The sequence below is a fragment of the Pantoea eucrina genome, from assembly GCF_001691555.1.
In the GTDB taxonomy this organism is placed as follows: domain Bacteria; phylum Pseudomonadota; class Gammaproteobacteria; order Enterobacterales; family Enterobacteriaceae; genus Pantoea; species Pantoea borealis.
Genome location: NZ_MAYN01000008.1, coordinates 1575497 through 1690839 on the forward strand (window position 1 = coordinate 1575497; position 115343 = coordinate 1690839).

Below are 115343 nucleotides of genomic sequence, written 5' to 3' on the forward strand. Positions count from 1 at the left end.
AACCCAACCGCTGAAACCGGTCAGCACGGTACAGCCCCGTGACGCCAGTGACAACGCAGGCAAAGTGCGTCAGAACCCTGCGCCGGCCGCCCCTGCCGCCAGCGAAAAGAGTGCCGAAGTCAGCCTGAGCTCGCTTAAGGCGCAGCTGAAGGAGTCAGGCAGCCACGATATCAATACCGCTCGCGTTGAGCAGTTAAAAACCGCCATCCGCAATGGCGATCTGAAAATGGATACCGGCAAAATTGCGGATGCATTAATCGCTGATACCCGGAAATATTTAGAAGGCAACTGATCCCGATGGATAATCTGCTGACCACCCTGGATAAAATGCAGGACGTACTGGCTTCACTGACTCAGATCATTGAGGAAGAGCAGCAGCAGCTCGCAGCCGGTCAGGTTAACGGCAACCTGCTGCAGCGTATTACTGAAGATAAAGCTGCGCTGCTGACAACCTTACATTATCTGGATGAAATGCGTCACAGCACGGAGAAAGCGCTCGGTACAGAGGCGCCCTATCGCGGTCAGCAGGATATCGCCCGGCGCTGGGCCAGTATTACGCGCGTCACGCAGCAGCTGCGCGACGCCAATCAGCATAACGGACTGTTATTGCAGCATCAGGTCGCGTTTACCCGCGATGCGCTGCAGGTGCTGAAGCCGCATCAGACCCAGGCATTTTATGGCCCGGACGGACGCGGACTGGGCCAGGCCACGCTGCGCAGCAAAGGCTGACGCAGCGGCCAGGGCAGCCCGGCTGCCCTGGCAATGTGCACTCAGGCAACGGTGCGGCGGGCAAAATCGCGCGGCCGGAATCCCAGTGCGCCCAGCACCACAAAGTAGGCTCCCCCGCCCACGGCACAGACCGCTGCCAGGCGCGCCAGCCGCCAGCCCATCTCGCCCTCTTCCCAGGCAGGCATCACCTGCAGCATGCCCAGCAGCGCGGCGGCCATGACCGCAACCGCGATAAACAGGCGTAACAAAAAGCCCATCCAGCCCGGCTGCGGCTGGAAAATATCCTGTTTGCGCAGCTGCCAGTAGAGCAGTGCGGCGTTCAGGCAGGCTGCCAGCCCAATGGAGAGCGACAGGCCCGCATGCTTCAGCGGACCGATAAACGCCAGATTCATCAGCTGCGTCATAATCAGCGTGACTATGGCTATCTTCACCGGCGTTTTAATATCCTGCCGCGAGTAGAAACCTGGCGCCAGCACCTTGACCACAATCAGCCCCATCAGCCCCACGGAATAGGCGATCAGCGCGCGCTGCGTCATTGCCGCATCAAAAGCAGTGAATTTTCCGTACTGAAACAGCGCAATCGTCAGCGGTCCGGCCAGAATGCCCAGCGCCACCGCGCAGGGCAGCGCCAGCAGAAAACAGAGGCGCAATCCCCAGTCCATCAGCCGCGAATACTCGGCCTGATTACCGCTGGAGAAACTCTTCGCCAGCGACGGCAGTAGAATGGTCCCCAGCGCCACGCCCAGCACGCCGGAGGGAAACTCCATCAGGCGGTCAGCGTAGTACATCCACGAGACGGAACCTGACACCAGAAAGGAGGCGAAAATGGTATTGATGATGAGTGAGATCTGGCTCACCGATACGCCGAGGATCGCCGGGCCCATCTGGCGCATCACGCGCCAGACGCCGGCATCGCGCAGATTGATGCGCGGCAGCACCAGCATGCCAATCTTTTTCAGGTGCGGCAGCTGATAACCAAGCTGCAGCACGCCGCCCACGACTACCGCCCACGCCAGCGCCATAATCGGCGGATTAAAGTGCGGCGCGGCAAACAGCGCAAAGCCGAGCATGCTGATATTCAGCAGCGTGGGCGCAAACGCCGGAACCGAAAAGCGATTCCAGGTGTTGAGGATCGCGCCCGCCAGCGACGCCAGCGAAATCAGCATAATATAGGGGAACGTCACCCGCAGCAGCGCGCTGGTGAGTGCAAATTTATCGGCGGTATCCGCAAAGCCGGGGGCCGTAAGCATAATCACCCAGGGCGCAGCAAACATGCCCAGCACCGTGACCACAGCCAGCGCCAGCGTCAGTAAACCTGACACATACGCCACAAAAACCCGGGTGGCCTCTTCGCCCTGCTTCGCTTTGTACTCAGCCAGAATCGGGACAAACGCCTGCGAGAACGCGCCTTCGGCAAAAATACGGCGCAGCAGATTCGGCAGTTTAAACGCCACAAAAAACGCATCCGTCGCCATCCCGGCGCCAAATACGCGCGCCACAATGGCATCGCGGGCAAAGCCCAGCACGCGGGAAAACAGGGTCATCGAACTGACCGCAGCCAGCGATTTTAACAAATTCATAATGAAGGGTGCGTCCTGAAAAGTCGGGAAAAAGCGTCACACAGCACGGGCATCCGCGATGCCCGGCGTTAGTCTACTGAGGTCGCGGCAAATGACCAGCACGGAGTGTTACAAGGCGTTATTCCCGCTCCACCTCGCGGATCAGTTTTTCCGTGATACGCTGCGCCACCAGCGCCTGCTCGCCGCTGGTTTCAGGCATAGTCTGATTTTCCACACAGCGGATAAAGTGATGCGCTGCACCGGTAAAACCGCGCTGGGTCAGATGACTCTGCCACGCAGGCGGCACCTCGCGCAGCAGCCCGCGGCTGTTCTCCTGCTGCCAGTCGCGCATCTCCTCAATCTGATAGTAATCTCCGTCACAGACCGCGGTGACCACCTCCCGCTGCGTGCCGGCGCGCCGGTGCATACTGGTAGAAATCTGCAGCGCACCGGCGCTGAAATGGTGCTCTGCGTAGAGCAGAGCCCCCTCATCGGTGGTGCGGATATGGCCTTCACCCGGCTGCAGTTTGCCCCCGGCCAGCCACAGGGCGGTATCCACCACGTGCAGGTAATCATCCAGCAGCGTAAAGCGCACTCCCTGCGGCCCGACGCTATCCATACGATGCTTTTCGATCCGCAGCGAAGCGGCGCGCGGCATTTCCTGCTTCAGCTGCTGATAACGCGGGGCAAAGCGCCGGTTAAATGCCACCATGAGTTTGCGCTGGCGTTTTTCTGCCAGTGCAACCAGCGCTTCCGCCTGCTGCAGCGTTTCTGCCAGCGGTTTATCCACGCAGACATCTTTACCCGCCAGCAGCAGCGCCTGCACCACGTCAAAGTGCGAGGCGGTGCTGCTGTGGACAAACACGGCGTCGCAGGCCGCGGCCAGCGCGTCAAGCCGGTCAAAACAGGGAATGCGATAGCGGGCGCATAGCGCCTGCGCCTTAACCTGGTTGGGTGAAAACGCGCCCGCCAGCTGCCAGTTATCTGCCTGTGAGAGCACCGGCAGCCAGGCTTTCTGCGCAATCCCGCCTAACCCGGCAATACCAATTCGCAGCGTCATCTTAATGCTCCTGTGCCAGCAGCTGAGTCAGCTGTATTTGTAGTTCGGCCACCTGCTGCTCCAGCACGGCAACGCGATCGCTGAGTTCCGCTTCGCCGGCGGCAGGTGCCGGAGAGAACGTCGCCTCCTCTGCGGCAAGCAGATGCCGGTAACGGCTTTCGCGACGGCCCGGCTCTCGCGCCATTTTCGCGACTACAGGCCCGTCCGTCCGGCTCAGCAGCTTCTCCAGCGTCTGCTCAACTTCATTGACATCGCTGAATTCATACAGCCTGCCGCTGCGGGTGCGCAGCTCGCCTGGCGTTTGCGCTCCGCGCAGCAGCAGCAGCGTCATTACGGCGACTTCGGCGGCGCTGAGTTGCAGATGGCCAAACGCAGAGTTACAGAAGCGCTGCGCATATTTGCTGACCCGCTGGCTGGCACCGCTGCTGGCGGTCACCAGGTGCTTTTTAACCAGCTCATCCAGCTGTGTCTGCACCTCCTCTTCGCTGAGCGTCATAACCGGCTCACGATTCGATTTCTGATTACAGGCGGCCACCACGCCGTTCAGCGATAGCGGATAATATTCAGGCGTAGTGATCTGCTTTTCCAGCAGCGCACCCAGCACGCGCAGCGCCTGGGAAGAGAGCGCAATTTTCATAAGTCCGTTTCCTTTTAAAAGGGTGTGCGCTTATCCGGCGTCCACGCATGCCACGTCAGCGCGGTCAGTACGTGATCCTGCCAGCGGCCATCAATGAGCAGATAGTTTTTTGCATAGCCTTCCTGCTCAAAACCGAGACGCGCCAGCAGGTCACCGCTGCGCTGATTGTGGGGCATATAGTTAGCCATAATGCGGTGCATCCGTTGCTGTCGCTGCATATAGCGGATTGCCGACTGCAGCGCTTCAAACATCATGCCCTGCCCCTGCCACTTTTCGCCCAGCGAATAGCCGAGATAGCAGGCGTGAAAGGAGCCACGCAGAACATTGCTGAAATTTGCCACGCCGCGGATCTCATGTTCATCGGGATCCATCAGCACAAAATAGAAAGCGGAGCCCTGCTTATGCAGATCGCCAATCAGGCCCAGTCGCGCCTGCCAGCCGGAGGGGTAGCAGTGGCTGTCATCGCGCACCGGCTCCCACGGCTTGAGAAACGCGCGGTTTTCCGCGTAATAGTCTGCCAGCCGCCAGGCGTCGCGTTCATGCACCAGACGCACCACCAGACGATCGGTTGTAAGCCGCACGCGCGGGCCTGCAGAGCGATAGCCAAACATCAAATCTCCTGAAATCCTTAGCGAAAGAGCGCGGAATGCCGCTGACATTTTCTTCACTATAACCGCCCCGCAGGCTGCGACACAACGTTGCTGAATAAGCGTGTGGTTTGCCCCTTCCACGGTTCTCTTCCATACTTCCGGCAGGATCGGAAAAAGGGTGAATACCTCACCCGGAAAACCACAGGAGAAACGGGATGAAACTTTACATCTACGATCACTGCCCCTTCTGCGTAAAAGCGCGCATGATTTTCGGCTTAAAGAATCTGCCGATAGAACTGGTGGTTATGCTGAATGATGACGAAGCGACGCCGGTAAAACTGATTGGCCAGAAAATGGCACCGGTATTACAAAAAGCGGACGGCAGCGCCATGCCGGAGAGTATGGAGATTGTGCACTGGGTAGACAGGCAGGATGGCGAACCGCTGCTGACCGGCAAAACTAATCCGGCCGTCTCTGACTGGCTGCGCCACGTCAACAGCTATATCAACAAGCTTTTAATTCCCCGTATCGCCGACGCCGCGTTTGCCGAATTTGCCACTCCGGAGGCGCGACGCTATTTTCACGACAAAAAAGAGGCAAGCCTTGGTGATTTCACCGAGCTGCGCAAGCATGCCCCCGGCCTGATCAAAAAGATCAGTGACGATCTGCGCCAGCTGGATCGGCTGATCGTGAAGCCCAACGCCGTTAACGGTGAGCTCTCAGAGGATGATATTCACCTGTTCCCGCTGCTGCGCTCGCTGACGCTGGTATCAGGCATCGACTGGCCGAGCCGTGTCACCGATTATCGCGATAACATGGCGAAACAGACGCAGGTCAATCTGCTCTCTTCTATTGCCGCCTGAATGCTAAACAGAGAGAAACCCGGTCCCGGGTTTCTCATCTTATCTGATGACACCTCGCGCCGATTCAGGCAGGCTTAGCGCTGTTTGCCACACCGGAATGAGGATCCAATGAAAAAGAAATTCTGTGGAATCGCGGCGCTGCTTGGCATGCTGCTGCTCAGCGGCTGTAATCAGCTGACGCAATACACTATCACGGAACAGGAAGTGAATCAGGCGCTGCAAAAGCGCAACAATTTTGAAAAAGAGATTGGCGTCTCCGGCCTTATCAATGCGCATATCGTGCTTAGCGATCTCAGCAGCGAAATCGGGCGTGAAGAACCTGATCGCGTAACCCTTTCCGGTAAAGCGAAAATTGATGTGACCTCACTGTTTGGTCCGCAGCAGGCTGAGATGCTGCTGAAAATGAAGGCGCAGCCGGTTTATAACGCGCAGGAAGGTGCTATCTACCTGCACAACCTCTCGATTGTTGATGCACAGGTGGTGCCGGAAAAAATGGCGTCGATTGTAAAAACACTGACGCCCTATCTTAATCAGTCTCTGCAGCACTATTTCAACGAGCGTCCGGCCTATCTGCTGAGCGCGGACCGCAGCAAAGGCGAAGCGCTGGCGAAAAAGCTGGCGAAAGGACTGGAAGTCAAACCGGGCCAGCTGGTGATCCCTTTTACCGACTGATGTAATCCCATGCGGCCAGCGTTTGCCTGGCCGCCTGCGTCACCGCTCTCCAGCGATAAAAAGCCGTGCAAACGGTTGCCTGCCCGCTTAAGATATCGCCCCGGCCTGAATGCGCCATTCTGTTTTCACTTAAGCCGGAGCCTGACCATGACCTCTCAACCACAGCACATCACTATCCGCCGCCCTGATGACTGGCATATTCACCTGCGCGACGGCGTGATGCTTGAAAGCGTTCTGCCCTATACCAGCGCTGTAAATGGCCGGGCAATTGTCATGCCTAATCTGGTGCCGCCGGTTACCAGCGTGGCGGCGGCCAGCGCATATCGCGCGCGCATTCTTGCCGCCCTGCCCGCCGCGCACAACTTTACGCCACTGATGACCTGCTATCTGACCGATTCACTCGATCCGGATGAAATTGAAGCGGGTTTTCGCGCCGGCGTATTTACGGCTGCTAAGCTCTATCCGGCGCATGCCACCACTAACTCAAGCCACGGCGTAACGAATACCGCAGCGATTGCCAGCGTGCTGGAACGCATGCAGGAGATAGGCATGCCGATGCTGGTGCATGGCGAAGTCACTGATTCCCACATTGATATTTTTGATCGCGAAGCGCGCTTTATTGAAACCGTGCTGCATCCGCTGCGCCAGCAGTTTCCCGGCCTGAAAGTGGTCATGGAGCACATCACCACAAAAGAGGCGGCTGACTATGTGGCTGACGGTAACGCGCTGCTGGCAGCCACCATTACCCCGCAGCATCTGATGTTCAACCGTAACCATATGCTGGTGGGCGGGATCCGGCCTCACCTCTACTGCCTGCCTGTTCTGAAGCGCAATACGCACCAGCAGGCGCTGCGTCAGCTGGTAGCCAGCGGCCATCCGCGCGTTTTTCTCGGCACGGATACTGCGCCCCATCTGCGGCATGCCAAAGAAGCAAGCTGCGGCTGTGCAGGCGTCTTCAATGCGCCGACCTCTCTGCCCGCTTACCTTACCGTGTTTGAAGAGCTCAACGCACTGCACCACTTTGAAGCGTTCTGCTCAGAAAATGGTCCGAATTTTTATGGACTGCCGCTTAACGAGGAAACGCTGACGCTGGTCCGCGAGCCCTGGCAGGTTGCTGAAAGCGTCACCGCAGGCGACGATACGCTGGTGCCCTTCCTCGCGGGTGAAACGCTTAACTGGCGCATCAAAGAATAAGCGATTACTGCTTGCCTTCGGCATGACTATACTGTACAAATAACCAGTATATTAAACCGGAGGCGTCTATGCGTATCGATATTACCGTAGCGAAAAATCGCCCGCTGCCTGCAGGTGCCCTGGATGCGCTTGGCGCAGAGCTTTCACGTCGTATTGCGCAGGATTTCCCGGAGGGCGAACATCACGTTAATGTGCGTTATGCCACCGGTAACCAGCTGAGCGTAACCGGCGGCTGTAAAACCTCGCGCGATCGCATTACCGATATTTTACAGGAAACCTGGGAAAGCGCCGACGACTGGTTTACGCACGATTAACCGCCAATGTGCCGTTTTTGCCGGGTTTCGCCCCGGCTTTTTTTGTTTCATTTTCCCTCGCCAGAAAAACAGCCGCCATCTAGACTCAGGTTTACCGATCCCCTATTCTTGCCTCGCCATGCTTACAGGAGGTGTTTGACAGATGATCACAGATAAACCCGAAGAGGCGATGACCTTTGGCGAACTGCTGGCGCTCATTGGCGAGCAGCAGCGCCGTTTAACCGTACTTGAAAGCGCCTTTACCAGCCTGACGCTCTCGCTTGACGCGTCCGCTGTCCAGCAACTTGCACAGAACCTGACGCTTGAAGCGCAAAACCAGCAACACGATGCGTCGCTGCAGCAGCAATTCTTCCGCATGGCGGAAACACTCCGGCAGCGCACAGTTCCGCTTTCTGCTGAAGCACAGCCCTGATATAACAGGACAGCGTCCGGCATGTTACGCTAAAGTTTCGGCCATTTTTGCCGATAAAACAGATAACGTGCCGGACCGGCTGCATCAGTCATAATAAGTAAACCCGCCGTCTGACGGAGCTTTTACAGCATTTTCTGGTGCTTTTCGCAGTTATATAGCTGCATTTCCATACTGTTCGCCTGTCTGACCGCTATTTCATGTTATAATTAGCTCGCTAGTGCATGTAGCAGCCGCATTGAACCTCAAGAAGCACTTCGTTTAACGAGTAATAAGGAGGTTATAATGGACAGTAATAAAGACGTCATCCAGACTCATCCCCTGATTGGATGGGACATCAGCACCGTAGACAGCTATGACGCCATGATGATACGCCTGCACTCGCTCTCCTCGCAGGATCAAAAAGAAGAAGAAGCTGACGTCGGTTTGACCTACTGGTTAACCACTGACGTTGCCAGACAGTTTATTTCTATACTGGAAGCTGGCATCGCTAAAATAGAATCTACTGAGCAAAACCTGCGCGATAGTCGCAAGCACTGATTATCCTGTTGCGCGAAAAAGGCACCCGTCGGGTGCCTTTTTCATATCGCTCCCGCTTTTGGTATGCTGTTGAAAAATTTCGCCGTTTTGCAGGAGTGTTCGTGTCATGGTTTACGATCTGATTATCGTGGGCAGTGGTTCAGTCGGGGCCGCTGCGGGTTTCTACGCTACGCAGGCTGGCTTATCGGTGCTAATGATCGACAGCGCTCATCCCCCTCATCAGCAGGGAACACACCACGGAGAGACCCGACTGATTCGCCATGCCTATGGTGAAGGAGAGCGTTATGTGCCGCTGATATTGCGGGCCCAGTCGCTGTGGGATGCGCTGGAACAGCAGAGCGGCGAGCGTATCATGCATCGCAGCGGTATCCTCAACCTCGCACCCGTTAACTCACCCTTTATTCAGAATGTTATTCACAGCGCAAAAACCTGGCAGCTGGATGTTCAGCTGCTGCAGGCAGATGAGGTACGACAGCGCTGGCCACAGTTTACCGTGCCGGATGACTATATCGGGGTCTTTGAGCCGGCGTCGGGCTATCTGAAATGTGAAGAGGCGGTGCGCAGCTGGATTAAACTGGCTGAACAGGCTGGCTGTGCCCAGCTGTTCAATTGCCCGGTCAGCGATATCGGCCGAGACGGTGAACTGCAGCAGGTCACCACGCTTGATGGGATTTATCGCGCGCGCAAGCTGCTGGTCAGCGCCGGTACCTGGGTCAGCGAGCTGATAGCCGATCTGCCGGTTACACCAGTACGCAAAGTGTTTGCCTGGTATCAGGCTGACGGCCGCTACAGTGAAAACAATCAGTTTCCTGGCTTTGCCGTTGAGATGCCGGATGGCAGTCAGTTTTACGGATTCCCGGCGGATAATAACGCGCTTAAAGTGGGACGACACGATGGAGGTCAGGTCATGCAGCGCCCGCAGGATCGCAAACCTTTTGGGGCTATTGCCTCAGATGGCAGCGAAGCATTTGGTTTTCTGCGGCAGTTTTTGCCTGGCGTTGGCGTCTGTTTACACGGCGAGGCGTGCAGTTATGACAACACTCCCGATGAAGATTTTATCATCGATACCCTGCCGGATGACCCTGACCGCTTAATCATTACCGGCCTCAGCGGTCATGGCTTTAAATTTGCCAGCGTTCTGGGAGAACTCGCCAGCGAATTTGCTCAGGATAAACCCTTTAGCTTTGATCTTACGCCCTTTTCTCTGCATCGCTTTTCATAATGTTCAGGCTGGCAGCGTCACTGCCAGCCCTACCTTTACATTTGTTTACGTCTGATACGCATTAATGACTCATCACGTGTAGCAATGATATTTATTCCCCGGACGCTGACAGCTTTCAGTCAATATTACTGAAGCAGTAGCGCTCTGCTATTTTAATATTTTGATAACACCCTGCTTTTTTTATAGAAAAGTAAGGCACATTGCTTTTAGTTAACAAATTAAGGATGCTTGCAGCACTTATTTCATGGACAGGAATAAACGTTATGTGGCGCAATACGGCAGATCGCTTCGGTCTGCTCTCTATTATTATTCACTGGAGTATGGCGGTCGCCCTCTACGCGATGTTTGCCCTGGGATTATGGATGACAGGGCTGGGCTATTATGACAGTTGGTACCATACTGCGCCGGACATTCATAAAAGCGTCGGAATAATACTGTTCATCCTGCTGCTGGTGCGCCTGCTCTGGCGCTGGCATTCCCCTGTACCGGCCCCACTTACCAGCTATTCTGTCGCGGTACGCCGTACCGCCCGTGGGGCGCATGCCCTGCTTTATCTGCTGTTGCTTCTGCTGCTTGTTAGCGGCTACCTGATTTCTACTGCTGACGGCAAACCCGTCTCTGTGTTTGGCTGGTTTAGCCTGCCTGTCCTCGCTGCTGGCGGGCCACAGCAGGCAGACCTGGCCGGCACGCTGCATTTATGGCTGGCCTGGAGCCTGGTTCTGCTTTCAGCGCTGCATGCCCTGGGTGCGGTTAAGCATCATATTATCGATCGGGACGCGACGCTCAGGCGCATGCTCGGTTTACGCTCACGTTTACTCTCTCAAAAGGATGTCTCATGATCAGGAAAACATTTCTGGCCGTCAGTGCCGCCGCGCTGTTTGCCACCAGCCTCCACGCCAGCGCCGCAGAGTATAAAATTGATAAAGAGGGGCAGCATGCGTTTGTACAGTTTCGCATTCAGCACCTCGGTTACAGCTGGTTATATGGCACATTCAAAGATTTCGACGGCGGATTCACGTTTGATGAGGCTAATCCGTCTGCCGATAAAGTGACTGTCACGATCAATACCGGAAGTCTGGATACCAACCATGCCGAGCGCGACAAGCACCTGCGCAGCGCGGACTTCCTTAACAGCAGTAAATATCCTCAGGCGACATTTACTTCTACTGAGATTAAAAAAGAGGGCGAGCGTTATAAAGTCACCGGCGATCTGACGCTGAACGGCGTAACAAAACCGGTTACGCTGGATGCGCGCCTGATGGGTGAAGGGAAAGATCCCTGGGGTGGTTACCGGGCAGGTTTTGAAGCCAGCGGTGAAGTGGTCCTGAAAGAGTTTAATATCAGCAAGGATCTTGGCCCTGCTTCACAGAAGGCTGAGCTGATTATCTCTGTAGAGGGAGTACGTCAGTAAGCTGCAAGCCGCCTGAGATGACTCTCTCAGGCGGCGCCTGCCATTATGACTTATCGGGTGCAGGGATAGTCATGGTCATATTCAGCAGACCACGCGATTTGTTAAACACCTTATTGCCGTTTTCGCGTCCGGCACGCCGTGCGCGCTGCTCTTCAGGCGACAGTTTTGCTTCTTCCATGCAGATTGGGCTACAGCAATTCTGGTATTTTTCAGCGCAGGCGGGACACTGAATAAACAGCAGATGGCAGCCATCATTAACACAGTTAGTATGACTGTCGCACGGTGTACCGCACTGGTGGCAGCTGGAAAGGATATCATCAGAAATACGCTCGCCCATACGCTCATCAAAGACAAAATTTTTGCCTTTGAAACGTACCGGTAATCCCTGCTCGCGCGCACGACGCGTATATTCAATGATGCCGCCTTCAATGTGATAGACATCATCAAAGCCGTTATGCTTCATCCAGGCACTCGCTTTTTCACAGCGAATACCGCCGGTGCAGTACATCACAATTTTTTTATCTTTCTTATCCTGCAGCATATCAACCGCCATAGGCAGCTGATCGCGGAAAGTATCCGCAGGCACTTCCAGCGCATTGTCAAAATGGCCCACTTCAAACTCATAGTGGTTACGCATGTCGACAAACACGGCATCAGGATCGTCCAGCATCGCATTCACGTCTGCTGCTTTCAGATAGCTGCCTACATCGCTGGCATCAAAAGTGCCATCGTCGATGCCATCGGCAACAATACGGTCGCGCACTTTCAGGCGCAGCACCCAGAATGATTTACCGTCATCATCCAGTGCAATATTCATGCGCAGATTATTCAGCGCCGGATCAAAAGCGTACAGCATCGCTTTCATCGCTTCATATTTCCCGGCCGGCACGCTGATCTGCGCGTTAATTCCTTCCCGGGCCACATAGACACGACCAAATACGCTGAGCGCTGTCAGCGCAATATAGAGGCGATCGCGGAACGCCTTAGGATCGTTGATCTGGAAATATTTATAAAAAGAGACTGTCGTACGCGGCTCGGTTTCCGCCAGCATGCGATCTTTCAGCTCTTTATTGGAAACGAGGTTATGTAACACTGGCATGGTGAACACCTGTTAGCAATGAGAGAATTTCAGGGCGCACATGATACCTGAATTCACAGCTGTGCCTAGTCCCCGGACCAAATTGACGGGACGCATTTGTACTGGCTCTCTATGCTGAACTGTCTGTTATTCCGGCAAACGCCAGCCTGACAGCCGCTGTGAACGCGGTGTGATTACAGTTAACGACAAAAAATGGCATAATTGCGTTATATAACAGAAACCGGACTCTCTGGTACAGAACGCAGGATACTGATTCTTCCATGACCCAACTTCCGCAATTTACCCGTGAACTGCTTCATCCGCGCTACTGGCTCACCTGGCTGGGCATTGGATTTTTATACGTGCTGGTCTTACTTCCCTACCCGCTTTTGTATGCATTTGGCTGCAGTCTGGGACGTATTGCTATGCGTTTTATGAAACGACGCACAGAGGTTGCCCGACGCAATCTGGCGCTCTGCTTTCCTGATATGCCCGCCAGCGACCGCGAGGCGATGGTTAAACATAACTTTGAATCAGTCGGAATGGGGCTGATTGAAACCGGTATGGCCTGGTTCTGGCCCGACTGGCGTATTCGCAAATGGGTTAAGCCGGAAGGACTGGAGAATGTGACGCAGGCGCTGGCAGAGAAGCGCGGAATTCTGCTGATCGGCATGCATTTTCTGACCCTTGAGCTGGGGGCTCGCGTGTTTGGCATGTACAACCCGGGTATTGGTGTTTATCGTCCGAACGATAACCGACTGCTCGACTGGCTGCAGACCTGGGGCCGGATGCGCTCCAATAAAAGTATGCTGGATCGCAAAGATCTCAAAGGCATGATCCGGGCGCTCAAAAATAATGACATCATCTGGTACGCGCCGGATCACGATTACGGCCCGCGCAGCAGCGTGTTTGCGCCTTTCTTTGCCGTCAAAGAGGCCGCCACAACGACCGGAACCCATATGCTGATTCGCCTGGCTAATCCCAGCGTGGTGCCTTTTCTGGCGCGTCGTCTGCCGGACGGACGCGGCTACGAGCTGAAACTGATGCCGGATATTCGCCATCAGTTCTCACTGGAGAGTGAGCTGGATACGGCAACGGTAATGAACCGCGTGGTTGAAGAGACCGTGTTGCTCGCGCCTGAGCAATATATGTGGCTGCACCGCCGCTTTAAAACCCGCCCGGAAGGCCAGCCGTCGCGTTACTGAAGCAGCATAGCGTTCAGGCTATCAGCCCTGTCTCTGATAGCCTGAACCGCACCTGATATGTCCATCAGATCCAGCGTTATATCCGGTTTTGTCTTAAAAGCATTAACTCCGGTAACAGGTTACGTGGCCGAGCCGGGCTGCTTTAACGCGCATTACCAGACAGACTCCCGTCCCATCTCTTGTTTCTGCGCCAGACTTATCAATTAAAAGAGTGCAATCTGGTCCTGATCATCTATAATTCCAGGCCTAATCCTATTTATTTTTTTCAAAATCGTTTGACTTACTTATCAATGCAGAAAAATTGACTTATTTTACAATGCGTTGTCGATAAAACAGGCTGCTTATTCCATATCATTGCTTTAAAAGTTTTTTTAATTACTTTATTACGCTGGTTCACTCTGCTGATTCCGGTTAATTTCGTTTGCAACAGTTAACCAATTAGCTGTTCTCAGAAAAATAAAAAAGATTACACACAGCAAATCTCATGCAGGACAAAATAATATGAACAAAGGTCATTATTATTACGTTACGATCGGTACCGATCAGGAAGGCTATCATCTGCTGCATCGCAAAGAGTGCAAACGGATGCCGCTTAAAGAAGATATGGTGTTTATCGGCACCCTTTATAATCTGAATCAGGCGCTGGCCACCGCGCGTATTAACTTTAAGAAAGTGAAACCGTGTATCAAATGCTGTATTCGTTACTCTGCACCGGTGATGCGCGAAACTGTCCGGCCGGTCCTGCACTTCCCGCAAAAAATGCTCTGAAGCGTACGGGCAGGTGATTTTTCCCTCACCTGCCCGTACTGCTCGCCTCCCTGACTGCGTTCTGCAAATTTTCGTCTATCCTTCTGTAAAATCCCCTTTTTACAGTCAAGGAGTCATTGATGGATCTGTTCAGCACTTTAGAAGAAGCAATTGAAGCCGCACGCGAAGAGTTTATGACCAGCCAGCAGGGTGTGTCTGAAGAGGATGTCAACGTCAGCCAGTTTGGTCTGCAGAAATATGTTATGCAGGATGGCGACATCATGTGGCAGGCAGAGTTCTTTGCAAACGAAGATGAACAGGGTGACTGCCTGCCGCTGCTGAGTGGTGAAGCAGCACAGGCGGTATTTGACGGCAATTTTGATGAAATTGAGATGCGTCAGGAGTGGCAGTCTGAAAACACCCTGCATGAGTGGGATGATGGTGAATTTCAGCTAGCACCACAGCGCGATCTCGAAGAGGGCGAAGTGGCCGCAGAAGAGTGGGAAGACGACAACACCGATTCAGATAATCTGGCGTAATCTCACTCATAAGGCCCATGCTGCGCGTCAACCGGCAACAGCAGCGTGTCCACTATCAGCGACAGCGGCAGATCGAGAATGGTGACGATGCGCCACGGGCCGTCGCGGACATCCCACTGCACGCCGGGATAATAGTGGTTGCCGTGCCCCTGTCCGGGCACGGTACGGCTGATGATGCTGCCGCACCCGCTCAGTATCAGCACACTGCCTGAGAGTACGACTGCCAGAACGCTTTTCACATCGCTTATCCTCACTGATTGAACTGCCACTATACCTGCCCTGCCCGACTTTAGCACCGGCAATAAAAAAGCGGCATCGCTGCCGCTTTTCTTATTTTACTGCTGTTCAGACACGCGGTGGCAGTGCCTGCGGATTCAGCGTCAGCTTCTGATAACTCTCCAGCCACTGATGATACTTATCCGCGTTTTCCCACAGCCGGGTATGCACACGCGCCAGAACCACAGGATCGCTAATCAGCTGCAAACGCTGTTCACGATTCAGTTTTTCCGGTGCATCGCTCAGCGCCTGATCCACGTGCCGATCGCGCGCGTGATCCAGCAGCGTACTCTGTTTATGACGCGACGTGGCCAGCGCGGTCGCCAGCGCATTGAACGCCGGGTTAAACAGCGCATGCATAAAGCCATGCTTCAGCGCCCGCTCGCGGTTGATCTGCAGATAGTGGTCTGTATCAACCAGCTCTTTTGGCGGCTCATACTCTTCCGGGATCAGGAACAGTTTCGCACGCCGGCTTTTCAGCCCCACGGTTGCACGACTCGACATCACTGAAACAAACGGCGACAGGATCAGCGAGAAGACAATCGGTGCCAGCCACCACAGGAAGTTAAGGTCCAGCACGCCCATGCCTGCGGCCCAGACAATGCCAAGCAGCATCTGCGAGCCGTGGCGGCGAAACGCTTCACTCCAGGGAGTGGCATCATCATCACGCTGCGGCGAATTCCAGACCACTTCCCAGCCCAGGAACGCGCTGACCACAAACACGGTGTGGAACAGCATACGCACCGGCGCCAGCAGCACCGAGAACAGCATTTCCAGCATCAGCGAAATGAACAGACGCAGCGCGCCGCCATAAGCCTTAGCTCCTTTGCACCAGATTAGCACCACGCTCAGCAGCTTCGGCAGGAACAGCAGCACCAGCGTGGTGGAAAAGAGCGCAATGGCCAGATCGGGACGCCATTGCGGCCAGACCGGGAAGAGCTGACGGGGTTGCAGGAAGTAGGTCGGCTCCATCAGGGTATGGACCACCTGCAAGGCGGTGGAAAGCGCAAGGAACATAAACCAGAGCGGCGCTGAAAGATAAGACATCACGCCGGTCAGGAAGACGGCACGGTGCACCGGGTGCATACCTTTGACCAGGAACAGACGGAAGTTCATCAGGTTACCGTGACACCAGCGACGGTCGCGCTTCAGCTCATCCAGCAGGTTAGGCGGCAGCTCTTCATAAGAACCCGGCAGATCGTAAGCGATCCAGACGCCCCAGCCGGCACGGCGCATCAGCGCAGCTTCAACAAAGTCATGCGACAGAATTGATCCGGCAAATGAGCCTTCGCCCGGCAGCGGCGCCAGCGCACAGTGCTCAATAAAGGGCTGCACGCGAATAATGGCGTTATGTCCCCAGTAGTGCGATTCGCCCAGCTGCCAGAAGTGCAGCCCTGCGGTAAACAGCGGCCCGTAAACGCGGGTGGCAAACTGCTGGCAGCGCGCATAGAGCGTATCCATACCCGATGCTTTTGGCGAAGACTGGATAATCCCGGCGTTCGGGTTCGCTTCCATCATGCGTACCAGACCGGTCAGACACTCACCGCTCATTACGCTGTCAGCATCCAGCACCACCATGTAGCTGTAGTTGCTGCCCCAGCGGCGACAGAAGTCATCGATGTTGCCGCTTTTACGCTTCACGCGGCGGCGGCGGCGACGGTAAAAAATCTTGCCCGCTCCGCCCACGTCGCGAACCAGCTCCATCCACGCTTTTTGCTCGGCAATCGCAATATCTGCATCGTAGCTGTCGCTGAGAATGTAAACATCAAAATGCTCAGCATTCCCGGTGCGCTTTACCGATTCCCATGTCGCGCGCAGTCCGGCAAAGACACGCTCCACATCCTCGTTACAGATAGGCATGATAAGCGCGGTACGGTGCGCAGGATCCAGCGGCTCATCACCCGTGGTGGAGTAAGAGATACTGTATTTATCGCGTCCGATCAGCAGCTGCAGGAAGCCCATCAGCGCTGTCCAGAAGCCGGCTGATACCCAGCAGAACAGAATCGCAAACAGAAACAGAATACCGGTTTGCAGAATATAAGGCAGGACCAGCTTAACCGACTCGACCCAGTTCTGCTGAAACTGCCCGACAGGATCGAGCAGGGTCCAGCCCTGATAAGGCAGAATGGTTTTCATATACCAGGTTGCCACCACGGTCTGCGCGATGGTCAGGATCAGCAGCGTATAGCGGCGCATTGAACCGACATGACGCCACTTATCCTCAGCGCGCTGCTCTTCTGCCGTAGCGTAACGCGGGTGCGTTTTCTGCCCGCGCAGAGAGTTCCATGCGCGCGCCAGCGGATTGGTACGCCAGGCTTCCGGGAACATCAGCGAGCGCTTAACCGGCGGCATCGCTTTTAACGTCGTGCGATCGAGATAATCTTTACTGAACTGCTGGCCATCCGCAACCGCATCCGGCCACGTCATCGCTATACGTGATGAAACGGACTTCAGCGGTGCGTCGTCAGGCCGGTCGCTGGCGGCATTATCCTGCCCCAGCACTGTGTGAATAGCGTGGAAAGCGGGCGCATTTTGCAGCGATGTGCTGAGTCGCGCGCGACCTGCCGCATCAAGCGGCAGCGCCTCCACATAAGATTGAGGTAAAAAAGTCGATTTATTCATTGGCAGGTAACTGATAGCTCCAGGTTTCCGTCAATGTCTTGTCACCGCTTACCAGCGCGGCGCGCATTTCGGTTGATTGCTTGCTGTCTTTCACGCGCAGACGCAGCACCAGACGCCAGCCTTTGGTCACCGGATTGTAGCGTACGCTCTGCTCAACCACTTCGGCGTTATCACCAACGCTGACCTGCGGCGCGACCTGCGTATCCTCCGGCAGCATGCTCATCGCTTTACCGGTGAAATCAACGGTAAAGGCGATAGAACCGTCAGGCTGACGAACCAGATTAGACTGTTTCACATCACCCGCAGAACGCAGAGTATCTTTAACCCAGGCAACGTCATCCTGGTGCAGCTGGTTTTCATCACGGGTGAAGTGCAGACGATAGTTGAAATGCATCTCTTTGCCCGCGTCAGGCAGTTTTTCTGGTGTCCAGAAGGCAACGATGTTGTCATTGGTCTCATCTGCGGTCGGGATCTCAACCAGCTCAACGCGACCTTTACCCCAGTCACCCTGCGGTTCAACCCAGGCGCTTGGGCGCATGTCATAGCGATCGTCCAGATCCTGGTAGTGGCTGAAATCGCGTCCGCGCTGCAGCAGACCAAAACCTTTCGGGTTTTCAATGGTAAACGTGCTGACCGCCAGATGACGTGGATTGTTCAGCGGACGCCAGATCCATTCGCCGTTTCCGGCGTGAATCGAGAGACCACTGGAGTCGTGCAGCTCCTGACGGAAATTGCTGACCGGGGAAGGCTGATTCGCACCAAACAGGAACATACTGGTCAGCGGTGCCACGCCCAGTTTACCCACGTTGTCGCGCAGATAGACTTTAGACTGCACATCGACCACCGAGGCTTTGCCTGGCTTCAGTACAAAACGGTATGCGCCCGCAGCGCGAGGTGAATCAAGCAGTGCGTAAATGACCAGCTGCTTCGCCTGAGGTTTCGGGCGTTCGATCCAGAACTCTTTAAAGCGCGGGAACTCTTCGCCAGAGGGCAGCGCGGTATCAATCGCCAGACCGCGCGCTGAAAGACCATATACCTGGTCTTGCCCGATTACGCGGAAGTAGCTGGCACCAAGGAAGCTGCTGATCTCATCCTGCTTGCCTTTGTTATTCAGCGGATAGAGCACCTTGAATCCGGCAAAGCCGAGATTTTTTACTGCGTCAGCGTCATGTTTGACGTTGCCGAAATTGAAATAGGCCGGATCGTATTTGATTTCACGCACCGAGGAGGCAGTGACTTCATTGATCTTCACCGGTGTGTCGAAATACATCCCCTGATGGTAAAACTCGAGCTTAAACGGCGTACGCAGTTTGCCCCAGTATGCCTTGTCGTGGTTAAACTGGATCTGCTGATAATCCGCAAATTTCATTTCACGAAATTGAGAGGGTAAATTACTTTTTGGCGCTTCAAAACCTTTGTCTGCCAGTGCCTTAGCCTGTTTTGCCACATCATCAATGTTAAACGCCCAGCTATTATTTGCGTACAGCGCCAGCAGTACTGCTGCGCTGGTCCAGCGCATCTTCACCAGCCCGCTATTATTTTTCACTTTATTTAGCACATCCCCCCCTTTCGTGTGCTCAGATCAAACCCACTCATCTTAATGGATTATTCGGTTTTCCGACAGCTTATGTAAAACATTGTTCCGCGCAGCGCCAAGCCTCCAGAGCACTTTTCGGAATATTAAACCCGGCGGTTTAAGAAACAGAATCAACTGATAGTATAGGCTGTTAACCGGCAACAGAATGTTCTGCTGCACGATCTGGTTTCAGGGTGAAACCAGCCTGTATAGGATGAACCGGAAGCTTATGAGCGCTGTAAAACCTGAACGCGAATATTTTCTCGACTCGATTCGAGCTTACCTGATGCTACTGGGGGTGCCGTTTCACGTCTCGCTGATCTACTCGACACAGCGCTGGTCCGTAAACAGTCAGGATGCCACGCTGTGGCTGACCCTTTTCAACGATTTCATCCATGCATTTCGCATGCAGGTGTTTTTTGTTATCTCCGGCTATTTTTCCTACATGCTTTATCTGCGCTATCAGCCGGCTCGCTGGCTCAGGGTCAGGCTGGAACGCGTGGGTATTCCGCTGCTCGCGGCTGTGCCGCTGATTACGCTGCCGCAGTTCTTCTTACTGAAATATCTCACTCATAAACTTGATGGCTGGGATCGCTTTTCAGCGTATGACAAATATAACGCCCTGGTATGGGATCTGATCTCGCACCTCTGGTTTCTGCTGGTGCTGGTGATCCTGACGGCGCTGGGAATGCTGACGTTTCGCTGGCTGCACAACCAGCGAAGCACGCGTGACTATCAGCAGACAGGCTGGGGCAGCGTGACGCTGGCACTGCTGGGCTATGCGTTACTGTGGTGCGTGCTGCGCCGCACGCTGCTGCTGCTGACGCCGGGCATCATGATGGATGGACTCTTTACCATTGCGGTCATGCAGACGCTGACGTATCTGCCGTTCTTTATGCTGGGCGCGCTGAGCTGGAAACATCCGCCGCTGAAGGCGCTGTTTGTGCGGTTCAACCCGCTGATCTGCTTTGGCACCGTGCCGGTCTTTATCGCCTATTACCTGAACCAGCGTTATGGCAACGGCGACGGCTGGCTTTATGAGACCGATATGCTGCTCTCAACGCTGATGGGCGTATGCATGCTGAATGTCTGCTATAGCGTCGGGCACCGCCTGCTGAACAGCCACTCTCCCCGCATCGTTTATCTGGTAAACGCCTCGTTGTTTATCTATCTCGTCCATCATCCGCTTACCATTCTGTATGGGATATATGTGACGCCACACATCAGCAATAATACGCTGGGTTTCTTTGCCGGGCTGATAATGGTATTTGCGGCAGCCTTTGCGCTGTATGAAATCCACCTGCGTATTCCGCTGCTGCGCTTTCTGTTTTCCGGTAAAAAAGCCGCGCAGAAAGGATGATACTGCACCGGCGGCGCGTCTCAGCGCGCCGCTACAGCAGCCACTCTACCGGCAGCCGCCACACCAGCCGCACCAGCAGTCGCTGCAGCAGCGTCGACTGCGGTTCATGTTTATGTACCACTTCTGCGCCCTGCTCATCCTGTTCTATCCAGTTAACGCGGCCCCACTTGTCCAGCCGCAGCGTCCAGGCACGATGCTGCATGCCGCGACTGAAGCGCTGATGCGTCTGGCGCGCCAGGGTTTCGCTCTCAATCACCAGTCCCATTTCGGTGTTGAGTACCGCTGAGCGGGGATCAAAATTAAAAGAGCCCACAAACACTTTGCGTTGATCAACGGTGAACGTTTTCGCATGCAGGCTGGAGCCAGAGTTACCCGTCAGTCCGCGATCGTGCGGCGGGTCGCCGGCGTGTGCCTGAGGTTTCAGCTCATACAGCGCAATACCGTGGCGCAGCAGCTTTTTTCGCCAGCGTGCATATCCGGCATGCACCACGGTGACATCATTAGCGGCCAGTGAGTTTGTCAGCACGGCGATACGTACGCCGCGCCGGCGTAGTGACAATAGCTGTGCGACGCCGGCGCGGGTCGGTACAAAATAGGCTGAGATAATATCGAACTGCTGCTGCGGCGTGCCAATTACCTCCAGCATCCGCTGCGGCAGCAGGCTGCTACGCCTGGCTTTGCCCAGCCCTTTTCGCGGGTCGTCGCTTAGCAGGCGTGCCTGTGCCCAGGTCATCTCCAGCGCGCCCTGCTCCAGCTGGCTGACAAAGGTAGAGTGGTCAAGGCGTGCCAGATAACGCTGCACTGCCTCACTCTGCTGCCATTCCGGCGGCAGGCGCACCGCTTCGCCCTCATCGCTGCGTACGTCCACTACGCTGCGTAACGGCGATACCGCCTGACTATGCCAGTAGCGCTCAAAATCCGCTGTGACCTCATCGACAACCGGCCCGATGGCCAGCACGTCGAGGTCGGTAAACAGCGGCTCATTGCCGGTGCCAAAGTATTCATCACCAACGTTGCGCCCTCCCACCAGCGTTGCGGCGCCATCAACCGTGAGACTTTTATTGTGCATACGGCGATTCAGGCGGGCGAAGTCCGTCAGGTAGCCCAGCGCACGCAGCGTGCGGAAGGAAAACGGGTTAAACAGCCTTACTGCAATATTCGGATGACGATCCAGTTCCGCCAGCGTGTTATCCAGCCCTGGCGTATTATTATCATCCAGCAGTAAGCGCACCCTGATGCCGCGTCCGGCAGCATCCAGCAGCGCGCTGAACAGCAGGCGGCCGGACATGTCGTTATGCCAGATGTAATACTGCACATCGATAGTGTGTCGCGCCATGCTCATCAGCAGGTAACGCGCTGCAAACGCGTCCAATCCATCGTTAAGCGGATGGATGCCGCTCAGACCGGGATGCTGTGCGCACTGCTGCGCCACGCTTTGCCGTAACTCACCGCCCGCGGCCAACTGGCCGGGCAGCGCTGCTGCTTCGCTCATACTGGATCCCTGAATACGTAATCACGCTTATTATTGGCATTGTCGCTGTGGCAGGCAACCTGCACGGCTGATCGGCAGAGCCGGCTGCTAATTTAGTCTAGACTTAGCCCGTGGTTCTGCATCAGGCGTTTACCTGAGGAGTGAAATATGACCGCGTTACTGCCTCGTTATCAACCCCGGCTTTTTCGCAGTTTTTTTCAGGGCAGCTTTCCCTGCTCTACCGCCTGCCGCAGCGGTGGCCGCCGTCTGGATATGGTTGTCAGTAGCGGACACGATATGCTGCTGGACAAAGACTACGCCGCGCTGGCGCGGGAAGGCCTGCATACGGCACGTGATGGTGCGCGCTGGCATCTGATTGAAGCCACGCCTGGCCAGTACGACTGGCGCTCCTTTCTGCCGATGATCCACGCGGCCGCACGCCATAATATGCAGATTATCTGGGAACTGGCTCACTTTGGTTATCCGGCACATCTTGATATCTGGAAACCGGCGTTTGTTGAACACTTTGCCCGCTATGCACGCGCTATGGCACAGCTGATGCGCGATGAGGGCGTAGAGCAGCCTTTTTTTACCCCGATCAATCAAATCTCATTCTGGGCCTGGGCCGGTGCGGATGTTTCATGGCTCGATCCTTATGCCAGCGAGCGCGGACGCGATCTGAAGCGTCAGCTGGTGCGCGCCTCTCTGGCGGCCATGCACGCGATCCGCGACGTCTATCCTGAAGCACGCTTTGTGCTGACCGATCCGCTGGTACAAATCGCCGCAGATGCGGGTAAGCCAGAGAGTGCAGAGCATGCTGCCCGACAGCATGAGATGCAGTTTGAAGCGTGGGACTGGCTGGCAGGACGCGCTGAACCCGGACTCGGCGGACAGACGGACTTTCTCGATATACTGGGCCTGAACTACTATCCCGACAATCACTGGTTCTGGTCAGGTGATACTCTGCCCCCCGACCATCCGCAACATCAGCCTCTGCATCAGCTGCTGCTGGCGTGCTGGCAGCGTTATCAGCGTCCGCTGCTGCTGGCGGAAACGGGGGCTGAAGGCGAGGCGCGTGCGCCCTGGCTGCGGCACGTCAGTGCTGAAGCGCGGCTGGCACTGGCGCAGGGCGTTGCGCTGGAGGGAATTTCACTCTATCCCGTGGTGGAGTATCCGGCCTGGGCAGATGACCGCCGTTCGCCCGGCGCCCTGTTCGGGCTTGGCGATCCCAACGGTAACCGTACTCTCCATGAGGGACTGGCACTGGAGTTGCGCAGTCAGCAAATCAAATGGCAGCGTCAGGAGTGCTGAGCACGATGAGGTCCCGGCGCACAGGTTTTTGCGTCCTGCAGCGGGTCGACAGGCCGGCGTACATCGGTAAGCCAGGCCATGGTAACCAGAAAGATCACGCCAATCAGACAGGCGCAGAGTAAGCCGATAATAGCGATCAGTTTATCGTCGCGGGCGTCCATTTAGCACTCCTTGCGGGCGTTGCAGCTGCGTTGCAGGCGTTAGCTCATCCACAGAGTGAGCATCAGGACGAAGATTATAAGCGTTACCGAAGTGACCGCAAGAACCACAATGGCGAAGTGGGCATCGTCAAGCGGCTGACGATGAGACTCGTCGTGATCATCAGGTGGAGCCGGCAAACTCATGGAAACTCAATAGCATAAGCAGGATAAAGGCGGAATTGCGCATTGAGTGTAATAGAAAGTGATAAAGATTTCACGACTATTTCCCTGCGAAACAGATACCGTGCGTGACTTTATCACTCTCCCATTACTGCTAAAATCCCGCCTCAGGCAGCGTGCCAGCCGCCACCCAGCGCCCGATAGAGATCGATCTGTGCCTGCAGCAGATTGTTTTTCACTGAAACAATATTCAGTTGCGTGGTAAACAGCGTACGCTGCGCATCAAGCTCATCAAGATAAGAGGCATAACCATTCTGATAACGATTGCGGGCAATCCGATACGCTTCCGCCACAAACTCCTCCTGTTTTTGCAGTTCTGCCAGCTGTTCCTGATTACGGCGAATCGCATCCAGCGCGTCATCTGTTTCTGAGAAAGCGTTACGCACCGTTTTTTCATAGCTGTAGAGCGCCTGATTACGCGTCGCCATCTGCACATCAACCTGTGCCGTCAGCGCTTCGCGATTAAGCAAAGGCGCAAGGATGCTGCCACCCAGACTCCAGAGACGAAACGGATTATCCAGTAATGTATGCAGTTCACTGCTCTGCAGCGTGCCGCTGGCGGTGAGGTTAAGTGAAGGCAGCAGTCTGGCGCGTGCGGACGCCAGAGAGGCATCTGCCGCCAGCAGCGCACGCTGCGCCTGGACGATATCGGGACGCCGGTTCAGCAGCTGCGAGGGCAGCAGCGCGGGCAGCTTATGCGGCCGGATGTTATCAAAGCGATGACTGCGTGCGATCTCACGCGGGTTCATGCCCGCCAGTACGCTTAATGCGTTCTCCTGCTTTGCAATCTGATGCTGCAGCTGCGGAATTTGCGCGCTGGCCGTCTGGTACTCTGACTCCGCCTGCATCCACTCCAGTCGTGACGTGTAGCCGGTTTCAAACTGACGTCGGGCAAGCTGGCGGGAGTTTTCGCGGGTTGCCAGCGTCGCCTGCGTCACGCGCAGCTGCTCATCCAGGGCGGCGAGCGTGACATAACCTGATGCCACTGAGCTGGCCACCGTAAGCTCAGCCGCCGCCGCCGCCGCGCGCTGCGCCTCCAGCGTAGCCTCCGCCGCGCGTATGCTGTTACTGCGGCTGCCCCAGAGATCGACTTCATAATTAGCCTGAAGCAACCCCTGAAATATGGCGCTTTCATTAGGCTGGCCGGTTGCTGCCGAGAGCGAACGCTGTCGGCTGGCGGCCACCCCGGCCGAGATCACCGGAAAGTTATCGCCCTGCGCCGCGCGCACCTGTGCCCGATACTGATCGACACGCGACCGGGCAAGAAGAATATCGCTGTTATGTTCCAGTGCCTGACTGACCAGACGATTCAGATCGCTGTCGCCAAAAGTACGCCACCACGCGGCTTCCGGGGGTGCCTGTGGCCCGGTCTGGTCACGCCACTGCGCCGGGATCGGAAGCGATGCCGGGGCTTTTTCCACTTCAGTAGCACAACCGCTGAGCAGCAGTAGCGCAAGTGAGAGAGTTAACAGCGGCTTCACGGCGTCTCCTTCACCGGTTCTGCGGCAGTATCGATACTGACCTCCACTGACATGCCCGGGCGCAGCAGCTGCTGCTCCTCTGCATCAATGCTGATCCGTACCGGAATACGTTGCGCAATCTTCACAAAGTTTCCGGTGGCGTTGTCAGGTGAGATGGCACTGAATTCTGAGCCAGCCGCAGGGGAAATGAACTCTACCTGGCCACTGAAGCGCCGGCCATTAAGCGCATCAACGCTAAACGTCACCGGTAAGCCCGGACGAATATGCGCCAGCTGCGTCTCTTTAAAATTGGCAATCACCCACTTTTTATCCGGCACCACCGAGGTGAGACGCGTACCGGCGGTAACATAGGTTCCTTTGCGCACAGAGAGCTGCCCCAGCTGACCGCTGTCAGGGGCCATGATCCGGGTATTAGCAAGATCGATATTCGCCAGCTCCAGCGCCGCGCGGGCGTTAGTCACATCCGCTTCAAGCGAAGCACGATTCACCACCACCGTTTGCAGATTCTGTTGCGCCACGGCAACCTGCGCTTCGGCCTGTCGCATCTGCGCCTGCGCCTGCGCATCAGCTGCACGTGAGGCGTCACGCTCGCGCACCGAAAGCGACCCATCCGACGCCAGATTTTCTACCCGTTTTAAGTCAAGCCCGCTTTTCTGCCGCTGTGCCCGGGCATTTTCCAGCGCGGCTTTGTTACTGAGAATGGTCGCTTCAGCACTTTTCCGCTGCTGCTGATTATTCTTCAGTGCCGCCACTTTCATCTCCAGCTGCGCCTGTGCCTGATGCACACGCTGACGATAAATACGATCATCAATGGTCATCAGTAGCTCACCCCGGCTCACCGGCTGCAGATCCACGACCTCAACACCGGTCAGATAGCCGCTGACCTGCGGACTGATAAAGGTGATCTGGCCGCGTACATAAGCGTTTTCGGTGGTCTGCACGCTGCTGGTAAACGGCCAGAGCTGCCACGCATAAAGAATTACCAGCACACCCACAATCACAATGCCCGCGCCGGCAGCGATAGAAAGCGTGCGGCGGCGATGCGTGCGTTCGCGCTCAGCTACCTGCAGATCATCCTGTTGACTCATCTTTTCTCCGTTTAGTTCGCTGAGGGCGCAGTCTGACGCGGCTCATCCTGATGATTTTTCGCCTGCCGCCACGCGAGATAACGCTGACGCGACAGCCGCCATAATACCCACAGCAGCGTGCACATCGCCAGGGCTGCCGTGAGCAGATAAGTGTCATTGTAGGCAAGGACATTCGCCTGCAGCGTGGCGACTGTCTGTAGCTGGCTGCTGCTCTGAGCACTCAGCAGTACGCTGTCTGTCAGCTGGCTGTTAAACAGCGCACGGTACTGATCCAGCCGTTCGGTAACGTTAGGATCAAGCTGCGAGAGTCTGTCGGCCAGTAAGCTGGAATGGTACTTCTCCCGCCAGGTCTGAAAGGTTCCGAGGATGGCTGACCCGATCAGCCCGCCCAGATTCTGGCTCATACCAAAGAGTACAACAAAGCTGACCAGGTTTTTCGGCTGTGTCACCACGCTGCCTATCCCCAGCAGCATAGCTGGCGCAAGGAAAAAGGCGCTGCTGAAGCCCAGCAGAAACTGACTAAAATAGAGATTGTGCGCGCGCGTCAGCGGATTTGACTGCGCATCCATCAGCGAGGCCACGATCATAATGGCCAGTGAGGTCACAATGGGCCAGTTAAGCTGGCCAGGCTTAATAGTCAGCGCACTGGCGATAATGCCGCAGATGACGCCGGCGATAATGGCCAGCGCCAGGCCGTGCAGCTGATCGTTGAGTAGCCCCAGCTGTTGCAAAAAGCCGATCGCGCCGGTGTTCTGCTCAGCCAGTACGATACGGATCATGATCATGGCGATACCCAGCCGGACAATCATGCCGCTGCTCAGCCAGCGGGTGTTGATAAGCGGGTTGGTCCGGTTATGCTCCAGTACCACAGCTGAAACAATCAGCACCAGCGCCAGCGCCAGACAGACGCCCAGCCAGGGCGTAGTAAACCACCACTCAATTCGCCCCAGTGAGAGAACGCCACACAGCAGCGCCATACCGGGTGCCAGCAGCAGAAACGTCACAAAATCGAGTTTTTCAAACGCTTTAATGCGGTCACCCGGGGGCAGTCTCACCACCAGCACGCAGCCAAGCGCAATCAGCGCCAGCCCGAGTTCAAACAGATAGAGCCCGCGCCACTCCTCCAGCTGCAGTAGCTCAGTAGAAAAGAGCCGCGCCAGCGGGATCGCCAGCTGCGAAGCGGTAATGCCAATCACCAGCGCCTTGAGCCGGTGCTTTGCCGGCCACGCCTGTACCTGATAGTAGATGCCCAGCGAGCTGAGCGCGGCGGCGACCATCCCGTGTGCGGTGCGCACAATAATTGCGGAGCTGAGATCGTTGGCAAACAGATGAAAAAACGCCACGATGACATACAGCACCAGAAACGCTTCAGTAAACAGCCGCAGACCAAACTGCTGGCGAAATTTTACCAGCAGCAGGTTGATCGATATGTTTCCCATCACGTATACCGCCGGCAGCCAGGCAATTTCGTTGCTATACGCGGCAAACGTGCCCTGCAGATTTGTCAGATTCGCCGTGACCAGCGCGTTACTCAGCGCGCCGGTTAGCGTAATCAGCAAGCCGATCAGACCAAACGCGACGCGTTTGCCTGGTGAATGCAGCGGCGTGGAGGGTGAGCCCGGCAGCATCGGCTTTTCATGCGGCAGCCACTCCCGCTGCGCATAAGGATTACGCCTGGCCATACTCAGGCACTACCCAGACGGTTAAGCAACTGCTGCAGTACCGTTTCCGTCACAGCCAGCGCAGCGGGATCGATATCAGCCAGCAGCTGACTGCGCAGGGCATCTGCCTGCGCTTTGACCTGGGTAAACGCCTGTTCGCCCTGCGTGGTAAGCACCAGCAGACGCTTACGCCGATCTTCCGGCGTTTGCAGACGAGCCAGCAGCTGCTGCTTCACAAGCCGATCCACCAGCGGCACTACGCTCGCATCCTCCAGACCCAGCTGCTGCGCCAGCGCTTTCTGCGTCAGCGGCTGGCTGGCGGTAGCGACGCTGGCAATGGCCATCCAGCTGCTCATACTCAAATCATTCTCTTTCAGCCGGCGATCGACCGCCAGCCGCCATGCATGAGCCGTCTGATGTAAAAGCCGGGAAAAAGGCTGCGGATAGTCAACCAAACTTAGCCACCTAATGGTTAGATACCTAACTAAAAGAAGGCGTAATTATAATCCACGCAGATATAAAAAGGAAAAGGTTGTATCGATTTGAGATAAAAACCTGTACATGTCAGACCACAGCCTGCGGAGAGCACAGCTAAAAGCTTAATATCGCACAAAATGCTTAAGAAATTAGTTGTACAAAAACGCTTTTTTTGTATAACTTTAGCGCCATGAATCGGCTGACGATTCAGTAACGAATGATGCTTTTGCGTCGCCTCTGCAGGTGTTTTTTGGATTTCCACCTGCAGAGGTTATTTTTTTACCCTGCCGCTCTCTCTCTTTCACTGGCCTGAGCCATCAATGCCCGGTAACATTCACACGTCACATACCCTGTTTTCCAGCTGCATCGCTGCTGCATACGCCTTACAACTTAGAGTCCACACACGTTATGAATTCACAAACCGATCGCACCACAGCTGACGCTGGCGATTTAACGGTCGCCCGCGTTTTGCGTTCGCCGGCCCTGCTCACCCGCGAGTGTCTGGCCGGGGTTATCACTGCCCTGGCGCTCATTCCTGAAGTTATCTCTTTCTCTGTTATTGCGGGCGTTGATCCCAAAGTCAGTCTGATCGCTTCGGTCGTACTCTGTCTGACGCTTTCACTGCTGGGTGGACGCCCGGCGATGGTGACCGCGGCGGCGGGTTCAGTGGCGCTGGTTATCGGCCCGATGGTCCACGCGCACGGCGTGGCCTATATTCTGCCTGCCGTCATTCTGGCAGGCATTATTCAGATTCTGTTTGGCGTTACCGGCCTTTCGCGCATGATGCGTTATATCCCGCGCTCGGTGATGCTGGGCTTTGTAAACGCGCTGGGCGTACTGATTTTCTTTGCACAGGTACCGCACGTCTGGGGCCACTCTCCGCTGGTCTGGGGCCTGTTTGCCGCCACGCTGGCCATTGTGCTGCTGCTGCCGCGCGTGCTGAAAAGTGTTCCGTCGCCGCTGGTTGCTATTGTTGTGGTGACCGCCGTTGCCCTGCTGCTCGGTTATCGCGTACCCAGCGTGGGCGATGAAGGTCCGATGAGCGCCGGGCTGCCCGGCTTTACCGAACTGCTGGTGCCGCTGAACCTGCAGACGCTGCAGATCGTCTGGCCTGCCGCGCTTTCCGTCGCATTTGTCGGCCTGATGGAGTCGCTGCTGACGGCAAAACTGGTGGATGATCTTACCGATACTCCGTCAGGCAAACGGCGGGAATCCTGGGCACTGGGTATTGGCAATATTCTCGCCGGTTTTTATGGCGGTATTGCGGGCTGCGCCATGATCGGTCAGACGATTGTTAACGTTGAACTGGGTCGCGCACGCACCCGGATTTCAACCGTAGCGGCTGCACTGGTACTGCTGCTGCTGGTCACTGGCCTGAGCCATATCATGGCGCAGATCCCGATGGTGGTTCTGGCGGGGATTATGATGGTGGTGGCGGTTAAAACCGTTAACTGGCACAGCCTGCAACCCGCAACGCTGAAACGGATGCCGTGGTCAGAAACGCTGGTTATGGTGGTGACCGTTGCGATCACCGTCTGGACCAGCAACCTGGCGATTGGCGTACTGCTTGGCGTGATCCTTGCCATGATGCTGTTTGCCCGGCGTATCGCCCACGTTATTCATGCCGAGCGCACGCTCAGCCCGGACGGGGATCGGGTTCACTACACCGTACGCGGCCCGCTGTTTTTCGCCAGCAGTAATGACCTGTTCGAGCACTTTGATTATGGCCACGATCCGAGCCAGGTCACTATCGACCTGACTCACGCCCAGATTTGGGACGCCTCCAGCGTTGCCGCACTGGATGCTATCGAATACCGTTATCAGCGTCACGGAGCCACCGTGACCTTTACCGGTCTGGATAACCGCAGCAGCGATTTTCGCGATCGTCTGAGCGGTAATCTCGGTTAACCCGCCTGCCAGCAGGGCGCCCTCTGCGCGCCCTGCCCGTCCGGAATCCTAAAATTCCCCGTTTCGCTTGCAAGTTAGCCTTTCAGCGGCTTTGCTTAACGGCGCAACGCGCTGAATGGCAAGCGTATAAAAGCAGTTTATTAAGGGGATTGTATGTCGTGGATTATAAAAGCAGGTCTGGTAGCGGTTACGCTTCTTTCACTGGCAGGCTGCATGCAGCACAGTGATGCCGTGGGTGCCGACGGTCGTCCGCACGCGCCAAGTAATCAGCCGGTGCCAGGCGCCAGCGAAGGGGAAGGCCCGGTCGGCCAGCCGCAGGGATAATGCCCGCTACCCGGCTGCGCCGGGTAGTTATTGCAGACACAAAAAAACCGCCTGAGGGCGGTTACGACATTGCTTATAGTGCTTTTTTAATTCGGTTTTTTGTATGGTGCCCGGGGCGGGACTTGAACCCGCACGACCATAAGCCGAGGGATTTTAAATCCCTTGTGTCTACCGATTTCACCACCCGGGCAGGGTGTAAACTGGAGGCGCGTCCCGGAGTCGAACCGAGGTAGACGGATTTGCAATCCGTTGCATGGCCACTCTGCCAACGCGCCTTTATTCTGATGTGCAACCGGTCAGTGACCCATTGCTGAAACTGGAGCGGGAAACGAGACTCGAACTCGCGACCCCGACCTTGGCAAGGTCGTGCTCTACCAACTGAGCTATTCCCGCATAACTGCTGTTTTACCGAACTTGCTGTTTTTATTCAGCTTCTTGCAGCTGTGCTGCCGTTCGATGCGATGCATTCTACTTATCTCACGCAGTGAGTCAATAAAATTATTACCCACTGCGTCTGTTTGCTGCTTTTTGAATCGTATCGATCAGCTATCGAGCAGATCGCCGCGTGCTGCGCTCAGATACTGAAACATTGACCAGAATGTCAGCACTGCCGCGATATAGAGTGCGACCACGCCCACACCTATCACCGTATCATCAGGACGCCACAGCAGTGCAACCAGTGAGAGCATTTGCGCCGTGGTCTTGACTTTACCAATCCAGGAGACAGCAACGCTGCTGCGCTTGCCAATTTCTGCCATCCATTCACGCAGCGCGGAGATAATGATCTCACGCGCAATCATGGTGGCAGCAGGCAGAGTAATCCACCATGCGTGGAAATATTCCGCTACCAGCACCAGCGCCATGGCTACCATTACCTTATCCGCTACCGGATCGAGAAATGCACCAAAGCGCGTGGTTTGTTTCCAGCGACGCGCCAGAAAGCCATCAAACCAGTCCGTTATGGCGGCAATAACAAAAATCAGTGCGGTTGCAAAAGGCGCCCAGTAAAACGGCAGGTAGAACGCCAGTACAAAAAAAGGAATCAAAAAAACGCGAAACAGGGTAAGACACGTTGGGATGTTATATTGCATATGCCAGTAACTGTCTGGTGTGTGTAGGGTTTAACGTATGTTCCTACATTGCCCCCCCTGTTTCAATGTTAGTGTTTCAGCGAGTGGTATATTTTTTCAGCCAGTGCAAAAGAGATCCCGGGCACGCGGGCGATTTCATCCACGCTGGCGTTCATCAGCGGCTGCAGGCCGCCCATATACTTCAGCAGCTGCTGGCGCCGTTTAGGTCCGATACCTTCAATACTTTCCAGTGCACTAGTGTTCTTCACTTTGGCGCGTTTTTTACGATGGCCTGAAATTGCATGATTGTGAGCATCATCACGAATATGCTGAATCACATGCAGGGCTGGCGAATCCGGCGGCAGAGAAACGCCCTCTCCTTCCGCTTCGAAAAACAGCGTTTCCAGTCCCGCCTTACGATCGCTGCCTTTTGCCACGCCAAGCAGAATCGGATGGTGTTTATCCCAGCTGACATCCAGCTCCGCAAACACCTCTTTCGCCTGCGCCAGCTGACCTTTACCGCCATCAATCAAAATGACATCCGGAATTTTATCCTGCTCCAGCGCTTTGCCGTAACGACGGCGCAGAACCTGATTCATCGCCGCGTAATCATCACCTGGCGTGATCCCTTCAATATTGTAACGCCGGTAATCAGAACGCAGCGGACCATCCTGGTTAAATACCACGCAGGAGGCGATGGTTTGCTCGCCCATGGTATGACTGATATCAAAACACTCCATGCGCCGGATGCTCTCCAGCTCCAGCCAGGAGGCCAGCGCCGCAAGCCGCTGCTGAATGGTCGAGTGCTGCGACAGCTTAGTGGTCAGCGCCGTCGCCGCATTAGTGCGCGCCAGCTTGAGATAGCGAGCCCGATCGCCGCGCGGTTTGGTCTGTATATTGACTTTGCGGCCGGCCAGCGTACTCAGTGACTCAGCCAGCAGGTTGCGTTCCGCCAGGTTGAAATCCAGCAGAATTTCGCCCGGCAGGGTACGTGCCTCACTCCCCTGCAGATAAAACTGCCCGACAAAAGTCTGCACCACTTCCGTCAGCTCAGTGTCAGCCGGGACTTTTGGGAAATAGCTGCGGCTGCCCAGTACTTTTCCCTGCCGGATAAACAGCACGTGCAGACAGGCCATGCCCGCATCATACGCGACGCCCATCACATCGAGATCGTCACCCTGATTTGAGACAAACTGTTTTTCAGTAATACGGCGTACGGCCTGAATCTGATCGCGCAGACGCCCCGCCTCTTCAAAACGCAGCCCCTGGCTTGCTGCCTCCATGCGTGCCACCAGCTGGTTAATCACCTGATCATCTTTGCCGGCGAGAAACAGCCGCACATAATCAGTCTGCTGCGCATACTCCTCTTCGCTGACCAGACCGGCTACGCACGGACCGAGGCAGCGCCCAATCTGATACTGCAAACAGGGCCGCGAGCGATTGCGATAGACGCTGTTCTCACATTGACGAATAGGAAAGACTTTCTGCAACAGGCCCAGCGTTTCGCGTACTGCATAGCCATTAGGGAACGGACCGAAATACTCACCTTTGGCATGTTTCGCACCGCGATGCATCGCCAGCCGGGGGTGCGTATCGCCGCTGAGAAAAATGTAAGGATACGATTTGTCATCACGCAGCAGCACGTTATAGCGTGGCTGGTAAAGCTTGATGTAGTTATGCTCCAGCAGCAGCGCTTCGGTTTCAGTATGCGTAACCGTGACATCAATATTACGGATGTTACTGACCAGCACATCCGTTTTACGGCTGCCGGTCTGTGCACGGAAGTAGCTGCTCAGGCGTTTTTTGAGATCTTTGGCTTTACCGACATAGATCACCGTACCGGCCGCATCATACATTCGGTAGACGCCGGGCTGGCTGGTTACGGTGCTGAGAAAGGCTTTGGGATTAAAGAGTTCACTCACTACTGATTAATGGCTCCGCGTTGAACAGACCATGACGAATGGCCAGATGCGTTAACTCTACATCACCGCTGATGTTTAACTTGCTGAACATACGGTAGCGGTAGCTATTAACGGTTTTCGGACTCAGGTTCAACTGTTCGGATATCTCCGTAACTTTTTGTCCCCGGGTAATCATCAGCATAATCTGCAATTCCCGTTCCGACAAACAGCTGAAGGGGGATTCCGCTTTCTGCGGCTCAATCTGACTTAACGCCATCTGCTGAGCGATATCTGAGGCGATATAGCGCTGCCCTGCATGCACGGCGCGAATGGCGCTCACCACCTCCTGAGGTGCGGCACCCTTACTCAGATAGCCCGAAGCACCCGCCTGCATTACCCGGGCAGGCAGCGGATTTTCGGTGTGGATAGTCAGCATAATGATACGTATATCCGGGTTGTAGCGCACAATTTTGCGCGTCGCTTCCAGCCCACCGATGCCCGGCATATTCATGTCCATCAGAACGACATTCACCGTATGCTGGCGGCACCATTTTACTGCGTCTTCTCCGCACGCTGCTTCGCCGGCAATGACCAGTCCTTTGATATCTTCCAGAATGCGACGAATGCCGGCACGCACCAGTTCATGGTCATCAACAAGCAGCAGGCTGATCAACGGGACATACTCCGCAGGTTAGAAAGATAATTAAAAAAAGAGCGTAATCTTAACGTTTTTTACGCGTATTGAACATCAGACATACAAGAACAACCTGCGACGCAATGACTTATATCAAATAATTAAATCTTTTCAGGAAAAATCCATTTTCTGCAAACTAAAAAGCTGGCTGATTTAAGATTTCATTTAATAACAGCATGTTGTAATAAACCGGCCTGTTTTCTCTTTTTAAAACAAAAAATCACGACGTCAGCCACGCGGTCTGCAGTGATCTGCTTGTGACTGGAGCGAATAAGGATTTTTCTGGTCTCTGAAAGAGAAAGCAAACCTATGATATACTCTCTGTTTTATACACGGAAAGATACAATCTGTGTCAATCAATACCACCAGGGAGTTGAAGATGAGTGATGAAGATTTCGTAACGTCGCGTGATACTCAGGCACTGGCTGACGAAGTTGCCTGCCTCAAAATGATGATTACTCTGATTCTCAAGGGCATGGGACAGGCAGACGCCGGTAAAGTTATCATCAATATGGAACGCTATGTGCAAAATGCGCTGGCTGATAAACCCCAGGCTGAAGTGTTCAGCAACACGATCCGCCAGATCAAAACCGCTTACCGTCAGTAAGCGGTCAACCCCGTGCAGCGCACGGGGTCTTAATTATGCGCCTGCCAGTTAACCGAAACACCCAGCGAAGGCAGAACCTCTTCCGGACTAAACCGACGCGTTCCGCGATATTTTTCCGCCAGTGCAGGCTGTTCAACCGGAATACGGATAGCGAAAAGATTATCTTCCGACTGAATTAACCCTGGTGTCAGCGGCTCATAAACGACGTTATGCTGCGCGAACATCTTCTCCAGCATCGGCGTGGCTGAGCTAATCAGGTACTCCATGCCGCTCAGCTCTGCCAGCTGCACCGAGTGCCACAGGATATTCAGTGGCAACTCCGCATCCACTTCCAGCCGGGCGGAATAGCGCGACATCTCCCAGACTTTATCCTGCGCAAACGGCAAAATGATACCTTCAGCCAGTTCCGGCTCGTGCCACGGCAGTAACCGCGCGCAGCCGCAAATGCCTTTACGCGCAGTCCAGGCGATGAGCCAGGTCACGTCTGAACGGTCGTAGCGATCATACTCCTGCCCCGGTGTGCTCAGCCGCGGAGGAATTGACCAGCCTTCGCCACGCGCAAACACGCTGTAACGATAGGTACCCAGTTCGGCTAGCAGTGAGGAAGGCATATCCTTTAGCTGTGTTTGAATTATTTTCATCATGCGCCTCTGACATCCCCATGTGTGCAATGATTTTTATCGTGCCAGCCTGGCTAAGTTTCCGGCGCAGGGTAGACAACTCAATACGGATAGGGAACTACCAGTATTAGTAGTTGCCTTTTGCTATATCAGACCTGTCGCTGCGGCATAACACGCTATCTGCGTTTTATTTGAAACGTTAAAACGTTTTTGCATGTTTTTTTGATGAAAATTCACCGTATGTTCTGATATTGCCAAAATAAGCGAAATCTCTGCTGAGGTTTTTCCTTCAGCTGTCCATTTCAAAATTTCCAGCTCGCGCTCACTAAATCCCTTAGCCAGCACCACCATTGAGCTATCTTTTAAGCGTTCAAGAACCCGTAAGCTCAGGTCCGCCAGAAAGTTTATCTGAACTTCAAGCTCAACGTGGCGGTGCCTGGAGCGTCCGGGCTGACGTGATGCTATTGATAATATACCAATGGCACGATTTGATGCCATCGCTGAGCAAGAAAAGCCGCTGTGGAGTCCTGCTGCCTGCGCATCTGGCCAAAGATTAGCCGCCCCGGCGAAAATCTCAGCGCGCCACTCAATCCCTTTTCCGGACTGCTGACAAAGCTGCAGCACAGGATCGATGGCATAGTAGTTATGCCGCTCATAATGCTGGATCCAGGATTCAGGATAAGTGCTGAACAGGAAAAAACGCGGGCGGGTAAAGGGAACGGGCTGCTGCACGAGAAATGCAAAGAAGTCGAACCCCAGAGCGATGACTTGCTTTTGCAACAGTGCTTTTAATTGCACCACCTCCGTCAACGCCTGAAACGCTTTTTCTGTTTCGGCTCGCCAGACAAAATAATTATCGGTAGTCATTATTATCCTGACGTATTTAACGTCTTTTATTACCCTGATGCTTGTCCGATTATTTCGGTGCAGCGTAATCTGAACGAAATGAATAAAAAGGATCCTGCTGAAATTTGCGTTATACAGCGGGAAAGTTATCGATTTGTTGCCCCCTGGCGAGAGCCGCAGTGACATGCCTGTCAGGTCTCGGGCGTGAAAAGATACGTGAAACCAGCATAGGATTTTTCTGATAAAGTTTCAATCTTCTGGCCATCAAAATTAATAATTAGATGGATAAAAGTTTAGCATCGATTTTAAGTAAAATAATGATTAGCGGTAAGATTCGCGTTCTATTAAAAGTGCTGAATGATTTAGTCATGGACTATTTTTAATCCCACTAATAATTAAAGTTATGACCGGTAACCTGTAAGCCTGAGCTGCCTGAACAAGCCCGGGGATGACGCCAGCGCTATACCCGGCTACGCCAGTCTATCGGCAAATATGTCTGACAGGATTGCATAAACGGCAAACAGCGGCTGAAATGAAAACGTATTGAGGTGGCTAATAAATATAATTGTTTTTCGCTGCGATGAAATCTACTGCCGGGCCGTCTGACGAATCAACGTTGAGACGCAATCCTGCCCGCTCTCAATGACAGAACATACCGGCGAATATCTCATCATCAACGCAGACAAACATTATTTAAAGACAACTTATTTCAACTATAAAAATTAGTAAGGTAATAATTCTCATTTGTAAACACCCGTGCCGCTTCTCTAATGTAATGGATCTAAAATAGTTTTCCCGAAAATTGAGTATTATGCCGCTCTGGTGCTGAAAAAATTAACCACCCCCGTCAGATCAGCGGCAAAATCCGCCCCCGCGCATTCCCAGATGAAAGTGTGTGGTATGGGCAGCATTGTAATCCGGTCCGAGTGCATTTCCAAAACTGGCACAGCCGTTACGCCAGAGTGCATGCAAGCCGGCAGCGCTACTGGCTGGCTGCTGCCAGTTTTTAGCGACCCGCAACCAGCGGCCATCAGCCAGCTGAAAAGCGGTCACATCCCACGCCTCTGCCGTAGCGTGTTCGCTGCGGCGTCCCTGCTGACGATGATAGACGTTGCGGCAGGCGTAGCTGCCAACATGCTCAATACGCCGCAGCGGACTGGCAATACCCGCCTGCCGCAGGGCAGCATTACTGCGTGTAACATACATCGTACTTGCCACGGCCATCGGGCAGCTGGCAAGAAAACTGCTGCTGAGCGTGACCGGTCCAAATTTGCTGATGCGTACCGGCTGTTCAATGGTGCAGTTACCTTGTACCGGGGGCGTTGTGCGATAGCTCACCCGTCCCTGCGCGCTGGCGCGCTCCAGCACCGCCAGGCAGGCGGCGGGATCGTGACGCAATTTTTCCAGCTTGTAACAGGTTATCCAGCCTGGCGCATCAGTAACATCAAGCGGGATAAAGGGGTTCCACTGCGCCGGAAGATGCGATTTCAGCCATGGCAATCCCCACCACCCTGCCAGAGCAATTATTCCTGTCGCGATGAGTGCGCGCACTGTCTCTGCCTTATCACATTGTAAACCTGTGACTAAGTGTAGCTGGCCTGTTTCATCTGCCTGTTCTTCCATGAAAAAGCGCTGCTTATTTACGCAAAGTGACTAAAAGTGCAACCATGTAAATTTTTACTGACAGAGTAAAAAACGCAAAAGGTCATAAAGGTTAAAAAACAATTACCAGACCCGGCAGCCTTTCCTCTATCTTATGCGCTCTTGCCCTGTGCAAAGGCACGTATTTCAACAGCCATCAGAGCTGACACAACATCAAGACAGGAAAGCTATCTTTATGGTTGATCAATCCAAAGCAGCCCTCAGTGAGGCTGAACAGCCGGAAAAACTCCGGCGCAACCTGCATAACCGTCACATTCAGCTGATTGCGATTGGCGGCGCTATCGGGACCGGGCTCTTTATGGGGTCAGGCAAAACCATCAGCCTGGCCGGCCCGTCGATCGTTTTTGTCTATATGATCATCGGTTTCATGCTGTTTTTTGTGATGCGCGCGATGGGAGAGCTGCTGCTCTCTAATCTGGAATATAAATCGTTTAGTGATTTCGCGGCCGATCTGCTCGGTCCGTGGGCGGGCTATTTCACCGGCTGGACCTACTGGTTTTGCTGGGTCGTCACCGGTATCGCTGACGTGGTTGCCATCAGCGCCTATTTTCAGCTCTGGTTCCCCGGATTCTCTATCTGGATGAGCGCGCTGCTGTGCGTGTTTGTCTTTCTGGCGCTGAATATCGCCACGGTCAAACTGTTTGGTGAAATGGAGTTCTGGTTTGCGATTATCAAAATTGTCGCCATTGTCGCCCTGATCATTACCGGTATTGTACTGGTCAGCACGCACTATCCTTCACCTGGCGGCAGCACAGCCTCTCTCAGTAATATCTGGCAGCATGGCGGCATGTTCCCGAAAGGACTGAGCGGCTTTTTTGCCGGCTTCCAGATTGCCGTGTTTGCCTTTGTCGGTATTGAGCTGGTTGGTACCGCCGCGGCGGAAACCAAAGATCCGCACAAGGTTCTGCCCCGTGCCATCAATGCCATACCGCTGCGCATTATTATGTTTTACGTTCTGGCGCTGCTGGTGATCATGGCGGTTACGCCATGGAATCAGGTCATGCCGGATCGCAGCCCGTTTGTGGAGATGTTTGTACTGATTGGCCTGCCCGCTGCGGCCAGCATTGTTAACTTTGTGGTACTGACCTCAGCGGCCTCGTCAGCCAACAGCGGCATCTTTTCTACCAGTCGCATGCTGTATGGTCTGGCAGAACAGGGCGTGGCGCACAAGGCGTTTGGTCGCCTCTCCGCACGCGCCGTGCCTACCACCGGCCTGTTTTTCTCCTGCTTCTGCCTGCTGGGCGGCGTTGCGCTGATCTACCTGATCCCCGATGTGATGACGGTATTTACCATGGTGACAACGGTATCTGCCATTCTGTTTATGTTTGTCTGGACCATCATTCTTTGCAGCTATCTGGCCTACCGTAAACAGCATCCGCAGCGTCATGCGTCATCAACGTTTAAGATGCCGCTGGGTAAGATTATGTGCTGGGTCTGCATGGCATTTTTTGCTTTCGTGCTGGTGCTGCTCACGCTGCAGGAGGATACCCGTCAGGCACTGATGGTTACACCGCTGTGGTTTATGCTGCTCACCATGGGCTGGCTGCTGCGACGCCGTAAAGCCTGATCCCGCTCCGTTTAAGGCCCGCACCAGCGGGCCTTTTTCGTTTATAACCGCTGCCGGAACTGATGCCAGGCACGCTGGAGTGACGGACGCGCAGCGGGCTCGCGCTGCGGCGCCGCTGCCGGAGCCTCCGGCCTGCCCAGATTAAAGGTAAAGGTGTAATCGGGCGCCTCCCCCATGCGCAAATCGCTGATCAGCGTATTGCCGCCCTGCTGGCGCAGCGCATAAAAACCGTGGCTGAACCAGACAACCCGCTCTGCATGCCACTGCCCTTTGAAAGGCGTCAGCAGCGCCATCTGACGATCGTGCCACGTAATCTGCAACGGCCGCTGGGGTGAAAACAGCGACCAGTATGCTTCACCATAGCGATCGGGTGTGATGATGACCGTGCGCCAGACCAGCGTGTTAAACGCCGTCGGCGTGACCAGCAGCCGCTGCGGGACGATAGGCTGCTGTGCCAGCTGCTGTTTAATCTGCTGCGTGGCGACGCCCTGTATCACCATACTCCAGCCCAGATAAAGCGTGCTGATTAACAGGCCCAGACGAGTCCAGCGCACGCCGGCTGCATCGCGCCGCCATAATGCCACGCCCAGCGCGACAAGCAGCGGCAGCGTATAGAGGGGATCGACAATAAACATACTGCCGATGGCAAACGGATAGTCAGTGATCGGCAGCCCAAGCTGCGTACCATAAACCGTAGTGAGATCGAGCAGTGGATGGGTAATCAGCGCCAGCCAGAGCGCCAGGCACCAGCTGCGCCAGTGCTGTCTGCTGCGGGTGACCCCGGCCACCAGCCAGCCGGCCAGCGGCGCCAGCAGCGTCAGGATCAGCAGCGCGTGGCTCTCTGTACGGTGCAGCGTCATATTTCGTATCGCGTCGCCGTGATCGACGAACACATCCAGATCCGGCAGCGTGCCGGCTACAGCTCCCGCCAGGGCCGCCTGCCATACCGGTACGCGGCGGTTCATGACGGCAACGGTAACGGCAGCGCCCAGCGCCAGTTGCGACAGCGAATCCATGCCTCTCCTCCATCAATCGTTAGCGCACGCGAATGCCTTCAATAATCATCCGCTCTACGTTATGCAGCGTTTGCGCAAAAAAGTCGGGATCCTGCAGCGTCTGACCCGTGACCGCTTCAACCTGCGAGGCAAAATCCGCATAGTGCTGCGTGGTAGCCCAAAGCATAAAGAAGAGATGCTGCGGCTGAACGGCAGCCAGCTGCCCGGCGCTGATCCACTGCTCGACAATAGCCGCCTTGCTCTCTACCAGCGCTTTCAGATCGCCCGCCAGTTCACCCCGCAGCAGCGGGGCTCCCTGCAGCATCTCCAGACAGAAGAGCCGGGATGCCTGGGGATGATCGCGGGAGACCTCAAGCTTCAGGCGAATATAGTGGCGAATGGCCGTCAGGGGATCCTGGTCGGCGCGCAGCGCGCGCAGCGGTGCCAGCCAGACATCCAGAATCTCTTTCAGCACTGCGACATACAACACTTCCTTTGAAGGGTAATAGTAGAGCAGATTCGTTTTTGACACCTCCGCGCCTTCAGCCACCCGGTCAAGGCTGGTGCCATGAATACCGAACTGAGAAAATAGCGCCAGCGCCGCCTGCAGGATAGCGGCGCGTTTTGCGGTTGCTGCCTGCGAACGACGCCGCGGTTTTTTCTCATCATTTTTCATGCTGTTACCTCTCCCTGTCGTGAATTCACATCATAACACAGCTGGCAGATATGGCGGCCTGCACCTTTTTTGCACGACGGCTGCCTGATTGCTGTGCATTTGTTTTGACCAAATGGTCTGAAAATCGCGACGCCGTTCCGGCTGGCCAATGGGCTGTTTATATCTCAATGATAAATATAAACATTATTTATGTGGCACGCGGCTTGCAATCTTGTCAGAGAGCGCCGCCCGCAGGATGCGTGCAGGAAGCAGCGCAGCGCGTGAAAACGTCCTATCAATGCAAAGAGGTGTCACATGAAAATTGGTGTCTTTGTTCCGATTGGTAATAATGGCTGGCTGATCTCCACGCATGCGCCGCAGTACATGCCTACCTTTGAACTCAACAAAGCGATTGTGCAGCGTGCGGAGCACTATCACTTCGATTTTGCCCTTTCGATGATTAAGCTGCGCGGCTTCGGCGGAAAAACAGAATTCTGGGACCACAATATGGAGTCCTTTACGCTGATGGCAGGCCTGGCGGCAGTCACCTCGCGAATTGAGATCTACGCCACGGCAGCCACCCTGACGCTGCCGCCCGCTATTGTGGCGCGTATGGCCGCGACCATCGACTCTATTTCTGGCGGACGCTTTGGCGTTAACCTCGTCACCGGCTGGCAGAAACCGGAGTATGAGCAGATGGGGATCTGGCCGGGCGATGACTATTTTGCCAGCCGTTACCAGTATCTGACTGAATACGTCACGGTACTGCGCGATTTATGGGGCACCGGTAAGAGCGACTTCAAAGGCGATTTTTTCACTATGAACGACTGTCGCGTCAGCCCGCAGCCGCAGAAGCCCATGAAAGTGATCTGCGCCGGACAGAGCGATGCGGGCATGGCGTTTTCAGCTCAGCACGCCGACTATAACTTTTGCTTCGGCAAAGGCGTTAATACGCCGGCCGCTTTTGCACCGACTGCGGCCCGGATGAAGCTCGCCGCTGAGCAGGCGGGGCGTGATGTCGGCTCCTATGTCCTGTTTATGATCATCGCAGCTGAGAGTGATGAAGCGGCCCGGGCAAAATGGGAGCACTACAAGGCCGGTGCCGACGAAGAGGCGCTTGCGTGGCTCACTACCCAGAGCCAGCAGGATACCCGTTCCGGCAGTGACACCAACGTGCGTCAGATGGCTGACCCCACCTCTGCCGTTAACATCAATATGGGGACGTTAGTCGGCTCTTACGCCAGCGTGGCGCGCATGCTCGATGACGTTGCCCGTGTTGAAGGGACACACGGCGTACTGCTGACTTTTGATGACTTCCTTGAAGGTATTGAAGCCTTCGGCCAGCGCATTCAGCCGCTGATGGAGTGTCGTCGCGACGTGATTACCGCGGCACAGGAGGTGGCATGATGAAAACCGTCACCTGCGCACATACCGGCTCCACACCACACATCACCCTGCCCGCGCGTCCGGAGGCGATCGCCCTGCCACCGGCACAAAGCGCGCTGATTGTAGTCGATATGCAGAATGCTTACGCCACCGAAGGCGGCTATCTCGACCTGGCGGGTTTTGACGTCTCTGCTACCCAGCCGGTTATCGCCCGCATTCATGAGGCGGTAACCGCTGCACGGGCCGCTGGCGTGCAGATCATCTGGTTCCAGAACGGCTGGGACAGCGATTACACAGAGGCGGGCGACGCGGGCTCGCCAAACTTTCACAAATCCAATGCGCTGAAAACCATGCGGCGCCGGCCTGAGCTGCAGGGCACCCTGCTGGCGAAAGGCACCTGGGATTATGCGCTGGTGGATGCGCTGACGCCCGAACCGGGCGATATCGTGCTGCCAAAACCGCGCTACAGCGGCTTTTTCAATACGCCGCTCGACAGCATGCTGCGCAGCCGCGGGATCCGCCACCTGATCTTTACCGGCATCGCCACCAACGTCTGCGTGGAGTCCACGCTGCGTGACGGTTTCTTCCTGGAGTATTTCGGCGTGGTACTGGCTGACGCCACGCATCAGGCCGGACCTGATTTCGCGCAGCAGGCTGCGCTGTTCAATATCGAAACGTTTTTCGGCTGGGTCAGCGATACACAAACGTTCTGCGAAGCCCTGCAGGGCCAGTAACATTTCGCTATCAGGAGATCAGACTATGCCCAAACGCGTCATTATCCCGGCCGGCAGCACTACGCCGATCGCCCCGTTCGTACCCGGCACGCTGGCTGACGGCGTGGTGTATGTTTCCGGTACCCTGCCGTTCGATGCGGACAACAATGTGGTTCACGTCGGCGATGCGGCCGCGCAGACACGTCACGTGCTGGAGACGATAAAAAACGTCATTGAGACCGCCGGCGGCTGTATGGCGGATGTCACATTTAACTCTATTTTTATCACCGACTGGCAGCACTACGCTGCCGTAAATCAGGTCTATGCCGACTATTTTCCCGGCGATAAGCCCGCGCGCTTCTGTATTCAGTGCGGGCTGGTAAAACCTGACGCGCTGGTTGAGATCGCGTCGGTTGCCCACATCGGACAGGCGGAGGCGTGATGAAGCTGGATATCCAGGGGTTAACCGCCGCCGATGCGCCCACGCTGGTTCTCGCATCAGGTCTCGGCGGCGTAGCGGGATTCTGGCAGCCGCAGCTGGCGGCGCTCGCCTCACGCTACCGCGTTGTTACGTACGATCAGCGCGGTACCGGACGCAGCGCAGCGACTCTGCCTGAAGACTACAGCCTGGCGAGGATGGCAGCTGAACTGGCGGAAGCGCTGGCACAGCATCACATCACGCGCTACAGCGTGGCCGGCCATGCGCTCGGGGGCCTGATTGGTCTGCAACTGGCGCTGGATCATCCCGATCGGGTTGAACGCGTGGTGGTGATCAACGGCTGGCTGACGCTTAATCCCCATACCGCCCGCTGCTTTAAGGTCAGAGAGGATTTGCTGCTGCAGTCGGGTACTGAAGCCTTTGTCCGCGCCCAGCCGCTGTTTCTCTACCCTGCTGAATGGCTGGCGCAGCATCAGGCGCGCGCTGAGGCTGAAGAGAGGCATCACCAGCAGCACTTTCAGGGCGCAGAGAACCTGCTGCGTCGTCTGCACGCGCTGAAGGCCGCAGATTTTCGTGCCTGCGCCGCGCGCATTACTCAGCCGGTGCTGGCGATCTGCAGCCAGGACGATCTTCTGGTGCCATGGAGCTGTTCAGCGCAGCTGGCGGCAGCGCTGCCACAGGGTCAGCTGCTGACAATGCCGTGGGGAGGCCACGCCATGAGCGTGACCGATAGCGATAACTTTAACACGCTGCTGCTGCGCTGGCTGACTGAGACCGCTCAGTCCGCCTGCCTGGCGGCAGGCTGAGCACAGGAGTCTGAACATGAGTCTGCATGCCCTTCCGGCTTTACCCGCTGTTGATCGCGATACCTTTCGCAACGCGATGGCGCAGCTGGGTGCTGCCGTCAATGTTATCACCACGGATGGTCCGGCAGGACTGGCCGGTTTTACGGCCTCCGCCGTCTGCAGCGTCACCGACTCCCCGCCCACGCTGCTGGTCTGCCTGAACCGCTCCGCCTCAGCCTGGCCGGCGTTTCGCGATAACCGTGCACTCTGTGTCAATACCCTTACGGCAGAGCAGCATGCCCTCTCCACGCTGTTCGGTGGCAAAACCGCAATGGCAGATCGTTTTGCCGCTGCACAGTGGCAGACGCTTGCCAGCGGCGCCCCGCTGCTGGATGCCGCACTGATCTCTTTTGACTGCGAGATAACGCAGCGGGTCAGCGTGGGCACCCACGATATTCTGTTCTGTACGGTGCTGGCCGTGGCCCAGGGCGAGGCGCGTCAGGGACTCGCCTGGTTTGATCGCGGTTATCACACGTTCTCCCGGCAGGATGCCCGCTGATACCGCATAACGCGGCCCGTTCTATTCACTCTCAGGAGATGATCTATGGCGAGTACCTGGTTTCCACGCTGGCGCGTTAAGTCAGCCATGACAGACAACGGATTGATTGCCCCGGACGAGACGCTGCCGTTCGGGCAGACGCTGGTGCTTGGGCTGCAGCATGCGGTCGCAATGTTTGGCGCAACGGTACTGATGCCGCTGCTGATGGGGCTGGATGCCAATCTCGCTGTGCTGCTCTCCGGGATCGGAACGCTGCTGTTCTTCTTCATCACCGGCGGGCGCGTGCCGAGCTATCTCGGTTCCAGCGCCGCTTTTGTGGGCGTCGTGATTGCCGTCACCGGTTTTACCGGCCAGGGCATCAATACTCATCTCTCTGTGGCGCTGGGCGGCATTATCGCCTGTGGCGCAATCTATACCCTGATTGGGCTGATTGTGATGAAAGCCGGCACCGGCTGGATTGAGCGCCTGATGCCGCCTGTGGTCACAGGAGCCGTCGTTATGGCGATTGGCCTGAATCTGGCACCGATTGCGGTCCACAGCGTTTCTGCCACCCTGTTTGACAGCTGGATGGCAGTGCTGACCGTGCTCTGTATCGGGCTGGTGGCGGTGATGACGCGCGGGCTGGTACAGCGCCTGCTGATCCTGGTAGGGCTGATTGTGGCTTGGGCGTTTTATGCATTGCTGACGAATGGCTTTGGCCTGGGCAAACCGGTTGATTTCAGCGGCGTGGCCCGTGCCGCCTGGTTTGGCGTGCCGCACACCACCGCCCCGGTGTTCGACCTGCAGGCGATAGTGATGATTGCGCCGGTCGCAATTATTCTGGTGGCTGAAAACCTGGGGCATATAAAAGCGGTAGCGGCCATGACCGGCCGCAATCTCGATCCCTGGATGGGCCGGGCATTTGTCGGTGACGGGCTGGCCACCATGCTCTCAGGCTCCGCCGGCGGCAGCGGCGTGACAACCTACGCCGAAAATATCGGCGTGATGGCGGTCACGCGCGTCTACTCTACGCTGGCGTTTGTCGCCGCGGCCGTAATCGCAATACTGCTCGGTTTCTCACCGAAGTTTGGTGCTCTCATCCACACCGTGCCAGCCCCGGTGATAGGCGGCGCGTCTATCGTGGTATTTGGCCTGATTGCGGTGGCAGGTGCCCGTATCTGGCTGCAGAATCAGGTTGATCTCGGGCAGAACGGTAACCTGATTATGGTGGCCACCACGCTGGTTCTGGGCGCAGGGGATTTCGCCCTTAAGATTGGCAGTTTCACACTCGGCGGCATCGGCACCGCGACCTTTGGTGCCATTATCCTGAATGCGATTCTGCAGCGCCGTCACCGCACGCCAGCCGGTTCCACTGCTCAGCCACACGCTTAAGGCTTCTGCGGTGCCTGATCGGGCACCGCTTTTCTGCGCCGCAGCCGCAGCTCACTGACAATCACGCCGCAGACAATCAGCGCACCGCCCAGCAGCGCTGCCGCTGGCAGTCGCTCCCCGGCCAGACGTCCGACAATCCCCGCCCAGACCGGCTCCCCGGCATAAATCACCGTGGCGCGCACCGGTGAGACGCTACGCTGGGCCCAGTTCATCGTCACCTGAATCAGGGCGCTGGCGGCGCCCAGGCCCGCAGCGCTCAGCACCAGTGGCAGAGAAAACGACGGCAGCGTTTCACCATTAGGGATCATAAACAGAAAGGCGCAAGCGGAGGCGACCAGCAGCTGCACCAGCGTTACCCGCCGCACATCCACCTGTCCGGCATAACGGCTAATCAGAATGATCTCGGCAGCAATCGCCAGCGTGCTCAGCAGGGTAGCGCTTTCCCCGGCGCTGAGTGCCAGGCCGCTCTCCTGTGGCCCTGCCACCAGCAGCAAGCCGCTGAACGCCAGCGCAATGCCCAGCCACGCCATAATGCCCGGTGGCCGGCGCAGCACCAGCCACTGCAGCAGCGGCACCACCGGCACATAGAGCGCCGTCAGAAAGGCAGACTGGCTGCTGGAGATGGTCTGCATCCCCCAGGTCTGGAGGCCATAACCGCCCGCAATAGCCAGACCAATCATCGTGCCCGCCCTGACCTCCGGCCAGGTCAGTGCGCGCAGATAGCGCCAGAAAAAACAGGCCAACAGCAGTGACGCCGTGGCGAACCGCACGCCGACAAAGAAAAACGGACCGGAGTACATCATGGCGCGGTGCACCACCAGAAAGGTGCCGCCCCAGACCAGGGTGATAAAAATCAGCACCAGCTCCTGACGGGTAATGCGCAGATAAGGACGTGCAGGTAAAGCAGACATAAAACACCTGATAAGTAGCCAGGCGCCATTCTGGCGTAACCCGTACTGAAGGCGCAATAACTGGCCAGCGTTATCTGCTCAGTATGCAACGCAGGCTTTAATACTCAGAATTACGACTCATCTGAAAATCAGGGTATTTTATTATAAAAATCAATAAATTAATTTTACAGGCGTACGGATCCCTGGCTGGCTGCAAAGCCATTTTCCGGCAGCCTGCGTATGCTCTTCTATACTGTTTTTACTTATCTTACCGGGAGGTTAGAACCACGATGGCAAAAGTTCTGGTGCTCTATTACTCAATGTATGGACATGTGGAAACCATGGCGCAGGCGGTTGCGGAAGGTGTGCAGCGCGTCAGCGGAGCCGAAGTGACTATTTTGCGCGTGCCGGAAAGTATGGATGCGGCGCGTTTTGCTGAGGTGGGCGGCAAGGTCGATCAGCAGGCAGCTGAGGCAACGCCGGACGATCTGACGCAGTACGATGCGATTATCGTCGGTACGCCGACCCGCTTTGGCAATATGTCAGGCCAGATGCGTAACTTCTGGGATCGTACCGGCGGTCTGTGGGCCTCCGGGGCACTGCATGGAAAACTGGCCAGCGTATTTACTTCCACCGGTACCGGCGGGGGTCAGGAACTGACCATCACATCTGTATGGACCACGCTTGCCCATCACGGCATGGTTATTATTCCGATTGGCTACGGCACCAAAGAGATGTTCGATATCTCGCAGGTGCGCGGCGGAACGCCTTACGGGGCGTCGACGCTGGCAGGCGGCGATGGCTCACGCCAGCCCACGCCTGAAGAACTGCAAATTGCCCGCTATCAGGGCGAACATGTCGCCACTCTGGCGGTGAAACTTAAAGGATAAACTCAACAGGAGATCATTATGGCTACAGACCAGTCCAGGGCACATCACGTCGGCGAGTGGGCGAAAATTCGCCAGACCTCTCCTGAAATTGCAGAAGCGATCTTTGAAGTTGCCAATTACGATGAAAAACTGGCAGAGCAGATCTGGGAGCAGCAGGGCAGCGATGACGTACTGATGCGTGCCTTTGATAAGACCGATCAGGATGTTCTGACATGGGACAATATCCCTGTCGAGCGTAAAAACGTGTGAGTACCGGCGGGCATAGCCCGCCTTTTTTTATGGTAATACCAACAGGGGGACGCGATGACGGCTTATCAGAGCATCAATCCGGCAAACAATCAGCTGCTGAAAAACTGGGAGACACATGATGACGCCCGGGTGCAACAGGCGCTCAATACCGCAGATGCACTCTATCACTCAGCCTGGAGCAAAGGTGACATTCAGCCGCGTCTTCAGGTCCTGAACCGGCTGGCAGATTTAATGGAGCAGCGTAAAGAGGAGCTGGCTACCATCGCAAGTCGCGAAATGGGCAAGCTGATTGGTCAGAGCCGGGGGGAAGTCAGTATCTGCATCAGCATTGCGCGCTACTACGCTAAGCACGCCGCAGATTTTCTGCAGCCGCAGCCCTGTCCCAGCGACATCGGGGAAGCCTGGGTGGAATATCACCCGATTGGCGTTATCGTTGCAGTTGAGCCCTGGAACTTTCCTTACTATCAGCTGATGCGGGTTCTGGCGCCTAACCTGGCGCTGGGTAACCCGGTGCTGGCAAAACATGCCAATATTGTGCCGCACTGTGCGGATATTTTTGATCGACTGGTACGGGAAGCGGGTGCGCCAGAAGGTGCATGGACGAATCTGTTTATCTCTAATGAGCAGGTGGCAGATCTTATCGCTGACAATCGCGTGCAGGGCGTGGCGCTGACCGGCTCTGAACGCGCCGGCAGTGCGGTTGCGCAGCAGGCGGGCAAGCATCTGAAAAAATCCACGCTTGAGCTGGGGGGCAACGATGTCTTTATTGTTCTGGACGATGCGGACCTGGATGAAGCGGTGCGCCAGGGCGTGCAGGCGCGTCTGAGCAACTGCGGGCAGGTCTGCACTGCGGCTAAACGGTTTATTGTACATGCGCAGATTGCCGAGGCGTTTACGGCCAGATTCAGCGCCGCGCTGCAGTCCGCCGTGCCGGGCGATCCGCTGGATGAGAAAACCACGCTCGGACCACTCTCTTCGCGTGATGCGCGCGATCGGCTGGCCCGCCAGGTTGAAGAAGCGGTAGAACATGGCGCAGAACTGCGTTTTGGCGGGCGCATCATCGAAGGCGTCGGATGTTATTATCAGCCCACACTGCTGGCCGGTCTGACGCCTGACAATCCCGCTTATTATCAGGAGTTTTTTGGCCCGGTTGCCCAGCTCTATATCGCAGAGAGTGACGATGCTGCCGTGGCGCTGGCGAACGACTCGCACTACGGTCTTGGCGGCTCCATCTGGACGCAGGATATAGCGCGCGCGCGCCGGCTGGCGTCACAGATTGAGACCGGGATGGTATTCATTAATTCGCAGAGCGATACCGCTGCTGAACTCCCTTTTGGCGGAGTAAAGCGCTCCGGCTACGGGCGTGAGCTGTCCGACCTTGGTCTGAAAGAGTTTGCCAATCAGAAACTGGTGGTTATTGCCGGCTAACGGGCAATAAAAAACCCCGCCACGGCGGGGTTTTTGTATAGCCTGCTGCAGATTAACCCGCCGTAGCGGATTACTGAGCTGGCTTAGCCTCTGCGGCTGCGTTCCCGGATGCCGGCTGCGCGTTTTGCGCTGCAGCTTCACCCGCTTTCGTTTTATCTTCAGCTGCTTTGCCGGCTTGTGCTTTATCCGCAGCGGCCTTCTCTGCCGCCGCTTTGTCTGCTTTCGCTTTATCCGCAGCGGCCTTCTCTGCTGCTGCTTTGTCTGCGGTTGCCTGTTCAGCTTTGGCGTTGGCGTCGGCAGGTTTCTCTGCGGCAGCTTTCGCGTCCGGCGCCTTATCTGCACTCTGCTGAGGCTTCGCTTCCTGCGCTACTGCAGCCTGCATAGGGGTCCCCTGCAGGGCACTGTTCAGCGCCGCAGAGAACTGATCCCAGCTGCAATAGCCATTGGCATCGGTATCACAGCCGGCGAGCTGCAGCGTGACACGCTTAGGCGGATTTTTCAGGCTCAGCACATCAGCATTGCGTAACTGCTCGGCGGTCTGATAGACATACTCCACTTTCAGCAGATCTTTGTTATTTTTGCCATCATGCCAGCGCTCAAATACAACCTGCCCGCCGATAGGCGTTTTCTCGTCGTTGCCCGGCAGATCGTAAGGTTTGACCTGCAGTGCGCTGAGCAGCGAGGCAATATTCGAGTCGTGCCCTACCATCAGCGTCACTTTAGGTGCGCTGGCCTTATCTTCATCAACCAGCTGGCTGCGGATATAATCCACCAGCGGTGCCGCAACTTCGCGTGCAACCTCTGACGAACTGAACAGCGCATCCTGATAACCATTTTTAACTGATGCCAGCTCTTTCCACTGTTCAGGCGTTTTAATCTGACCCCAGGCCACCTGCTCTGCCGGGAAGCCCTCGTAATATTGCAGCGTGAACGCGTCAACAAGTGAATTACCGATTTTCAGCGGGCCGCTGACGCCTGGCTCTTTGCCGTTTTCGGCGCTGAAACTATTGTCGCCGCTGTCCAGCGTGCACTGTTTTTTACCCTTGCAGGCAGGCGACGATTTATAATCAACAATCTTTTCCAGACGCTGCAGCGCAGGTTTCAGCGCCAGCTTCTCATTTTCTGCCGTCATCGCCGCCAGCGCTTTTTTGTTAAACGCTTCGCTGTCATCGGTAATAACCGGATTGAAAATAGGATCCATGGTGCCCATGGCATCCTGATGCGTTACCGCAACATCGCAGCCAGGAAAGGCACCGGCGGCAAAAAACTGTGCGGTTGCAACAGTGCGCTGCAGGCTATTTGCATAGATGAAAACATCGTTGCTGTCCGGGCAGGTGCCGCCAGCCAGCACGCCCTGCTGTGTCAGCCACTGGCGGGTATATTGACCCATGTAGACTTCCAGCACGCCACCTTTTGTGGTGAGTTCACCGCCCGGCACATCCCATTGCGGCCAGCTCTTTTTAGTGGCTTGCTCCAGTGCGCTACCGTTCGTTGCCAGCGGCGCACGCAGGTTGTGACGGCTCAGCATCAGCACCTGCTGCAGCTGCATATCCCCTTCTGCTGCGGTCGCTGACAGGCTTACCGGCAGCGCCGCAACAACTGACAACGCGCAAAGACTCAGTTTTTTGATCATTGTGCCCATTCCATAATTCATCAGTGAAACACTCTGGCATTCAAACGATTAGCCCGCCAAAGAGCGAATTACCGCACAGTGTAACTCAGCTTGCTGACGAAAATCGCCCGCTGTTTATAAAAACTGTGAATGGACTATAGCAGTAAACGTCAGGGTTGTAGCAGCAGGAAGGATCAGGAAGATAAAGTGTGAAAAGCAAAAAGCCCGCATAAATGCGGGCTTCTTTAATTTGGCGGAGGAAGAGAGATTCGAACTCTCGGATGGTTTCCCATCGGCGGTTTTCAAGACCGCTGCCTTAAGCCACTCGGCCATCCCTCCGGATACAGATTGTACTTTACCTGCAGAGATAAAGTGGCGGAGGAGGAGAGATTCGAACTCTCGGATGGTTTCCCATCGGCGGTTTTCAAGACCGCTGCCTTAAGCCACTCGGCCACCCCTCCGCAATGAGGCGCACTATAAACATCCCCCAGGATGATGTAAAGCAGTGAATGAATCGTTCGCCTGAAAAACAGCCAAATTTATTTTTTTCGCCGTCAAAAACAGCATTCTGCTCAACGAAACAGCGGTTTATCGCGTAAAGAAGGGTAAAACGCCTTTGCTGTTCTGATCCCGCTGCGTATTCTCAGCGCATGTAAAGTGTCCTCTCTCTTTAAGGAGTAAATGATGGACAAAATTATCAGCTCATCGCAGCAGCAATCCCTGATCAGCACCCATAAAGTCCTGCGTAATACCTACTTTCTGCTGGGTCTGACGCTGGCGTTTTCCGCGGTTACGGCCACGCTAAGCACTGTGTATGCGCTCCCCTCACCCGGCTTAATTCTGATGCTGGTCGGGTTTTATGGTTTGATGTTTCTGACCTACCGTCTGGCAAATAGTCCGGCCGGAATAGCAGCAGCGTTCGCCTTCACCGGTTTTCTTGGCTACTGCCTGGGTCCTATCCTCAGCTCGTTTCTGAGCGCGGGCATGGGCGATGTTATTGCCATGGCGCTGGGCGGCACGGCGCTGGTGTTCTTCTGCTGTTCGGCCTATGTACTGACTACCCGCCGCGATATGTCATTCCTTGGCGGTATGATGATGGCAGGCTTTGTGGTTCTGCTGGTTGCGGTCGTGGCGAACCTGTTCCTGCAGCTGCCTGCCCTGCATCTGGCTATCAGTGCTCTTTTCATTCTTTTCTCTGCAGGTGCCATTCTGTGGGAGACCAGTAACATTATCCATGGCGGCGAGACTAACTATATTCGCGCTACCGTTGGGCTCTATGTCTCTCTCTATAATATCTTTGTCAGCCTGCTGAGCCTGCTGGGTTTCGCTAACCGCGATTAACGCCGCAGCGCACAAAAAGTAAACCCCGCTCCGGCGGGGTTTTTGCTTTTTTATAGGGCGGGAATTTACAATAAGCGCAGATAACAGATGAGGAAAAGATGTGATTGTTAACGGCAGTGAGATTGTAACCGATGCAGAAGGTTATCTGACTAACCACGCGGACTGGCGTGAAGAGGTGGCGCTGGCAATTGCCCGGCAGGAAAATATCGAGATGAGCGACGCTCACTGGGAGGTTGTCCACTTTGTACGCGACTTTTACCGGGAATTTAATACCTCTCCCGCCGTGCGCATGCTGGTGAAGGCGATGGCGAAAAAGTATGGTGAAGAGAAAGGTAACAGCCGCTATCTGTTTCGCCTGTTTCCGGACGGCCCGGCAAAGCAGGCGACAAAAATCGCCGGCCTGCCGAAACCTGCGAAATGTCTCTGATCAGCCCGTGGTAAAGCTGTCTGGTAATTTTGTCAGCTGACAGAGCTCGGTCAGGACGTTATCCACCCGCGCACTGTGCGGCCCGCCTGCCTGAAGCCAGCTGATAAGCGACCCGACCTGCTGTTCGTTACCACAGGCCAGCACCTCAACGCTGCCATCAGGCAGATTGCGGGCATGACCGGTCAGACCCAGCGTTTGCGCCTGCTGCTGGGTGTAATAACGGAAACCGACGCCCTGTACCATGCCATATACCCGGATTGTGCAGCTGCGATCAGCCATTGTACCTTTCCCCTATTCTGCGTTGCAATTTGACGCTTTCCACCGGAAAATGGCGCCTCATTTTTTCAGGTAAGCATAGCAAACTATGACCGTTCGATTGATTCTCACTAAGGGACGTGAAAAATCCCTGCTCCGCCGTCATCCCTGGGTCTTTTCCGGCGCCGTTGCGCGTATGGAAGGGAAAGCGCAGTCTGGCGAAACGATTGATATTTGCGACAGCAATGGCAAATGGCTGGCTCGCGCCGCTTATTCACCGGAGTCGCAAATTCGTGCGCGCGTCTGGAGCTGGCAACAGGATGAGTCAATCGATATCGCCTTCTTTGTACGCCGCTTAGAGCAGGCGCAACAGTGGCGCGACTGGCTGGCGACCCGTGACGGACTCGACAGCTATCGTCTGATCGCCGGCGAATCGGATGGTATGCCCGGCGTGACCATCGATCGCTTTGGGCATTTTCTGGTGCTGCAGCTACTCTCTGCAGGAGCAGAGTATCAGCGGCCTGCCATTGTTTCTGCGCTGCAGCAGTGCTATCCGGACTGCGCTATTTACGATCGTTCCGACGTCGCCGTGCGTAAAAAAGAGGGGCTGCCGCTGGCTCAGGGCCCGGTCAGTGGTGAACTGCCACCTGCCCTGCTGCCTATTACCGAGCACGGTATGAAACTGCTGGTGGACATTCAGGGCGGTCATAAAACCGGTTACTACCTTGATCAGCGCGATAGCCGTTTTGCCACTCGCCGCTATGCGCAGGATGCCCGCGTGCTGAACTGCTTCTCTTATACCGGCGGATTCGCCGTCTCGGCGCTGCTTGGCGGCTGCCGCGAAGTGGTGAGCGTGGATACGTCGCAGGATGCGCTGGACGTAGCAAAACAGAATGTTGAGCTGAACGGGCTTGATGTCTCGCGGGCGCAGTTTCTGCGGGATGACGTCTTTAAACTGCTGCGCCGCTACCGCGATGCGGGCGAAAAGTTTGATCTGATTATTATGGATCCGCCGAAATTCGTTGAGAACAAAAATCAGCTGATGGGCGCCTGTCGTGGTTACAAAGATATCAATATGCTGGCGATGCAGCTGCTTAATCCAGGCGGTATTCTGCTGACGTTCTCCTGCTCCGGCCTGATGGCAACGGATTTATTTCAGAAGATTGTGGCTGATGCGGCGCTGGATGCCGGACGTGATGTACAATTTATAGAGCAGTTCCGTCAGGCGGCCGATCATCCGGTAATAGCCAGCTATCCGGAAGGTCTCTATCTGAAAGGTTTTGCCTGCCGCGTACTGTGACTTGAAAACCAGATCCCTGCCCCCATATTCAGTGGCAGGTAAAGTTTTGGGAGGTCGCAATGATTGCCAGTAAATTTGGAATTGGACAGCAGGTCCGGCATCGTCTGTCAGGTGTGCTGGGTGTCATCGTCGATGTTGACCCTGAGTATTCGCTGGATGAACCGGAACTGGATGAAGTTGGTGCAACGGAAACGCTGCGTGCCGCCCCCTGGTATCATGTAGTGATGGAAGATGAAGAGGGCGAACAGGTGCACACCTATGTTGCAGAAGTGCAGCTGGCGGGGGAAACACTGTTCGAGCATCCGGAGCAGCCCTCTATGGATGAGCTGGCCGCCTCTATCCGGCAACAGCTGCAGGCACCCAGCCTGCGACACTAATTATATCGGCGACGCAGGTCGCCGTTTTATTATCTGATTTATGCTGGCGTAATATTGAGACGCGGGATCTCGATTTTTGGACAGCGATCCATAATCACCGTCAGCCCAGCATCACTTGCCAGTACTGCCGCCTGCTCATTGATCACACCGAGCTGCAGCCACAATGTTTTTGCCCCGATCGCAATAGCATCCTGTGCCACCTCCCATGCTGCCTCAGCATTACGAAATACATCCACCATATCGACTTTTCCCGGAATCTCCGCCAGTGAAGCATAGGCGGTCTGCCCCATCAGCTGCTGGCCGGCGAGTTTTGGACTCACCGGAATAACCTCATATCCCTGGTCCAGTAAATAACGCATCACGCCATAACTGGGACGAGTGGGTTTATCGCTGGCCCCTACCAGTGCAATACGACGGGTGTTCATCAGCACATCACGGATCACTTGATCGTTCATTCTCTTCCCCCTCTCTCTGTTGCCAGAGTGTAGCTGCCCTATCTGCACGCGATGCAAGCAGCAAAGATGAAATGTTTGCACCAGAACACGAATAAATATGTTTAAATGTAACTTTAGTGCCATAATGAAATACTTTGCTACACATCACTGATTACCCGCCATATTTCGGGAGTAGAAATGAAGCTGTCTCCGGCTGTTACAGGCATTATTGCGCTGCTTGTCACAGCATCCTGCCCCGCTATTACGCTTAAACTCGATCCGCAGATTGATTTACTGGTGCTGGACGGGCGTAAAATTGCCGGCTCACTGCTGAAAGGCGCAGATAGCCTTGAGCTGGAGAAAGGGCAGCATCAGTTTCTGTTTCGCGTCGAAAAACCCTGTCCTGACGCAACCCATTTTCAGTCGGTGCCGATGATTGTTACGTTCACCGCTGCAGCACACTCTGTGGCGATCCACCTGCCCTCACTGAATAGCCGGCGTGAACGCAGTACGTTTAACAAACTTCTGAACTTCAGGCTGGTTGATGAACGGGGCATGGAGATCGCCAGCCTTCGCGATCGTCTGCCGCAGAGCGGCGGCGGCGACATGGCGCAGGCCATGATGGTTTATAACCGCGCAGCACAGATGGCATCAGTACCACGCTTTGCCTCTCCTGCAGCCACAGCTGTAAGCGAAAACCCCGATTTTGCCTGGCAGGATGCCAGCGATTTGCCCTCAATACAGCGCTGGTTTAAACGCTTTGACGCAGCAACCCGGCAGAAATTGCTCAGCTGGATGAAAACCCTGCGTACCAGCTAGTGACTTGCCCAGTTTTCCGCTGATGCGCTGCTACCAGACTCAGGCTTTACGCGCCACTGGTACACCCAGCTCACGCAGCTGATCGACAAAAGGTGACGGAGAGGCTTTATTAAACAGCAGCCACAGCTGCTCACGTGCCCGCGTCATAGCCACATAAGCGAGGCGCCGCTCTTCCGCATCAGGAAAATCCTCCACAGGGGGCAGCAGTCCCTGCTCCAGCACTGACTCGCGCGCCGGCGCCGGAAAGCCGTCAGCTCCCTGATGGAGCCCGGTCAGGATGACGTACTCTGCCTGCTGGCCTTTACTGGCGTGGATTGTCATAAACTCCAGCTGTAAGCCGGGCCAGCGCGTTTTTGCCCGGTCCAGCAGCGCCGGACGCAGATGATGGTAGCGTGCCAGCAGCAGGATCCTCTCCTCCGGTTGCGCAAATCCGCTGAGTTTATCCAGCAGCCCTTCCAGCTGATCGTCTGGCAGCAGCGTCACCGCTTTTTTACTTCCCTTGCTCAGACTGGTAAGCATTTTTTTTATCTGATGCGGATTTTGCTGAATAAACCGGTTAGCGATGTCACCAATACGGGCATTAAAGCGATAAGTGGTATCCAGCACGCAGCTGTCGCCGCTGCCAAAATAGTGATGAAAAGCCGTCGTCAGATTGAGCTTAGCGCCGCTAAAGCGATAGATTGCCTGCCAGTCATCTCCTGCAGCAAACAGGCTGGTACGGGCATTCTGCGCACGCAGTGCCATCAACAGTGCAGCACGCTGTGGCGAGATATCCTGAAATTCATCAACCAGGATATGTTTCCAGGGACTGATAAAGCGCCTTTTTTCCAGCACATCTGTTGCCTGCTGGATCAGACCGGTAAAATCAACGGCGCCCTCTGCTTTTAGCGCACTTTTCCACGCTTTCAGCAGCGGTGCCATTAATTTCACCTGCTTACTGAAGCTGTCGCGCCACGCTTCCGGAACGGCCGCGATCGTTTCCGCCTGCGTACCGCTCTGCATGCGCAGCAGGCTCAGCCACTGCTCGAGACGCGGTGCCAGTCGTTGTGCAATAGCGCTATCCTGCCAGAATGCGCCTTCCGGCAGCGTCCACGCCAGATCGTCCTCCAGCCACTGACGCCAGCCGCTGGCCTGGGTCTTTTTAGCCGCACACTGCTCGCGCCAGCTCTCCAGCAGCAGCTGGCGACGGGCTGCGCTGTCACTCTCCAGCTGGCTGATGACTGGCGGTTTGCGGCCTCCCTCGCGAATGATATGCAGCGCCAGCGCATGAAAGGTACGCGCCTGCATATCCTGTACGTTGAGCCGCGCGGCTATGCGTTCATTTATCTCTTCCGCAGCTTCGCGGCCAAATGCCAGCAGCAAAATCTGGTCCGGATGAGCCAGCCGGCGCTGCAGCAGCCAGCCAGCACGTGCTACCAGCACAGAGGTTTTACCGCTGCCTGCCCCCGCCAGTACCAGCAACGTCTCTTCACCATTAACCACGGCCTCTGCCTGCGCCCCGTTAAGCGGCGTGCGCTCAACCGTAGCAAAAAAATCGGGGTTTTCCTGAATCACCCGCTCGCTCCAGCGGCGATTACGCTGGCGAATGGTTGCTTCACCCTTTTCCAGCCACTGCCGGCAGCGATGCCAGCGTTCACGACAGTTATCCAGCGTTTCCAGGCGCGCCAGCGGCAGCGGCAGCGCCGCGATCGTCTCATCAACCCGGGCAAGGATAGCCGCCAGCTCACGTCGCTTCAGCCAGCGATCCTCTTCAGTCAGCTGCGAAATATGCTGCAGTAGCTCATCCAGTACGCCTGCGCTGATATGACTCATTTCAGTGCTCCACTGCTGCCAGGTGTGCTGCAGGTGGTGATAAAAACGCTGCGTCTCCTGCCACTCCGTGCCGTGCAGCCGCACCACCTGATTTTCCGCCAGCAGGAACTCCAGCTCCCCCCATACCAGACCGCGTTTACAGCTGATATCCAGCAGCTGATTAAACGGAATAAGATATTCATGGCGGTCACCGCTGACTTCAACTCCGGCGGTCAGCAAACGCACCCGATTATAAGGATGCTGCGCAAGACGTTTACCCATTGCTGTTGCTTTCAGTTCCATGTCCGCATCATCAGGTGAAATTCAGTTATTGCGCAGTTTACCTGTCAGACTCTTGGCGCTCCAGCCTTAAAACAGGCTAAACTTGGCGGCACATATTGCGGATTGCAAAAGGAAAATCGCGTTATGCGCACCGTACTTAATATTCTGAATTTTATCCTGGGCGGCTTTCTCACCACGCTTGGCTGGCTCTTTGCCACGCTGGTCAGCATTGTGCTGATTTTTACGCTACCGCTGACGCGTTCCTGCTGGGAAATCACAAAACTCTCGCTGGTCCCGTTCGGCAATGAAGCGGTTCACGTTGATGTGCTGCGTCCTGACAGCAAAAGCGCGATTCTTAACGCAGGCGGTACATTCCTGAATATCTTCTGGCTGATTTTCTTTGGCTGGTGGCTCTGCGTAATGCATATCTCCACCGGGATTGTGCAGTGTCTGAGCATTATCGGTATTCCCACCGGGCTGGCGCATTTTAAGCTGGCTGCGATTTCACTCTGGCCGGTTGGCCGCAGGGTGGTCAGCGTTGAAGAGGCACAGGCGGCGCGGGACGCTAACGCGCGTCGCCGCTACTGAGGATCCGGTTTATGTCCGACGCTATGCCCGCCTGGCGCCGCTATCTGTTTAACAGCAGCCTGCGCTATCTGCTGCGTATTTTTCTGGCGCTGTCGGGCTGTGCCGCCTTTCCCTGGTGGCTGCAGCAGGTAGAGTGGACCATTCCGCTTACGCTGGGGGTGGTCGCTGCCGCGCTGGCCGATCTTGACGATCGCTGGACAGGTCGCCTGCGCAATCTGATCATTACCCTGTGCTGCTTCTGTATAGCGTCGGTCTCCGTAGAGCTGCTTTTCCCCCTTCCGTGGGCATTCGCTGCCGGTCTGGCGCTCTCAAGCTGGGGATTTATCCTGCTTGGCGCACTCGGCCAGCGTTACGCTACCATTGCATTTGGTGCCCTGCTGATTGCCGTCTACACCATGCTGGGTATTGGTCTCTTTTCACAGTGGTGGATGCAGCCTGCTCTGCTGCTAACAGGCGCGCTCTGGTACAACCTGCTGACCTTTATCGGTCACCTGATGTTCCCGGTTCGGCCGGTTCAGGAACAGCTTGCTGCCAGCTTTTCCCAGCTGGCGCGTTATCTGGAAGCGAAAGCGAACCTGTTTGATCCGGACGGCGGTGAGCAGGATGATGCCGCTCTGATTGACACCGCAATGGCTAACAGCCAGTTAGTCGCGCAGCTTAATCAGACGAAAAATACGATTCAAAGCCGGCTGCGTGGCGATCGGGGCTCACGCAGCACACGGCGCAGTCTGCATTACTATTTTGTGGCGCAGGATATTCATGAACGCGCCAGCTCTTCGCACATACAGTATCATCAGCTGCGTAATAACTGGCGTTACAACGAAATCCTGTTCCGTTTTCAGCGCCTGCTTAATATGCAGGCGCAGGCGTGTCGCCAGCTGGCCGAAACGATCGTACTGCGCCAGCGCTGGCACCACAGCAGCCATTTTGAGCGTGCTTTTGCGCGCCTTGAAACAGCTCTTGAGCGACTGCAGCAAAGCGATCCGGATGCCGGGCATACCGCCCCGCTCTACTGGCTACTGCGTAATCTGCGTGCCATTGATGCACAGCTTGCTTCGGTGGCTTCAGAACAGCAGCTGTTTGAGACGCCGCTGCAGAGTGAGCACCATCTTTCACGTGATACGCTGCGTGGCTGGCCCGACATACGTCTGCGTCTGAGCCGTCACCTTACACCCGCGTCTCCGCTGTTTCGCCATGCTATCCGTATGTCGCTGGTGCTCTGTATTGGCTATGCCTTTATCCAGATTACCGGATTGCAGCGTGGTTACTGGATCCTGCTCACCAGCCTGTTTGTCTGTCAGCCTAACTATAATGCCACGCGTCGCCGGCTGGCGCTGCGTATCGGCGGGACGCTGGCAGGCGTGGCTATCGGGCTGCCGGTGCTCTGGCTGGTTCCTTCTGTAGAGGGGCAGCTGCTGCTGATTGTCCTCAGCGGCGTCCTGTTTTTTGCTTTCCGTCAGATTCAGTATGCGCAGGCCACGCTGTTTATTACCCTGCTGGTACTGCTGTGCTTTAATTTGCTGGGCGAAGGCTTTGACGTTGCCCTGCCGCGTATTGTTGATACGCTGCTGGGGTGCGGACTCGCCTGGCTGGCGGTGGCATTTGTCTGGCCTGACTGGCGCTTTCGCAAGCTCACCACGATAGCCGACCGCGCGCTGCATGCTAACTGCCGCTATCTGGATGCCATTATGGAACAATATCATCAGGGCAAAGATAACCGGCTGGCTTACCGGGTAGCTCGCCGGGATGCGCATAACGCTGATGCCGAACTCGCGTCTGTGGTATCGAACATAAATAGTGAGCGCCGGGCAGAGCAGCCGCTGCGGGATCACGCCTTCAGGCTGCTTTGTCTTAATCACTCGTTTCTGAGCTATATCTCAGCACTGGGTGCACATCGCACACGTTTATCGCCGGGAAACCTGCTTACGCTGCTTGATGATGCCGTCTGTTTTGTTGAGGATGTTTTGCAGATTGAATGTGTGTCGGATGACCAGGTCACCGTGATGCAGCATACGCTTCAGCAACGCATCGGCGCGCTGAAAACCAGCACTGAAGCCCAGGCGCCTTTGATTTTGCAACAGCTCGATTTACTGATAACGCTGCTGCCTGAGATTGCGCGCCTGCGCCGTGCCCTGGCGCAGGCCTGAAACAACAGCCATGGCTTACCGGTTTATCGGCGTAGCCGCTCCTGATACCAGCTGCTCAGTGCCTCTTTTACCTCTGCCGGGAGCGCCGCCTGATGATGACCCGAGATCGCCCCTTCAAGCGCCAGCAGCGTTTTTAAACCGACATGTTTATTTACGCTGCGCAGCTTAAGCCAGCTTTGTCGCGATCCCATCTCCTGCAGCGATTGTACTGAGCTGATCCCCGCTTTATGCAGCATCAGTTCCATGCGCAAACTGAGATTAGGCAGATCTTTGAGCCGCAGCGAGACATTTTTCGCCGCGGCTTCAGCCTGTGCCGCCTGCAGAGAGCTGGCCGACAAACGGATGAGTTGCCCCCTGTCCTGCCAGAGCTGCTGATCAACTTTGAAGTAACTCAGGGTGACAGGAATGCCACGCTTGCGGTAAACCAGCGGCTCCAGCGGGCGCTGAACCGCATACAGCCGCAGCGCCTCGCTGGCGCGCAGATAGAGCGTATCATCATCAATATAGGCAAATACCACTCGCTCAATGGCCAGTGCGTAGCCACCAAATTGCGTACGCGACTCTATGTCACCCAGAATCGACAGGGCGTCAATTGATTGTTCTACAACCTCATTTCTTCGCTTCATCATGTCCCTTTTCCTCATTCCTTGTGCAGGGTATTTCCTATAAAACAGTGACTATTCATTTAGTTAGAAGATAAAAAAAACAATTTACTGATTCAATGAATAAAACTGTTTTAGCGCTATCTTCTGCCAGTTTTGAGAGACATTTTCAGAAAATGCAGTTGATCTCTGTTAATTTAAACAGTACTGTACATTCATCCAGTTCACTACTGAGCGAGTATATTATGCGCACGCATTTCTCTGGCCCTGTTGATCGTTCCTCCTGGTTAGCGCCTTCCACTGCAGTTCAGCCGTCAATGGGCGGCATAACGGAATTACGCTACAGTGAGCATCCTGGCATGATGCAATTGCTTCTGCTTCCGGTGCTTAAACAGCTGAGTGAACAGTCACGCTGGCAGCTCTGGCTGACGCCAGCGCACAAAGTCAGCCGTCGCTGGATCCAGCAGTCTGGTCTGCCGCTTGAGAAAAGTATGCATATTACTGAATCAGATCGGCTCAGTACGGTTGAAAATATGGTGAAAGCCCTGCGAACCGGAAATTACAGCGTGGTGCTGGCCTGGATACCTTATGAGCTGCACGAAAATGAACGTCAGATGCTTCAGCAGGCAGCTGAAGAAGGTGAGGCATTGGGTCTGATTATGCGACCGGAAGAAGCCAATCTTATTTCTGCCAGACAACCCAGAAGCACAAAAATTCCCTCAGATTTGTTTCATTAAGTAAAAAGTGGGATTTATCTCAGCTTTTTTTTCCGGCCAGTTGCCGCTAAGCTACTGATAATGTTCCTGCCAGTCAGGACAAGGGCTTAGCTGCAATTCTCTGTTTACAGAACGAAAATTTTGCCCCGTCAATTGTTAAAATGTGTGTATTTACACCTGTTTTTTTACCTGCTCGCCTCACATCATACTTGTAAGTTTTCAATCTCGTTGTAGACTTTAGCTCGCCAGGGTGCTCAATAACCTCCGTTTTTTCGGTAGAGTCATAAGCGAGCGTTCAGACCCGGCGAAGGATTACAACCAAGAGCAACCTTTTTGCTCATTGCCTATTTGGATGATAACGAGGCGCAAAATGAAAAAGACAGCTATCGCAATTGCAGTGGCACTGGCTGGCTTCGCTACCGTAGCGCAGGCCGCTCCTAAAGATGACACCTGGTACACCGGTGCTAAACTGGGCTGGTCTCAGTATCACGATACTGGTTACTACGGTAACGGTTACGCGAACAACGACGGTCCAACTCACGAATCTCAGCTGGGCGCAGGTGCCTTCCTGGGTTACCAGGCGAACCCATACCTGGGCTTCGAGCTGGGCTATGACTGGCTGGGCCGTATGCCTAACAAAGGCGACAACATCAACGGCGCATTCAAAGCACAGGGCGTTCAGCTGGCTGCTAAACTGAGCTACCCAATTGCTGATGATCTGGACGTGTACACCCGTCTGGGCGGCATGGTATGGCGTGCAGATTCTACCCAGAACAACACCCTGACCGGCGAACGCCGCAGCGACCATGACACCGGCGTTTCTCCGCTGGCTGCAGTGGGTGTTGAATATGCAGTGACCAAAAACTGGGCAACCCGTCTGGATTACCAGTGGGTTAACAACATCGGTGATGCAGGTACCGTTGGCGCGCGTCCAGACAACGGCATGCTGAGCGTAGGCGTTGCATACCGCTTCGGTCAGGATGAAGCTGCTGCACCAATCGCTGCACCAGCTCCGGCACCGGCTCCGGTTGTTGAAACCAAGCGTTTCACCCTGAAGTCTGACGTGCTGTTCACCTTCAACAAATCTACCCTGAAGCCAGAAGGCCAGCAGGCTCTGGATCAGCTGTACAGCCAGCTGAGCTCAATGGATCCAAAAGATGGTTCTGTTGTGGTTCTGGGCTTTACCGACCGCATCGGTTCAGACCAGTACAACCAGAAACTGTCTGAGAAACGTGCTCAGTCTGTTGTCGACTACCTGGTATCTAAAGGTATCCCGGCTAACAAAATCTCTGCACGTGGCATGGGCGAATCTAACCCGGTTACTGGTAACACCTGTGACAGCGTGAAAGGCCGTAATGCCCTGATCGACTGCCTGGGTCCAGACCGTCGCGTTGAGATCGACGTGAAAGGCATCAAAGACGTTGTAACTCAGCCACAGGCTTAAGTTATCGCGTAAAAAAAACCCCGCTCCGGCGGGGTTTTTTGTTTCTGCTGTTCGCTTACTTTTTGTTCTCTTCGCTGCCTAAAATGGCCTGCAGATCCTGTTTTAACGTAGACATCTGACTGGCATACTTTTCTTTCCGCTCGGCATCTTCAATCAGCTGCACAATGGTTTCCGAAAGCGTGCAGTGGCGGCGCTGCGCCAGACCCGCCAGCCGCTGCCACACCAGATACTCTAAATCGATCGATTTTTTACGCGTATGCTGGTGTTCAGCATTAAAGTGACGTTTGCGACGGGCACGTATGGTTTGCTTCAGGCGGTTTTCCAGACCGGGATGAATATGCTGCGCAATCCACTGGTTAACCTCAACGGGCGTGTTTTCCAGCGCAAGCAGCGCGTCCACCGCAGCCTGTGCCGCGCTGAGCTCCAGATAGCGGGTGATAAGCTCCCCCTCCCGATGTTTTTTCACCAGGTATTTCCATTTCCATCCACTTTCCAGGTTTTCAAGTTGCTGGTATTTCATCGGAATCCCACCGTGACCACGTAACAACTTAAGAATAACAGCTTTTTTGCGCGATGCAGCAACGAAAAACATGTTGTTCCTGTCACACTCACTACCGGAACTCGCCGTGATAAACCCGGTTGTATCCTGTATAATCACGCTTTTCCTAAATCAGACTAATGCGAATATTTTGACCAGCAACCAACTTACGTGGCAAGCCCTGCAGCCAGATAGCACTTCCTGGCAGACCCTTTTTTCAACGGTTTCTCTGAAAGATAGCGATAGCCTTGCCGCGGTTCAGCCGCGTTTGCTGAATGCGCTGGCGCATTTACACCATCAGTCCGCGGGTTTCCCGCTGTTGCTGTTACGCAGCCAGGAAAATAGCGACTATCTCGCCTGGATCGCAACGGCAGCACAACGTTTTCAGCCCGATACCGGGCAGCTGTATGGTGGTGACTACCACGTGATGGGCGACACCGTCACGCTGCTGCCGCCTGCCGATATCAACCGCCCTTTTACCGGTAGCGGCGGGGTATTTTATGCTGACTGGATTGAAGCTGAGCAGCTGTTTGGCTGCGTGCGTCAGTACAAAGATCGCGTAATGCCTGAGCCGGGGCTGCTGCATCGCGCCAATGGCGGGACGCTGATCCTGTCAATCAACACGCTGCTGGCCCAGCCCCTGCTCTGGCTGCGACTGCGCCGGTGTATCGAACTGCAGCGGTTTGAGTGGTATTCACAGGATGAGCGTCAGCCCCTGCCGGTAGCTATTCCTGCTCTGCCGCTCAGCGTCCGGCTGGTGCTGTGTGGCGACCGTGATGCGCTGGCCAGTTTTCAGGAACTGGATGCCGAAGTGCATGAAATGGCGCTCTACAGTGAGTTTGAAGAGCACCTGCAGATTGTTGATGAAAGCGATATGCTCAACTGGTGTCAGTGGGTTCTGACACAGGCAGCACAGGCTGACATCAATGCCCCGGAAGCGGATTTCTGGCCACCGCTGCTGACGGAAGCGGTACGCTTTACCGGCGATCAGGATACGCTGCCGCTCTGTCCGCGCTGGCTGAGGCGACAGCTGCATGAGACCGCTTTGCACGGCGATATTATTAATGGCGAAGCACTGACAGAGGCGCTTGAAGCACGCCAGTGGCGGGAAAACTACCTGACTGAACGCATGCGCGATGAGATCCTGCTGAATCAGATCATGATTGAAACAGAGGGTGAGGTTATCGGGCAGATCAACGGGCTGTCGGTTGTTGAGTTTCCCGGGCATCCGCGCGCCTGGGGTGAGCCGTCGCGTATTACCTGCGTGGTGCATCCCGGCGATGGCGAACTTAACGATGTGGAACGCAAAGCGGAGCTGGGCGGTAATATTCATGCCAAAGGCATGATGATTATGCAGGCCTATCTGATTGCTGAGCTGGAACTCGATCAGCCACTGCCCTTCTCCGCCTCAATGGTGTTTGAGCAATCTTACTCTGAAGTGGATGGTGACAGCGCCTCTCTGGCAGAGCTGTGCGCATTAATCAGCGCGCTGGCTAATCAGCCGCTGAGCCAGCAGATTGCGGTGACTGGCTCTGTTGATCAGTTTGGTAATGTGCAGCCGGTCGGTGGTCTGAACGAGAAGATTGAAGGCTTTTTCCATGTCTGTCAGGCGCGTGAACTCACCGGTAAGCAGGGCGTCATTCTGCCCGCGTCTAACGTGCGTCATCTCAGTCTTAGTCAGGAAATTGTTGATGCAGTGAAAGCGGGAGAGTTTCATCTGTGGGCCATTGAGCGCATTGATGAAGCCCTGCCGTTGCTGACAGGTGTGGTGTGGCAGAGTGAGAGCGGAGAATCACTGCTAACGATGATTCAGGCCCGCATTACGCAGTTTAATCAGCAGGAATCTTCACCCCGTCCATGGCCCTTACGCTGGCTTAACTGGTTTAACCACAGATAGGGGCATTGCCCGGCGTACAACTGTTCGCTAATATTCGGGCTTCACTAAAAGAAGGCATATTGAGAACATGGTAGATAAACGCGAATCCTATAGCAAAGAAGACCTGGTTGCCTCAGGTCGCGGCGAACTGTTCGGCGAAAACGGGCCACCGCTGCCCTCTGACAACATGTTGATGATGGACCGTGTGGTCAAAATGACCGAAGATGGCGGTAACTTCGATAAAGGTTTTGTAGAAGCTGAACTGGATATCCGCCCTGACCTCTGGTTCTTCGATTGCCATTTCAAAGGCGATCCGGTCATGCCTGGCTGTCTGGGCCTGGATGCGATGTGGCAGCTGGTTGGTTTCTATCTCGGCTGGTTAGGCGCGGAAGGCAAAGGCCGTGCGCTGGGCGTAGGCGAAGTGAAGTTTACCGGTCAGGTGCTGCCAACAGCGAAAAAAGTGACCTATAAAATTCACTTCAAGCGCGTGATTAACCGCAAGCTGGTAATGGGTGTGGCGGATGGTGAAGTCTTTGTTGACGGTAACCTGATCTACACCGCTACCGATCTGAAAGTAGGCCTGTTTAAAGATACGTCTGCATTCTGATTCTGCTTAACAAAACCTCCGCCGCGGCGGAGGTTTTCCCTTTGCTGACATCCGGCAGGGCTAGACCACCGCCGACCTGTCCTCCATGGCCTGACGCCAGCCTCCCAGCCAGTGAGACCGCGCATCGATCAGTTGATAGGGGCATAGCTCCTTAGAGCGACCGGTAATGCCGGCCTGATAACCACGTGAATGTGCACGTTCCAGACGGTCTCTCTTCTGTCTCTTCATACCGCGTTTCCCTCATTTCAGGTCTGGTGGAATCTGGTGGAAAGAAAGAGTGGCGAATTTATGTTCAGCCACAGTAAAGTTCTAACCCCAATGCGCAGAAAAAGCAATGCGCAAAATTCACGCCAGCGTCACGGTTTTGCCGTTAAAACGACATAAAGAAATGTCAAAGGCGTGTCTATGTTTCTGATTAGGCAAAAAAAAGCCCCTGATTGGCTGAGCAGTGTTGCTACAGAAAATCAGGGACTTAGCGAACGCTTAAAACTATTCCTAATTTAGCGAAGCTACATTATTTGCGATCTGCTGCGCGGTTTGCTGCCAGCCTGCGGCCAGCGTACGCACCATCGCATCATACCCATCTTCGTTTTGAGGCAACATCAGGTTAAAGCTGCGCTTGATAAGCTGATCCTGATGCTGCAGCAGCCATTCACCGCTCACCACCACCCGCCCGTCGTATCGTCCCTGAAAACCACTTACGCTAACGTTGAGCGTATCGTAGCCCTCTCCATGTGGCGATGAGGCGACAATGCGGCCCGGCAGCGCCCGGCTCAGATTGGCAACCAGGGTCTGCTGCAGCTGCTGATCGAGCGGACTGGCCCAGAGATTATTAGCGGCAATAACATATTTAACATCGCTGGTCTGATAAACCAGCCCGTTGCCTGCCAGATAGTCAGGTACGTTTACATGTTCTACCCAGAGCATCGGCTGGCTGCTGCCCGCGCTGCTGGCGACACGCGCCGTACTGCTGCCTGCCGGCAGCTGATAGTACGTGGTATCGATTGTTGTGCTGCACCCTGCCAGCAGTAACATGGCTCCTGCGATGATGGCTTTTCTCACTGTTTCGCCCTCTTTGGCTGCGGATCCTGCCCTGGCTTCGCTTCAAAGACCAGAGCATTACTTTTCGCATTCAGCGTTTTCAGTACCGGCTGCAGTTCACGCAGCACCTGATCGAGCCGCTGCATGTCACCCACCAGCTTGTTATACGCTGGCGATCCCGGCTGCAGCCCTTTCATGCTGCGGTTGAGTTCACGCAGCGTCTGCTGCATATCGGCAGGCAATGTTTTCATTGCCGGGCTGCCGGTGATCTGGTTCAGATTATTCAGCGTATTCTGCAGCTGACGCAGCGTGCGCTGGCTCTCTTTCAGGGTATCGGTCGCCTCGCTGATCATCGGATTAAGCGGCAGTGCGTTGATCTTATCCAGCGCCGCCATCAGCTTCTGCTGGATCTGGCTGAGCCCACCGCTGACGGTTGGGATCACTTCCAGACCTGCTACGGTATTCGGCCCTTTGTAAGCCGGCGCTTTATCATAGAAATCGAGATCAACAAACAGCGCGCCGGAGAGCAGGTTGCCGGTTTTCAGCGTGCCGCGCAGACCACGTTTCTTCCCATCCTGAAGATGCTGCTCCAGATTGAAATCGCTTCCCAGTCGCGCGGTAAAGCGATCGGGTTCGATGCGAATCAGCACCGGCACGCGATAATCTGTATTCAGCGCCTGATCCATGCCCGGGATCATATAAGGCACCTGCGCCACGGTTCCCAGACGGATACCACGGAACTCAACCGGTGCGCCTGGCTGCAGGCCGCGAATCGAATCGCTGAAGAACATCAGGAAATCAGTGTGTCGGGTATAGAGCGAATCCTGAATACTGCGCTGATCGTCATACAGATGATAATCCGCTTTATTCTGCGCTACCTCACCCAGATCCCAGCCATCCGGCACATCAAAACTGACACCGCCGCTAAACAGCGTGGTCAGTGAGCCCATCTCAACGCGCATACCGGAAGCCGACATATCAACGGCAATGCCGCTGTCTTTCCAGAAACGCACGTTGGTGGTCACCAGCCGGTCGTACGGCGCACTGATAAATAGCTGATAGGTCATCATACGTTTATCAGTATTAAAGGTGCTGGTTTCCACCGTGCCTACACGGTAACCGCGGAACAGCACCGGATCGCCCGGGTTGAGCTGACCCGCTTTATTGCTGTCGAGTACAATGCGGACCCCTTTCGCATCCGGCGGTGCCAGCGGCGGTGAATCAAGCAGCTGATACTGCTCCGGCTGTTCGCCTTTTGCACCGGGCTGCAGCTCGATATAAGCTCCTGAAAGCAGTGTGCCAAGACCCGTAATACCTTCGCGCCCGACCTGCGGTTTGACCACCCAGAACACGCTGTCTTTATAGAGCAGCTTCTCCATACCGGCATTCAGGCGGGCTGTGATCTCGACGTGATGCAAATCATCCGTCAGCACCGCACTCTCTACGGTTCCCACATCCACGCTGCGGCTTTTAATGGTGGTTTTACCCGCCACAATCCCTTCGGCGCTCTCGGTGATCAGCGTCACCAGCGGCCCCTGATGGCTGAAGTGATAAAAAAGGATCCACCCGCCGATCAATAGCGTGACGATAGGTACGATCCAGACTGGCGACCAGCGTTTGATCTGATCGACCTTAGCAGTCCCGTGATTGTTGTCCGTCAAGACGCGACTCCTTACGTTCAGTTTCCTGTTGGCGATCCCAAATCAGACGCGGATCGAATGTAATAGCGGCAAACATTGTCAAGATCACCACCAGGGCAAACAGCAGCGCTCCCGGCGCAGGGTAGACATTCATCAGCTGGCCCATACGCACCAGCGCTGAGAGCACGGCGATAACAAATACATCGATCATCGACCAGCGGCCGACAAACTCCACCACTTCATAAATCAGATGCATTTTTTCGCCATCGCGCTGCCCGCGCCCGCTGGCGTGCCAGCAGAGCCAGCCAATAGCGACCATCTTCAGTGAGGGCACCATAATACTGGCGATAAAAATCACCAGCGCGACGGGCCATGAGCCATCACTCATCAGCAAAATCACGCCGCCCATGATCGTTGAGGGATACTGTGAACCCAGCGTCTCAGTGACCATGATCGGCATAACATTCGAAGGGATATAGAGCATAACGGAGGTTAGCAGCAGCGCCAGCGTCCATTGCAGACTATGCCTGCGACGGGGTGTTGCTGTGACCCCGCAGCGACCACAGCGCAGCTGCGTCGCCGGCAAAATAGCCGTGCAGCAGGGACAGCTGCGCAGCCCCTGCTGCAGACCACTCTTCCCCGCCTGCGGCGTAAACGGCAGCGCAGGCAGTGCATCAATGCGTTGCCAGACCCAGCGCCGATCCACACACTGGAATGCGCGTAGCTGCAGCAGGCAGAACAGACACCAGGGCCAGAAGCTGCTGCCCAGGCCAATTTCACCATACGCCATCAGCTTGACGAAGCTGACCAGCACGCCTGCCATGAAGATCTCTGCCATGCCCCAGCTGCGCAGCTGAAAAAGAATACGCGCCAGCCCCCGCCGCAGCGGGTGCGGCAGAGCGATCCGGTTGACCAGCAGCACAATCGTAATCATGCAGAAAGCCGGAATACCCTGCACAAACAGCAGGAACAGGGAGGCCAGGCTGCGGTAATCCTCCCGCACCATCACGCGCGGGATCTCCGGCAGCGTAATGCGACTGGAGAGGCCGGCGACGTGCATATCGATAAACGGAAAGAGATTAGCCAGCACCAGCATAAACAGCGCCGCCAGCGCATAGCCGGTTGGACGCTTGCGCGGTTCATGCCAGTTAGCCAGCAGCTGCGTATGGCAGCGCGGGCAACGGGCACGGCTGCCCGCCGGCACAGCGGGCAGCCTGACGGTTAAATCACACTGTGGACAGAGCATCCACTGCTGCGCCTGTGGCGACGTTGCGCACATGCCCTTTTCCTCTGTGTTATGCGCCGTTTTTCAGCGCTTCCAGCTCTTCCCAGCGGGCAAAGGCAGTTTCCAGCTCCTGCTCCGTCTGCGCCAGCGTATCCAGAACCGGCTGCGTTTTTTCATGCGGCTGACTGAAGAAATCAGGATGGCTCATCTGCGCCTGCAGCTCACCAATCCGCGCCTCCAGCTGCTCCAGCTTTTGCGGCAGCTGTTCCAGTTCGCGCGTCAGGTTATAGCTTAGCTTGCCTGCGCTGCGTTTGGCGGTTTCATTTTTTTCTGCCGTTTTCACCGGCGCGGAGACCGCTGGTGCAACACGCGTCTGTTTGTACGCCGCGCGCTGCTGCTGCGCATCATGATAGCCGCCCACAAACGCGCCCACTTCGCCGTTGCCTTCAAAAATCCAGCATTCGGTAACGGTGTTGTCAACAAACTGACGATCGTGGCTGACCAGCAGTACGGTGCCCTGGTATCCATCGACCAGCTCTTCCAGCAGCTCCAGCGTTTCAACGTCCAGATCGTTGGTCGGTTCATCGAGGATCAGCAGGTTGCTGGGCTTCAGGAACAGCCGCGCCAGCAGCAGGCGGTTGCGCTCTCCGCCCGACAGCGCACGTACCGGCGTCATGGCACGCTTAGGATGGAACAGAAAGTCCTGCAGGTAACCCAGTACGTGACGCGGTTTACCGTTGACCATTACTTCCTGTTTACCTTCCGCGAGGTTATCCATCACGGTCCGGTCCGGATCGAGTTCAGCGCGATGCTGATCGAAATAGGCAATTTCAAGCTTGGTGCCGCAGTGAACCCGTCCGCTGTCCGCTTTCAGCTGACCCAGCATCAGGCGCAGCAGCGTGGTTTTGCCGCAGCCGTTAGGGCCAATCAGCGCAATCTTATCGCCGCGCTGGACCTGGGCTGAAAAGTCTTTAACCAGCGTTTTGCCTTCCACGCCGTAGTGCACGTTCTCCAGCTCAAAGACAATTTTACCGGAGCGCGCGGCTTCACCGACCTGCATGTTGGCTTTGCCCATCACGTCACGACGTTCAGAGCGTTCACGGCGCAGCGCCTTCAGTGCCCGCACGCGACCTTCATTACGGGTGCGACGCGCCTTGATCCCCTGACGGATCCACACTTCTTCCTGCGCCAGCTTGCGGTCAAATTCAGCATTCTGCATCTCTTCAACCCGCAGCGCCTCCTCTTTCCCCACCAGGAACTGATCGTAATCTCCCGGCCAGGAGACCAGCTTGCCGCGGTCAAGATCGACAATGCGCGTTGCCATGTTGCGGATAAACGAGCGGTCATGCGAAATAAACACGATGCTGCCGGTGAAGGTTTTCAGGAACGTTTCCAGCCAGTCGATGGTTTCAATATCGAGGTGGTTAGTAGGCTCATCCAGCATCAGCACGCGCGGATTACTGACCAGCGCGCGGCCGAGTGCGGCTTTGCGCAGCCAGCCACCGGAGAGCGAAGAGAGTTCCGTGTCGGCCTGCAGACCAATCTGCTGCAGAACATCGTTGATACGGCTGTCGAGCTGCCAGAGATTCTGGTGATCAAGAATCGTCTGCAGCCGGCCCATTTCATTGAGGTTTTTCTCGCTCGGATCCTCCATCACTTTATGCGAAATCGCGTGATAGGCTTTCAGATGCTCAGCCTGCTCGGCCACGCCCTCAGCAACGAAATCATACACCGAGCCGGTGATATTGCGCGGCGGATCCTGCTGCAGCCGCGACACGATCAGGTCCTGTTCATAGATGATACGTCCATCATCCAGCGGCTGTTCGCCGTTGATGATTTTCATTAATGTGGATTTACCGGCACCGTTGCGGCCCACCAGACAGACGCGCTCGCCCTCTTCGATGTGCAGTTCGGTATTATCCAGCAGCGGCGCATCACTGAACGAGAGGTACGCACCATGGATACTGATCAACGACATATAAATTATTCCTTACCGGCGTGGCTGACCAGCCAGCAGTTGTGAATTTGACGATTACGGGCAAAGTCCTGAGACAATGTTTTTTGCGTGATCTCCTGCGCCTGCAGGCCGAGCCGTTGCAGGCCTTCCAGATCCATTTTAAAACCGCGCTTATTGTTAGAGAACATAATAGTGCCGCCGCGACGCAGCATACGCTTCAGATTTTGCAGCAGCATCAGATGGTCGCGCTGCACATCAAAATCAGCTTCCATTCGCTTGGAGTTGGAGAACGTCGGCGGATCGATAAAGATCAGGTCAAACTGCTCATCACTCTCACGCAGCCAGCTCAGGCAGTCGGCGTGCAGCAGCCGATGCTGGCGGCCGGTCAGGCCATTGATGCGCAGGTTGCGCTCGGCCCACTCAAGATAGGTGCGCGACATATCAACCGTGGTGGTGGATTTAGCTCCACCCAGCCCGGCATGCACGCTGGCGCTGCCGGTGTAGGAGAACAGGTTCAGGAAGTCTTTTCCTTTACTCATTTCTCCGAGCATCCGTCGCGCGATACGGTGATCGAGAAACAGGCCGGTATCAAGATAGTCAGTCAGGTTTACCAGCAGCCGGGCGTTAAACTCCTGCACTTCAAAGAATTCGCCTTTTTCACCCAGTTTTTGATACTGATTTTTGCCTTTCTGTCGCTCGCGGGTTTTCAGCACCAGCCGGTTAGCCGGGATCTCCAGCACGCTGAGCGTGGCGCTGATGACATCAAACAGCCGCTGACGCGCTTTCGCCGCATCAATGGTTTTCGGTGGCGCATACTCCTGTACCACTACCCAGTCGGCGTAACGATCGACCGCGACATTATATTCCGGCAGATCGGCATCATAGAGGCGATAGCACTCAATGCCCGACTGACGCGCCCACTTCTCCAGCTTCTTCAGGTTTTTGCGCAGGCGGTTCGCGAAATCCTCTGCAATCTGCGCGCTGCCAGCCGCACCGGAGGCCGCCAGCTGATAGTTTTTCTGCACGCACTCCAGCGGGCCATTTTTCGCTTTAAACTGGCGCTCCGCGCGCAGCTGCAGGCAGCTCAGCAGATCGGGTGAGGCGCTGAACAGCGACAGATTCCAGCCGCCAAACTGCTGCTTCATAATGCGGCCCAGCTGGCTGTGCAGCGCAATCAGCGCCGGCTCGCTCTCCAGGCGCTCACCATACGGCGGGTTACTCAGCACCGTTCCGGTCGCGGTTTTATCGTCAAGCGGATTGCTCAGCTTCAGTACATCCTGCTGCGCAAAGGTGAAGAGCTCAAAGACGCCGGCACGACGTGCGTTAGCGCGCGCCCACTCCAGCACGCGGCCATCGTTATCATAACCAAAGAAGCGTGCCTGGGTGGCCGCGGTGCCAGCCCGCGCGCGCTGCAGCGCTTCGCTGCGCAGATCCTGCCACAGCGCTGCATTGTGCTGCTTCCAGCGGCTAAAGCCCCAGTGGCTGCGCAGCAGACCCGGCGCGCGATCGCAGGCAATCAGGGCAGCTTCAATCAGCAGCGTGCCGGAACCGCACATGGGATCCAGCAGCGGCGTTTCCGGCTGCCAGCCGGAACGCATAACAATGGCTGCCGCCAGATTCTCTTTCAGCGGGGCCTGACCGGTCTGCTGGCGATAGCCACGCTGATGCAGCGCGGTGCCGCTCAGATCCAGCGCGATGCTGACGCGATCTTTATTCAGCCAGGCGTTGATGCGAATACCGGGCTGCTCGCGATCCACGCTCGGACGCGGCAGATCCTGACGGGTAAAACAGTCAACGATCGCATCTTTGATACGCAGTGCACCAAACTGGCTGTTGCGGATGACGTCGTTAGTGCCGCTGAAATGGATGGCAAAGGTGGTTTCGCTGTCAAACAGCTCAGTCCAGGGGATACTCTGCGCGCCGACATAGAGATCGAGGTCACTCCAGACACCGAATTCTCCCAGCGGCAGCAAAATACGTGAAGCCAGACGGCTCCACAGCAGGCTTTGATACATAACGCGATCGTCGGCACGGAAGTGGACGCCGCCCTGCACCACCTGCAAATCCTGCGCGCCCAGCGCGTCCAGCTCAGTTTTCAACAGCTCTTCGAGCCCACGCGCCGTACTGGCAAACAGAGAATTCATATCGTCACTTATACTCTTGCTAAAATTGTTGCGCATTATAGCGAATCAGCGTCCTATGTCATAAAGTTAGCTTCTTTTTGTCTGCATGGAACGATGATGATTACCTTATCCCGTCTTTATATTCACCCGGTCAAATCGATGCGCGGCCAGCAGCAGTCGCACGCACAGGTGCTGCAGAGCGGTCTGGCGTTCGATCGCATCTTTATGATTGCAGAGCCAGACGGGACATTCATCACCGCCCGTCAGTTTCCGCAGCTGGTACGTTTTACGCCGGTTATGCTGCCGGATGGCCTGCTGATTAACGCGCCGGACGGCCAGCAGGCGCTGATCCGCTATGCCGACTTTGCGGCAGAAGAGAGTGAAACCGTTGTCTGGGGTAACACCTTTACTGCCCGCACCGCGCCGGAAACGATCAACCGCTGGCTGAGCGACTATTTTCCGCGCCCGGTACAGCTGCGCTGGGTGGGCGAAACGCCGACACGTCGCGTAAAGCGTTTTGACGCCGTGCCGCTCGGCTTTGCCGACGGCTATCCGTTTCTGCTGGTCAATATGGCGTCTCTGCAGGATCTGCAGCAGCGCTGCCCGGCTGGCGTACGCGTGGAGCAGTTTCGCCCTAACCTGGTGGTCAGCGGTGCCGCGGCCTGGGATGAGGATAGCTGGAAGCGACTGAAAATCGGTGACGTTGAGTTTATCGTGCCGAAACCGTGCAGCCGCTGCGTATTCACCACTATCGGAACGGAAAGCGGAGAAAAACACCGCGCGGGTGAGCCGCTGACCACGCTGCAGGGCTTTCGCAGCGCGCAGGATGGCAGCGGGGATATCGATTTTGGCCTGAATCTGGTTGCCCTGAACAGCGGGCTGATCCGCAGCGGCGACAGCGTGACTATTCTGGAACGTCATACCCCGCGCGGCTACGGGGCCGGCGAAATTGCGGCGCCGCTGAACGCAGAGACAGGCACGCCTGCCAGCGTTACCATTACCTGTCAGGGCCGGCGCTTTGAGGGAGATAATCAGCAGGTATTACTGGAACAGCTGGAGATGGCAGGGTTTCGCATTCCCTATTCCTGCCGGGCCGGGCTGTGCGGCAGCTGTAAAGTGACGCTGGTGTCCGGCACCGTCAGGCCGTTAAAACAGAGCGCCGTACGCGCTGACGGCACGATTCTGAGCTGCAGCTGTATTCCGGCCAGTGATATTGACCTGGCGTAAGGGTTAAACCGCGCGCGCGTACCAGGTCGCCAGCTGCAGCGGCTGCAGGCGATCGTTCATGATTTTGATCGCATCGCCCAGCTGCATACTTTTTCCCGCCACGCTCAGTCCTGGCTGTGCAACCAGGCAGAGTGCCGCGTTTTCACTGCTCTCTACCACCAGCAGCTGCGCCTGCTCACCACTCTCTGCCAGCGTAGCCGTGACCATATCGCCCGCGACCGGCTGCCAGCTGTGTTTGTGGCTGATAAAGTGCCAGCTTTTCGGCATCAGCGGCTTAAGAAAGCGGCTTGCCACCAGCGCATTCAGGATCAGCTCGGCTCGCTGATGAGCGGATAATTCACACTCACGACAGCGATCGTCGAAACTGAAATAGAGTGCGGCGTCATCGACGCAGAAGCCGCTGCTGTTAAACGCGTCGGGGGTCAGCATTTTGCGGGAGAAGCGGGAGCGGAAGAGTGTGCCATCAGCCAAATCAAGCATCATACGGTCATGCTCGGCGTCGTAATACCAGCGCCAGTTGTCATCGGGTTTGATTTTCATGATGTGCCCTGTTGGGTTCTGCTGCGCTAAATGGCGCCTAAAAAATAAAATATCGCTTTAAGCAAAAAGCTGAAAAATAGAACAACAGGGGAAAATATAAACGAGCCAGAGGGAGAAATAAACCCCCTGGCCGGGGAAAGTGAGATATGTCTTAGAGGTGGGTCACGATATCTTTAATTAAAGCCGGTCCCTGATAAATAAATCCGGAGTATATCTGCACCAGCGTGGCGCCCGCGGCAATTTTTTCCCGTGCGGCGATCAGTGAATCTATTCCCCCTGCACCAATAACCGGTAAGCGCCCCTGCAGCTCCAGTGCCAGTCGGCGGATCACCTCGGTGCTGCGCGCCTGCACCGGGCGCCCGCTCAGGCCGCCCGCTTCATCCGCATATTTAAGCCCGCTGACCAGCGTACGATCCAGCGTGGTATTGGTTGCAATTACTCCGTCAATTTGGTGGCGCACCAGACTGTCAGCGACCTGGATTAATTCCTCCTCAGACAGATCCGGCGCAATCTTTACTGCCACCGGAACATATTTAAGGTGTCGCTGCTGTAATTCCTGCTGTTTTAATTTAATGGCTGCCAGCAAATCGTCCAGCGCATCGCCATATTGCAGCGTACGCAGCCCCGGCGTGTTAGGTGAAGAGATATTTATCGCAATATAACCCGCGTGGGCGTAGACCTTCTCCATGCAGATCAGGTAATCATCTTTCCCCTGCTCTACCGGAGTATCTTTATTTTTGCCAATATTGATCCCCAGCACGCCTTTAAATCGCGCTTTTTTAACGTTCTCTACCAGGTGATCAACCCCGTGGTTATTAAATCCCATCCGGTTAATGATGCCGCCCGCCTCAACCAGACGAAACATGCGCGGTTTATCATTGCCCGGCTGTGCACGCGGCGTCACGGTTCCCACCTCGATAAAGCCAAACCCCATTGCGCCGAATGCATCGATACACTCCGCGTTTTTATCCAGACCGGCTGCCAGACCCAGCGCGTTGGGAAACGTGAGGCCCATACAGCTGACCGGACGCGCCGGCAGCGACTGCCGAATCAGCCCTTCCAGCGGCGTACCGCTGATAAAACGCAGCTGCTGGAAGGTGAGTTCATGCGCGCGCTCGGGATCGAGTTTAAACAGGGCGGGCCGGACGATGGGATATAACATGCACTCTCCTGAATGGCAGTAAACGAAGAAACAGCGGGTGCACGGGATGACGTGCGCCAGAATGGTAAGGTGCTCTGGCGCAAAAGTAAATTGGTGACGAAACGCAGAATACGATCGCGATCAACGGCGGGACGAATAACGACTCAGGCGATTACGGCACGCCTGCAGACCGTGATAGAGCGGCGGACAATACCACAGCAGTTTCAGTCGGGTATTATGGCGTAAGACGCGCCGGACCAGTGCATTCACCCGCGGCTGCCACTCTGCAGGTACCCTAATGCGGTGTTTGCGGATCTGCGCCAGGCAGCCATGCATAATGGTCTGATAGTAGTCATCCAGTAATGCGTAATCCTGCGGCAGCTGATGCGCACGCAAAAAGGCTTCGCTGCTGTCGCGGGCGATAAAATAGTTTTTGATCCATGAGAAGTCGCGGGTGCTTTGCGACAGTGAGCTCAGCATAAAGCGCTTGTAGTAATAACTCTCGCTGGTGCAGTAAAAGCTGTGCGCCTGCATATAGAGCGCAAACATAAAGGGCGCATCTTCATGATTCTGAATCGGCAGGAAACTCAGCCCCAGCCGCTCAATCAGCTGCCGGGAAATAATGCTGCTCCAGATCACCCGGTGCGCCGACTGATGCTGGATCAGCGTACGCAGACTTTCGCTGCCGCCGGAAAACAGGCCGCTGACGTGACGCTGATGTATCGTCTGATAGTGGCGCTGCGGCTCCGGCACATCAAAAAACATTTTTGCACCGAAGCAGAACAGCTCGAGTTCGTTATGCTGCGCCTGCGCGCGCCGGAAGTCAGCGAAGAGATCGGCAGAGATAAAGTCATCGGCATCCATAAAGTAGATAAAATCGCCGGTGGCGACCGCCATCCCTTTCATCCGCGCAGCGCTGACGCCGCCGCGGTTGCCGCTCAGCAGGGTGACCTGCGGATGCGCAGCGGCGAACGCCGTAAGCCAGCTCACGCTCTCATCCGTTGAGCCATCGTCGATAATAATGATCTCATCTGCCGGCGACGTCTGCTGCAGCAGCGACTGCATCGTCTCCGGCAGCCACGGGGCGCAGTTCCAGTTAGGAATAATGACCGATACAGTCGGTGCGTGACGCGACGTCATACTTATCCTCTTTCTTCAGCATTAACAACAGGGGTGCGGCGCAGGCGCTTCAGCACCAGGCTGTGCAGCAGACAGCAGACACCGAGATTCACGGCACCAATCAATGCCAGCCAGAGCAGGTTGATCCAGCGATTCTGATTCCACTCAATAGGCAGCAGCGTGCTCAGGCCAGCAATCAGGCCCGATACGGCCCAGATCAGCGCCACATCGCGCGTGAGCCAGGTAAAGTGAATACCCGGCGCAAAGCGACGGTGTACCAGCCATGCCCAGCCAGCCAGGTAGAAAATGTTCTGCGCCAGCCACAGCCAGCCGGTTCCCAGCGCGCCGTAGTGAATCGCACACCAGATGTTAAGCGGCACCAGCAGAATGGCAAACAGGGTAAAGCCCTGCATATGCAGCTTGAGGTTGCCATTGACGTATTGCAGGTGATAGAGCAAGCCACAGATCGCCTGAATCCCGCTGCCTAACGCATAAAGCGTCAGGACAAAAGCCATCTCATCGACAATCTGCGTTTTTTGCGTCCACGCCCAGAGCAGCGGGCCTGAATAGCAGGCGATAGTGATGCTGAGCGGAGCCATAAAGATGGCGACAGCCTGCGTAGTGTAACGGTAGAGCCGCAGTGATTCCGCATCGCCCTGTTGCTGCGTTTTCATGCCGGTCATACGCGGCACAATCGCCTGCATAATCGGGCTGCTGAGCAGCAGGATACCGGTTGCCGCCGTGGCCACGACGGTAAATGATCCGTACTCGCTCAGCGGCAAAGTTTTGGACAGTACCAGTCGGTCAATCTGCGAGATAAACGTCCAGATTGCGCTGGAAAACGCGGCGCTCAGCGCAAAACGAATAAAAGGCCTCAGCACCGCTTTCAGGTCGCTGCGCTTCTCTTTACGCGCCGCGCGCGGAATGAGCTGGTGCGCCTTCCAGATACAGCATCCCGCCTCAGCAACAGAGACCAGCAGCTGCCAGATAAAGAACGTCAGTACTGCATTAGCGAAGAGCTGGATCACCAGCACCGCACCAAACGTGCGCAGCGTGGTGATAGTCAGGTTAACGCCATTCAGCCAGACCTGATGTTCGAAGCCGATGATCACGCTGCGATAGGGGCTGGTGCGCCAGCGAATAGCTGCGGTGATCACCATAATGGCCACGGCGATAACCACATCGCCGGCCGGCAGATGACGTGCATCCAGCCAGTGGGTTGCTATCCACGGCGTTGCCAGCCAGCCCAGCACCACCAGAACCAGCGTGGAAAAAAGGAAAAAGCGCGTCAGCGTGGTAAACAGCGCCGGAAACCAGACAAATTCCGCCTGATTGGCGCGGTAGCGTGCGGCTTCCCGCATCAGCGTGGTGGAAACGCCCGCATCCAGCAGCTGCAGCCAGGTCAGTAAAATAGAAAAGAAGCCAACCAGGCCATACGCTTCCATACCCAGATGCTGAATATAGAGCGGCACCACTAAAATACCTGACAGCGTCAGGTAGATCTGCCCGACATAGTTGGCAATCGCATTACGTTTGATAGACATAAAAGTAAGGGGGTCTGGGTATTTTTCTCAATGTCTTCAAGCGTGACACAAAAATGTGACAGCGCCCACAGGAGTAATTCTTAAAAACCGCCGGCGTCAATGCCGCCGCTTTTTCTTATTTTCATTAATAAAAAACAGAAATCGGGCCATTTTATCTGCCGCCGTTCATCTCCTCTCCCTGTGTGCAACATATGCAGGGCGGGATTCATTTGCCGTTTTAATGCTTTTGATTGCCGGATAAATCATTTACCCCTTTTCCGCTGCTCTGGCAGGATTAACTCAATCAGTTCTCAATTACCTAAAATCGATAACTTTTTGATATAAGGAGCAGGTATGCGGATTCTTACGCTGGCGGGCAGCCCCCGTTTTCCTTCACGTTCCACGGCGCTGCTGACGCACTGCCAGCGCAAGCTCGAAGCCCGGGGGGCGGACGTTGTTGCATGGAATATTCACAATTTTCCGCCAGAAGAGCTGATCCATGCCCGTTTTGACTCACCGGCGCTGAAGGCGTTCAGCGCTGACGTCGCCAGCGCAACCGGCATCATTGTTTCCACGCCTGTTTATAAAGCGTCATTTTCAGGTGCGTTAAAAACCGTGCTGGACCTGCTGCCGGAGCGGGCGCTGGAAGAGAAAGTCGTGCTGCCGCTGGCAAGTGGCGGCAGTGTGGCACATATGCTGGCGCTGGATTACGGGCTCAAACCGGTACTGAGTGCGCTGAAAGCGCAGGAAGTGTTACAGGGGGTATTTGCGCAGGATCTGCAGATTACGCACTACGACCGCCAGCCGGAGTTTGCCGGCGATCTCACCTCCCGCATTGATGATGCGCTGGAGAGCTTCTGGCTCGCGCTGCAGCGCCGTCATCTGCCCTTTGCCCGGGCTGTCTGAGGAGACACTATCGTGAAACGACTTATAACGGCTCTGCTGCTGCCGGCGCTGGCTGCTCTGTTTACCATGACGGCCAGCGCAGCGGACGCGCCTGCTCAAATCCGCATCGGCTATCAGAAAGGTTCGGTCAGCATGGTGCTGGCAAAATCGCATCGGCTGCTGGAGCAGCGTTTTCCGGCAATGGCAATTAAGTGGATTGAATTTCCTGCCGGCCCGCAGATGCTGGAAGCGCTTAATATCGGCAGTATCGATTTAGGCAGCACCGGGGATATTCCTCCGCTGTTTGCGCAGGCCGCCGGCGCCGATTTGCTTTATGTCGGATCGGAACCCGCAAAACCTAAAGCAGAAGTGATCCTGGTGCCGCAGAACAGCCCCATCCACAGCGTGGCCGACCTGAAAGGCCGCAAAGTTGCCTTTCAGAAAGGCTCCAGCTCGCACAATCTGCTGCTGCGCGCGCTGCAGCAGGCGGGTCTGAGTTTCACCGATATTCAGCCGGTCTATCTGACGCCAGCCGATGCCCGCGCGGCGTTTCAGCAGGGTAACGTTGACGCCTGGGCGATCTGGGATCCCTATTACTCAGCCGCCCTGCAGCAGGGCAACGTACGCGTCCTCACTGACGGCAGCACGCTGAACCTGACCGGCTCTTTCTACTTGGCGACCCGACAGTTTGCTGAAGCCAGCCCCGATACCCTCAGCCAGGTGCTGGCCACCTTCAGCGAGGCGGATGCGCTGACGCAGAGCCAGCGCGCGCAGAGTATCGACCTGCTGGCGCAGGCGATGGGCCTGCCAGAACCGGTGCTGGCGAGCTATCTCGACCATCGTCCGCCCACCACGATCACACCCGTCAGTGAACGCACCGCCGCCGCGCAGCAGCAGACTGCCGATCTGTTTTATAGCAGCCATCTGTTGCCGGTCAAACTCACCATCGCCGATCGCATCTGGCAGCCCCGTACGGCCCACTAATAAGGAATAACACAATGAGCGTATCTGTTTTCTGGTTTCTTCCCACGCACGGCGATGGCCACTATCTGGGGACCGCTGATGGCGCCCGACCGGTTGATCACGGTTATCTGCAGCAGATAGCACAGGCCGCTGACCGGCTGGGTTTTGGCGGCGTCCTGATCCCGACCGGACGCTCCTGCGAAGATGCCTGGCTGGTCGCAGCCTCGCTGATCCCGGTTACGCAGCGCCTGCGCTTTCTGGTGGCACTGCGTCCCGGCGTGATCTCGCCGACCCAGGCCGCACGCCAGGCGGCAACGCTGGATCGCCTCTCTAACGGCCGCGCGCTGTTTAACCTGGTGACCGGGGGCGATCCGGAAGAGCTGGCGGGCGATGGCGTGTTTCTCGACCATCGCGAGCGCTACGCAGAATCGGCGGAGTTTACCCGCATCTGGCGACGCGTTTCTGAAGGTGAAACGGTGAACTATGAGGGCAAGCACGTCAAAGTGCGCGGTGCCCGCCTGATGTTCCGTTCGGTACAGCAACCGCGCCCGCCACTCTGGTTCGGTGGCTCTTCTGATGCTGCGCAGGATCTGGCTGCTGAACAGGTTGATGTTTATCTCACCTGGGGCGAACCGCCCGCGCTGGTCAAAGAGAAAATTGAGCAGGTTCGCGCCAAAGCCGCAGCGCAGGGGCGCACGGTGCGCTTCGGTATTCGTCTGCATGTGATTGTGCGCGAAACCAGTGAAGAGGCGTGGCAGGCAGCGGATCGGCTCATTTCACATCTGGATGACGCCACGATTGCCAAAGCACAGGCGGCGTTTGCCCGCACGGATTCGGTCGGGCAGCAGCGGATGGCTGCGCTGCACGGCGGCCAGCGCGATAAGCTGGAGATCAGTCCAAACCTCTGGGCAGGGGTCGGCCTGGTACGCGGCGGAGCCGGTACCGCGCTGGTGGGCGACGGGCCTACTGTTGCAGAGCGCATGCGCGAATATCAGGCGCTGGGCATTGAAACCTTTATTCTCTCTGGCTATCCGCATCTGGAGGAAGCGTATCGCGTTGGCGAGCTGCTGTTTCCCCATCTTGACCTGGCCGTGCCGGAGGTGCCCAAACCCCGCGTCGTGCAGGCGCACGGTGAAGCCGTGGCCAATGATTTTACGCCGCAGAAAGTTGCGCAGAGCTAAGGGGACACGATGTCTGAGCAGATAAAAAGGCTGCGCAATGCGCTGCTGCCCTGGCTGCTGCCGGTGGGAGTGATTGCGGTATGGCAGCTTTCATCATCACAGGGCTGGCTCTCCACGCGGATTTTACCGGCGCCGGAGAAAATTGTGACCACCTTCTGGCAGCTGACCGCCAGCGGCGAACTGTGGCAGCACCTGGCGATCAGTAGCTGGCGCGCGCTGCTGGGTTTTGCTATCGGCGGCTCGCTCGGGCTGGTGCTGGGGCTTATCACCGGCACATCGCGTACCGGTGAGCGCCTGCTGGATACCTCACTTCAGATGCTGCGCAATGTGCCGCATCTGGCGCTGATCCCGCTGGTGATCCTCTGGTTCGGCATTGATGAATCGGCCAAAATTTTCCTGGTCGCGCTTGGTACGCTGTTTCCGATCTATCTCAATACCTATCACGGGATCCGAAATATCGATCGCGGCCTGATAGAGATGGCGCGCAGCTATGGCCTCTCCGGCTGGTCGCTGTTCACGCAGGTTATCCTGCCTGGTGCCCTGCCCGGCATCATGGTCGGCGTGCGCTTTGCGCTGGGTCTGATGTGGCTGACGCTGATTGTGGCTGAAACAATTTCAGCTAACTCCGGCATCGGCTATCTGGCGATGAACGCGCGCGAATTTCTGCAAACTGACGTGGTCGTGGTGGCCATTATTCTGTATGCCCTGCTGGGTAAACTGGCAGACGTGGCGGCGCAGCTGCTGGAGCGTATCTGGCTGCGCTGGCACCCGGCCTGGCAACTGAAGGAGAGCAACGCATGAGCAATGCCGTACAGCACCCGCCGCGCCTGATCAGCGGCACGCCGGTCGCCATCAGTAATCTGTCTAAGCACTATGGCAACCGTACTATTCTCGACCAGGTCAGTCTGCATATTCCGGCCGGGCAGTTTGTTGCCGTGGTCGGACGCAGCGGCTGCGGCAAAAGCACTCTGCTGCGGCTGCTGGCCGGACTGGAAGTGGCCAGCCAGGGCGAGCTGCTGGCGGGTCACGCGCCGCTGGCCGAGGCGCGCGACGATACGCGACTGATGTTTCAGGATGCGCGCCTGCTGCCGTGGAAGAAAGTGATCGATAACGTCGGACTCGGCTTACGTGGTCGCGAATGGCGCAGCGCTGCGCAGGCGGCACTTGAGGCGGTAGGCCTTGCCGATCGCGCAAATGAGTGGCCTGCTGCCCTTTCGGGCGGACAGAAGCAGCGCGTGGCGCTGGCGCGGGCGCTGATCCACCGCCCTGGCTTACTGCTGCTGGATGAGCCGCTGGGCGCGCTGGATGCCTTAACCCGTATTGAGATGCAGGGGCTGATTGAATCACTCTGGCAGCAGCATAACTTTACGGTACTGCTGGTGACGCATGATGTCAGCGAGGCGGTGGCGCTCGCCGATCGAGTCTTACTGATTGAAGAGGGTAAAATTGGCCTTGATCTGACGGTTGATGTGCCGCGCCCGCGCCGCAAAGGGTCAGCACGGCTGGCTGAGCTGGAAGCAGGCGTGCTGGATCGGATAATGAAGCGCAGCGCCGCTGAACAGCCGCTGCGCTTTGCCCGGCAGCGCTAAACGCCCTGCCCGCTGGCCGTCAGATTCGCCAGCGGGCGGCGACATCAGTGATGCAGCAGGTCATCCACCACCTGTGCTTTGGTCAGCTGGTAAGGAAAGAAAGTGGGCCAGTTTTCCAGTTCATCAAACAGTGCGGCCTGCGATACGTTGCCTGTAAAAATGTGAAAATGCGACGATTTTCGCGGGCTGATAATATGGTCGCTGAACTGCACAAAATGCGGCGCTTTACTGGCTTTATCGGTGCACTCAAACAGATAGCGCACGCCTCTTTTACCGGAAGCGTAGTTGAGCACCTTGTAGCCTTTGTACGCATATTTACAGCTGCTGACTTCGCCTTTTTCGGTAAACTCCATGACGTCGTTTTCAATGCCGATATCAGTGATATCGCTGGCATAGCCGGTGAGATAATAGTGTTTAATGTCGCTGAATGAGCGCGTTTTATCAGCTGCCGCCTTTTTACGAAATACCGGATCCAGCGCGCCATCTTTGGCATACGGATACACTGACTGCCATACGCCTTCCCAGTCAGAAAGCGGTCGATCTTTGATGTCGGCATCGGCAAAAATGCCGTTTGCCGCGCTGACTTCTTTTGCACTTAACGGAGCCCCGTGCGAATGACCACCGTGTGCAAACACCGGTGAACTGCAGGCTATTCCCAGAAATAGTGTCCAATACGCTACTTTCATCTTACTCTACTCACGTCCTGTTTTATTGATGTTATAACATAACACATAAATCAGCACAGTACACCCTGACAGATGGCTGGCAAAAGCAGCTGTTTAAGCGTGGGCGTCTTGCCAGAATTCATGCCCGCGGAGCCGCAGAATGGGCCGCCGCGATCGGTGACGATCGCGGCGGCTGAGGATTACGCGTTCAGCGCTTTGGTGATTTTCTCATAGAGATCGCCGGAGAGATTATCCAGCGCTTTTAGCTGCTGCAGCGCCTGACGCATGAGCGCCTGACGTCCCGCATCGTAGCGTTTCAGGCGGATCAGGGGCTCAATCATGCGTGCGGCCACCTGTGGGTTACGCGTGTTGAGATCGGTCAGCATCTCAACCAGGAACTGATAGCCGCTGCCATCCTGTGCATGAAACGCCGCCGGGTTACCCGCCGCGAATGCGCCAATCAGCGCCCGGATGCGGTTAGGGTTACCCATGGTAAAGGAGCGATGGTTCAGCAGCGCCCGTACGTTGCGTAACACCTCTGGCGCCGGGCTGGTCGCCTGCAGCATAAACCATTTATCCATTACCAGACCGTCCTGATGCCAGCGCTCATCCCAGGCAGCCAGCAGCGCATCGCGGCACGGCAGCTGCGCCATCACCGCAGCTGAAAGTGCTGCCAGCGCATCGGTCATATTCGTGGCGTGCGCATACTGCGCCTGAACCAGCCGATCGGCCTGCGTCGTATCGCCCAGCGCCAGATAGCTCAGGCAGACATTTTTCAGCGCGCGCCGGCCAATTTCTGCATGCTCAACGCGATATTCACTGCTCTGGCTGGCCAGATAGAGCGCATAGCACTCATCGTTCAGCTCGTTTGCCAGCGTGCGCATCAGCGCATGGCGTACGGCGGCAATCGCCTGTGGATCGATGATGTCGAACAGCTCTGCCATCTCATTTTCTGATGGCAGAGTCAGGATCAGCGCCATCAGCGCCGGATCGCCCTGCTCATCCAGCAGCACCGCGCGGAAAGCGTCAGCGACGTGCAGAGGCAGCGACAGCGGCTGGCCCTGCTGGTAACGCGCAACGTTGAGACGTATATAGGTTGCCAGCAGACTCTGCGCCGCATCCCAGCGGGAGAATTCATTGCGCGCGTGACGCATCAGGAAGGTAAGCTGTGCGTCGCTCCACTTATAGTCCAGTTTTACCGGTGCAGAGAATTCCCGCAGCAGCGATGGCACCGGCTGAAAATAGACGTTATCAAAGACAAAGGTCTGAAACGCCTGCGTCACGTTCAGCACATGATGCACCGGCTGGCCGTTATGCTGCAGCGGGATCACTTTGCCTTCGTTATCGTAGAGTTCAATATCCAGCGGAATGTGCAGCGGCAGCTTCTCCTGACCATCTGCGGTTGGCGGCGTATGCTGGGTGACATGCAGGGTATACTGCTCCAGCTCCGGATTATAATCATCGCGCACGCTCACTACCGGCGTACCTGACTGGCTGTACCAGCGGCGGAACTGCGTTAAGTCTACGCCAGAGGCATCTTCCATCGCCTGGACAAAATCATCGCAGGTTGCCGCACTGCCGTCGTGACGTTCAAAGTAGCACTGCATGCCCTGCTGAAACTTCTCTTCACCCAGCAGCGTATGCATCATGCGGATCACTTCCGATCCCTTCTCATACACCGTCAGGGTATAGAAGTTGTTCATCTCAATCACCTGATCCGGACGGATCGGATGCGCCATCGGGCTGGCATCTTCGGCAAACTGCGCACCGCGCATCACCCGCACGTTATCAATACGGTTCACCGCGCGGGAGCCGAGATCGGAGCTGAACTCCTGATCGCGGAACACCGTCAGACCTTCTTTCAGGCTGAGCTGGAACCAGTCGCGACAGGTCACGCGGTTACCGGTCCAGTTATGGAAATACTCATGGCCGATCACCGCCTCAATGCCGAGATAATCTTTATCGGTCGCGGTTTCCGCTTTTGCCAGCACATATTTGGAGTTGAAGACGTTGAGGCCTTTGTTCTCCATTGCGCCCATATTGAAGAAATCCACCGCGACAATCATAAAGATATCGAGGTCATATTCGAGACCGAAGCGCTCCTCATCCCATTTCATGCTGGCTTTCAGGGAGGTCATCGCCCAGCCGGCCCGATCGAGGTTCCCGCGGTCAACAAAGATCTCCAGCGCGACGTCGCGTCCTGAACGGGTGGTAAAACTGTCGCGCAGCACATCGAAGTCGCCTGCCACCAGCGCAAACAGATAGCAGGGTTTCGGGAACGGATCCTGCCACGTTACCCAGTGACGCCCGTCGTCCAGCTCGCCGCTCTTTAGCTTGTTACCGTTGGAGAGCAGATACGGGTAGCGCACCGGATCGGCCCGGAGCGTGGTGGTAAAGCGCGCCAGCACATCGGGACGATCCAGATACCAGGTAATGTGCCGGAAACCTTCCGCCTCACACTGGGTGCAGAGCGCTTCTCCTGACTGATACAGTCCTTCCAGCGCGCTGTTTTTAGCCGGATGGATCAGGTTTACAATGCGCAGCGTAAAATTGTCAGGCAGCTGGCTGAGGATCAACGCACCCGCCTCTTCGCGATAGTGCGGCCAGGGCGCGCCATCTACCGTCAGCTCAACCAGTGTCAGCGCTTCGCCATCAAGATGCAGACTGGCGTCGGCGGTGCCGAGACGCTTCACCTGGCTGATGGCCGTCACGCGTGTTTCTGTGGCATCCAGATCAAATGTCAGGTCGATGTCTGTAATGGTGTAATCAGGCGCCCGGTAGTCGTGGCGATATTTAATGTGCGGCTGTTGCGTCATATATCCTTCTCGCATCGTTGTTATGTTGAGGCCATCCTGTTGCGGTGGCGCAAATATCTCAAAGTCTAAGCGGCCTGGCGGAGAGTTGCCATGCGCAATGCGCGCCGGCGCAGAAAAGGCTACAATTCAGTAACAATGGCACAATTGACCCTCGACCCGCCACCTGCAAATGTGGTGTGATCGCAGAGATTACTGTTTTATACTCCTGCGTCTTTAGGATTTTGTTAAACACCGGGCTCTGCTCCGCGGAAGAGGATGCTGAAACGCACCATGACTGGACACGCTTCCCCGATTTTGACCACGCTGCTTGATACCGATGCGTACAAGCTTCATATGCAGCAGGCCGTATATCATCGTTACTACGATGTCCCGGTTACCGCAGAATTTCGCTGTCGCAGCGATGAACAGCTTGGCCAGTATGCCGGCGAGATTCGTGCGCAAATTGATACCCTGCAAGAGTTAACCCTGAGCGATGATGAATTTGCCTGGCTCAGTAACCTGCCTTTTTTCCAGCACGACTATCTGACCTGGCTACGCGCCTTTCGCTTCAACCCGGCGCAGGTTGAGGTGCAGGACGAACGCGGCCAGCTGCGCATTCAGATCCGCGGCCCGTGGCGCGAGGTTATTCTGTGGGAAGTGCCGCTGCTGGCGCTGATCAGTGAAGTGGTACACCGCCACCGCACGCCGCAGATCGCCGCAGAGCAGGCGGTCGCACATCTGCAGCAAAAGCTCTCGGCGTTTCGGGCTCAGGTGGCCGATCTCGATATGCCCCGCTTTCAGCTGATGGATTTCGGCACGCGCCGCCGCTATTCGCAGGAAGTGCAGGAGACGATTGTCAGTACGCTAAAAGCAGACTTTCCGTGGCTGGTTGGCACCAGTAATTACGATCTGGCGCGTCGCCTGCAGCTGACGCCGGTTGGCACTCAGGCACACGAGTGGTTCCAGGCACATCAGCAGATCAGCCCGGTACTGGCCAACAGCCAGCGCGCGGCGCTGCAGTCGTGGCTGGATGAATATGATGACCAGCTGGGCATTGCGCTCACTGACTGCATCACCATGGACGCCTTTTTACGCGACTTTGGTCCCGGCTTTGCGCATCGCTATCAGGGGCTGCGCCACGACTCCGGCGATCCGGTTGAGTGGGGTGAAAAAGCCGTTGCGCACTATGAGCGGCTCGGCATTGATCCGCGCAGCAAAACGCTGGTGTTCTCTGACAATCTCAACCTGGATAAAGCGCTGGCGCTTTACCGTCACTTTGGTCAGCGTGCCAACGTTGTATTTGGTATCGGCACGCGCCTGACCTGCGATATTCCGGGCGTAACGCCGCTTAATATCGTGATCAAACTGGTCAGCTGCAACGGCAAACCGGTGGCTAAACTCTCTGACAGCCCGGGTAAAACGATTTGTCAGGATAAAGCCTTTGTCCGTGCGCTGCGCAAAGCATTTGACCTGCCGCTGGTGAAACGCGCCAGCTGACCTGCCCCGGGCAGGGTCCGCTACCCTGCCCGCCGCCATTAAAATCACTCGCTTCCCGCAATTTTGCTTGTTTCCTGATGGCTCACAAGTAACATAGCAACACCCCTGAACGTGGGAGAATTGGCTGTTTCTGCCAGCACTGTGTGTCACCTGTGACGATAGCAAAGTGCGGCGGGACACCTGTTATTTCATCTATATATAGAGAGATTTTTATGAGCGTAGTGCCTGTAGCGGATGTACTGCACGGCCGGGTCGCGGTTGACAGTGAAGTCACCGTACGCGGCTGGGTGCGTACCCGAAGAGATTCCAAAGCCGGTCTTTCCTTTATCGCCGTTTATGACGGTTCCTGCTTTAATCCCGTTCAGGCTGTCGTCAATAATTCTCTGAATAATTATCAGGATGAAGTGCTGCGTCTGACCACCGGCTGCTCGGTCATTGTCACCGGCACCGTGGTGGAATCACCGGGCCAGGGTCAGGCATTTGAGCTGCAGGCCACCCGTGTTGAAGTGACCGGCTGGGTTGACGATCCCGACACTTATCCGATGGCCGCCAAGCGTCATAGCATTGAATATCTGCGCGAAGTGGCTCATCTGCGCCCGCGCACTAACCTGGTAGGCGCCGTCGCGCGCGTACGTCATACTCTGGCGCAGGCGCTGCATCGCTTTTTCCATGAGAACGGCTATTTCTGGGTTTCCACGCCGCTGATCACCGCGTCAGATACTGAAGGCGCTGGCGAGATGTTCCGCGTATCAACGCTGGATATGGAAAACCTGCCGCGCGATCCGCAGGGCAAGGTGGACTATGACAAAGATTTCTTTGGCAAAGAGGCGTTTCTGACCGTATCGGGTCAGCTGAATGCTGAAACCTACGCCTGTGCGCTGTCAAAAGTCTACACCTTTGGCCCGACGTTCCGTGCGGAAAACTCCAACACCAGCCGCCACCTGGCAGAATTCTGGATGCTGGAGCCGGAAGTGGCGTTTGCCACGCTGGATGACGCTGCAGCGCTGGCTGAAGCGATGCTGAAATATGTCTTTAAAGCGGTACTGAACGAACGTGCCGATGACATGGCGTTCTTTGCTGAGCGCGTGGATAAAGACGCCGTGGCGCGCCTTGAGCGTTTTGTTACCACCGATTTTGCTCAGGTAGACTATACCGATGCGGTTGACATTCTGCTGAAGAGCGGTCAGAGCTTCGAAAACCCGGTTTCATGGGGTGTGGATCTCTCTTCTGAACATGAGCGTTATCTGGCCGAGAAACACTTTAAGGCGCCGGTCGTGGTGAAGAACTACCCGAAAGATATTAAAGCGTTCTACATGCGTATGAATGATGACGGTAAAACCGTAGCGGCAATGGACGTGCTGGCACCGGGCATTGGTGAAATCATTGGTGGATCGCAGCGTGAAGAGCGGCTGGATGTGCTGGATGCCCGTCTGGCAGAGATGGGGCTGAATAAAGAGGATTACTGGTGGTATCGCGACCTGCGTCGTTACGGCACCGTACCGCACGCCGGCTTTGGTTTAGGGTTTGAACGTTTGATCGCCTATGTCACCGGCGTACAAAATGTAAGGGACGTTATCCCCTTCCCGCGTACTCCACGCAACGCGAATTTCTGATATCTGGCATTAAATATAAGAAATTCATATATATAACGAGGTCGGCACTGCCGGCCTTTTTTTATTTTTGTAAATTTTGAGATATCTCACAAAGTTCCGTAATTATTACAAATTGTCACACAATTTTTCTTTTTGATACTCAATTAGGAGATTTGAATCATTTTCGGGCTAGAAATAGCAACTGCGGAGTGAAAAGATGCGTGCAGACATACGAGACACCAAACTTCTTTCAGGGTTCCTGTAAAGTTTTCCTGACGGCAGTGGCAGGTGTCCAGATAACTCCAATGAGGGTAATAAATAATGATGAAGCGCAACATTCTTGCAGTGGTTATCCCTGCTCTGTTAGCTGCCGGTGCAGCAAATGCAGCAGAAATCTATAACAAAGATGGCAACAAACTGGACCTCTACGGAAAAGTTGACGCACGCCACACATTCTCTGACGATGCTGGCAACGATGGCGACGCCTCTTATGTGCGCTTTGGTTTCAAGGGTGAAACGCAGATTACCGACCAGCTGACCGGTTACGGCCAGTGGGAATATAACATCCAGGCAAACGTTGCTGAATCTCAGGGTACTGAAGGTTCCAAAACCCGTCTGGGCTTTGCCGGTCTGAAATTTGGCGACTACGGCTCATTCGACTACGGTCGTAACTACGGCGTAGGCTACGATCCACTGGCGTGGACCGACGTTCTGCCAGTCTTCGGCGGCGACTCTGGCCGTTCTGACAACTTTATGCTGGGTCGTTCTAACGGTCTGGCGACCTACCGCAACAGCAACTTCTTTGGCCTGGTTGATGGCCTGGCGTTCGCTGCGCAGTATCAGGGCAAAAACGAAGAGTCCGCCAATGGCCGTAGCGCAGAACGCGCAAACGGCGACGGCTGGGGTACTTCTTTAACCTATACCTCTGACATCGGCGTAGGCATCTCTGCTGCGTACACCTCTTCTGACCGTACCAACGGCCAGCAGGGCGCTTTCTATGGCAACGGCAGCGAGAAAGCTGACGCCTGGTCAACCGCGCTGAAATATGATGCGAACAACGTATACCTGGCTGCGATGTACGGTGAGAGCCGTAACTCAACCTGGATCAGCACTGCTGCTAACGGCGCGACCCCGGCCCTTGCTGGTGCAGTCAACAAAGAGCAGAAGTTTGAAGCCGTTGCTCAGTACCAGTTCGACTTCGGTCTGCGTCCATCCCTGGCTTACGTCCAGTCTAAAGGCAAGGACATCGAGACCTGGGGCGATCAGGACCTGTATAAGTACGTTTCAGTGGGTACTTACTACTACTTCAACAAAAACATGTCTACCTATGTTGACTACCAGATCAACCTGATGGATGACAACGACTTTACCCGCGCAGCTGGCATCACCACTGATGACACCGTAGGCGTAGGCCTGGTTTACCAGTTCTGATCCTGCGGATCAGCACGGTTTAACCTCTTAAAACGGAGCCTCAGGGCTCCGTTTTGCTTTTCAGTGATCCACCTCCCAATTAGTGGCGCTTATATCTGCTAACGGCACAATTCTTTTTGAGATGGGCGGTTGGCAAGCCCCGCGTCTGACGTTAACCTGATAGCTCATTTCGCTAAAGTTCACCCAAACGGAACTGACTCATGTTTGAATCTATCTCTGCCGCACCTGCCGACCCTATTCTGGGGCTGGCCGATCTGTTTCGCGCTGATGACCGTCCGCATAAAATTAATCTGGGCATTGGCGTATATAAAGATGAAACCGGAAAAACGCCGGTGCTGACCAGCGTGAAAAAAGCTGAGCAGTATCTGCTGGAAAATGAGACGACCAAAAACTATCTGAGCATTGACGGGCTGCCCGACTTCGCCCGCTGCACTCAGGCATTGCTGTTTGGCAACGACAGCCCGCTTATCGCCGCGGGCCGCGCCTGCACGGCGCAGACGCCAGGCGGCACCGGCGCCCTGCGCGTCGCAGCGGATTTTCTTGCCACGCAAACCGGTGTTAAACGCGTCTGGGTGAGCAACCCAAGCTGGCCAAACCACAAAAACGTGTTTAACGCTGCCGGTCTTGAGGTATGCGAATATCAGTATTACGACGCTGCAAACCATACGCTGGATTTCGATGGCATGCTGGCGGCGCTGCAGCAGGCGCAGGCGGGCGACGTGGTCCTGTTCCACGGCTGCTGCCACAACCCGACCGGCATTGACCCGACCCGCGAGCAGTGGCAGCAACTTGCAGCGCTGTCACAGGAAAAAGGCTGGCTGCCGCTGTTTGACTTTGCCTATCAGGGCTTTGCACGCGGCCTGGATGAAGATGCGGAAGGCCTGCGCATTTTCGCCGCCACCCATCAGGAGCTGCTGGTTGCCAGCTCTTACTCTAAAAACTTTGGCCTCTATAACGAGCGCGTCGGTGCCCTGACGCTGGTGGCGGCCAGCAGCGACACGGCTAAAACCGCGTTCAGCCAGGTAAAATACAGCATTCGTGCCAACTACTCTAATCCGCCGTCGCACGGTGCTGCTGTTGTCGCCACTATCCTCAGCAATGAGGCGCTGCGTACTATCTGGGTGCAGGAGCTGACCGATATGCGTCAGCGCATTCAGCGTATGCGTCAGCTGTTTGTGAACACGCTGGCGGAGAAAGGCGCACGCCAGGATTTCAGCTTCATTATTAAACAAAACGGCATGTTCTCATTCAGCGGTCTGACCAAAGATCAGGTGGTGCGTCTGCGTGACGAATTTGGCGTGTATGCGGTGAACTCAGGTCGCGTCAACGTGGCAGGCATGACGCCGGATAATATGTCGGCGCTGTGTGAAGCGATAGTCGCGGTACTGTAAGCGGAATGCGTGAACAGGCGGCGGGCGAAGTACTCACCCGCCGCTTTTTTATGGCTACTGCAGGAAAGGATTGCTCAGACGCTCACGTCCCAGCGTGGATACCGGCCCGTGCCCGGGCACAAAAGCAATCCCGTCGCCCAGCGGCAGCAGTTTGGTTTTTATCGCGTTGATCAGATCGCTGTGGCTGCCCTGCGGGAAGTCGGTTCGCCCGATGCCGCCGCTGAAGATCACGTCTCCTGAGATCAGCAGCTTCCCGGCCCGATCAAAAAACACGATGTGCCCCGGCGTATGCCCCGGACAGTGCAGCACCTCCAGCGCCACGTTGCCCAGTTCCACCACCTCACCCTCTTCCAGCCAGCGATCCGGCGTCAGCGGAGCGCACTCCGGCAGACCAAACATCCGGCTCTGCGTGGGCAGATTATCGAGCCAGATCTTGTCCAGCTTATGCGGGCCCGTCACCGGTATCTGAAAATGGGCCGCCAGCTCTGCCGCCGCGCCGGCATGGTCGAGATGGCCATGCGTCAGTAAAATCTGCGCCGGCTTCATGCCACGCTCAGCCAGCACCGCTTTGATGGTTTCCGCGTCGCCGCCGGGATCGACCAGGGCTGCAACCCCCGTCTCTTCATCCCAGATCACTGAGCAGTTTTGTGAAAAGGCGGTAACCGGAATAATGTGATAATTCATAACGCTCCATGGCCGGCACACGCAGCGCTGCCGGCGTCAGGACCAGTGCCTTGCAGGCCCGGTATCGATGTGTACGAAGTTGCTGCGTGGATAATATCCTACACCACCCGCGCGCATAGATAACGCCGCTTTACGCACATTGCTCAGGGCAATGCCCTCAATATGGAAATCCATCGCCTGACCTTTGGTGTGGTAGCTATGCTTCGCCACGCCGGGGCCTGATTCACGCAGCATGTTGTTGGTCGACAGCGTGCGGTAGCCTGAAATGAGCTGTACCGGTTTGCGGGTATCCAGCAGCGCCTGCAGCCGATAGAGCTGGTCAAACAGATGCGGATCGATGCTTTTTACTTTATTTGCGCGGTAGTCGCGGAAAAAGTGATTAAGGCGCGCCAGCTCGTCGCGGTCGTAGCTTTTGCCGTTGAAAAACTCGGTTTTGAGGGTTTCACCGGTATGCATGTTGCTGAGCGTCAGAATACGCGGACGTGACGTTGACACAGAGGCCAGCGCTGAACCGGGAAGCAGGGAGAGGCCTGCTGCTGCGCCGCCAAGCAGCAGTAAGCGGCGACGCTGAGAATCGATATTAGCCATGAAACGAGGTTACCTGAATAAAACACAGTGAATGTGTAAAAAGTACACAAGGCCGCACAGTAACGGCAGCGTGGATATCAGTCAACCCGGAATCTGTCTCAGAATGTACAAAACCCGACCAGAAGCAAATTTCTGGCCGGGTCTGGTTTGCGTTTCACGCCCCGACAATCTGGCGAAAATCAGCACGCTACAGCAGGAGCTGCCCCGCTCTGGCCAGTACCTGGCTGCCGGAACGCGCCGTATTATCATAATTGTAAATATCTGTACGATATTGCGCCTGTCCATCATCGCTGACCCAGGCGGTCAGATAGTAAAGATTTACCGGAATACGATGCCGAATCGGCACATAGCGCGTATCACCCTGTTTCAGGGTGCTGGAGATGCGGCTGTCGTTCCAGCCGGCGTCCTGCAGCAGCAGGTTAGCCAGATCGGACGCTTTATTCACGCGTACGCAGCCGGAGCTGAGCGCACGGATATCGCGCTGAAACAGCCCATGATTAGGGGTATCGTGCAGATAGATGGCGTCTGAGCTCGGCATATTAAATTTATAGCGCCCCAGTGAATTGGTGGCGCCCGGCGCCTGACGGATGCGATACGGGAAACTGGCAGCAGAGACCATCTGCCAGTTGATCATGGTCGGATCGATCACTTCAGCGTCAGCGCTCCAGCCCGACAGCAGCGTATAGCCGTGCCGGTAGAGGTAACCGGGATCCTGCTTCACCTTCGGTACAATATCCTGACGCACCAGCGTGGTCGGCACGTTCCACGGTGGATTCAGCACCACATTGTTCAGCGCGCTGCGCATCAGCGGCGTTTTGCGATCGGGTCGCCCGACAATAACCCGCGATGAGAGCACCGTGCTGCCGTTGTTATAATAGGTCAGCGAATAGTTGGGAATATTCACCATTATTCCGTTATGCATATCATCCGGCAGCAGCCGCAGGCGCTGTATGTTCAGCGCCAGCAGTGAGGCGCGCATCTGCGGTGAGACATTCAGCCACTCGCGGGTGCGCGGACCAATTGCCCCGTCATCCGCCAGCCCCTGCCAGTGCTGAAAGCGCTTGACGCCTTCAACCAGTTCAGCGTCATAAACATTGCTGGCTGCAGGAGGCGTATTGGCCAGAATATTTCCTGCCGGCTGCGGCGCCGGCGTCGGGAGATCGGTCACGCTGGTGGCGGACGGACTCACTGCCACCGGCTGGTTGCTTTCACTGACCGGCACGGTGCCCGCCGGTACTGCATCCTCATCAGGCGCAGGGGTGGTGGTGTGACCGGATGCGGTCAGCATACCGGTTCGCTGGAGAATTTCCCGCAGCGCCGGCACATCATCACTGACCTGCCCCGGACGCAGCGTCGCTTTATCGCGCAGCTGCGGCCAGGGACGGTTATCTGTCAGCAGCGTCTTCAGCGCCGCATGCATCGGCTGATACTGCGGATGCTGCGGCTGCAGTGAGGCCACAAACGCGCGGCTGCCGCCTGCGTTGACCGCGTTCTGCCACTGATTGATCGCTGACAGCGACGGCATGGTGAGCCGGTAGGGCACATTGCTGTAAAGCCAGGTTTCACCCTGCGCCGGTACGCCCGCCACAAACTGCAGGTAACCCAGCATGGCATCGCTCAGCACCACGTCGCGCGCAAAGCCTTTAATGTCCGGATCGGTCAGCCGCTCAACCCAGCGGCTGAACTGTGGCTGCACGCCTGAAAGCGCGACCTCAGCCAGCTGCTGCTGAAACGCCTGTACCGCATCGCGGTCCTGCCAGAGCGGCGCCATTCCGCGCGCTGCATAAAGACCCGCCAGACCCGGCAGGTAAAAAGGGCGATCGCTGGCACTGAATGCCTGCAGGATCTGCTGCTGGCTGGCCGCCACTGACGTGGTGCCGTGCCCGCCGGCTGTCATGCTGGCGGTTTGTGCAGCCTGCCCTGAGGCCAGCGGCACGCCTGCCAGCACAACGCTAAACACCAGCGCCATGCGATTAAATCTGAACATTTTACTCAGCAACATCCCTGCCCCCTTGTTACCTGAGACGCAGCCTGCCCTGTGCGCTGCGTACAACCTGACTTTCATGATGAGTATATAAAGAAAAAACGGCATTCGCCTCTCAGGGCCAATGCCGTTTACAGATTAACGCTGGTTGCGCGGTTTAACCAGACAGGCGCTTAGCTATTTTGCGTTTCCAGCCCCAGCTCGCTTTGCGCCGTTTTTACCGGTGCCGGATCGGCGGAAAAACCACGCAGACCTACCACGTGGACATGCTCCGTATTGTTAAATACTTTACGAACCAGTTTGTACGTGGTGCCCTTTTCCGGACTGATATTTTCCGGGGCGGCGATCACCAGCTGCATCTCCAGGCGCTCACAGAGTTCAAACAGCGTCGCGATTGAGCGGGCATCCAGACGCGCCGCTTCATCAAGGAACAGCAGGCGGCACGGTGAGATATCTTTGCCGCGCAGACGACGCGACTCCTCTTCCCAGCTCTGCACCACCATTACCAGAATCGACATCCCGGTACCAATCGCCTCGCCGGTTGAGAGCGCCCCGCTTTCCGCACGCAGCCAGCCGTCAGAACCCCGGTTTACCTCCACTTCCATCTCCAGATAGTTGCGGTAATCCAGCAGCTCCTCACCAATGGTCTGCGGCGTACGCTGGCCCATATCGATCTGCGGATTAAGACGCTGATAGAGTTTGGCCAGCGCTTCTGAGAATGTCAGCCGGTTACTGGTAAAGAGATCCTGATGCTGCTCGTGCTCTTCGGAGAGCGTGTCCAGTAGCGTGGCGTGCGTTTCGCGTACGTTGACGTTAAGCCGCACGCTTTTCACCTGACCAAAACTCACCGTCTGCAGCCCCTGGTTAAGCTGCCGGATGCGGTTCTGTTCGCGCTGAATAGTCTTGCGAATAATGTTGGCCGCACTGCGTGAGCTGATCGCCAGCGTCTGCTCACGCGCCGTCAGCTCTTCGGTCAGACGGTTGAGTTCAATCTCCATCTGCTCAATCGCCTCGACCGGATCGTCGGTGCGGATAATATCCTGACGGATACGTTCGCGCAGATGCTGATAGACGGCGATAAAGAACTGAATTTTACGCTCCGGACGTTTGGGATCTTCTGACATACGCAGAACATCACGCAGGTGCTCATTATCCGCCACCGCAAGGCGCAGCGCGCCCAGGGCTTTATCGGACATCGAGCGCAGCTCGTCACCGCTCATATAGGCCAGCTCGCGCCGATGCAGCCGTCGCTCCACGCCGTTGTCTTTCACCAGACGCAGCACGGAGCACCAGCCCGCTTTGGCACTGACCACCTGCTCACGCAGTATGCGGTAATCGCGTTCCAGTTTGCGCAGCTTTTTCTGCAGGCTGTCCATTTCTGCTTCGCAGAACGTCAGCTGTTTTTCCAGCTGGTTACGCCGGGCGCGGTTATGACTGAGCGCGGTATAGAGCTCATCGCGCCGGATACGCGCCCGCTCTTCCGCGCTGGCATCGGCATGAACGCCGATATCCTGCATCTCCTGCTGCAGCTCTTTCAGCATGTCGCGTTTGGCATCGTGCGAACTGCGCAGCGAGGCCAGCACCTGCGAGTATTGCGTCAGCTGCGCCTGATGTTCACGCAGGCGTTCACGGGCGCGGCTGCGCTCGCCTTCAGCCTGCTCCAGACGCTGCCGCAGCTTCTCAGAGAGATCGCTGTTGCCGGTCAGCATACCGGCTGAATCGGCATAGCTGAAGTGGGCGCGGCGCTGTACCACTTCCGTCAGCGCAAACGCCTGCTGGCGTGCACTGAGCTGCTGCGCCTGCGCCTGCTGGTAGTCGCGCTGCAGCTGGTCGTGCTGCTGCGGATCGTTCTGCAGCACCGCCACCAGCGACTCCAGCTTGCTGAGTTTGCTGCCGTGCTGGTGCAGAAAGCGTGCCGCCTCCTGCGCCTCTTCGACCCGCTCGCGGATCTCTTCGCAGCGATCCGGCAGGGTGTCATCCAGCAGCAGGTTTACGCGCGGCAGCAGGCGGTTAAGCTGGGCGACGCCGTCGCGCGCCTGTTCAAACTGCGCGCGCTGCTGCTGATTATTACTCTCATGCTGCGCCAGCCCGCGCTCCAGCTCACTGCGCCGGCTATTAAGCTGACGGATTTGCGCTTCCGGATCGTCATCAAACGCAACTGCCAGATGGCTGCCGATAAAGCGGCTGAAAGACTGATGCAGACGCTGCGTTTTCTGTACGTCAAAAGAGAGCGTCGCGTAGCGTTCTGCCAGCCTGTCGCGTTCAATGCCCAGCAGTTCAAGCTGATTTTCACGCGCGGCACGGCCAAACAGCGGCACCTTAGGAAAACGCGAATAGCGCCACTGACGCTCTGCGACTTTCACCACAACGGCCTTATCCAGCTCCTCTACGCTGAATACGCTGTCATCAAAGGATTGCGGATCGCCTTCAATCAGATAGAGATCTTCCGGGCACTCTTCCAGCCCTTCCAGCTGCTCGCGTATCAGCGCGAGATCCGGCACCACGATGGCGTGGCGCGAAGGCCCATAGAGCGCAGAGAAATAGGGTGCATCGTCCAGCGTGACATCGTCATAAATTTCTGACAGCAGTACGCCGCCAAACCGTTCTGCCAGCTGGGTGAGACGCGCATCTTCCGCGCCGCCAGGCTGACTGAGGCGTTCAATCTGCTGCTCAATCTCGCGTTTACGCGCCGCAACTTCATCGCGCTCGACGGTGGTTTCACGCTCGCGCTCCAGCAGCTGCTGCATAAAGGCGGTCACCTGCTGACTGCTGCTCAGCTGCTCACCGGTCTGTTCACTGAGCTGCGTCAGGATCTCCTGAGCGGCCAGCCAGTGCGGTGCGCGGGCCGTCAGCGTTGCGATACGTTCGCGCAGCTGCTCCAGCTCCTGACGCATCTGCATGCGCTGTTCACCAGCTTCTGCAACGGTCGCGCTAAGCTGCTCAATCTGCGCTTCCAGTTCGCGCTGAAGTCCTTCCAGCGCGTCTGCTTCATAATGCTGGCCCTGACGCTTGCAGAACTCTGCCAGCAGGCGTTCAGCTTCATGCTGCTCGCGCAGGCGGCCTTCGGATTCGTTCAGGCGCAGGCGCAGTGACGCCAGCTGGTCAGCATAGTGGCGCTGATTCGCGGCGTCGCGCAGCAGCTGACGGCCCACCTGCCAGGCGTCCTGACGGCTGACATCACCGGCAATACTGGTCACCAGCGCCAGCGCCTGCTCGAACTGGCTGTGCGCGGCTTCCGCCATGCTCAGTTTCTGCTCCAGACGCAGCAGCTGGCTGGTCGCCTCTTCGTCGCGTGCCTGGAACGTCTCCAGCCAGTCAGCGGCGTTATCAATGGTCAGATCCGGCAGCTGACAGCGCGTACGCGCTTTTTCCAGCGCCTGCAGCGCCTGCTGATACTGAATAGAGCGCGTCTGCTGAACATCCAGCGCCTGCTGGAAATCAGCCAGCTGACTTTTCAGCTCATCCACTTCAATCTCTGCCGCTTCGGCGCGCGCCTCATTCTCTTCCTGAAGCTCACGCGCTTCAGCAACGACCTCATTCTGCTCTTCCAGCCGGTAGCTCAGCTCTTCCAGATCGGCATCATAACGCGCGATTTTCTCCTGCTGGCGCATCGCGGTCTGTACCAGATTGAGATGATCGCTGGCCGCCTGATAATCGATCTCCAGATCGCTTTCCGCGGCGCTGTGCTCAGCCAGCTCACGCGCCATTTCCACGTGACGATACTGCTCCGACACCAGCTGATTGCGGCTGCTGAACAGCTCATTACGCAGCTGCAGCGCCCCGTCCAGATGCACACGCCGTTCGTTTGCATGGCGCATATAGTCAGCTGAAACGTAGCTGGTTGCTTCGGAGATCAGATGTTTAAACAGATCGCGATCGGACTGGGTGACGCGAATCGCTTCCAGCGTCATGCGGTTTTCACGCAGTGCCGCTTCCATATCCTGAAACGCTTTACGCACGCCGCCGTTTTCCGGCAGCAGATAGTCACGCAGCGAACGGGTGATGGCGCTGGAGATACCGCCGTAGAGGGACGCCTCAATAAGCCGGTAGAATTTACTGCGATCGCTGGCAGAACGCAGGCGACGCGGCACCACGCCGAGTTCAAACAGCATCGCGTGATAGTCAGTAATGGAGTTGTACTGACGGAACTGCACCCCTTCCTGCGCCTCAACGCGATCCTTAACCTCGGTCAGCGGCAGCACGCGCGCCTGACGGCTGTTGAGGATCTCGGTCAGCATGTCTGTGGGCAGCGCATCGGCGGGCAGACCATGAATACTGAACGGTTTGATATCCACTTTCTTATCGCGTCCGGCAACCTGCTGCAGACGCACCCCGACCACAACGCGCTGGTGGCGTGAATTGACCACATCCAGCACCGAATAGCAGACGCCGGCGCGCAGCTTGCCGTGAAGCCCCTTGTCGCGGGAGCCTGAAGTAGCACCCGCTTCCGTTGTATTACGGAAGTGCAGCAGGGTTAAATCGGGGATCATCGCCGTAACAAATGCGGCCATGGTGGTGGATTTACCGGCACCGTTACCGCCGGAAAGCGTGGTGACCAGCTCATCGAGATCAAAGGTGCGGGCAAAAAAGCCATTCCAGTTGATCAGTGTCAGCGAACGAAACTTACCGCGTTCAATCATGCCTGCTTCTCCTCCGCGTTATCGGTCGCATCACCTGTGTCCGCATGTTCATTCTCCTGATCCGCCTCATCGGCTGTAGCAGAAACGGCAGCCTCTTCGGGCGTCATCGCTTCACCGACCCGGATCAGACGCAGCTGCGCCTCGCGCGGATCGTCGCCGCTGCGGACGTCAGCACCAAAGCGAAAGACTGATTCCATAATGCGAAATTTGCTGCTGTCGTTACCCATAAACCACACCATCCCCAGGCGGCGCAGACGGCTCAGCGAGGCGCGCATCTTCTCCTGCAGACGGGTGCGATCGAGATCGGAACCGGTCGAACGCTGATTAACCAGCTTGAGCAGCTTGTGTTCATCCGCCAGCGACAGCAGCTCATCATAGAGCTCCTGCTGGGTAAAAATCCCCTCGTTTGCCAGGCGCTCCGGGCTGAGATAGAGATAACAGAGAATTTTGCCTACCATCATATCCAGCTCGGAGAGCACTGAGCGTGGAATCAGCGTGGTTGAGCGCGGCCGCAGATAGAAAAAGCCTTCTGGCGCGCGGATCAGCTCCACGTTATAGCGGGCATAAAACTCTTCGAGATAGTTTTGGTAATCCATCAGAAAAGCGTGATTATCCAGCTCTTCGATACCGATATGCCGGCCCGCGCGCAGCTGACTGTCGAGCGCCGGAAAAAGAGGGTTGGCCAGCGCCAGTGCCAGTTTAACCGGCATCACTTGTTCAATATTTGTCGATGACATGCGCCTGCACCTTGGCTCCGTAATCATTAATGGTCTGCCATTCTGCTGGCAAACCGGCTAAATCTGCTTCAGCAACGCCCAGCCGCACCGCCTGATCGATCACGATACGCGCCAGATCGAAATGGCGCGCACGCGGATATTGCGCAAGGTATTCACGCATGACGGTGGCAAGGTGCAGCGGTTTTTGCTCACGGCGATACACAGCCAGCGCCTCTTCAATCATGGCGGCCAGCTGCTCGCGGATCTCGTTAAACTCTTCATACTCCATTTCCGGCGGAAGCTCGCCCATGACCTCGTCGTTACGCAGCGTCATCTCTTCATCGCGCATATCGAGCAGGCGGTCAGCGCTGGCGTAAGTCAGCATCCACGGCCGATCAAAATAGTTCTGTACCGACTGACGCAGTCGCTGAGCAAAGACCCGGTTCTTATCCATATCAATCGCAGTACGGATAAACTTGTGTACGTGACGGTCATAGCCGATCCAGAGGTCAATCGCCTGCTGGCCCCAGCTGATGATGCGATCGAGTTTGTTCTGCAGGTCATAAACCAGTTTATCGACAAAGCCGAGATCGGGACTGCTCAGCGTGGCATCCTGAATGCGCAGCAGGTTTGCCTGCAGCTTATCGCCTGCGGCCTCCAGCGTATCCTGCAGTTCACGCAGCGTGCCGGAAGTTTCAGAGAGCAGCAGTTCACAGCTGGAGATCGCGGCGCGCCAGTCTTTATTGAGCAGCGCGGCAATATCATTTTTTACCGTCTGCTGCTGCTCATCCATCAGACGCTGCGTCATATCAATGCTGTCAAAAATCTCCGCAACGGAATATTTCAGCGGGGCAAATACGTTGCGGTGCCAGTGAAATTCATCACCATCTTCTTCAGCGGCATCCGCAGCGCGCTTCAGCTCCTGACCCACAATTGAGAGCTGCATCGAGAGACGCAGCGTGGAGAATTCGCGCTGGCGGATATAGTAGTCAGTGATGCCAATTCCCAGCGGCGTCAGGCGGTAGATAGCGTGCCCTTCAGACACTTCGCTGGTAAACCGGTTAATCAGCCGCTGCCGGACCAGATCGTTAATCGCATTGTTCGCACGTACCTGTACGGTTTCATGCGTCTGTTCAAACGCTTTGCTGACGTGACGAAACGCGTCAGTCAGTTCACCTTCACTCATCTCACCGTCCATGCGCTCACCGTTGAGGGTGGCAATGGCCAGCAAAAAGGCCAGACGTTCTACCGGCAGCGCAAGCGAAAAATCGTTTTTGCGTGCCCAGGCCACCAGTTCTGGCACCGTCTGGGAAAAATCGCTCATAGTTGATCCTTTTACCTGGGTTTGCGCGCCGTCACATGGATATAACGCCCTAAGCTTAAAAAGGGCTCCTGACGACAGTAGCGCCGCTCCATTTCAATAATCTCTTCCACGCTCTTACCTGTACCGGGCTGCGGCTTCATGTAGTCACTGAACACACGAATACCGGTGCGCTGTTCAATCACAAAACCGCACTGCGTCAGCCACTGATAAACATCCTGCGGCTCGCGCGGAAAATCGGGCGACAGGGTACGCTTTTTGCGTTTGGTCATGTTGGCGCGCAGGTAGCCGAAATTGCCCAGCGTAAGCGTGCGGAACGTCAGCCCGTGCGCGTTATAAAACATCAGTGAAAGCACGCCGCCCGGCTTCAGTGTCTGCCACAGCGCCTGCAGCACGGCCTGCGGATCGGCGACCCACTCCAGCACCGCGTGAAACAATACCAGATCGACTGGCGTATCCAAATGCTCGCCCACCTGCTGGGCGCTGATTTGCCGAAACTGCATGTTGTGACTGACGCCGGCTTCCTGCGCATGTGCCGCAGCCAGTTTCAGCATCTCAGCGGAGAGATCGCACAGCATAACCTGATGCCCGCGTGCAGCGAGTCCGCTGGAGATTTGCCCCACGCCGCCGCCGGCATCCAGTACTGACAGCGGCCCGGCAGGCAGCGACGGCAGCAGCGCCTCCAGCTCATCCCACAGGATGGCCTGACGCACCAGCCCTTTGCGGGTGCCGTAAATGTTTTGCGAGAATTTATCCGCCAGATCGTCGAAATTACGATCCTGCATGGTGTGCGCTCCGGTTTGCGGCAGTTAACTTATGCTATTTTGTCACAGGCTCACCAGGAATGAACCTTTCACGCTGCAGTAACTGTCTGGCTGCTGTTTTTTCAGACAAAAGGAGTAAAAAAGGATGTTATTTGCCTTAAAAAAAATCATCGGCGGTTTGCTTCTGCCTTTGCCGCTGCTGTTACTGCTCATGGGTGCCGGACTTTTACTGCTCTGGCTTACGCGCTGGCAGAAAAGCGCCAAAGTTTTACTCTCTGTCAGCTGGCTGCTGCTGCTGTTGCTGAGCCTGCAGCCGGTGGCCGATCGTTTGCTGCTGCCGCTGGAAAACCGCTACCCGACGTGGAACGGCACGGCGCCGGTGGCCTGGATTGTGGTGCTGGGCGGCGGCTATACCTGGAACCCTGACTGGGCACCAGGCTCCAACCTGATAGGCAACAGCCTGCCGCGCGTGACCGAGGGCGTGAGGCAGTGGCGACGTAATCCGCAGGCAAAGATGATCTTTACCGGTGCAGCGGCGGGCCGGAATCCGCGCAGCAACGCAGCGGTTGCTGCCGATGTCGCGATAAGTCTTGGCGTGCCGCGTAACGCCATCATTACGCTTGATTCGCCGAAAGATACCGCCGAAGAGGCGCAGGCGGTGAAACACATTACGGGCAGCAGCGCATTTCTGCTGGTCACCTCTGCAAATCATCTGCCGCGCGCGATGGCTTTTTTCCACCACGCCGGGCTGGCACCGATTCCGGCGCCGGCCAATCAGATGGCGATCGTCTCGCCGCTTAACAGCTGGGAGCGCGCGCTGCCCTCGCCACTCTGGCTGAGCCACAGTGAACGGGCCATCTATGAGACGCTGGGACAGATCTGGCAGCACCTGCGCGGTCAGTCGGGCAGCCGTGACGACGCTGCACCCTGATTTCTGAAAGAGAAAGTATCAGACAGAGCCAGCGGCGTTGCGCCTGCTGGCCTGATAGTGAGATTAGCGCTGCATCGCCGCGCGGACGCGCGCCAGATCGTCTGGTGTATCCACGCCCACGCTCGGAACCGTTGTGGCAACGGCCACATGGATTTTTTCGCCATACCAGAGCACGCGCAGCTGCTCCAGTAGTTCAATCTGCTCCAGCGCACAGGGCTGCCAGGCAACGTAGCGGCGAATAAAGCCGGCGCGATAGGCATAAATGCCAATATGACGCAGCAGCGTATCCCCTGCATGCTCACGCGACTGCGCATACCGCTCGCGATCCCAGGGAATGGTGGCACGCGAAAAATAGAGCGCATAGCCCTGCCGGTCGGTCACTACTTTAACCGCGTTCGGGTTAAACGCCTCATCGGCATCAGCGATTGGCACCGCCAGCGTAGCCATACCGGCCTCTGCCGCAGCGAGGTTCTCTGCCACCTGACGTACGATCCCGGCCGGGATCATCGGTTCATCACCCTGAACGTTAACAATGATAGTGTCATCGTCAAAGTTGCAGGCTTCAATGACCTCCGCCAGCCGCTCGGTACCGGACTGATGATCGGCCCGCGTCATACAGACCTCCCCGCCGGCCGCAGTCACTGCCGCGGCCACTTCAGGATGATCGGTCGCGACAATCACGCGATCGGCTCCTGACTCCCGTGCGCGCTCCATAACGTGCACGACCATGGGCTTACCATGAATATCGACCAGCGGTTTACCCGGCAGACGCGTTGAGGCGTAGCGCGCCGGAATAATGGCAACAAAACTCATGGATGGATCTCTTCAGCCGTCAGCGTCCGCGCTTCGGTTTCCAGCAGCACCGGAATGCCATCCCGGACCGGGAATGCCAGTCCGTCAGGTTTGCAGATAAGTTCCTGCTGCGCCTTATTGAAGTAGAGCTTTCCGTTACACACCGGACAGGCCACAATCTCAAGTAAACGGTGATCCATACTTTTCTCCTTTCAGGATCGGGGTCAGATAGCCAGCATACCATAGCGGTTGCCAGACACTATTACGCGCCGCGGCCCAGCCGGGTGATATCGTCAAGCAGCGGTGCCAGCGCCGCGCCGGAAAGCTGCGCCTCTACCGGCAGATACCACCAGTTGTCGCGCGCAAATCCACGGCACTTCACCGCATCTTTCTCGGTCATCAGCAGACACTGTCCGCTCAGCGTCAGGCCGGCAAGCTCTGGCTCGCTGTAAGCGTGATGATCGGCAAACGCGATCTCCGCCACTGTTTTAACGCCCTGCTGCTGCAGCGTGGCGAAAAAGCGCGGTGGATGACCGATGCCGGCCATCGCCACAATCTCTGGCAATGTACTCAGCGCAGCGGTTTCGCCTGATAACAGATTCACCGCCAGCCCCGGCTGCAGCGTCATGGCAATTTCCGTCCCGGTTGCGTGGCCGCCATTAACGATCACCGCATCCACCTGCTGCAGACGGTGCGCCCGCTCACGCATGGGTCCGGCGGGTAACCACCAGCCGTTGCCAAAGCGGCGCATACCATCCACCACCACAATTTCGCGATCGCGCTGCAGCGCATAGTGCTGCAGACCATCATCTGTAATGATGATATCCAGCGAATGCGCCGCCAGCAGCGCTTCAATGGCCTGACGGCGCCGGGGCGCTACGGCCACCGGTACGCCAGTGCGCTGCGCAATCAGTACGGGTTCATCCCCTGCTTCTGCCGTTGAGGTTTTCTCTGTTACCAGCAGCGGATAGTGTGCCGCTTTACCGCCGTAACCGCGTGACACCACACCCGGACGCAGACCGCGCGCCTGCAGCGCTTCCACCAGCCAGATCACTACCGGCGTTTTGCCGTTGCCCCCTGCCGTCAGGTTGCCTACCACAATTACCGGACGCGGTGCCCGCCAGCTTTTTTGCCAGCCACGCTGATAGCTCAGGCGAATCAGCCAGGTGATGGCGCCATACAGCAGACTGAATGGCCATAAAAGCAGCCACAGCGGCGAGCGTCCGCTCCAGATGCGTTCAATCATTGACCGAACTGTAACTTATGCAGCTGCGCATAAGCCCCTTTCTCTGCCAGCAGCAGTTCGTGCGTACCGCGTTCAACAATACGGCCATCTTCGACCACAACGATCTCATCCGCTTTTTCAATCGTAGAGAGGCGGTGTGCAATTACCAGCGAGGTCCGGTTTTTCTGCAGCTCATCCAGCGCCGACTGAATGGCGCGTTCTGACTCCGTATCCAGCGCAGATGTCGCCTCATCCAGAATCAGAATCGGGCAGTCACGCAGCAGCGCGCGCGCAATCGCAATACGCTGGCGCTGACCGCCTGAAAGCAGCACGCCGTTTTCACCAATCACCGTATCCAGGCCTTTATCCATTTTGTTAATGAAGTCCATGGCATGCGCCATGGTGGCGGCCTGTTCAATCTGTGCCCGGCTATAGTCACCGTTGCGCGCATAAGCAATGTTGTTCGCGATGGTGTCATTAAACAGATGCACATTCTGCGATACCAGCGCCACCTGATTACGCAGCGAGCGCAGGGTGTATTCGCGCAGATCGTGCCCATCCAGCAGAATTTCGCCGGAATCGATATCATAAAAGCGCGTCAGCAGGCTGGCCATGGTGGATTTACCCGAGCCGGAACGGCCCACCAGTGCGACCGTTTTACCCGCTGGCAGCGTCAGGTTGATATCACGCAGCGCCGGGATCTCACGCCCCGGGTAGGTAAAGGTCACGTTGCGGAACTCAACGTCGCCTTTAGCCCGCTCAATCGTGCGCGTGCCGTTATCCACTTCCTGCTCACTGTCGAGGATGGAGAACAGCGTCTGGCAGGCTGCCATACCGCGCTGGAACTGAGCGTTGACGTTCGTCAGCGATTTCAGCGGCCGCATCAGGGCAATCATCGAAGAGAAAACCACGGTAATGGTACCGGCGGTCAGCGTTTCCATCACGCTGGGAAAACTGGCGGCATAGAGCACAAATGCCAGCGCCAGGGAGGCGATAAGCTGGATCACCGGATCGGAGATGGAGGAGGCAGATACCAGCTTCATCCCCTGCTGACGCATTTTGTTGCTGACCTGAGAGAAACGTTCCGCTTCCACTTCCTGACCGCCAAAAATCAGCACTTCTTTATGCCCTTTCAGCATCTGTTCTGCGCTGGTAGTGACCTGGCCCATGGTGTTCTGCATGTTTCGGCTGATGTTGCGAAAGCGCTTTGAAACGGTGCGGATAGCGAACGAGACCAGCGGTGCCAGCAGGATCAAAATCAGTGAGAGCTGCCAGCTGTAGTAGAACATCATGATAAACAGGCCGATGATCGAGGCGCCTTCGCGCACCACGGTTACCAGGGCACTGGATGAGGAGGAAGCCACCTGTTCTGAGTCATAGGTGATACGCGACAATAGCGTGCCGGTGGACTGCTGATCAAAGAATGCCACCGGCATTCCCATCATGTGCCCGAACAGACGGCGACGCATATTCATCACTACATTACCGGAGACCCAGGAGATGCAGTAGCTGGAGATATAGCTGGTGACGCCACGTATCAGCATCAGGCCCATAACAGCCAGTGGCATCCACAACAGAACAGATTTGTCCGCTTTACCGAAACCATCATCCAGTAAAGGTTTCAACAGGGAGAGCATTAGGGTGTCGCCTGCCGCATTAAGCACCAGTGCCACAGCGGAGACGATAAGGCCAGCTTTATGCGGCGCAATCATTGGCCAGAGCCGGCGGAATGTCTGCCAGGTTGAGAGATCTTTGTCTTGATGCATTATTTATTCACGCTGTTTGAAATAGCCGCTCATTCTACCTGGAATCATCTTTGACGCCAAACCACTGATGATACCAGCGTGGCTTTATTTGCTCGCGCAGCCCCTGCATCTGCCAGCGACCCTGGCTGACACGAATACGGATTTGCCCAGAGCGTGCAGTATCTGCCCAGAGATAGCCCTGCTCCCGGTAACGCTTTACCACCGACTGAGCCGGCATACGCCAGGCGTTGTAGCGCGCCACTGAAGCCACCGCCGCTTCGCCCGCTATATGTCGCAGAAACAGGGACGTAGAGGAGGTCCGGCTGCCGTGGTGCGGCACCTGAAGCAGTGTAGCCTGCAGCTGACGCTTTTCCAGTGCCGCCAGTTTGCGCTCTCCCGCCTGCTCCAGATCGCCAGTCAGCAGCAGGCTTACGCGGCCATCATCCACCCGCACCACGCACGAATCATTATTGTGCCCGGCTACCGGCAGGGCTGGCGGCCACAAGGCGGTAAAACGCAGGCGCCCCCACTGCCACTGCTGGCCGCGCACGCACGGCAGATGCCCGGGCTCCCCAAGCGCGCTGCGGATTGTCAGCCCAGGCCGGGCGCGTAGCAGCGCGTTCAGCCCGCCACGGTGGTCGAGATGCCGGTGGCTCAGTATGACGCCCTGCAGCGTGCGCCCGGTGTAGTTCAGCCAGGGTAAAATCGTGCGTTCCCCCGCATCGCCCTGCTGCCACGCCGGGCCGGTATCATAGAGTACCACCTCCTTTCCCTGCGTAATCGCGACCGCCAGACCATGACCTATGTCGAGAAAATCGACTTGCCACTCGCTCTGCTCTGCATCGGTACGCCCCAGTAGCAGCGCCAGTAACAGGCTGGCGAAGCGGGCCGACGTGCGGGCAATCAGCCCGCTGCGCCACAGCAGTAATCCTCCCCAGATCACTACGACAGCGGGCAGCGTCTGATGCAGGCTCAGCCAGCCGGCGGGCAGCCACTGGAGGCTCAGTACCAGATAGTCCACCGAACGATCGGCCAACCACCACAGTGGCTGTGCCGCCTGTTGCAGTGGTACAAGCAGCGCCAGCAATAGCAGCGGCACCGTAATAAATGAGATAACCGGCACGGCCAGCAGATTGGCCAGCAGCGCAGTCAGGCTGATGCCCTGAAACAGAAAAATCTGCAGCGGTGCCATCAGAACCATCATACCGAGCTGCAGGTGCAGTAGCTGCAGCGGCAGCCAGCGGCGCTGCGTCCGATAAGGATTTGGCAGCGCAAACCAGCTGAACCAGATAATCAGCATCGCCACTGCCAGCACTGAGAGCCAGAAGCTTTCCGACAAAACTGCCAGCGGATCGAATACAAGCAGTGCCCCTGCGCATAGCAGCCAGATTTGCCACGCGCTAAGCTGCCAGCCCGCTGCACGTATAGCGCTCCAGAGCGTCAGCGCCAGCATCGCACGCTGCGCGGGCGCATGACTGCCGGCAATCCAGCAGTAGAGAGCAGCGGTCAGCCAGCTGACGATCAGCGGAAACCGCCAGCTGATATGACGGGCAGGTAACGGAAACTGGACGGCGCGTGCCAGCAGCCAGCCAATACTGGCTGCCAGCGCAATATGCATGCCGGAAATGGCCATCAGGTGCGCGGTGCCGGTCTCACGCAGAAGCTGGCGCAGCGGCGCCTGCATCTGCGATCGATCGCCAAACGCCAGCGCCTGCAGAATTGCCGGCTGCTTTAGCTCACCAAACGCAGCCTGATAGCGAGCCACCCGTGTGGCCCGCAGGCTGCAGCGTTCTGAAATCTGCTGCTGATGCATAATACGTCCCTGCAGCGGCATATGATTTGCAACCCGAACGCGCTGCAGATCGTATCCTCCTTCATTCAGGCGACCATGTACTGCCCGCAGCCGCAGCCGCATGTGCCAGCGCTGCCCCACGCACCAGTTTTCTGCTTTACTCACATTGCTGATCTGTACAAAAAGCGGCGGAAACTGCAGCCGTCCGTCAACGCGGATAAGCCTGACCAGCAGCTGATTTTGCTGTGGGTCAGCTGCACTAATAGTGACCGTGGCGTCAACCGGCCGCAGTGTGAGCTGCTCCATTGCATTCAGCAGACTGCGTGCTTCACCCTGTGCCCAGCACGCCACCAGCAGAGACAAACCTGCCAGCGCAGCAGTTTTATGTGGCAGATGCAGCAAAAGAAGAGCGACAACAGTCAGTATGATCAGCGTGGTGCCGGATGGGATCTGCGGCAACAGCAGCAGAGGCAGCGTGGCAAGAATGGCGATCCCTGCGCCGGTGGTCCATGTAATAGGCATATTTCTCTCCGTCAGACAGCACTATAGTGCGGCAGTCAGGAAGAGAGAGCAGGTAGCAAGAAATGAATTTGCGTCAGCGCATCGGCACTTTTTCGGATACGTTGATATAAATTACAGCGCGCCGGGATCGCGCTCGCAACCCGCAGAGAAGCGGCAAAAAAAACGACACCCGGAGGTGTCGCTTTATGGTTCGGTAACGGCTTAGCCGTAGATATTTGCACGGTCACGCAGTTCTTTGCCTGGTTTGAAGTGGGGAACGTATTTACCTTCCAGTTCCACTTTGTCACCCGTTTTCGGGTTACGACCAGTGCGCGGTGCGCGGTAGTGCAAAGAAAAGCTGCCGAATCCCCGGATTTCGATGCGCTCGCCCTGTGCCAGCGTAGTGGCCATGTGCTCAAGCATCTCTTTGACCGCATCCTCAACGACTTTCGCCGGAATATGAGTATGCTGGCCAGCAAGTCTTTCAATCAGTTCTGACTTGGTCATGAATCCTCCGGTTAATCCCTGTTTGGAAAAGTATGACAGCTTTTACCGAAACCGGACGATAATACTATCGTCCGGTGCTTCGGGTCGATTACTCGCCTTTAGCCGCTTTGAACGCTTCAGCCATTGCGTTAGAGAAGTTGCTTTCATCCTGTTTGGTGTTAACAGTGTTGATAGCTTCTTTCTCATCAGCCTGGTCTTTAGCACGTACAGACAGGCTCACAACGCGGTTCTTACGGTCAACGCCGGTGAATTTAGCTTCAACGTCGTCGCCTACGCTCAGAACCTGAGTCGCGTCTTCGATGCGATCCAGTGAAGCTTCAGAAGCACGCAGGTAACCCTCTACGCCATCAGCTAATTCTACTGTAGCACCTTTCGCGTCAACTGCAGTGACTTTACCGGTCACGATAGCGCCTTTCTTGTTCAGGGTGATGTAGTTGTTGAATGGATCTTCAGCCAACTGCTTCACGCCCAGAGAGATGCGCTCGCGCTCTGCATCAACCTGCAGTACAACGGCAGCGATTTCGTCGCCTTTCTTGTACTCGCGTACGGCTTCTTCGCCGGTAGCGTTCCAGGAGATGTCAGACAGGTGAACCAGACCGTCGATGCCACCGTCCAGGCCGATGAAGATACCGAAGTCAGTGATTGACTTGATTTTACCTTCAACGCGATCGCCTTTGTTGTGGGTCTCTGCGAACTGCTGCCATGGGTTAGATTTGCACTGCTTCAGACCCAGGGAGATACGACGACGCTCTTCGTCGATGTCCAGAACCATAACTTCAACAACATCGCCCACGTTAACAACTTTAGATGGGTGAATGTTCTTGTTGGTCCAGTCCATTTCAGAAACGTGTACCAGACCTTCAACGCCTTCTTCGATTTCTACGAAGCAGCCGTAATCAGTCAGGTTGGTTACACGACCGGTCAGGCGAGTGCCTTCCGGATAGCGCTTAGCGATAGCAACCCATGGATCTTCGCCCAGCTGTTTCAGGCCCAGAGATACGCGGGTACGCTCGCGGTCGAACTTCAGCACTTTAACAGTGATTTCGTCGCCCACATTGACAATTTCGCTTGGATGCTTAACGCGTTTCCATGCCATGTCAGTGATGTGCAGCAGGCCGTCAACGCCACCCAGGTCAACGAATGCGCCGTAGTCAGTGAGGTTCTTAACGATACCTTTGACTTCCATGCCTTCCTGCAGGTTTTCCAGCAGCTGATCGCGCTCAGCGCTGTTTTCAGATTCGATAACAGCACGACGTGAAACCACGACGTTGTTACGTTTCTGATCAAGCTTGATTACTTTGAATTCAAGCTCTTTGCCTTCCAGATGCAGAGTATCGCGAACCGGACGCACGTCAACCAGTGAACCTGGCAGGAACGCACGAATACCGTTCAGCTCAACTGTGAAGCCACCTTTAACTTTGCCGTTGATAACACCGGTAACAGTTTCAGCGTCTTCGTAAGCTTTTTCCAGCGTGATCCAAGCTTCATGACGTTTAGCTTTCTCACGGGACAGCAGGGTTTCACCGAAGCCGTCTTCTACTGCGTCCAGAGCAACGTCAACTTCGTCGCCCACCTGGATTTCCAGTTCGCCAGCTGCGTTCTTGAACTGCTCTGCAGGAATTGCAGATTCAGATTTCAGACCCGCATCAACCAGCACGACGTCTTTGTCGATAGAGACAACAACGCCACGAACAATGGAACCCGGACGGGTTTCGATTTCTTTCAGGGACTCTTCAAAGAGTTGAGCAAAAGATTCAGTCATATTGATAATCTTAGGATTCTTCAATTTAACGTCCACCTGACGTCACTGTCGGATGGGGTTGTTTCACATGCCCGGCACCGGTTCCGTGGTACAGGGTTACAGCAATTCTGTCACCGAAAGATTATACACCCAGTTTTTGCCGGGCGTAATCAAGTGCCTGCTCAATCACCTGCTCAATCGACATGCTGGTTGAATCCAGCACCAGAGCATCAGCGGCAGGCACCAAAGGGGCGATAGCGCGATTGCGATCGCGGTCGTCGCGTTCCTTTATCTCGGATAAAAGGCGCTCAAAGTTAACATCAATGCCGCTTTTCTGCAACTGCAGCATACGTCGCTGAGCGCGTTCTTCCGGGCTGGCATCAAGGAAAATCTTCACTGGCGCATCGGGAAAAACCACCGTGCCCATATCGCGCCCGTCGGCAATCAGGCCAGGCTCTTCACGGAAAGCGCGCTGGCGACGCAGCAGCGCTTCGCGCACGCGCGGGAAGGCTGCAACACGTGAAGCGGTATTGCTTACCTCCTGCGTGCGGATCTCGCTGGTCACATCCTCACCTTCCAGCACCACCTGCATTTCGCCGTCAGCCGAAAGAAAACGAACGTCAAGATGGGCGGCCATCGGCACCAGCGCCTCTTCCGATTCAATATCCACCTGGTGATGCAGCGCGGCGAGCGCCAGCAC

At 56.1% G+C, this 115343-nt stretch carries 107 protein-coding genes and 5 tRNA genes (2 of these 112 running past the window's edge); 51 read left to right on the plus strand and 61 right to left on the minus strand.

Features of this window, described 5'->3' with window-relative positions:
• Together flgM and flgN are read left to right on the plus strand one after the other, a co-directional pair.
• Window positions 1–292, plus strand: partial view of a flagellar biosynthesis anti-sigma factor FlgM gene (gene flgM / locus BBA90_RS13560; RefSeq protein ID WP_065649610.1) — the 3' portion only. It extends 14 nt beyond the left edge of the window; only the last 292 of its 306 coding nucleotides appear in the window; the start codon falls outside the window, past its left edge; the stop codon is at window positions 290–292.
• 5 nt (window positions 293–297) lie between these two features.
• Window positions 298–729: a flagellar export chaperone FlgN gene (gene flgN, locus BBA90_RS13565; protein WP_065649611.1), complete on the plus strand. Its 432-nt coding sequence runs from the start codon at window positions 298–300 to the stop codon at window positions 727–729.
• Window positions 730–770: 41 nt separating this feature from the next.
• Here the strand turns inward: flgN and murJ are convergent, their stop codons facing one another.
• The 4 genes from murJ to rimJ form a co-directional block, all read right to left on the minus strand.
• Complete coding sequence (murJ, locus tag BBA90_RS13570) at window positions 771–2309, minus strand: murein biosynthesis integral membrane protein MurJ (protein WP_065649612.1); 1539 nt, start codon at window positions 2307–2309, stop codon at window positions 771–773.
• A gap of 118 nt (window positions 2310–2427) precedes the next feature.
• Window positions 2428–3348 (minus strand): Gfo/Idh/MocA family protein, encoded by a 921-nt coding sequence (locus BBA90_RS13575; RefSeq protein WP_065649613.1) that lies wholly within the window; start codon window positions 3346–3348, stop codon window positions 2428–2430.
• Between the two features lies 1 nt (window position 3349).
• Window positions 3350–3985 carry a YceH family protein gene (locus BBA90_RS13580; RefSeq protein WP_065649614.1) on the minus strand — a complete coding sequence of 212 codons (636 nt, stop codon included), beginning with the start codon at window positions 3983–3985 and terminating at the stop codon, window positions 3350–3352.
• 14 nt (window positions 3986–3999) lie between these two features.
• Window positions 4000–4596 carry a ribosomal protein S5-alanine N-acetyltransferase gene (gene rimJ / locus BBA90_RS13585; protein ID WP_065649615.1) on the minus strand — a complete coding sequence of 199 codons (597 nt, stop codon included), beginning with the start codon at window positions 4594–4596 and terminating at the stop codon, window positions 4000–4002.
• Between the two features lie 194 nt (window positions 4597–4790).
• On the opposite strand from rimJ, the gene grxB reads away from it, so the two are divergent.
• From grxB to BBA90_RS13630, 9 genes are all read left to right on the plus strand, one after another.
• Window positions 4791–5438 carry a glutaredoxin 2 gene (gene grxB, locus BBA90_RS13590; protein WP_065649616.1) on the plus strand — a complete coding sequence of 216 codons (648 nt, stop codon included), beginning with the start codon at window positions 4791–4793 and terminating at the stop codon, window positions 5436–5438.
• Window positions 5439–5546: 108 nt separating this feature from the next.
• On the plus strand, window positions 5547–6110 hold the full coding sequence (locus BBA90_RS13595) for a lipoprotein (protein WP_065649617.1): 564 nt from the start codon (window positions 5547–5549) through the stop codon (window positions 6108–6110).
• 147 nt (window positions 6111–6257) lie between these two features.
• Window positions 6258–7304 carry a dihydroorotase gene (pyrC, locus tag BBA90_RS13600; RefSeq protein ID WP_065649618.1) on the plus strand — a complete coding sequence of 349 codons (1047 nt, stop codon included), beginning with the start codon at window positions 6258–6260 and terminating at the stop codon, window positions 7302–7304.
• 68 nt (window positions 7305–7372) lie between these two features.
• Window positions 7373–7618 carry a DNA damage-inducible protein I gene (gene dinI, locus BBA90_RS13605; RefSeq protein ID WP_065649619.1) on the plus strand — a complete coding sequence of 82 codons (246 nt, stop codon included), beginning with the start codon at window positions 7373–7375 and terminating at the stop codon, window positions 7616–7618.
• A 142-nt stretch (window positions 7619–7760) separates the two neighbouring features.
• Entirely contained in the window at window positions 7761–8030 is a 270-nt protein-coding gene (locus BBA90_RS13610; RefSeq protein ID WP_065649620.1) for a hypothetical protein, read from the plus strand.
• Window positions 8031–8312: 282 nt separating this feature from the next.
• On the plus strand, window positions 8313–8567 hold the full coding sequence (bssS, locus tag BBA90_RS13615) for a biofilm formation regulator BssS (RefSeq protein ID WP_039383762.1): 255 nt from the start codon (window positions 8313–8315) through the stop codon (window positions 8565–8567).
• A gap of 106 nt (window positions 8568–8673) precedes the next feature.
• A complete protein-coding gene (solA, locus tag BBA90_RS13620; RefSeq protein ID WP_065649621.1) occupies window positions 8674–9789 on the plus strand; it encodes an N-methyl-L-tryptophan oxidase in 1116 nt (371 codons plus the stop codon).
• Window positions 9790–10052: 263 nt separating this feature from the next.
• Window positions 10053–10628 carry a cytochrome b gene (locus BBA90_RS13625; protein WP_065649622.1) on the plus strand — a complete coding sequence of 192 codons (576 nt, stop codon included), beginning with the start codon at window positions 10053–10055 and terminating at the stop codon, window positions 10626–10628.
• Entirely contained in the window at window positions 10625–11200 is a 576-nt protein-coding gene (locus BBA90_RS13630) for a YceI family protein (RefSeq protein WP_065649623.1), read from the plus strand. Before BBA90_RS13625 ends, BBA90_RS13630 begins: the two co-directional genes overlap by 4 nt.
• A gap of 43 nt (window positions 11201–11243) precedes the next feature.
• Here the strand turns inward: BBA90_RS13630 and BBA90_RS13635 are convergent, their stop codons facing one another.
• Entirely contained in the window at window positions 11244–12299 is a 1056-nt protein-coding gene (locus tag BBA90_RS13635) for a rhodanese-related sulfurtransferase (protein WP_065649624.1), read from the minus strand.
• Window positions 12300–12559: 260 nt separating this feature from the next.
• Here BBA90_RS13635 and BBA90_RS13640 point away from each other — a divergent pair, with 260 nt between their 5' ends.
• The 3 genes from BBA90_RS13640 to BBA90_RS13650 all read left to right on the plus strand — a co-directional run bounded on the left by BBA90_RS13640 (window position 12560) and on the right by BBA90_RS13650 (window position 14769).
• The gene (locus BBA90_RS13640) at window positions 12560–13483 is read left to right on the plus strand and encodes a Kdo(2)-lipid IV(A) acyltransferase (protein WP_065649625.1); all 924 of its coding nucleotides are present in this window, start codon (window positions 12560–12562) and stop codon (window positions 13481–13483) included.
• Window positions 13484–13984: 501 nt separating this feature from the next.
• Window positions 13985–14251, plus strand: a complete 267-nt coding sequence (locus BBA90_RS13645) for a hypothetical protein (protein ID WP_065649626.1) — start codon at window positions 13985–13987, stop codon at window positions 14249–14251.
• A 119-nt stretch (window positions 14252–14370) separates the two neighbouring features.
• The gene (locus BBA90_RS13650; RefSeq protein WP_065649627.1) at window positions 14371–14769 is read left to right on the plus strand and encodes a MysB family protein; all 399 of its coding nucleotides are present in this window, start codon (window positions 14371–14373) and stop codon (window positions 14767–14769) included.
• A gap of 2 nt (window positions 14770–14771) precedes the next feature.
• Here the strand turns inward: BBA90_RS13650 and BBA90_RS13655 are convergent, their stop codons facing one another.
• The 3 genes from BBA90_RS13655 to BBA90_RS13665 form a co-directional block, all read right to left on the minus strand.
• Window positions 14772–15008, minus strand: a complete 237-nt coding sequence (locus tag BBA90_RS13655; protein ID WP_065649628.1) for a YceK/YidQ family lipoprotein — start codon at window positions 15006–15008, stop codon at window positions 14772–14774.
• 106 nt (window positions 15009–15114) lie between these two features.
• On the minus strand, window positions 15115–17667 hold the full coding sequence (gene mdoH, locus BBA90_RS13660; protein WP_065649629.1) for a glucans biosynthesis glucosyltransferase MdoH: 2553 nt from the start codon (window positions 17665–17667) through the stop codon (window positions 15115–15117).
• On the minus strand, window positions 17660–19195 hold the full coding sequence (locus BBA90_RS13665; RefSeq protein WP_206099914.1) for a glucan biosynthesis protein G: 1536 nt from the start codon (window positions 19193–19195) through the stop codon (window positions 17660–17662). The genes mdoH and BBA90_RS13665 overlap by 8 nt, the downstream gene beginning before the upstream one ends.
• Window positions 19196–19472: 277 nt before the next feature.
• On the opposite strand from BBA90_RS13665, the gene mdoC reads away from it, so the two are divergent.
• Complete coding sequence (mdoC, locus tag BBA90_RS13670; protein ID WP_065650484.1) at window positions 19473–20603, plus strand: glucans biosynthesis protein MdoC; 1131 nt, start codon at window positions 19473–19475, stop codon at window positions 20601–20603.
• 31 nt (window positions 20604–20634) lie between these two features.
• Here the strand turns inward: mdoC and BBA90_RS13675 are convergent, their stop codons facing one another.
• On the minus strand, window positions 20635–22095 hold the full coding sequence (locus BBA90_RS13675; protein ID WP_065649631.1) for a phospholipase D-like domain-containing protein: 1461 nt from the start codon (window positions 22093–22095) through the stop codon (window positions 20635–20637).
• A gap of 147 nt (window positions 22096–22242) precedes the next feature.
• Between BBA90_RS13675 and BBA90_RS13680 the strand changes: the two genes are divergently transcribed.
• Window positions 22243–23385: a beta-glucosidase gene (locus tag BBA90_RS13680; protein WP_065649632.1), complete on the plus strand. Its 1143-nt coding sequence runs from the start codon at window positions 22243–22245 to the stop codon at window positions 23383–23385.
• Here the strand turns inward: BBA90_RS13680 and BBA90_RS19375 are convergent.
• The 5 genes from BBA90_RS19375 to BBA90_RS13700 all read right to left on the minus strand — a co-directional run bounded on the left by BBA90_RS19375 (window position 23373) and on the right by BBA90_RS13700 (window position 28450).
• Window positions 23373–23546 (minus strand): hypothetical protein, encoded by a 174-nt coding sequence (locus BBA90_RS19375; RefSeq protein ID WP_167350679.1) that lies wholly within the window; start codon window positions 23544–23546, stop codon window positions 23373–23375. The genes BBA90_RS13680 and BBA90_RS19375 overlap by 13 nt on opposite strands.
• Window positions 23547–23872: 326 nt before the next feature.
• Window positions 23873–25246: an efflux transporter outer membrane subunit gene (locus BBA90_RS13685; RefSeq protein ID WP_065649633.1), complete on the minus strand. Its 1374-nt coding sequence runs from the start codon at window positions 25244–25246 to the stop codon at window positions 23873–23875.
• Window positions 25243–26334, minus strand: a complete 1092-nt coding sequence (locus BBA90_RS13690; RefSeq protein ID WP_065649634.1) for an HlyD family secretion protein — start codon at window positions 26332–26334, stop codon at window positions 25243–25245. The genes BBA90_RS13685 and BBA90_RS13690 overlap by 4 nt, the downstream gene beginning before the upstream one ends.
• Window positions 26335–26345: 11 nt before the next feature.
• On the minus strand, window positions 26346–28016 hold the full coding sequence (locus BBA90_RS13695) for an MFS transporter (RefSeq protein WP_065649635.1): 1671 nt from the start codon (window positions 28014–28016) through the stop codon (window positions 26346–26348).
• A gap of 2 nt (window positions 28017–28018) precedes the next feature.
• Window positions 28019–28450, minus strand: coding sequence for a MarR family winged helix-turn-helix transcriptional regulator (locus tag BBA90_RS13700; protein WP_065649636.1), 432 nt, complete (start codon window positions 28448–28450; stop codon window positions 28019–28021).
• A 430-nt stretch (window positions 28451–28880) separates the two neighbouring features.
• Here BBA90_RS13700 and BBA90_RS13705 point away from each other — a divergent pair, with 430 nt between their 5' ends.
• Window positions 28881–30380 carry a SulP family inorganic anion transporter gene (locus tag BBA90_RS13705; RefSeq protein WP_065649637.1) on the plus strand — a complete coding sequence of 500 codons (1500 nt, stop codon included), beginning with the start codon at window positions 28881–28883 and terminating at the stop codon, window positions 30378–30380.
• A 153-nt stretch (window positions 30381–30533) separates the two neighbouring features.
• Window positions 30534–30704: a hypothetical protein gene (locus BBA90_RS19380; RefSeq protein ID WP_167350680.1), complete on the plus strand. Its 171-nt coding sequence runs from the start codon at window positions 30534–30536 to the stop codon at window positions 30702–30704.
• 104 nt (window positions 30705–30808) lie between these two features.
• Here the strand turns inward: BBA90_RS19380 and BBA90_RS13710 are convergent.
• The 6 genes from BBA90_RS13710 to uvrY form a co-directional block, all read right to left on the minus strand.
• Window positions 30809–30894 (minus strand) — tRNA-Leu (locus BBA90_RS13710).
• 11 nt (window positions 30895–30905) lie between these two features.
• A tRNA-Cys gene (locus tag BBA90_RS13715) sits at window positions 30906–30979 on the minus strand.
• A 42-nt stretch (window positions 30980–31021) separates the two neighbouring features.
• Window positions 31022–31097 (minus strand) — tRNA-Gly (locus tag BBA90_RS13720).
• A 149-nt stretch (window positions 31098–31246) separates the two neighbouring features.
• Window positions 31247–31795, minus strand: coding sequence for a CDP-diacylglycerol--glycerol-3-phosphate 3-phosphatidyltransferase (gene pgsA / locus BBA90_RS13725; RefSeq protein ID WP_065649638.1), 549 nt, complete (start codon window positions 31793–31795; stop codon window positions 31247–31249).
• A 68-nt stretch (window positions 31796–31863) separates the two neighbouring features.
• Entirely contained in the window at window positions 31864–33696 is a 1833-nt protein-coding gene (gene uvrC / locus BBA90_RS13730; RefSeq protein ID WP_065649639.1) for an excinuclease ABC subunit UvrC, read from the minus strand.
• On the minus strand, window positions 33689–34348 hold the full coding sequence (uvrY, locus tag BBA90_RS13735; RefSeq protein ID WP_039383715.1) for a UvrY/SirA/GacA family response regulator transcription factor: 660 nt from the start codon (window positions 34346–34348) through the stop codon (window positions 33689–33691). Before uvrY ends, uvrC begins: the two co-directional genes overlap by 8 nt.
• Before the next feature lie 400 nt (window positions 34349–34748).
• On the opposite strand from uvrY, the gene BBA90_RS13740 reads away from it, so the two are divergent.
• Window positions 34749–34976: a DUF2594 family protein gene (locus BBA90_RS13740; protein ID WP_039383713.1), complete on the plus strand. Its 228-nt coding sequence runs from the start codon at window positions 34749–34751 to the stop codon at window positions 34974–34976.
• Window positions 34977–35005: 29 nt separating this feature from the next.
• Here the strand turns inward: BBA90_RS13740 and BBA90_RS13745 are convergent, their stop codons facing one another.
• The 3 genes from BBA90_RS13745 to BBA90_RS13755 all read right to left on the minus strand — a co-directional run bounded on the left by BBA90_RS13745 (window position 35006) and on the right by BBA90_RS13755 (window position 37993).
• Window positions 35006–35617 carry an acyl-homoserine-lactone synthase gene (locus tag BBA90_RS13745; protein WP_065649640.1) on the minus strand — a complete coding sequence of 204 codons (612 nt, stop codon included), beginning with the start codon at window positions 35615–35617 and terminating at the stop codon, window positions 35006–35008.
• A gap of 123 nt (window positions 35618–35740) precedes the next feature.
• A complete protein-coding gene (gene sdiA, locus BBA90_RS13750; protein ID WP_065649641.1) occupies window positions 35741–36463 on the minus strand; it encodes a transcriptional regulator SdiA in 723 nt (240 codons plus the stop codon).
• 831 nt (window positions 36464–37294) lie between these two features.
• On the minus strand, window positions 37295–37993 hold the full coding sequence (locus BBA90_RS13755; RefSeq protein ID WP_065649642.1) for an extensin family protein: 699 nt from the start codon (window positions 37991–37993) through the stop codon (window positions 37295–37297).
• Between the two features lie 286 nt (window positions 37994–38279).
• Between BBA90_RS13755 and cycA the strand changes: the two genes are divergently transcribed.
• Window positions 38280–39671 (plus strand): D-serine/D-alanine/glycine transporter, encoded by a 1392-nt coding sequence (gene cycA, locus BBA90_RS13760; RefSeq protein WP_065649643.1) that lies wholly within the window; start codon window positions 38280–38282, stop codon window positions 39669–39671.
• Between the two features lie 41 nt (window positions 39672–39712).
• Here the strand turns inward: cycA and BBA90_RS13765 are convergent, their stop codons facing one another.
• Both BBA90_RS13765 and rutR read right to left on the minus strand, forming a co-directional pair.
• Window positions 39713–40687 carry a metal-dependent hydrolase gene (locus BBA90_RS13765; protein ID WP_065649644.1) on the minus strand — a complete coding sequence of 325 codons (975 nt, stop codon included), beginning with the start codon at window positions 40685–40687 and terminating at the stop codon, window positions 39713–39715.
• A 19-nt stretch (window positions 40688–40706) separates the two neighbouring features.
• Complete coding sequence (rutR, locus tag BBA90_RS13770) at window positions 40707–41342, minus strand: HTH-type transcriptional regulator RutR (protein WP_065649645.1); 636 nt, start codon at window positions 41340–41342, stop codon at window positions 40707–40709.
• 294 nt (window positions 41343–41636) lie between these two features.
• On the opposite strand from rutR, the gene rutA reads away from it, so the two are divergent.
• From rutA to rutG, 6 genes are read left to right on the plus strand one after another with little or no spacing between them, the layout of a single operon-like run.
• Window positions 41637–42728, plus strand: coding sequence for a pyrimidine utilization protein A (gene rutA, locus BBA90_RS13775; protein ID WP_065649646.1), 1092 nt, complete (start codon window positions 41637–41639; stop codon window positions 42726–42728).
• Entirely contained in the window at window positions 42728–43441 is a 714-nt protein-coding gene (rutB, locus tag BBA90_RS13780; RefSeq protein ID WP_065650485.1) for a pyrimidine utilization protein B, read from the plus strand. The genes rutA and rutB overlap by 1 nt, the downstream gene beginning before the upstream one ends.
• A 25-nt stretch (window positions 43442–43466) precedes the next feature.
• The gene (rutC, locus tag BBA90_RS13785) at window positions 43467–43862 is read left to right on the plus strand and encodes a pyrimidine utilization protein C (RefSeq protein ID WP_065649647.1); all 396 of its coding nucleotides are present in this window, start codon (window positions 43467–43469) and stop codon (window positions 43860–43862) included.
• On the plus strand, window positions 43862–44665 hold the full coding sequence (gene rutD / locus BBA90_RS13790) for a pyrimidine utilization protein D (RefSeq protein ID WP_065649648.1): 804 nt from the start codon (window positions 43862–43864) through the stop codon (window positions 44663–44665). Before rutC ends, rutD begins: the two co-directional genes overlap by 1 nt.
• 16 nt (window positions 44666–44681) lie before the next feature.
• Complete coding sequence (gene rutF / locus BBA90_RS13795) at window positions 44682–45203, plus strand: NADH-dependent FMN reductase RutF (protein WP_065649649.1); 522 nt, start codon at window positions 44682–44684, stop codon at window positions 45201–45203.
• 45 nt (window positions 45204–45248) lie between these two features.
• Window positions 45249–46574 carry a pyrimidine utilization transport protein G gene (rutG, locus tag BBA90_RS13800; protein ID WP_065649650.1) on the plus strand — a complete coding sequence of 442 codons (1326 nt, stop codon included), beginning with the start codon at window positions 45249–45251 and terminating at the stop codon, window positions 46572–46574.
• On the opposite strand, the gene BBA90_RS13805 is transcribed toward rutG, so the two are convergent.
• A complete protein-coding gene (locus tag BBA90_RS13805) occupies window positions 46571–47485 on the minus strand; it encodes a DMT family transporter (protein ID WP_065649651.1) in 915 nt (304 codons plus the stop codon). The two genes, rutG and BBA90_RS13805, sit on opposite strands and share 4 nt — an antisense overlap.
• Window positions 47486–47754: 269 nt before the next feature.
• Here BBA90_RS13805 and wrbA point away from each other — a divergent pair, with 269 nt between their 5' ends.
• Genes wrbA through BBA90_RS13820 form a run of 3 tightly spaced genes read left to right on the plus strand, consistent with a single transcriptional unit; the run spans window position 47755 to window position 50031 of the window.
• Window positions 47755–48354 (plus strand): NAD(P)H:quinone oxidoreductase, encoded by a 600-nt coding sequence (gene wrbA, locus BBA90_RS13810; protein ID WP_065649652.1) that lies wholly within the window; start codon window positions 47755–47757, stop codon window positions 48352–48354.
• Window positions 48355–48372: 18 nt separating this feature from the next.
• Window positions 48373–48603: a YccJ family protein gene (locus BBA90_RS13815; RefSeq protein ID WP_065649653.1), complete on the plus strand. Its 231-nt coding sequence runs from the start codon at window positions 48373–48375 to the stop codon at window positions 48601–48603.
• A gap of 54 nt (window positions 48604–48657) precedes the next feature.
• Window positions 48658–50031, plus strand: a complete 1374-nt coding sequence (locus BBA90_RS13820) for an NAD-dependent succinate-semialdehyde dehydrogenase (RefSeq protein WP_065649654.1) — start codon at window positions 48658–48660, stop codon at window positions 50029–50031.
• 70 nt (window positions 50032–50101) lie between these two features.
• Here the strand turns inward: BBA90_RS13820 and agp are convergent, their stop codons facing one another.
• From agp to BBA90_RS13835, 3 genes are all read right to left on the minus strand, one after another.
• Window positions 50102–51664, minus strand: a complete 1563-nt coding sequence (gene agp / locus BBA90_RS13825) for a bifunctional glucose-1-phosphatase/inositol phosphatase (protein ID WP_206099900.1) — start codon at window positions 51662–51664, stop codon at window positions 50102–50104.
• 230 nt (window positions 51665–51894) lie between these two features.
• Window positions 51895–51982: transfer RNA gene (locus tag BBA90_RS13830), tRNA-Ser, on the minus strand.
• Between the two features lie 34 nt (window positions 51983–52016).
• Window positions 52017–52104 (minus strand) — tRNA-Ser (locus BBA90_RS13835).
• Between the two features lie 223 nt (window positions 52105–52327).
• Between BBA90_RS13835 and yccA the strand changes: the two genes are divergently transcribed.
• Together yccA and BBA90_RS13845 are read left to right on the plus strand one after the other, a co-directional pair.
• The gene (yccA, locus tag BBA90_RS13840; RefSeq protein ID WP_065649656.1) at window positions 52328–52984 is read left to right on the plus strand and encodes an FtsH protease modulator YccA; all 657 of its coding nucleotides are present in this window, start codon (window positions 52328–52330) and stop codon (window positions 52982–52984) included.
• A gap of 100 nt (window positions 52985–53084) precedes the next feature.
• Window positions 53085–53411, plus strand: coding sequence for a TusE/DsrC/DsvC family sulfur relay protein (locus tag BBA90_RS13845; RefSeq protein ID WP_065649657.1), 327 nt, complete (start codon window positions 53085–53087; stop codon window positions 53409–53411).
• On the opposite strand, the gene yccX is transcribed toward BBA90_RS13845, so the two are convergent.
• On the minus strand, window positions 53412–53690 hold the full coding sequence (gene yccX / locus BBA90_RS13850) for an acylphosphatase (protein ID WP_065649658.1): 279 nt from the start codon (window positions 53688–53690) through the stop codon (window positions 53412–53414).
• 85 nt (window positions 53691–53775) lie between these two features.
• Between yccX and rlmI the strand changes: the two genes are divergently transcribed.
• Entirely contained in the window at window positions 53776–54966 is a 1191-nt protein-coding gene (rlmI, locus tag BBA90_RS13855) for a 23S rRNA (cytosine(1962)-C(5))-methyltransferase RlmI (protein WP_065649659.1), read from the plus strand.
• 59 nt (window positions 54967–55025) lie between these two features.
• A complete protein-coding gene (hspQ, locus tag BBA90_RS13860) occupies window positions 55026–55343 on the plus strand; it encodes a heat shock protein HspQ (protein ID WP_039383664.1) in 318 nt (105 codons plus the stop codon).
• 38 nt (window positions 55344–55381) lie between these two features.
• On the opposite strand, the gene BBA90_RS13865 is transcribed toward hspQ, so the two are convergent.
• On the minus strand, window positions 55382–55798 hold the full coding sequence (locus tag BBA90_RS13865) for a CoA-binding protein (RefSeq protein WP_065649660.1): 417 nt from the start codon (window positions 55796–55798) through the stop codon (window positions 55382–55384).
• Window positions 55799–55975: 177 nt separating this feature from the next.
• On the opposite strand from BBA90_RS13865, the gene BBA90_RS13870 reads away from it, so the two are divergent.
• Window positions 55976–56596, plus strand: a complete 621-nt coding sequence (locus BBA90_RS13870; RefSeq protein ID WP_065649661.1) for a YccT family protein — start codon at window positions 55976–55978, stop codon at window positions 56594–56596.
• Between the two features lie 39 nt (window positions 56597–56635).
• On the opposite strand, the gene helD is transcribed toward BBA90_RS13870, so the two are convergent.
• On the minus strand, window positions 56636–58690 hold the full coding sequence (gene helD, locus BBA90_RS13875) for a DNA helicase IV (protein ID WP_065649662.1): 2055 nt from the start codon (window positions 58688–58690) through the stop codon (window positions 56636–56638).
• 123 nt (window positions 58691–58813) lie between these two features.
• Here helD and BBA90_RS13880 point away from each other — a divergent pair, with 123 nt between their 5' ends.
• Both BBA90_RS13880 and yccS read left to right on the plus strand, forming a co-directional pair.
• Window positions 58814–59257: a YccF domain-containing protein gene (locus BBA90_RS13880; protein ID WP_065649663.1), complete on the plus strand. Its 444-nt coding sequence runs from the start codon at window positions 58814–58816 to the stop codon at window positions 59255–59257.
• Window positions 59258–59268: 11 nt separating this feature from the next.
• Window positions 59269–61404 (plus strand): YccS family putative transporter, encoded by a 2136-nt coding sequence (gene yccS / locus BBA90_RS13885; protein ID WP_065649664.1) that lies wholly within the window; start codon window positions 59269–59271, stop codon window positions 61402–61404.
• A gap of 23 nt (window positions 61405–61427) precedes the next feature.
• On the opposite strand, the gene BBA90_RS13890 is transcribed toward yccS, so the two are convergent.
• The gene (locus BBA90_RS13890) at window positions 61428–62030 is read right to left on the minus strand and encodes a TfoX/Sxy family DNA transformation protein (RefSeq protein ID WP_065650486.1); all 603 of its coding nucleotides are present in this window, start codon (window positions 62028–62030) and stop codon (window positions 61428–61430) included.
• Between the two features lie 221 nt (window positions 62031–62251).
• On the opposite strand from BBA90_RS13890, the gene sulA reads away from it, so the two are divergent.
• Complete coding sequence (sulA, locus tag BBA90_RS13895; RefSeq protein WP_065649665.1) at window positions 62252–62743, plus strand: SOS-induced cell division inhibitor SulA; 492 nt, start codon at window positions 62252–62254, stop codon at window positions 62741–62743.
• A gap of 349 nt (window positions 62744–63092) precedes the next feature.
• Complete coding sequence (gene ompA, locus BBA90_RS13900) at window positions 63093–64166, plus strand: porin OmpA (protein WP_039383647.1); 1074 nt, start codon at window positions 63093–63095, stop codon at window positions 64164–64166.
• 55 nt (window positions 64167–64221) lie between these two features.
• On the opposite strand, the gene matP is transcribed toward ompA, so the two are convergent.
• Window positions 64222–64686 (minus strand): macrodomain Ter protein MatP, encoded by a 465-nt coding sequence (gene matP / locus BBA90_RS13905; protein WP_139074201.1) that lies wholly within the window; start codon window positions 64684–64686, stop codon window positions 64222–64224.
• A 70-nt stretch (window positions 64687–64756) separates the two neighbouring features.
• Here matP and BBA90_RS13910 point away from each other — a divergent pair, with 70 nt between their 5' ends.
• Both BBA90_RS13910 and fabA read left to right on the plus strand, forming a co-directional pair.
• Window positions 64757–66601 carry an AAA family ATPase gene (locus tag BBA90_RS13910; protein WP_065649666.1) on the plus strand — a complete coding sequence of 615 codons (1845 nt, stop codon included), beginning with the start codon at window positions 64757–64759 and terminating at the stop codon, window positions 66599–66601.
• 67 nt (window positions 66602–66668) lie between these two features.
• On the plus strand, window positions 66669–67187 hold the full coding sequence (gene fabA / locus BBA90_RS13915) for a bifunctional 3-hydroxydecanoyl-ACP dehydratase/trans-2-decenoyl-ACP isomerase (RefSeq protein ID WP_039383641.1): 519 nt from the start codon (window positions 66669–66671) through the stop codon (window positions 67185–67187).
• 60 nt (window positions 67188–67247) lie between these two features.
• Here fabA and rmf read toward each other — a convergent pair whose 3' ends face one another.
• The 6 genes from rmf to rlmKL form a co-directional block, all read right to left on the minus strand.
• Entirely contained in the window at window positions 67248–67415 is a 168-nt protein-coding gene (gene rmf, locus BBA90_RS18845; protein ID WP_075050746.1) for a ribosome modulation factor, read from the minus strand.
• Window positions 67416–67682: 267 nt separating this feature from the next.
• On the minus strand, window positions 67683–68249 hold the full coding sequence (gene pqiC, locus BBA90_RS13920; protein WP_065649667.1) for a membrane integrity-associated transporter subunit PqiC: 567 nt from the start codon (window positions 68247–68249) through the stop codon (window positions 67683–67685).
• Window positions 68246–69889: an intermembrane transport protein PqiB gene (gene pqiB, locus BBA90_RS13925; RefSeq protein ID WP_065649668.1), complete on the minus strand. Its 1644-nt coding sequence runs from the start codon at window positions 69887–69889 to the stop codon at window positions 68246–68248. Before pqiB ends, pqiC begins: the two co-directional genes overlap by 4 nt.
• Window positions 69861–71147: a membrane integrity-associated transporter subunit PqiA gene (pqiA, locus tag BBA90_RS13930; RefSeq protein WP_065649669.1), complete on the minus strand. Its 1287-nt coding sequence runs from the start codon at window positions 71145–71147 to the stop codon at window positions 69861–69863. Before pqiA ends, pqiB begins: the two co-directional genes overlap by 29 nt.
• A gap of 16 nt (window positions 71148–71163) precedes the next feature.
• Complete coding sequence (locus tag BBA90_RS13935; RefSeq protein WP_065649670.1) at window positions 71164–73071, minus strand: ABC transporter ATP-binding protein; 1908 nt, start codon at window positions 73069–73071, stop codon at window positions 71164–71166.
• Between the two features lie 5 nt (window positions 73072–73076).
• Window positions 73077–75194: a bifunctional 23S rRNA (guanine(2069)-N(7))-methyltransferase RlmK/23S rRNA (guanine(2445)-N(2))-methyltransferase RlmL gene (gene rlmKL / locus BBA90_RS13940; protein ID WP_065649671.1), complete on the minus strand. Its 2118-nt coding sequence runs from the start codon at window positions 75192–75194 to the stop codon at window positions 73077–73079.
• A 96-nt stretch (window positions 75195–75290) separates the two neighbouring features.
• Here rlmKL and BBA90_RS13945 point away from each other — a divergent pair, with 96 nt between their 5' ends.
• Complete coding sequence (locus tag BBA90_RS13945) at window positions 75291–76400, plus strand: YcbX family protein (RefSeq protein ID WP_065649672.1); 1110 nt, start codon at window positions 75291–75293, stop codon at window positions 76398–76400.
• A 3-nt stretch (window positions 76401–76403) separates the two neighbouring features.
• Here the strand turns inward: BBA90_RS13945 and BBA90_RS13950 are convergent, their stop codons facing one another.
• From BBA90_RS13950 to BBA90_RS13965, 4 genes are all read right to left on the minus strand, one after another.
• Window positions 76404–76940 carry a cell division protein ZapC gene (locus tag BBA90_RS13950; RefSeq protein WP_065649673.1) on the minus strand — a complete coding sequence of 179 codons (537 nt, stop codon included), beginning with the start codon at window positions 76938–76940 and terminating at the stop codon, window positions 76404–76406.
• A gap of 151 nt (window positions 76941–77091) precedes the next feature.
• Window positions 77092–78102, minus strand: coding sequence for a quinone-dependent dihydroorotate dehydrogenase (pyrD, locus tag BBA90_RS13955; RefSeq protein WP_065649674.1), 1011 nt, complete (start codon window positions 78100–78102; stop codon window positions 77092–77094).
• Between the two features lie 120 nt (window positions 78103–78222).
• On the minus strand, window positions 78223–79221 hold the full coding sequence (locus tag BBA90_RS13960; protein WP_240484892.1) for a glycosyltransferase family 2 protein: 999 nt from the start codon (window positions 79219–79221) through the stop codon (window positions 78223–78225).
• Between the two features lie 2 nt (window positions 79222–79223).
• Window positions 79224–80744 carry a lipopolysaccharide biosynthesis protein gene (locus tag BBA90_RS13965; protein ID WP_065649676.1) on the minus strand — a complete coding sequence of 507 codons (1521 nt, stop codon included), beginning with the start codon at window positions 80742–80744 and terminating at the stop codon, window positions 79224–79226.
• A gap of 333 nt (window positions 80745–81077) precedes the next feature.
• On the opposite strand from BBA90_RS13965, the gene ssuE reads away from it, so the two are divergent.
• From ssuE to ssuB, 5 genes are read left to right on the plus strand one after another with little or no spacing between them, the layout of a single operon-like run.
• Window positions 81078–81629 (plus strand): NADPH-dependent FMN reductase, encoded by a 552-nt coding sequence (gene ssuE / locus BBA90_RS13970; RefSeq protein ID WP_065649677.1) that lies wholly within the window; start codon window positions 81078–81080, stop codon window positions 81627–81629.
• A gap of 12 nt (window positions 81630–81641) precedes the next feature.
• The gene (locus BBA90_RS13975; RefSeq protein ID WP_065649678.1) at window positions 81642–82592 is read left to right on the plus strand and encodes a sulfonate ABC transporter substrate-binding protein; all 951 of its coding nucleotides are present in this window, start codon (window positions 81642–81644) and stop codon (window positions 82590–82592) included.
• A gap of 14 nt (window positions 82593–82606) precedes the next feature.
• On the plus strand, window positions 82607–83752 hold the full coding sequence (gene ssuD, locus BBA90_RS13980; RefSeq protein ID WP_065649679.1) for an FMNH2-dependent alkanesulfonate monooxygenase: 1146 nt from the start codon (window positions 82607–82609) through the stop codon (window positions 83750–83752).
• A gap of 9 nt (window positions 83753–83761) precedes the next feature.
• On the plus strand, window positions 83762–84553 hold the full coding sequence (gene ssuC / locus BBA90_RS13985) for an aliphatic sulfonate ABC transporter permease SsuC (RefSeq protein ID WP_065649680.1): 792 nt from the start codon (window positions 83762–83764) through the stop codon (window positions 84551–84553).
• A complete protein-coding gene (ssuB, locus tag BBA90_RS13990; RefSeq protein WP_065649681.1) occupies window positions 84550–85341 on the plus strand; it encodes an aliphatic sulfonates ABC transporter ATP-binding protein in 792 nt (263 codons plus the stop codon). Before ssuC ends, ssuB begins: the two co-directional genes overlap by 4 nt.
• Window positions 85342–85385: 44 nt before the next feature.
• Here ssuB and zinT read toward each other — a convergent pair whose 3' ends face one another.
• Complete coding sequence (gene zinT / locus BBA90_RS13995) at window positions 85386–86027, minus strand: metal-binding protein ZinT (protein WP_065649682.1); 642 nt, start codon at window positions 86025–86027, stop codon at window positions 85386–85388.
• 179 nt (window positions 86028–86206) lie between these two features.
• Entirely contained in the window at window positions 86207–88822 is a 2616-nt protein-coding gene (gene pepN / locus BBA90_RS14000) for an aminopeptidase N (RefSeq protein WP_065649683.1), read from the minus strand.
• Between the two features lie 270 nt (window positions 88823–89092).
• On the opposite strand from pepN, the gene pncB reads away from it, so the two are divergent.
• The 4 genes from pncB (at window position 89093) to BBA90_RS14020 (ending at window position 94712) form a co-directional block, all read left to right on the plus strand.
• A complete protein-coding gene (gene pncB / locus BBA90_RS14005) occupies window positions 89093–90298 on the plus strand; it encodes a nicotinate phosphoribosyltransferase (RefSeq protein WP_065650487.1) in 1206 nt (401 codons plus the stop codon).
• Window positions 90299–90510: 212 nt separating this feature from the next.
• Entirely contained in the window at window positions 90511–91911 is a 1401-nt protein-coding gene (gene asnS / locus BBA90_RS14010) for an asparagine--tRNA ligase (RefSeq protein ID WP_065649684.1), read from the plus strand.
• Window positions 91912–92211: 300 nt separating this feature from the next.
• A complete protein-coding gene (gene ompC / locus BBA90_RS14015; protein WP_065649685.1) occupies window positions 92212–93321 on the plus strand; it encodes a porin OmpC in 1110 nt (369 codons plus the stop codon).
• A gap of 200 nt (window positions 93322–93521) precedes the next feature.
• On the plus strand, window positions 93522–94712 hold the full coding sequence (locus tag BBA90_RS14020) for an amino acid aminotransferase (RefSeq protein WP_065649686.1): 1191 nt from the start codon (window positions 93522–93524) through the stop codon (window positions 94710–94712).
• Window positions 94713–94766: 54 nt separating this feature from the next.
• Here BBA90_RS14020 and BBA90_RS14025 read toward each other — a convergent pair whose 3' ends face one another.
• The 7 genes from BBA90_RS14025 to cmoM all read right to left on the minus strand — a co-directional run bounded on the left by BBA90_RS14025 (window position 94767) and on the right by cmoM (window position 105430).
• Window positions 94767–95396 carry an MBL fold metallo-hydrolase gene (locus BBA90_RS14025; RefSeq protein WP_065649687.1) on the minus strand — a complete coding sequence of 210 codons (630 nt, stop codon included), beginning with the start codon at window positions 95394–95396 and terminating at the stop codon, window positions 94767–94769.
• 36 nt (window positions 95397–95432) lie between these two features.
• On the minus strand, window positions 95433–95984 hold the full coding sequence (locus BBA90_RS14030; RefSeq protein ID WP_039383591.1) for a YcbK family protein: 552 nt from the start codon (window positions 95982–95984) through the stop codon (window positions 95433–95435).
• Between the two features lie 187 nt (window positions 95985–96171).
• Complete coding sequence (gene ldtD / locus BBA90_RS14035; protein WP_065649688.1) at window positions 96172–97986, minus strand: L,D-transpeptidase; 1815 nt, start codon at window positions 97984–97986, stop codon at window positions 96172–96174.
• A 155-nt stretch (window positions 97987–98141) separates the two neighbouring features.
• The gene (gene mukB, locus BBA90_RS14040) at window positions 98142–102608 is read right to left on the minus strand and encodes a chromosome partition protein MukB (RefSeq protein WP_065649689.1); all 4467 of its coding nucleotides are present in this window, start codon (window positions 102606–102608) and stop codon (window positions 98142–98144) included.
• Entirely contained in the window at window positions 102605–103345 is a 741-nt protein-coding gene (gene mukE / locus BBA90_RS14045) for a chromosome partition protein MukE (RefSeq protein ID WP_065649690.1), read from the minus strand. The genes mukB and mukE overlap by 4 nt, the downstream gene beginning before the upstream one ends.
• On the minus strand, window positions 103326–104648 hold the full coding sequence (gene mukF / locus BBA90_RS14050; RefSeq protein ID WP_065649691.1) for a chromosome partition protein MukF: 1323 nt from the start codon (window positions 104646–104648) through the stop codon (window positions 103326–103328). The genes mukE and mukF overlap by 20 nt, the downstream gene beginning before the upstream one ends.
• Before the next feature lie 11 nt (window positions 104649–104659).
• Complete coding sequence (gene cmoM, locus BBA90_RS14055) at window positions 104660–105430, minus strand: tRNA uridine 5-oxyacetic acid(34) methyltransferase CmoM (RefSeq protein ID WP_065649692.1); 771 nt, start codon at window positions 105428–105430, stop codon at window positions 104660–104662.
• A gap of 124 nt (window positions 105431–105554) precedes the next feature.
• Here cmoM and elyC point away from each other — a divergent pair, with 124 nt between their 5' ends.
• Window positions 105555–106340, plus strand: a complete 786-nt coding sequence (gene elyC / locus BBA90_RS14060; protein ID WP_065649693.1) for an envelope biogenesis factor ElyC — start codon at window positions 105555–105557, stop codon at window positions 106338–106340.
• Between the two features lie 63 nt (window positions 106341–106403).
• Here the strand turns inward: elyC and kdsB are convergent, their stop codons facing one another.
• The 8 genes from kdsB to cmk form a co-directional block, all read right to left on the minus strand.
• Window positions 106404–107153 carry a 3-deoxy-manno-octulosonate cytidylyltransferase gene (kdsB, locus tag BBA90_RS14065; protein ID WP_065649694.1) on the minus strand — a complete coding sequence of 250 codons (750 nt, stop codon included), beginning with the start codon at window positions 107151–107153 and terminating at the stop codon, window positions 106404–106406.
• A complete protein-coding gene (locus BBA90_RS14070; RefSeq protein WP_039383570.1) occupies window positions 107150–107332 on the minus strand; it encodes a Trm112 family protein in 183 nt (60 codons plus the stop codon). Before BBA90_RS14070 ends, kdsB begins: the two co-directional genes overlap by 4 nt.
• 62 nt (window positions 107333–107394) lie before the next feature.
• Window positions 107395–108378 (minus strand): tetraacyldisaccharide 4'-kinase, encoded by a 984-nt coding sequence (gene lpxK / locus BBA90_RS14075; RefSeq protein WP_065649695.1) that lies wholly within the window; start codon window positions 108376–108378, stop codon window positions 107395–107397.
• Window positions 108375–110123: a lipid A ABC transporter ATP-binding protein/permease MsbA gene (gene msbA / locus BBA90_RS14080; protein WP_065649696.1), complete on the minus strand. Its 1749-nt coding sequence runs from the start codon at window positions 110121–110123 to the stop codon at window positions 108375–108377. Before msbA ends, lpxK begins: the two co-directional genes overlap by 4 nt.
• A gap of 34 nt (window positions 110124–110157) precedes the next feature.
• Entirely contained in the window at window positions 110158–112416 is a 2259-nt protein-coding gene (locus tag BBA90_RS14085; protein WP_065649697.1) for a DNA internalization-related competence protein ComEC/Rec2, read from the minus strand.
• A 201-nt stretch (window positions 112417–112617) separates the two neighbouring features.
• Window positions 112618–112902, minus strand: coding sequence for an integration host factor subunit beta (ihfB, locus tag BBA90_RS14090; protein ID WP_010618275.1), 285 nt, complete (start codon window positions 112900–112902; stop codon window positions 112618–112620).
• Window positions 112903–112990: 88 nt separating this feature from the next.
• On the minus strand, window positions 112991–114664 hold the full coding sequence (gene rpsA, locus BBA90_RS14095) for a 30S ribosomal protein S1 (protein WP_052246478.1): 1674 nt from the start codon (window positions 114662–114664) through the stop codon (window positions 112991–112993).
• Window positions 114665–114785: 121 nt separating this feature from the next.
• Window positions 114786–115343, minus strand: partial view of a (d)CMP kinase gene (gene cmk / locus BBA90_RS14100; RefSeq protein WP_065649698.1) — the 3' portion only. 123 nt of this gene lie beyond the right edge of the window; only the last 558 of its 681 coding nucleotides appear in the window; the start codon falls outside the window, past its right edge; the stop codon is at window positions 114786–114788.

Bases quoted from the DNA above. Each gene is read 5' to 3' on its own strand.
- pncB (WP_065650487.1), top strand. From the start codon at position 89,093: ATGACTGGACACGCTTCCCCGATTTTGACCACGCTGCTTGATACCGAT.
- yccA (WP_065649656.1), top strand. From the start codon at position 52,328: ATGGACAAAATTATCAGCTCATCGCAGCAGCAATCCCTGATCAGCACC.
- BBA90_RS13950 (WP_065649673.1), bottom strand. From the start codon at position 76,940: ATGAAAATCAAACCCGATGACAACTGGCGCTGGTATTACGACGCCGAG.
- ompA (WP_039383647.1), top strand. From the start codon at position 63,093: ATGAAAAAGACAGCTATCGCAATTGCAGTGGCACTGGCTGGCTTCGCT.
- rlmI (WP_065649659.1), top strand. From the start codon at position 53,776: ATGACCGTTCGATTGATTCTCACTAAGGGACGTGAAAAATCCCTGCTC.
- flgN (WP_065649611.1), top strand. From the start codon at position 298: ATGGATAATCTGCTGACCACCCTGGATAAAATGCAGGACGTACTGGCT.
- msbA (WP_065649696.1), bottom strand. From the start codon at position 110,123: ATGCATCAAGACAAAGATCTCTCAACCTGGCAGACATTCCGCCGGCTC.
- pgsA (WP_065649638.1), bottom strand. From the start codon at position 31,795: ATGCAATATAACATCCCAACGTGTCTTACCCTGTTTCGCGTTTTTTTG.
- lpxK (WP_065649695.1), bottom strand. From the start codon at position 108,378: ATGATTGAACGCATCTGGAGCGGACGCTCGCCGCTGTGGCTGCTTTTA.
- mukF (WP_065649691.1), bottom strand. From the start codon at position 104,648: ATGAGCGATTTTTCCCAGACGGTGCCAGAACTGGTGGCCTGGGCACGC.
- mdoC (WP_065650484.1), top strand. From the start codon at position 19,473: ATGAGCGCTGTAAAACCTGAACGCGAATATTTTCTCGACTCGATTCGA.
- dinI (WP_065649619.1), top strand. From the start codon at position 7,373: ATGCGTATCGATATTACCGTAGCGAAAAATCGCCCGCTGCCTGCAGGT.
- BBA90_RS13705 (WP_065649637.1), top strand. From the start codon at position 28,881: ATGAATTCACAAACCGATCGCACCACAGCTGACGCTGGCGATTTAACG.
- BBA90_RS13745 (WP_065649640.1), bottom strand. From the start codon at position 35,617: ATGAAAATAATTCAAACACAGCTAAAGGATATGCCTTCCTCACTGCTA.
- ldtD (WP_065649688.1), bottom strand. From the start codon at position 97,986: ATGTTGCTGAGTAAAATGTTCAGATTTAATCGCATGGCGCTGGTGTTT.
- BBA90_RS13595 (WP_065649617.1), top strand. From the start codon at position 5,547: ATGAAAAAGAAATTCTGTGGAATCGCGGCGCTGCTTGGCATGCTGCTG.
- BBA90_RS14070 (WP_039383570.1), bottom strand. From the start codon at position 107,332: ATGGATCACCGTTTACTTGAGATTGTGGCCTGTCCGGTGTGTAACGGA.
- BBA90_RS13965 (WP_065649676.1), bottom strand. From the start codon at position 80,744: ATGTCTATCAAACGTAATGCGATTGCCAACTATGTCGGGCAGATCTAC.
- pyrD (WP_065649674.1), bottom strand. From the start codon at position 78,102: ATGTTATATCCCATCGTCCGGCCCGCCCTGTTTAAACTCGATCCCGAG.
- BBA90_RS13645 (WP_065649626.1), top strand. From the start codon at position 13,985: ATGAACAAAGGTCATTATTATTACGTTACGATCGGTACCGATCAGGAA.
- BBA90_RS13765 (WP_065649644.1), bottom strand. From the start codon at position 40,687: ATGGATTCGCTGTCGCAACTGGCGCTGGGCGCTGCCGTTACCGTTGCC.
- ssuB (WP_065649681.1), top strand. From the start codon at position 84,550: ATGAGCAATGCCGTACAGCACCCGCCGCGCCTGATCAGCGGCACGCCG.
- rutF (WP_065649649.1), top strand. From the start codon at position 44,682: ATGAGTCTGCATGCCCTTCCGGCTTTACCCGCTGTTGATCGCGATACC.
- solA (WP_065649621.1), top strand. From the start codon at position 8,674: ATGGTTTACGATCTGATTATCGTGGGCAGTGGTTCAGTCGGGGCCGCT.
- BBA90_RS13890 (WP_065650486.1), bottom strand. From the start codon at position 62,030: ATGAAGCGAAGAAATGAGGTTGTAGAACAATCAATTGACGCCCTGTCG.
- wrbA (WP_065649652.1), top strand. From the start codon at position 47,755: ATGGCAAAAGTTCTGGTGCTCTATTACTCAATGTATGGACATGTGGAA.
- rutB (WP_065650485.1), top strand. From the start codon at position 42,728: ATGAAAACCGTCACCTGCGCACATACCGGCTCCACACCACACATCACC.
- BBA90_RS13870 (WP_065649661.1), top strand. From the start codon at position 55,976: ATGAAGCTGTCTCCGGCTGTTACAGGCATTATTGCGCTGCTTGTCACA.
- rutR (WP_065649645.1), bottom strand. From the start codon at position 41,342: ATGAAAAATGATGAGAAAAAACCGCGGCGTCGTTCGCAGGCAGCAACC.
- BBA90_RS13640 (WP_065649625.1), top strand. From the start codon at position 12,560: ATGACCCAACTTCCGCAATTTACCCGTGAACTGCTTCATCCGCGCTAC.
- BBA90_RS13575 (WP_065649613.1), bottom strand. From the start codon at position 3,348: ATGACGCTGCGAATTGGTATTGCCGGGTTAGGCGGGATTGCGCAGAAA.
- grxB (WP_065649616.1), top strand. From the start codon at position 4,791: ATGAAACTTTACATCTACGATCACTGCCCCTTCTGCGTAAAAGCGCGC.
- pqiA (WP_065649669.1), bottom strand. From the start codon at position 71,147: ATGTGCGCAACGTCGCCACAGGCGCAGCAGTGGATGCTCTGTCCACAG.
- asnS (WP_065649684.1), top strand. From the start codon at position 90,511: ATGAGCGTAGTGCCTGTAGCGGATGTACTGCACGGCCGGGTCGCGGTT.
- helD (WP_065649662.1), bottom strand. From the start codon at position 58,690: ATGGAACTGAAAGCAACAGCAATGGGTAAACGTCTTGCGCAGCATCCT.
- BBA90_RS13740 (WP_039383713.1), top strand. From the start codon at position 34,749: ATGAGTGATGAAGATTTCGTAACGTCGCGTGATACTCAGGCACTGGCT.
- elyC (WP_065649693.1), top strand. From the start codon at position 105,555: ATGTTATTTGCCTTAAAAAAAATCATCGGCGGTTTGCTTCTGCCTTTG.
- ihfB (WP_010618275.1), bottom strand. From the start codon at position 112,902: ATGACCAAGTCAGAACTGATTGAAAGACTTGCTGGCCAGCATACTCAT.
- ssuD (WP_065649679.1), top strand. From the start codon at position 82,607: ATGAGCGTATCTGTTTTCTGGTTTCTTCCCACGCACGGCGATGGCCAC.
- cycA (WP_065649643.1), top strand. From the start codon at position 38,280: ATGGTTGATCAATCCAAAGCAGCCCTCAGTGAGGCTGAACAGCCGGAA.
- bssS (WP_039383762.1), top strand. From the start codon at position 8,313: ATGGACAGTAATAAAGACGTCATCCAGACTCATCCCCTGATTGGATGG.
- ompC (WP_065649685.1), top strand. From the start codon at position 92,212: ATGATGAAGCGCAACATTCTTGCAGTGGTTATCCCTGCTCTGTTAGCT.
- BBA90_RS13675 (WP_065649631.1), bottom strand. From the start codon at position 22,095: ATGAGCGAAGCAGCAGCGCTGCCCGGCCAGTTGGCCGCGGGCGGTGAG.
- BBA90_RS14020 (WP_065649686.1), top strand. From the start codon at position 93,522: ATGTTTGAATCTATCTCTGCCGCACCTGCCGACCCTATTCTGGGGCTG.
- murJ (WP_065649612.1), bottom strand. From the start codon at position 2,309: ATGAATTTGTTAAAATCGCTGGCTGCGGTCAGTTCGATGACCCTGTTT.
- cmoM (WP_065649692.1), bottom strand. From the start codon at position 105,430: ATGCAGGATCGTAATTTCGACGATCTGGCGGATAAATTCTCGCAAAAC.
- BBA90_RS13650 (WP_065649627.1), top strand. From the start codon at position 14,371: ATGGATCTGTTCAGCACTTTAGAAGAAGCAATTGAAGCCGCACGCGAA.
- ssuE (WP_065649677.1), top strand. From the start codon at position 81,078: ATGCGGATTCTTACGCTGGCGGGCAGCCCCCGTTTTCCTTCACGTTCC.
- BBA90_RS13815 (WP_065649653.1), top strand. From the start codon at position 48,373: ATGGCTACAGACCAGTCCAGGGCACATCACGTCGGCGAGTGGGCGAAA.
- pepN (WP_065649683.1), bottom strand. From the start codon at position 88,822: ATGACGCAACAGCCGCACATTAAATATCGCCACGACTACCGGGCGCCT.
- BBA90_RS13805 (WP_065649651.1), bottom strand. From the start codon at position 47,485: ATGTCTGCTTTACCTGCACGTCCTTATCTGCGCATTACCCGTCAGGAG.
- rutA (WP_065649646.1), top strand. From the start codon at position 41,637: ATGAAAATTGGTGTCTTTGTTCCGATTGGTAATAATGGCTGGCTGATC.
- rimJ (WP_065649615.1), bottom strand. From the start codon at position 4,596: ATGTTTGGCTATCGCTCTGCAGGCCCGCGCGTGCGGCTTACAACCGAT.
- BBA90_RS13625 (WP_065649622.1), top strand. From the start codon at position 10,053: ATGTGGCGCAATACGGCAGATCGCTTCGGTCTGCTCTCTATTATTATT.
- BBA90_RS13820 (WP_065649654.1), top strand. From the start codon at position 48,658: ATGACGGCTTATCAGAGCATCAATCCGGCAAACAATCAGCTGCTGAAA.
- BBA90_RS13680 (WP_065649632.1), top strand. From the start codon at position 22,243: ATGACCGCGTTACTGCCTCGTTATCAACCCCGGCTTTTTCGCAGTTTT.
- mdoH (WP_065649629.1), bottom strand. From the start codon at position 17,667: ATGAATAAATCGACTTTTTTACCTCAATCTTATGTGGAGGCGCTGCCG.
- BBA90_RS13935 (WP_065649670.1), bottom strand. From the start codon at position 73,071: ATGTCGTTGATCAGTATCCATGGTGCGTACCTCTCGTTCAGTGATGCG.
- sdiA (WP_065649641.1), bottom strand. From the start codon at position 36,463: ATGACTACCGATAATTATTTTGTCTGGCGAGCCGAAACAGAAAAAGCG.
- rmf (WP_075050746.1), bottom strand. From the start codon at position 67,415: ATGAAGAGACAGAAGAGAGACCGTCTGGAACGTGCACATTCACGTGGT.
- fabA (WP_039383641.1), top strand. From the start codon at position 66,669: ATGGTAGATAAACGCGAATCCTATAGCAAAGAAGACCTGGTTGCCTCA.
- BBA90_RS13690 (WP_065649634.1), bottom strand. From the start codon at position 26,334: ATGAGTCAACAGGATGATCTGCAGGTAGCTGAGCGCGAACGCACGCAT.
- BBA90_RS13695 (WP_065649635.1), bottom strand. From the start codon at position 28,016: ATGGCCAGGCGTAATCCTTATGCGCAGCGGGAGTGGCTGCCGCATGAA.
- BBA90_RS13630 (WP_065649623.1), top strand. From the start codon at position 10,625: ATGATCAGGAAAACATTTCTGGCCGTCAGTGCCGCCGCGCTGTTTGCC.
- BBA90_RS19380 (WP_167350680.1), top strand. From the start codon at position 30,534: ATGTCGTGGATTATAAAAGCAGGTCTGGTAGCGGTTACGCTTCTTTCA.
- yccX (WP_065649658.1), bottom strand. From the start codon at position 53,690: ATGGCTGATCGCAGCTGCACAATCCGGGTATATGGCATGGTACAGGGC.
- matP (WP_139074201.1), bottom strand. From the start codon at position 64,686: ATGAAATACCAGCAACTTGAAAACCTGGAAAGTGGATGGAAATGGAAA.
- BBA90_RS13635 (WP_065649624.1), bottom strand. From the start codon at position 12,299: ATGCCAGTGTTACATAACCTCGTTTCCAATAAAGAGCTGAAAGATCGC.
- BBA90_RS13865 (WP_065649660.1), bottom strand. From the start codon at position 55,798: ATGAACGATCAAGTGATCCGTGATGTGCTGATGAACACCCGTCGTATT.
- mukE (WP_065649690.1), bottom strand. From the start codon at position 103,345: ATGTCATCGACAAATATTGAACAAGTGATGCCGGTTAAACTGGCACTG.
- BBA90_RS13910 (WP_065649666.1), top strand. From the start codon at position 64,757: ATGTTGTTCCTGTCACACTCACTACCGGAACTCGCCGTGATAAACCCG.
- rutG (WP_065649650.1), top strand. From the start codon at position 45,249: ATGGCGAGTACCTGGTTTCCACGCTGGCGCGTTAAGTCAGCCATGACA.
- BBA90_RS14030 (WP_039383591.1), bottom strand. From the start codon at position 95,984: ATGGCTAATATCGATTCTCAGCGTCGCCGCTTACTGCTGCTTGGCGGC.
- BBA90_RS14025 (WP_065649687.1), bottom strand. From the start codon at position 95,396: ATGAATTATCACATTATTCCGGTTACCGCCTTTTCACAAAACTGCTCA.
- BBA90_RS13610 (WP_065649620.1), top strand. From the start codon at position 7,761: ATGATCACAGATAAACCCGAAGAGGCGATGACCTTTGGCGAACTGCTG.
- agp (WP_206099900.1), bottom strand. From the start codon at position 51,664: ATGATCAAAAAACTGAGTCTTTGCGCGTTGTCAGTTGTTGCGGCGCTG.
- yccS (WP_065649664.1), top strand. From the start codon at position 59,269: ATGTCCGACGCTATGCCCGCCTGGCGCCGCTATCTGTTTAACAGCAGC.
- BBA90_RS13580 (WP_065649614.1), bottom strand. From the start codon at position 3,985: ATGAAAATTGCGCTCTCTTCCCAGGCGCTGCGCGTGCTGGGTGCGCTG.
- zinT (WP_065649682.1), bottom strand. From the start codon at position 86,027: ATGAAAGTAGCGTATTGGACACTATTTCTGGGAATAGCCTGCAGTTCA.
- rutD (WP_065649648.1), top strand. From the start codon at position 43,862: ATGAAGCTGGATATCCAGGGGTTAACCGCCGCCGATGCGCCCACGCTG.
- BBA90_RS13880 (WP_065649663.1), top strand. From the start codon at position 58,814: ATGCGCACCGTACTTAATATTCTGAATTTTATCCTGGGCGGCTTTCTC.
- BBA90_RS19375 (WP_167350679.1), bottom strand. From the start codon at position 23,546: ATGGACGCCCGCGACGATAAACTGATCGCTATTATCGGCTTACTCTGC.
- BBA90_RS13960 (WP_240484892.1), bottom strand. From the start codon at position 79,221: ATGACGTCGCGTCACGCACCGACTGTATCGGTCATTATTCCTAACTGG.
- rutC (WP_065649647.1), top strand. From the start codon at position 43,467: ATGCCCAAACGCGTCATTATCCCGGCCGGCAGCACTACGCCGATCGCC.
- rlmKL (WP_065649671.1), bottom strand. From the start codon at position 75,194: ATGAATTCTCTGTTTGCCAGTACGGCGCGTGGGCTCGAAGAGCTGTTG.
- ssuC (WP_065649680.1), top strand. From the start codon at position 83,762: ATGTCTGAGCAGATAAAAAGGCTGCGCAATGCGCTGCTGCCCTGGCTG.
- pyrC (WP_065649618.1), top strand. From the start codon at position 6,258: ATGACCTCTCAACCACAGCACATCACTATCCGCCGCCCTGATGACTGG.
- kdsB (WP_065649694.1), bottom strand. From the start codon at position 107,153: ATGAGTTTTGTTGCCATTATTCCGGCGCGCTACGCCTCAACGCGTCTG.
- mukB (WP_065649689.1), bottom strand. From the start codon at position 102,608: ATGATTGAACGCGGTAAGTTTCGTTCGCTGACACTGATCAACTGGAAT.
- BBA90_RS14085 (WP_065649697.1), bottom strand. From the start codon at position 112,416: ATGCCTATTACATGGACCACCGGCGCAGGGATCGCCATTCTTGCCACG.
- rpsA (WP_052246478.1), bottom strand. From the start codon at position 114,664: ATGACTGAATCTTTTGCTCAACTCTTTGAAGAGTCCCTGAAAGAAATC.
- hspQ (WP_039383664.1), top strand. From the start codon at position 55,026: ATGATTGCCAGTAAATTTGGAATTGGACAGCAGGTCCGGCATCGTCTG.
- BBA90_RS13945 (WP_065649672.1), top strand. From the start codon at position 75,291: ATGATTACCTTATCCCGTCTTTATATTCACCCGGTCAAATCGATGCGC.
- sulA (WP_065649665.1), top strand. From the start codon at position 62,252: ATGCGCACGCATTTCTCTGGCCCTGTTGATCGTTCCTCCTGGTTAGCG.